Source organism: Paenibacillus sp. R14(2021) (assembly GCF_019431355.1).
Classification (GTDB): domain Bacteria; phylum Bacillota; class Bacilli; order Paenibacillales; family Paenibacillaceae; genus Paenibacillus_Z.
The window spans coordinates 803,813-919,155 of sequence record NZ_CP080269.1 but is presented as its reverse complement, the minus strand read 5'-3'; the positions used below and the strand labels follow the sequence as shown (position 1 = coordinate 919,155).

Below are 115,343 nucleotides of genomic sequence, written 5' to 3'. Positions count from 1 at the left end.
GAACACCAAAGACGCCATAAGAAAGTTCTAGACCACCGCTTCATATATTTAACTGTACCCGTCAACGCAAAGAAGGCTACTCGCAGAGCAGCCTTCTTTGCGTTGAGCTATATCGTAAATTCTAAGTTACATGGATATATTACCGATCAGCCAAATATTTGGCAACATCGGCCAAACGCGAAGCAAAACCCCATTCGTTATCGTACCAGGTGGCAATGGAAACGATCTCTCCTTGCACCTGGGTGAGAGGCAAGTCGATAATCGAGGAATGAGAATCGCCTACTATACGGGAAGATGCCCACGCGTCTTCCAAGACGTTTAGCACTCCCTTCAACTCGCCTTCCTTAGCCGCACCGCGAAACATATCGTTTATCTGCTCTACCGTACAAGGCTTTTCCGTTATAAGATTGAGCTCTGCGATGCTTCCGGTACGGGTCGGAACCCGATAGGCTTTGCCCGTTATCTGCAGATCGTCCCAAATGAATTTCAGCGCCTTGGCTGCCCCGGAAGAAGAAGGGATAATATTCTCGGCCGCGGCCCAAGAATCCCGGCGATTTTTCATCGGTTGATCCGTCAGCGACTGTGTATTCGTATATGAATGAACGGTGGAAAACAAACCATACTTGAGTCCGTAATTTTCTCTAATCAATTTAACAACGGGAGCTAAAGCATTGGTCGTGCAGCTTCCCATGCTAATGATTTTGTGCTTGTCCGGATTGAAGCTATCCAGGTTGATCCCTTTAAGCAGCACCGCATCGCAGTCTTCCACTGTATTACTCGGCCCACTCACCAATACTCTCTTGGCTCCGCGGTCCAGATGAACTTGAGCGACGGAGCGTTTAACGGCTCTGCCGGTGCAATCGATGACCAAATCCACACCGAGCGCCTTCCAATCGGGAACTTCCTGGGACGAATTAATGTATTGAATTTCCCTTCCGCCGATACGAATGACACCATCTTGGCCAGAAACTTCTTCAGGCCAGCGCTTGTAATTGGTGTCTACTTCAAACAATGCGGCAAGCGTGCCCTCGTCTTTAATATCCGATATCGATACCGGGACGAAAAATTTGTGTTGCAAGGCGACTCTTAGAAACTGCCTTCCGATACGTCCAAATCCAAACATTGCAATTTTACCCATAACTTCCTCCATCACAAATTGATTGTTTTCAGTAAAAGTTTAACAAATCTGAGAACAAGAGTCTAATTCCACAAATAAAAATCATGTCCCCCTGCTTTCAAAGAGCAGCGATACGTTAGCTCCCCTGCTATTAATGCTCAGCCAAATTCGTCTCCTCCCGGCACACCATGACGAGATTACCGTCGGGGTCCTTCAGAACGAAGAAGGAGACAGGGCCGTAATACTGAGGCTCGCCGAACAATTCGAAGCCATTGACTTTGGCATAAACAAGCGAAGCTTCGAGATCCTCCGTCACGAACATAAACGGAATGGTAAAGTCGTTGCCTTGCAGGTGACGGTTGGCGTCCAGCAGAATGCCTCCTCCCTTCGTCGAGGGCAGGGCGATGACTTCCCCTTCGGCATGATAAGCGTCCGCTGGAATACCAAGCAAATCCGCATACCATGAACTCATCGCGGTCATGTCCTTCACGTCGATGAACACGGCTCCGATGCGGGGGAGGATCGGACTTGTGCCTATGGGTTCCCCCATGTCTTCCTCTTCCTCCGATGTCCAGCACACCATCTGCGCATTGCCTTCCGGATCACGGAAGTTGAAATAAGCCATGACGCTGCCGTGTTGCTCCGGCTCGAGGAACGGCTCGCCCATCTCCTTCACGTAGGCATATGCCTCGTCGATGTCCGAGGTCTTGAACATGATTCGCGGCTTCATAGACGCCTGCCATTCAGGGTTGGCCTGATTCGCGGCGTCGTTGTCTAGGATCAGATTCGTATGCTGCAGATTGTACCAATAGACAGGTCCGCCATTGAAGCGGTCCTCCAGCAAGGGTAAGCCGAGCAGCTTGTTGTACCATTCTGCCGACCTCCGCAGATCCGCAACATGCACGAATATGGACGCTGCTCTTTGCTCCAATGGGGTTATTCCTCTATCGCGGCTGCTCAACGTTCACTGCCTCCTTCTCTGATATACGAATGAGTAATCCTTCAGGTGAACGGACGTGGAATTGCACGATGCCGTCCTGTTCCGAGCATTCGTCCGCCGTAACACTTCGCTCTTGGAGCTTCCGGTATGTCTCGTGAATGCGATCCGATTGCAGCGAATAGTACGGGATGTCGCTCATGCCGGCAATCGTGCGGCAATGAACCTCTTCGGACATCGCGATCATCGTGACGATCGTCTCCCCGCCGCCGACAGTCAAGTCCGCCCCTTGTCCCCAATGATGGTGGAGCTTGAAGCTGAGCATGCCGACATACCAGGCAATGGACGATTCCAAATCCCGAACGGGCAGGAAAACAGCCAGCACGCGGTGGAACATCGGGGGCAGCGGGCCCTCGTGCGGCGTATGGTACAGGGAGCCTGCCTTCTCGTGACAAATGCCGATGACGTTTCCGTCCGGGTCTTCCATCTCGGCGACGTTCATATGAGGATCGAGCATCACTTCAGACGTACGTACGCCTCGCTCCCTCAGCCAATCGAGGTGCAGGTCCTCCCAATGCGTATAAAAATTGAAGCAAGGCACATGTCCATCCAAGTGGAGATGTGGCCTCGGCTGGAACGGAAGGACCTCCGTCAGCGTGAGCAGCGTCTCGCCCCGGTGAACATGCAGGTCGATTTCCCGGCCGCGACACCGGTGAATGCGGAATTCCAGTTCGCTCACATACCATTCCGCGGCGCGTTTCACATCCATAACTGGCAGGATGACACGGTCGATACGCTCAAACATCGGCGGATTCCTCCTTGATCGGAACGTAAACCCAAGCCTCGTCCGGCCAAATTGGGTTAGCGAAGCGGTATTCCTCCCAGAACAGCGCATTCTTGTCCGGAATCTTGCCAATTTCCGATAAGTAGGCATACGCCGCTTCATAAGGGTCACCCTTAGCGCGGACGACAACATAGTCGTGGGCGGGGTCCGAGAACCCGATCATGCCGCCCGGCACTTCATCGATATCGTCGACCTCGAGGCAGTGGCTATACGTAAACAGGACCTCGGATGTAAAGCTAATGCAGGCGAATTGCTCCGGATCGACGACGTGCCGAATCTCACCTCGACTTTTCATAAATTGCAGTCGAACTGCTTCTATTCTCTCGGGTTCATGATTGGCGAATGCTGACGTGCAGGGAATTCCGACGAACTTCTTCTCCTTCAACTGGACCAGCCGAATTTCCACGCTCATCTTCAAGCCTCCCCTTGCTTCTCATTCATCTGTAAGGTGCCCCACAGATTGCCCTCGGGATCGTAAAATTTCAGCACCCAGGCAAAGCCGTCGTCTTGATAGACTTGAATCTGCGCCCCGGCTTCCATAAGCCGATCATGCAGCTCGTGAATGCGTTCCGTCCGGTACAGCAGCACGGGAAAATCCACGCCATCCACCTTAAAATGCGCCGCCGTGTCGCTCGTTGTTTTCCACAGCATAAGAATCGGCCCGGCAGGAAGCGTCAGGAACGCGATCCGGTCCCCGTCCCTCCTCGTAGGCTTGAAGCCCAAGTATTCTGCGTACCACTTGATCGCCCGGTCTATGTCCTTTACCGGGATTTGCGCATGCTCCAAAGCTTGCAACATTCCTTAACCTCCTATTCTTGCTTTCGATAAATAGACGAACGGGAGGGAGGCAACCATACACGCTCGCGAGCAACCAGAAAAAATATTATCCGGTGATCATCAGCAGATTGCCCTCGGGATCGCGGAACGTGAACGAGAGAAGGCCGCCCGGCGTCGTTCGGATTCTCGCGATTGTCGATCCGCTCTCGTAGAGGTCCAGGTACGCTTGATAAATCCGCTTCGGATCGTGCCGGCGGAACGCTTCCGTCACTTTGTCGAGCAGGCGGGATTGCGGAACCGAGATCAAAGCGGACGACGCGTCATCGTCCGGGCCGAGTCCACGGGAAACGAGTTGACGCAGCCGGCTTCGTGCACGGGAGAGTGCGACCTGTACGGCAACCTCCGTGGAATCGATGCAGTTCGCCGTCTCCTTCGCCGTAAATCCGAAGACGTCGCAAAGAAGCAGGATCACGAACGGCCGGGGCGGCAGTCGCCGAATGAGCGTGTCGAGCAGCTCGCGGACGGCATACGGAGAATCGTCCCGATAGGCCGCCGTCTCCGGCGATACCGGCATTTCGGGGAGCGGCACTTCCTGCCGCTTCCGCAGGCGATCGATCCAGAGATTGCGGGCCGTCCGCAGCACATATGTTTTGGAGGGGCGGAAATCGGGGTCCTCCGTGCAGCGGCTTAGCAGCTTGGCAACAACCTCTTGGGCAATGTCTTCGGCTTCCCAGACTTGAGCACCCTTACCGCATAGCGAGCGGCAATAGCGAAGCAGGTCCGGCCGCAGCCTGACTAACCAATCCGAATGGTCCATCATAGATTAAGTCTCCGTATTTGGGGATTTAGGCCATGCAGGCCTCTCATTGCGAATATATATTCGCCTTTTAAATGGAATTTTTTTTATTATAAACAAGGAGTACCCAGTTTCCTGGATTCACGATCTAGGGTTTTGGCTGCATGAATGGGCGCAATCGTTAGCCATTCCGGTCATAGCGCAACTTGTTGCGTCATGAGCGCGTTTTTGATGAATCTTCTACGGATCTGTAGCTCTATGCCTTAGCTCTATGATAACTCTGTGGCGCTTTACTAACTTTACATCACTGCTTTCTTCTACAAGATGATTACGGACAAAAACCAAACACCTCATCGAAAAAAATTATGCGGTAACCATAATCTGATTCCCTTCCGGATCTTCGAAGAAAAAGGTCGGTTTTCCATCTATGTATTTCAACTTGCTTGTATCTTCGTTTGAAAGATTCAAACGGTTCTCGTCAAGAGGCTCCGAGGGAAGTACGCTTTTTCAATTTGTCCCTCTACGTTTTTAGGACAATTGTATATATGTAGGTATTACTGAGTTCTCTAGAAGGATCCGATTTCACTTTCAATAGGGCATCCTGATCCAGATATTTCTATTACCAATTATTGGGTGATATATTTGAGCTATAGCTGTATATTTGCTGCTTAAGTTGTTGAATATCATTGGGTCGCTGGAGCATAATCATTCCCCTCTCTCCAGGCGGTTAAGGGCGGGCTGACAGCACTGGATCCTTCAATTGTGGTAAATTTACCCAAATATAGAATAGCGAATATATGTTCGCTTGTAAAGATGCGTTTTAGAATTTTATTTCCACACATAACTCCCTCTATGGAGAAACGTTTTGCTCCTAAATACTCACGTATTCTTACAATACAATCTGACCGTAACGGTGTGTACCAGATAAAATTCATGTAGAACTGAATTGAAGATGAAGAATGATTGAGCGGCCGTGAAGCCGGCTACTTCCAGCTCCGTGCCGTCGGACGGGCGCAATTGTAGCCGCTGAGTGCTACCACAATCTTGGATAATCGAAAGAAGTTAATATTTCCGGTTTTAGAATTGATAATAGCAGCCCAATAGTGACCTTTTGCAAACTTATCTCGGGAATGAGATGAAGTTCTTGTCATTTTAGGAAATGAAGTATGTTCTTGTCACCCGACACGATTCGTTTATTAAATATTCTGGCATTATTAATAATTTTCCGCTCCCGGTCGCGGCATGCGGAATCGGAATGTGCCGAAGAAAAACCCCTTCTTCTCGCAAAAAACAAAAAAGCTCTGCCGCTTTCGCTGCAGAGCCATCATGTTTCACCGTATTCAAAGTAACTGGTATATATGCCAGATACCTTGCCGTTCGTGAAGGTCACGTAATTGAAGCCTGAATAACCCCAAGTTTCGACGGTAATGCCGCCTCCGGATATTTGGCTGGTCGAGGACGGATCTCCCCAAGACAACCTAACCATATCCTTTGTCATGCCGCCGGATATTTTTCCTGCCTTTACCTGCGCCCAAACCGAAGCCGACCATTTGTACTTCTTCATCGGATCGTACGTAAAGAAACTCTCCCCGTATACACGTCAGACTGGTGCATTTATCTTACCTGCCGGGAGAGATAATGTTCTTATCACTCGACTCATGGCTGGCAACTGACTCTTTAAACGGCTTACCTTGAGCAAGCTTCGTCGTAACAGCTCCTCAGAATGCCTCGTTCGCCCTTTCCGCTCCGCGCAACTAAATTTGGCTTATTCGAATTGAACCTTCACACTGAACGGTGGGGGCAGTGGATTTCAGTTGAATCCGATATAAGTTATCCCCCCATGCATCCCGCATGATTTCGTCCTCTAGTGCAATTTTCTCTGATGAGACTGCGTACATCTCTCTGTTATACTGGATACTTACCTGATTGCCATTCTCGTCCTGTAAAATCATGCTTCCGGCCTCTTCAAACTGAGGAGAGTGTGGCGTCATTAAGTTCAATGTAATATCATCTGTGACCTGCTCTAAGTGGTATTCATCCTTGATTTCGACATAAGGTGAGGAATCACGAATAAGCCGAATGGTCCGTATCCAGCTTCTAATCTTGGCTGACTCCGAATAGGCTGCCGCGATGTTCAATGATAGCGATGCAGCTCTATTATCAAGGACATACTTCACATCCGTCGCTCTATACTGTCTTCCATTCATTTGACCTATCCCATTTACAGCTGGCACATTGTGATAGCCAGATTGCATCGCCCAAATCGTATATCGTTCAGTGAAGAATGATTTGGACGTATAGGTCAATACGCCTGGGTCAATAATCATCGGAGAACCATTGCAATATACGATGAATTGTCCAATATCATTGTGATTATGGCTTTCATCGTTATGTCCTCCCTTGGCTGCAAGATATAACCCCCTGATTGAATCCTGTTGCTCTCTTGCCACCATTAGTTGGATGCCGTCAAGCCATGCATCTCTTATGTAAGGAGATTCTCCCGTAAATTGCTCTATTTCCGCATAATGAAACAACGCCGGAAGCACGCGAAACATGGCAGGAAACTCGAAATTAGTGGCTTCTTCGCGCCGTTTCTTCAGCTCCAATGCACCTAATTCGGACAGCCGATCATCTCCAATACGGCGTCCAAACCGATAGGCGAGCTCCGCGGGGATCTGTACCTTAGGCGTACTGTCCGCAAAATTAACATAGAAGGAATCATCAATAAAAGCCTTATAAATATAAAGGCCAATCTGCCCGATCTTAGGCTCTTGGTATACATTAATCTTTCCGTCCGTGGCGCCGTAGAGCAGCTCCAGACAGTCGAATAGCGTTCCTCCACCGTATATCCAATACTTTGGCCCTTCCTCGCAGCCCCCGTCTGAATGAAGTCTGTCGATATAATGATCCAGACTGCGCATCGTCTTGATCACCGCTGCTTCTCTACGTTCGGGGTCATCCTCCAAGAGCAAGAATACCGATAAACAGTTTGAATTACACCACGGCGTCCAATTGTTGAGCATTCGTTCTTGATTAAACCCCATCCACCAGAAGTCGTTGCGGTTAAGAAAGGGATCAAGAATCCTTCTTTTTACCTCAAGCTGTATTCGCTCGCCGATCATCACACTAATTGCATTCAATTTGGTTTGGATCAGGTAGTATGTCCAGGCGAGCAGCGACGCCGTTTCAGCCGAGAACAATTCAATCACTTGATCGGATACGTCCGGCAGCGGGTCTTGCCTCTTCATCATATAGCCATGCCCCGGAATGCCCCAAAAGGTTTCTTCACATATACACCAAATTCCGTTAACGATATCATCCATAAACCGCCCTTGGTTTTCGATACATTCTGCGATGACTAGAGAGGCCAGAGCTCGCCTTCTCGCCCACAATGCATTGTCATATTTATTACGATTGCCTGTTCGGTTATATTCCATAAAAGCAGTAGCGGTCAACGCTCCCCATGAATGATCGAGCTCTTGAACGCCTTTGTTGATCCAGAAGTCTCTTAAATTAGACGGAAGCTCATCCCACTTATTGCGATCTTCGATTGTAGAGTACGGCTTGTAATTGTCCCTAGAATGCAGTAAGTCTCCAAGGGTTTCATTCACATATCTCTCAGCTAACATCGGAGCATCGACCTCTTATTATCGTATAGTGTGGTTCATGTATTTACTTATAGTTCTCCCTTTAACAATAAATCCCTTTCCGTTCAACAAGTTAATGGCAAAAGACAATAAGAAGTTATATCCATAAAATAAAAAATCCGCTTAAATCGCGGATTCAAATGGATATGTTCTTTTCCTCTTACAGTGTTTGAACAAACCTAAAGGCAGCCGCTGTCGGCTGCCTCGTCTTGAAATACTCATTTCCCAGTACAATCAGTGTCTAGGAGGGCTAAAACATAGCTGCATGAATTGCTTTTTGGAATTCTATATTGCCTTCACCGTATTCGGCAATAAGTTCGTGTTTTTCGGCATCCGTTATGGCTAAACTTACTGAGATACCAATTGCAATACGTATTAGCAAGAAAAAGTTCCCTTCGTTCATTTTGATACTAAGCAATCCTATCAGTGATTCGGAGTGGATAATACAGGGGATTTGTGGTTACTTAGAATTTATAAATTGTAGACAATCAATTCCGAATACGGTAAAAGACTTTGCAACAAACTGCCACTTCCTTTAACGAACAGGCCTTAATTGCTCAAGCACGCTTGAGCATTGCTGCCAACCCACTAAAAACCTTAGAACCGCCCCGAGCTTACTTCCTCGCGCTCGCGCTGACGGTATTCTCCCGGCGTCAAATTCGTCCATTTCCGGAAAGCCGTCTGGAACGCACTCGGCTCGGAGAAATGCAGCAAATAAGCAATCTCTCCGATCGTATACTCCGGTTGTGCCAAATAACGGATAGCGAGCTCCTTGCGAACCTCATTGGCCAATCGGTTATACGAAGTATTCTCCGCCTTTAGCCTTAATTGCAGAGTTCTAGGACTCATCAAGAACTCTTTGGCCGCTTCCTGCAGGTTCGGAAAATGGGACGGCATGCATTCGATGATCCACATGTTCAGATTGCTCGTCAGTACGGAGTAACTTGAGGTAAGCTTGGCTCTAACCTCCTCGGCCATCGCTTGAAAGACATCTAATAGCCGCGTATCCGAACCAATAATCGAATAGTCAAGTATCTCTTTGCTTAACCGTAGCGAATTGACTTTCTGATTAAATAGGGGAATAGTCCCCAATACAGCCTCATACTCTTCGTTTTGCGACGGCGAGGCGTGCATGAATCTAATCTCTTTAATGGGGAGAGGTCGACAGCTTAAAGTAAGCAGCGTCTGATAGAAGGATGCCGTCATACACTCTATAAAGTGCCGGCCGGGATCTTCAAGCGAGTTGCTGAGAAACATGGAAATGACGACATCCTCACTCTGAACCTCAATGTCGACGTTGAAGCCACTGCAATCGATGAAGTTATATCTCTGATAAGCCGATAGCGCTTTTCCCAAAGTCTTGGAATGCAGCATGACATAGCCAAGAACCCCTATATCAGAAAGGCTCAAACGCTGGCCCTGATGAAGCCCGAACATGTCATCACCGGTATATCGGGCAGCTGCCTTGACAATACGTTCAAAGTCACCCTGAACTATGCGAGCTTCCAGGATTCGGAACAAACCGGCATCCATCCCCGCGTAAGCGCAAAAGGAATCCCAATCGTACCCGCCAAGCGCCATCGTCTTCATTATTGGAAACACAAGAGACACGGATACGTGGTCCCTGATCATTCAACCTCCTCCTTCCATTGCGTGAATGATCAACTTTTTCGCGTGTTTCATCATTTTTTTATCCTGCCTCCGGACTTATTATTGCAATATAACTAATCATATCATCATAGAGGTGTAATTATGAAGAATAACATTGCAGTAATCATCGGACACCCTTATCCAGAAAGCTATTGCAACGCGCTAGCACAAGCCTATACGAAAGGTGCAGCAAGCAGTGGAGCGGATGTTCGTGTCATTGATCTCGGAAAGATCCATTTCGATCCCAATCTGAAGTACGGCTACCATAAGCGGACGGAATTAGAGCCTGATTTAGTAGCTGCGCAGGAGACGATCCGGTGGGCAGATCATCTTGTATTCGTCTATCCTAATTGGTGGGGCTCGATGCCGGCGATCATGAAGGGCTTCTTCGACCGGGTGTTTCTACCAGGCTTCGCCTTCAAATCCAAACCTGATTCTTTACTGACCACGAAGCTGCTTAAGGGGAAAACCGCGCGCCTCATCGTGACGATGGATACTCCACTCTGGTACTACCGTCTATTTTTAAAGAGGGCCAACCACCTTATTATGAAGCACAACATTCTGCATTACATCGGCATCAAACCCGTAAAAATCACCGAGTTCCCAATGGTTAAGTTTAAGACTAAAGAGGTGCTGGATCAATGGTTACGGAAAGCCCAGGGACTCGGAGCTAAAAGGGTTTGATCGCGGAAAGCAGATGAGATGCGAGAACCCAAGCCTAGCTTGGATGTATTCTAGCCAAATAAGACATCTCGTATAGCGCATAAAGCCGTTGAATCTGCGTCAACTGGCTCTAACAAAGAAGAGTTGAACAGTTGTCTTCAACCGTCGGAACAAACCTTTCAAGTGCAAAAACGTCAGCCGATTTAGGCTGCCGTTTTTGGTTTTTTTTATAAATTGTGGCGATCAGGTTGGATTGAATAGATTTGCAATGTAGGCACTTTTGTCATTGGACATGTAGTAATAAAGTACCATCTGAGAAATAGGTTGTCTTTGGTGTACTCGAATTAGGCTCCCCTGCGATTTTCGCGACATTTTAATGAGATAATATTCTTGTTACCCGACAGCTTGGCATGTATGCTCGTTAGTTTACCGAAGATTAGGCCGGCTGCCGTTTTGTCTGGTTGAGCTTTAGGAATAACAAACAAAAAACCATCATCCAATGTTTTGAATGATGGTTTTTTGTATCTTCGACTAATAACTTCTCGGCATCCGACCTACTGGAAAAACTCTCTGAACAGCTTAATGGCGGCTTGCGGGTTCTCCTCCATGATCCAATGTCCGGTTTTTTCCAGCTTCACCGTCTTTGAATTCGACGCATGCTCGCTTAAGAACTGCTCCAGCATGCCGTAACCGGACACGCCGGCGATGCCAAGTACGGGCACGGACAGCGGTTTGTACGTTTTCAGTGTTTCGATATCGTCCCTGAACGTCTTGTACCATTCGTTCCCGGCGCGAAGCGCATCGGGCTGGGAATAGGCCGCAAGGTAAACCTCGCGTTCCTTCTTGCTGAGTGCATCCTTGGTGTAGCCCATATAATCGTAAATCCAATTATAAACGAGATTCAGCTGTTTGCCCTGCAGCATCTGCTCCGACAAGCCCGGGATGGTATTAACGGCAAACCACCAGTAGAACTTCGTGCGTTCGGGGTTGCTTTCGTCGTACACGCCCGGCGGCGGCAAAAGCGGGATTTTCAAAAAGTTCTCGTTCGGATGGGAAGCATCCATCAGCACGACTTTCTTCGTGGCTTGCGGGTAATTGGCTGCATATGCGTACGCGATCGTCGCACCGATATCATGTCCGGCGATGTTAATGCTCTTGTAGCCCAGCGAGTTGGCCAATTCATAAATATCCTTTGCCATCGTCTTCTTGTCATAGCCCGATTGCGGCTTGTCCGAGCTGCCCATGCCGCGGTATTCCACGACATAAACATGATAGTTCTTAGACAGCTCCGGCATCATTTTGCTGAACGAATACCAGGTGACGGGCCAGCCCGGCAGGATAAACAGCGGCTCGCCCTTCCCGCCCTCGACGTAATGAAGCTTGACGCCGTTCGCTTCCTTGTAGACGTTCTTGAAGCCCGGAAGCTCTTTGACGAGCTCCTCGTCGGAATAGGCCTTACCGGTTGTTGGCTTATCTGCAGTGGATAATGCCACATTCTTCGGATTAATATCGGCGGCGCGCTCGCCGTCTTGCTGATTGCCGTTTCGCGCGCAGGCCGAAAGCAAAAGCAGCATAGTTGATGCAATGAGCAGTATTGCCGTGCATTTGGCCGGCCATCTCGATTGGTTCCCGAACATCGAATTCCCTCCTATATACATTTTATCGCTTGACTGAACAGAGTCGCCTCGTACAATTTCGACGCATTTCCTCATGATGAAACGACGGCTCGTCCTTCGGGTTACGGTATACTGTAGTTTAGTCAGCGATTTTACTCACTTGATCTTCTTGGCTAGAGTCACCATTTAAGCAGCGGAAGGATTAAACGCTCGTTTTTCTAACCTCCCTAAAATAATTTGGCGTATTTCCCGTATCCGCTTTGTGCCCGTTTGTCCTTCGGAATAGCTCGAGCCCAAGGGCTTCACTCGTTCTTGCACTTATCTTACCAAGGATGATTCGAGTGCCAAATCTGTTAAAGGTCATGAATATGCATAAAAAAAAGCATCGCCTTCGGTCATTGCTCATGACTATTTTCATGCGCAATGCCAAAAGTAATGCTTCTCGTACTCGCAGCTGACTAGAAGGGCCGAATAGGGGCTGTCCCAAAAGTGAATTTGTGACAACCCCTCTTATTAGAATCATTCATTGCCTTGCGGAAATCTTTCCGGTACGTCAAAACGGCCTGGATTCGTAGAAACGAAACCCGGGATCACTCTTCGCTGCGCGTCTCTAGAAGCAACGGAGACGGCGATCAAGGCCTGTCCCAAATCGGAAGTCGTAACCCGCACCGTCACCGAATCAAGATCGGGAAAAATGTTATCGAACGTATGCAGTTGATCAGGGGCGACAGAAACGAGGCGCTGCACGTAAAGCACTTGCTGGGACACGCCATCCGCGGCATTTAAAGCATGAAAAACTTCAAGCAGCACATTGCCCGCGGCCGTTCCAATATTCGCGGCGCGAACGGTCAATGATTTCATATCCCTTCCTCGGTTCTCGATAGCTCCGGTTGAGTAAATAGCCATGTTATCCCACCCCTACGCAATTCCTTCCTTCATACCATTATATGAATCTCGCGATCCTTCTGATTAGGCACCGGTGTACCGAGTCATACTCCGAAAACCCTCTAATAGCACAGAAAATGGCGTCATAGGGTTCTATCCCTGTGGCGCCATTTGCCGTTTTCTGTCCTTAGCAGCCTGCTTCGCAAACCAAAGCTACTCCTTATCTTATCTTGGCCAGCGCGTCTCGACGGCCGGCAATACCGGAAAGGCCGCATGCGGCTCCGCTTGATACCAGTACGCGACCGACGAAACATCGTCCGTCCGTTCGAATAAAGCACGGCTGTTATGGCCCATCTGCTGGATCGTCACCCTCAGCTCATTCTCGAACCGAATCGGATCCATCAGATGCCAGCGGTACAAGCCATGCATGGGAACGCTGTCTTCACCGAAGATATCGCTCCGCGTTGTATCTGTCTTCGAATAGTAAGGATAACCCAAGTATGGCGTATTGTGTGGCACCTCGACGATTTTGCCGTTTCGCTTCTCATAGAAGCACCAAGCTCCGCCAAAATAATCCTCAGTGCCCGTTCCGCAAATGGTCGGCCACTCCTCGTCTCCGTCCATATAGAATTTAATTTCGCCTTCTCCCCACCAGTAACGTTCCAGTGCTGCCCATGCCAGATAAGTGCCTACATAGTGACCCTTACCTTTCACATGATCAATAATGGTGAAATCCTTCGCAGCGGACGTAATGTTCTCCCTTCGCCACTGCGCGTGGAAATAGCCCGCTTCCTCCGGCAGTTCATCGACAAGCGTATAGTTGAACTGATAGAAGAAGCCGCCAATATCTGCTGCATGCTCATTCTCAATCGTGATTTTCGCTGACTTGCGGAATGGCATCGGGAAGTAACAGTTCATGCCACCGGTCGGATTAACGGCGATCGGCAAGGAGTTGACCAAGCTTCTGGCACCGAATCCGTTGCAGAAGAAATCGCCGAGAGGGACTTCCACCGAAGGCGTCTTCGTCATCCCAATACATGCGAATGACCAAATCTCGAAGGACAAAGTAGCCCTTATCCGTCCGATCCGTCACCGTGATCCAAAAGTGCTGAATGACCCCCGGACCGTCCACGTCTATGAGCGTGACCGTCTCGCCTTGCTTCAGCGTAATACATGGCTTGCCCTTCCTGGCGATGTCAAGGTTACTGGCTTCCTTCCCGCCTGCACCGACTTCGCCCTTCGGGTTCTCAGCACTGATGGAACGTGTCTTGGCGTTCGTCATTAGCGGTGCAGTCGCTAATCCAAATCCTAATCCATGATTTTGCAGCATGATATCCAACCTCCATTTATGATTCGTTAGACATTCAAACTAGACCGATTCCCGCCCGCAGCTGCCGGAACGCTAAGCGGCGTGCTGCCCGTGGGAACTTCATAATTGCTATGCTTGAAGCACAGCACTTGATGGTCGCTGTTCAGGTGAAGCATGCTCGGTCTGGTCGAGCGGCATATATCCTTCGCATAAGCGCACCGTCCGGCGAACTTGCAGCCCGCCAGCGCATACTCTTTGCTTTCTAGATCAGGGAGCGCCATCTCCTGGTCCCATTTCTTGCCGACCCGCGGGATCGATTCGAGAAGCAGCTCGGTGTATCTTGATTCGCGGTTCTCATTGTGAGAATGAAGCGCTGAGTCGCCGGGTCGGTCTCAAAGATGGCATCCGTATAAAATAGATTCATCGGTGCATAACCGACAGGGAAAATTGATGTGATAGATTCGGGGGCGTTAATGCGACAAAAAAAGCGCATGCGAAGAGCGGGTAATTCCCGATCTCACAGCGCTGGAAAACAATACAACTTCTTGTCTTTTGGAGAGGTCGGGGGTTGGTCACCCCCTCCTACTCGATTAACATGTATTTATGTGATCGATTCGTCTTTTTTCTCCTCGATGAAGCCGCTGATGCTCTCTTTGCGACGGGCATTTTTGGACTCGATACTCTGCTTTTCATCAGCAGTAATTTCATCAGCATGTTCATCGAGATAATCCTCTGCTTCATGCAGATTCGCTATGGTGTGGTCTATAGCATTCTGGATACGAGCTGGATTATCCTCACGATTGTCTGGCTTAGCCATAATATTGTTCTCCTCCTTGGTGATATTTTTAAAATCCTGTAATAAGATTTCTCATTACCTAATTAATTATTCACACTCCATATTCATTAGCAGTTGTTTCATTTCATGTAGCGATATTCCAGGAGATTCTTCAAATTCGAGATTTTCTGCAGCATCTTCTCCCCGACATTGGTTTCCCTCACCAGCTTCCGCTCCAGTTCTTTGTCCACCAGCCTTTTTACAGACAATACGTCCGTTCCGTTACATAACACATCTTCTTTTGAAATAAATTTCTGATGGGCAACGAGCTGCATGCCGAAGGAATTATACAACAAGGTATATCCGGCGATGCCCGTCGTGGATTGATAGGCTTTGGAAAAACCGCCGTCGATGACAATCATTTTCCCGTTTGCTTTAACGGGACTCTCTCCGCGAATTTCTTTAACCGGCGTGTGTCCGTTAATGATATGTCCATGATCCGGATTCATATCGAATTCCTGCAGGATTTTCCGGCAGATCGCCTCATTTTCACGCAATTGGTAATAAGGGTTCTTTCTCTCCTTATAGGTTTCTTTATCTTGGATAAAGTACCGTTCAAAGGTGGTCATTTCTCTCTTTCCAAAGAGCGAGGAACATTCCCCTGTCCAGATGTACCATACCATATCCGTAGCTAGATCATCCGTCTCTTCCGGATGCGCAAAGGCGTAACGTAAATAATATTCAAAGACATCGAGCAGCTGACGGCCCGAATACGTCTCGTCTTCAATCTGCATTTCTTCCATGTTTCCTTCTTCATCTAGAGGAATACAGCCGTGAAACAACAAATTCCCGTTGTATTTTAAATAAAGGCTGCCCTTTTTCATAAGGAAATTCATATGTCTAGCCAGCTTTTCGGAATGCTGAACGGAGAACAGCAGCTTTTCCATCACCTGCTGTTCTTCCTCGAGCAATTGTTCAGGCTGCTGCGGATTTACGGTTGCGAAACAGGTGTTTTCCAGCGGATACGTTTTTCCGCCGATTTTGATTTCAGTTTTGTCGTAATCGATCTGCTCAAGTAAAAGCCTTTCAGACATATTAAAGTATGGGCGTCTCTTGATAATCGGGATTTCAAGCTTAAACTGAATCATGGCAATGGCTTGATGAATTTTGGTAATCTGCAGGATTTCCTGCTCCGAACCGTTATGGTCGGTCTGCAGCTTCGGTCTAAAGGCCGGATTGTCATTATAGTATTTCTCCGCCAAGTTCAGCAGTGGGCGAAGATTGATGCCATATACGTCTTCGATGATGTCCAGATTGTCGTATCTGGCGCTGATCCGGATAATATTCGCAAGGCAAACCAGGGAACCCGCATAGGCGCCTATCCACAGGACATCATGGTTCCCCCACTGAATGTCTACAGAATGGTAGTTGATCAGCGTGTCCATGATTTTATCGGGGTCCGGCCCGCGGTCATAGATATCTCCGACCACATGAAGATGGTCGACCACCAGGCGCTGGGTCGTATAAGCAAGGCCGATAATGAGCTTGTCCGCCTGACCCAAGGAAATAATTTGCCGGTATATTTCCTCATAATAAGGGTCCTTATTGTTGGTCGAATCCGTCTTGTATAGAAGCTCTTCTACAATATATACAAACTGCTCCGGCAGAGCATTACGCAATTTCGATCGCGTATATTTGGAAGAGGCATAAGAGATGAGCTTAAGCATATGTTCAATCGTTTGTCTGTACCATCGGTTCAAGGCTTGTTTATTGCACAGGTCTCCTTTAACCAGCTGTATTTTTTCTTCCGGATAATAAACTAACGCCGTAAAATCATTGATTTCATGATCCGTCCAAACCCCACGGAACAAGACTTTGATTTTATCTTTTACGGTACCCGAACCGTTTCTTAGCACATGCTGAAAAGCCTGGAACTCCCCATGCAAATCACTGACAAAATGCTCAGTTCCCTTAGGAAGATTGGAGATCGCTTCAAGGTTGATGATTTCTGTTACAACTTTTTCTTCCGTATCATACTTCTTGGCCAATAAATCTAGAAACTGCGCATCCAAAACAGATGTCCCCCTTCGGCTAGCCGCGTACGCGTACCTTTAAGCTTAGTATAAACAGTTAAGGGAAAAACATTAGTTTCCGAGGTTCCCTTTGGTACGCTTACTAACAGCTATTATAACTGAAACTTCCCACGCTTTCCTGCCCGTCAGGGACTAGAGTAAAGGGATCCTCATCAAACCGTACGTGAGGTTTTCCCTCATACGGCTTTCCGATGTTCGTCATTCATGAGCGTGCAGACTACAAGAGCTTCTTCAATCCATGTAATTTTGCCAAATACTTTACCTCTGAATAGGACCCTATCCATCTCGCTCGTTGCCGTTTCTTCGCATACCATCTTGTGAACCGCTGTAGAATATACCAGTCTAATTTGGCTAATATCCGTTTACCGTAAAACGTATTATAGTAATTTCGCCAACCTTGGATCTTGGGGTTCAGCCATGCAACGTGTTCCTGGAAAGCGTACTTTCGCATACTTGGTGGCGCTAAGCGCTCCTTCACCACTTCGCGAATCCGCGCTTCCGCTTTTGAAGTTAACCATTGCTGTGTTGAATAATACACTCGTGCTTTGGACGTTTCTGCTTTCGTTCTGCGGTGATGCATCCCCAGAAAGTCAAAGCCTTCTTCACCTGTCCATAAACCAACAATCCGTGTTTTGGTCGGATGCAGGGTTAGCTCCAATCGTTCCATAATCCTCTGGATGAGTTCATAGGCACGCATAGCGTCTTTTCTGGTTTTGCATACGACCACAAAGTCATCTGCATATCGCGTTAATTCTCCACATTGTTTCCCATGGCGTTCCCACAACAGATCGAAGTAGTTCAGATAGATATTTGCTAGTAAAGGCGAAATCACTCCGCCCTGTGGCGTGCCTAAATCCGAGCGCCGGACACTTCCTTCTTCCATAACTCCCGCAACAAGCCACTTTCTCACCAATTTCAAGATACGACGATCACTGATTCGCATGGCGATCAGCTTCATTAGCTTCTCTTGGTTGATGTTATCGAAGTAGCCTTGGATGTCGACGTCGACCACCCAATTTCCTTTGCGGTTGCATGCTTTACGGATTCGTTCCAGCGCTTGTTTGGCCCCCCTTTTCGGGCGAAAACCGAACGAGCATTCTTGGAAATCTGCTTCAAAGATAGGTTCAATGACAAGCTTCGTTGCCATTTGCATGACCCGGTCACGAATGGTTGGGATGCCGAGAGGCCTCTGCTTTCCATCCTTCTTGGGGATGTACTTCCTTCGAACAGGCGAAGGGTGGTAGTCTCCTTCTTTCAGCAGTCCGTGGCACTCTTCTATGAACTGAAATTCACCTTGCCTCTCAATGTCCGCAAGGGTTTGTTCATCCACACCCGCTGCACCTTTGTTCGCGCGCACTCGCCTCCATGCTTCCCACAGAATATCCCTTCCATAGACCTTGTCATACAAAGCATGGAATCTTCGTTTCTTGTTTTCCTTGGCCGCATGACCTAGCTTCTCTTGGAGTTGTTGAACGTTTTCTTTTGGTGTTGTTAGCCCTTCGGCATTCACTAACTCGTACCTCCTCAAGAAACATGAACAAAGCAGGGCTCCTTCCCTCCGACAGGTTGTGTTGTCCTGTCGTTCCTCAGTACTATGAGCCCCTCGGACTCCCTTCCTGCAAGTTGATCATTTCATCTTTTGGACTTATAGACCACTTCGTTACGGTTTTTAAAAAAATCCGTGCAGGGGAGGGTCTCCCCAGTTCACTGTATCCTCTTTCATACCATGCCGATCCCCTTACGCCGGAGGATTCTTCACTGCCGCTCCAAGTTCGTAGCAGTTTCCGTGGCCTTCACCCATTAAGCCGAGGTTCGGCTTCCTCTTGTCCCTCTTGCGAGACCTTTTTGACGACGCGGCAGGATTCACTTGATGTTACGGCCTGGTATGTCGCTCGCCTTGTCTCTGACAAGACTTATGTCGATGCGCTTCTACGCAAAGCTCTCGCCGTACGCAGGCATCCTAGCTACATGGGGGCTTGGCCCCTCCCACGACCGGACTTTCACCGGCTAGAAGATACATGCCTCTGGGCACGCGCTTAACGAAAACGGAGTAGCTGCCTCCGGCAAGCTACTCCAAGGTGCGTTGAGCTATCGTACCCGATAGTCTAACCGTTAGAGGAATCAAGTTCTTCCGATGAAGGTGGCTCAAAAATTTGTATCCATTCTTTAAGTCTTGCTTTTGGTATGAAAAAAGTTCCTTCTGTATGCATATCATTTCTAGCTTTTAGACGTTCAAATAACACTTCTTCAGGCACATCAACAAAATGAATTTTAAAGCCAGCCCCTAAATTTTTGGCTTTAGAACGAAACTCGTCTCGTTGACTTCGAATCCAGCATCCAAAATCCAGAATGACATCAACACCAAGAACCAAAACCCTAGCCGCCACATCCCACATCAGTGATTCCACTGAATCATGTCTAGAATCATGCTTAGCTTCGTCAGATTCCGTCATGTTATCTCCGAAATCATGCCCAAATAAACGGATATGCCATTCATCGGGAGTAAGGCGAAGTGCGGAGTATTTCGATTCAAGTTGCCGTGCCAGCGTAGTCTTACCGCTACAAGGGAGACCAACCATTAAATGAAGTGTCGCCACGTGATTTCACCTCCTTATATAAACGGATATTAACAGATTGTTTTACATTAATCAGCCCGTTCCCGATTTTCCGGCCTCTTTGTTCGGGGGAAACAGATAAACAGGCAGCTGTTGCGATATAGAATCTACCAGTGCCCCATTAGACGTTATCCGACTTTTTTCTCTTTGCTGCTGTTTCCAATTACCTACCACTATATTTACACAGCCATAATAACCCGTTACGAAAGTCTCTATTAAATCAAGGAATTTTAATCATATAATATATCTGTTAAATTATCAGAATTTAATGTTAATTATGATTTTTTAACTTTTTATTCATAGTTCCATTCCTCCTGAAAGAAGGTGGTTAGCAGAAATCCTTTCTCTTTCATCTTAGACCTGCGAAAGGAATAACCAATACTTCGATTATCAAGGAGATGGAAACCACGTGAATTGGAAATCTTTCCGTAACCATTTAACGATCGGACTAACTGCTCTTCTCGTACTCACGAATTCCATCCCGGCTGCCGCTGCCTCGGAAGACCTCGTACAACCCAACATCGTTTCTGCCGTGTCCCCAGACACCGTAAAAGCAAAAGTCGACCCCAAGGTTACCAAACAATTTGACGATGATGAATACGTGACTTATTTGATTAAAATGAAGGAACAAGCGGACCCTATGCGCGTTTCGTTAGAGGCCAAGCAGAAAGCGATGACAGAAAAAGTCACCCCGGCTGCTGCCAAACTGTCCATGCGCAATGCGGTTATCAGCTCCTTGCGTGAAACGGCCTCCCGCACCCAGAGCTCTCTCGAATCCTACTTACATAATGCGAAAGCCGCAAACGGCGGCGTGAAAGACTACAAAAGCTTCTTTATTGTCAATGCGCTATCCGTCACATCCACCAAAAAAGAAATGGAGCAGCTGGCATTACGTCCGGACATTGATGCCATCCTGCCCAATCAAGAATATTTTCTTGATAACATCCAGAAAACAAAAGAACCGGCTGAACCTCATGCTGGATCCGCAGCTGCTAAAGCAGCAGTGCCTCATACGGCCAACGTGGAATGGAGTATCGACTATGTGAATGCTCCTCAAACTTGGAATATGGGCATCGACGGTACAGGAATCGTTGTAGCCAACCTGGACTCAGGCGTCGATTATACGCACCCTGCTCTACAGCGGAAATGGCGCGCATACAACGAGTCGGGTCAAATCGTACATCCCGAGCTCAGCTGGTATGATGCCCATAGCCATACCGCGCTTCCCGAGGACAATGAGGCTCACGGCACGCATACCATGGGCACCATGGTAGGCTCTGAAGCGGATGGCAGCAACCAGATCGGTGTCGCACCCGGCGCAAAGTGGATCGCTGTTCGTATATTTAATCCCAGCACGACGGATGCCATCATTCTGGATGCCGGCCAATGGCTCCTTGCCCCAGTAGACAGCGATGGAAACGCACATCCCGAGATGGCGCCGGATGTCGTTAACAATTCCTGGGGAGGCTGTACGGGCATCGATGAATTTTTCCGGCCGATCGTACAAGCATGGCGTGCCGCAGGGATTTTCCCCGAATTCTCTGCAGGTAATGTCAATGAGTGCAATCCCGGCGGACCCGGTTCCGTGCCGCCTCCAGGCAATTATCCGGAATCGGTTGCTACAGGCGCAACCGACATCAATGGAAATATCGCTAACTTCTCCTTGCGAGGTCCTTCTCCATACGGCGAATTAAAGCCGGAAGTGTCTGCTCCAGGCGTCAACATCCGTTCCTCCGTACCTGGCGGGGATTATGAAGGCGGTTGGAACGGCACCTCCATGTCTGGTCCGATCACGACCGGTATTGCAGCCATGCTGCTTCAGGCTAATCACTCGCTTACTGTCGACCAAATGGAACAGATATTAGAGAACACCGCTACGCCTCGAACAGACACTCGCTATCCTGAAAGCCCGAACCAAGCTTACGGATATGGCATTGTTAATGCACTTGATGCCGTAAATTCCGTTCTTCACGGCTCAGGTACGGTTTCAGGGGAAGTCAAGACACCCGGAGAGGACACGCTTGCCCCTGTTCTCGAACATACCCCGCTTTCTCTTGTGTACAGCGGCAGAGATGCGAAAATATCCTTTACTGCCTCGGACAATATCGGTGTCACGCAGATCGAAGTATTGGCTAGAGTCAAAGGAACAGACGACTATGTAAATCTACCGGTCACGAATATTTCCGGCAATTATCGTTCTGGCCAATATGAAGCACCCCTACCTGACAATCTCAGGGACCCCGCAGGACTGGAGTATTATATTTCAGTCAACGACTATAGCGGCAACCACGCAGAGACGCCTGTTTACCCCGTCGAGGTCTCCAGCGGAATTAAGCCTGGCTATTTGCAGGATTTTGAAGGGGACATTACCGGCTTCGAGAGCGGAGGCGTCAATAATTCATGGGCGGTAGGCGTGCCTAAATTCGGTCCAGGAGCCGCTTATTCCGGCACCAAAGCTGCCGCCACCAATTTAGGGAAGTCTTACCCAGACGGAGTGAATGCGTATTTCCTAGCTCCTCCGATCGACTTGACCAATAGCCCCGAAGGAGCCGTTCTATCCTTCAAAAGCTGGTATAACTTAAAACAAAATAACGATTTCGTTAAAGTTTACATCGCTACAGATGAAAATGAAAATTTTGTAGAGCAAATGAGTTTTACCGGCACAGGCGACCAGTGGAAAACACAATATCTCGATCTGCGCCCCTATGCCGGTCAAAGAATCCACCTTCTATTCAACATGTTCACGAGCAACTTCGGCGGCTTGGACGGCTGGTATTTCGATGATCTTGCTGTACAGCCTCCCGATTCGTTACCGCCGGTTTCTCCGACAGATCTGACAGGAACGAGCGATTCAGGCGGAAACGTGAACTTAACGTGGGAAGCGTCGATTGACGAGGACACGGCGCAATATGAGGTGTATCGTTCTACCGATAACGCAGCGTTTACCCCGATTGTAATGACGAAACTAACGTCATTCACCGATACCAATGCCGTCGGCAGCAGCACCAACTATTATCAAGTAGCTGCCGTCGATTACAGCGGAAACACGGGTGAGCCCTCGAGTGCGTTCAGCATCGAGATGCCTGAAATTGTTCCCGTATTCGCTGATACCTTCGACGGATCAACAGACAATGACTGGACGCATAGCGGAATCCATGATGAGTGGGAACGCGGAAATCCTTCTTCACAGGGGCCGGGCAGCGCTGTATCTGCACCGAATGTATGGGGCACCCGCTTAAATGGCGGTTATACGGAATCCAGTGACTATTCATTGGTCTCCCCCGTTATTGATTTGAGTCAGGTGGACCAAGCATCCGTCTACTTCAGCAATTGGTATAGCTTGGAGAGTGGATGTGATTTCGGCCATTTTGAAATTTCGCCTGACGGAGGCACAACATGGACCGAGCTTGCTGTCTTCAACGGCATCTCCAGCGATAATCAGTGGGAATCATTCGCTTATGACCTCACTCCTTATATCCACCAACAGGTTCAATTCCGTTTCCGCATGCAGACCGATTCATCCGTCGCATGGGAAGGCTGGTATATCGATAACTTCAAAGTTATCGGCACTAGTACTCCTGCGGAGATCATGCAATCCAATCATGTCTATGACGGCGTCCAGCTGCCAAAACCTACAAATGCCGGGCCGGCATATTCCCTTGCAGCAACTGACAAAGACGACTTCATTCCGGGCCAGCCCTTGAACGTTGTGACGCCGCAAAGCTTACCAGCGAGCGCAACGGTTACGGTATTGGAAACCGGTCGTTCCGTAAGAACCGATCCGAGTACGGGGCATTTCTCCTTTAACCACGTGGCCGGCGACTTTAATCTGAAGGCGGAGGCTTATGGCTACTATCCGCAAACCAAGCCGGTGACGATAGCCGACCATGGCAATACCAATGTGGCGTTCAACCTAGAGGCGATGCCTCACGGCCGGATCACAGGCGTCATCTCGGATGAACGTAATCACCAGCCGATTGCCCATGCGAATATCATCGTCATGGAAGACGCTAACATCATGCCTGTTCAAACCGATGAGAACGGTGCATTCTCGCTGGATGTGCTTGAAGGCACTTATACACTGGCCGTATCGGTTGGCGAATACTATGGAACGCAAGTGACCGTGACGGCACCTGCGAACGGTTCAGTTGAAGCTAACGTGACGCTCAAGCCGTTCATCGGCATTCCGAATGGCATCAGCTATGACGACGGAACAGCTGAAGATGCTTACGCTTCCCGCGTATCAGGGTACACGTGGGCCGTTCGAATGACGCCATCGGCGGGTGCCGCGCAAATTTCAGGTGCTTTATTCAAATTCTGGGATTCGACATGGCCTGATCCCGGCGGCACGAATTTCAAGTATGCGTTGTATGACGCAAGCGGAAGCAATGGATCTCCCGGACGTCTGATCGCAGGTCCATACGAAGCAGAAGCATTGCGCGACAACAATTGGACGAGAGTCGAATTCCCATCCCCTGTTGTTGTTCAAGGCGATTTCTATATCGCCTATATCCAAGAAGGCACTTATCCGGATACGCCTGGGCTTGGCGTGGATAAGGACGGTCAGAGCGCGCTTCGCAGCTGGCGGATGACTGAAGGCTTGTGGGTCTTGGCGCCTGCAGGTGAAGGAAACTATATGATCAACGCGCTGGTCACAAACGAAGTAAAAGCACCTGTCATCACTTTGCCTGCCGCGAACACGTATACGAACGAAACCTCGATTGAAGTAACCGGACTTCTGCCCGTTGACGGGTCGGCAGTAACCCTATATAACGGAGCTGCCAAAGTAGGGACCGTGTCGGTCGAGAACGGAAAATTTACAATACCTGTCCAGCTGCAACCAGGAAGGAACAGCTTGACTGTTGAAGCTGATATTTTGGGGAAAACGACGGATCGCTCCGTACCTACCGAGGTAACGCTTGATGTTACAGCTCCGAGCCTAACACTAGCTGCTCCAGTCGACAACTTCAAGACAAATCTAGAAGCGTTGACCGTCTCAGGAACAACTAGCGATGCGTTCTTGAGCGAGTTAAACGTCAATGGAGAATTGGCGAATGTGAGCTCCGAAGGTACGTTTACGCACCGTATTCTGCTTGATCCAGGCACGAATATCATCCATGTCACTTCGAAAGATCTTGGAGGCAATGAAACAACGGTGACGCGTACTGTCTATTTGGATTTAAGTTCATATGCGATTAGCGAGATTACCCCAGCGACTGATGTGACGCTGAATCAAGGGGATACGCTGCCTGTATCCTTCAAGAGCACCCCGGGCTTGAACGCCGCATTCCGGATCGAGCTGCCAAGCGCTCTTCAAAACACGAAGGCGAACGAAATCGCAATGATTGAAAGCGCAACTACGCCAGGCCTTTATGAAGGCAGCTATAAAACACCGGATACGCTGATTCTCGATGGCGGCGTCATCGTTGTTCATGCTTGGGACGACGCCGGCAATGTAACAGAGGCCGTCGCTTCGGGCAAATTGTTTGTAAACATCGATTCCCTGTGGGAAATCGTGAATCAAGCCAAAGATGATTTCCAAGCGAATATTTCCAACACAACGAATCTGAACGAAGCAGTACTCACCCTTCCAACTACACCTGGCATTACGTACAAAGTGACGGGAAGCAGCAAAGCAGAATTCATCAATAACGAGGGCGTATTGGTTAAACGGCCGAGCAGCAGCACAGAGGTTGAATTGACGGTAACAATCGCTTCTGCGGCGAAACCAGCCATTAAGACAACGCTTAACGTAAAGGTGACTCTTACAGCTCCGAGCAGCGGCGGTAACAACGGCGGTTCAGTGATTATTGTTCCTCCTGCTCAGTCGACTAATTATTCACTCGCAAACGTGATAAACAAAGGACAAACACAGCAGCTTGTTAAGCCTGATTTGAAAACGGACGGAAACAAAGTCATCGCAGCCATTTCCGACTCCGACTTGCAGCAAGCCTTGAAAACAGAGCCTGTTGCCGTAATCGTTACAACCCCAGCGACCGCACAGCAAGCGCAATTGAACCTGACTGCAAGCCAAGTCGAACTGCTGTCCAAATCCAATGCAGCCAATTCCATCGTCTTCACGAATGAAACTACAGCAGCTGCACTGCCAGTTCGGATACTTGCCAAGGCACCTAAAAATGCCGGCATTCAAGTGACTTTATCAAGCGCGGAACAGCAGCGCGCAGCATTCACGAATGCAGCCCTCGGCATAACGGTGCTTGGCACACCGGTTGCATTTGAAGTCAACAGCGTTCAAGGCACGGCGGCGGTACCTCTACAGCTTTCAAGCAAGGATTTTGTTAAACAGTCCTTTGTTCTTGCTAAGGACGCAGACACCAAATCGGCTGGGGTACTTTACCTCGGCGGTCACACGGTGAGCCCAGCCCCTGCAACGTTTACCTTAAACAGCGACGGCACAACAACGGTTACCGTAACCCGTTCCGGCTATGCTGCTTATGCGGTAGTCACTCGAACAATCGCTTTCAACGACATCGATAACGCGATGGAAAAAACGAAAATCGAAGCCCTTGCTAGCAAGCTGCTCCTTGAGGGAACATCGCAAGCGACGTTCTCGCCTAGCGCTTCGGTGACACGCGCGGAATTTGCAGCGATGCTGACACGTGCACTTGGTCTTCAAAGCAGCACTGAACTGCCGTTCAAAGATGTGACAGCTGACAAATGGTATGCGGACGAAGTAGGCGCAGCCTATCAAGCCGGTATCATCACAGGGCTTGGTAAGGGAAGCTTTAACCCGAACGGAACCATCACGCATCAAGATTTGGCCGTTATGCTGGAGCGTGCTGCCGGATTGCTGGCACTGAAAGCAGAGCACCCAGCAGGCCGCGCTGATTTTGCGGATGCCGATGACATCTCCGATTACGCGAAGAACAGCATCCAAACAGTCACGGAAATCGGACTGATGAAAGCCAAAGAAGTGAACGGCGGCTTCTTCTTCTCGCCAAAGAAGTCAACTACCCGTGAAGAGGCAGCGGCAGCCATCTTCAATTTGCTTCAGCAATCCGGTTTAATCAACTAATCGCTTCATGAGGCCGTCTCTTGTCCATGTGATTTTGAAGCTTGAAGGTGATCTCTAAGGCACAAAAATGGCGTCACAGACCTCAAATCTGTGGCGCCATTTCTTTATGATTCGTAGGATTCTGCCCGACATATGATGAACGATTTTAATCGTACTTCAAAGCGTTCTTCCTGATCGCCTTTAGACGTTTCATCACATCGTTCTCCCCTTGGCCGAAATAGTGGTACAGACGTTTATATTCGGCATACAGCTCCTCGTAAACAGCCGTATTTTCCGGAATTGGCTTGTAATAATGCGCTTTCACTTTTCCGATGGCTTTAGCCGCTTCCGAGATCGTATCGTAGCCCCCGCGTTCTTTGCCTGCTGCAACTGCTCCGAACATAGCCGATCCGTAGGCGGGCGTCTGGCTGGACGCGGCAATTCGAATTTCCATATTGCATACGTCCGCATAAATTTGCATCATCAAAGGATTTTTCTCCGCGATGCCGCCTGCCGCATACAGCTCGGTGACGGGTACGCCGCTAACGTTGAACGCGTCAATGATGATTTTCGTTCCATAGGCAGTCGCTTCGAGCAAAGCCCGATACATCTCCTCAGGCTTCGTTTGCAGCGTCATGCCGAGAAACAAGCCTGTCAGATCCGCATCAACCAAAGTTGAACGGTTGCCGTTCCACCAATCGAGCGCGATCAGACCGCTTTCGCCTACGGACAATCGCTGCGCTTTTTGAGTAAGGAATTGCTGGATATCCATTCCGTTCCTCGCGGCCTCTTGCTGAGCTTCGGAAGATACACAATTTCCGACAAACCAGGCAAAGTGATCGCCCACGCAGGATTGCCCGGCCTCGTAGCCCATCCATCCCGGCATGACGCCATCCTCTACGACGCCGCACATGCCTGGGACGATTTTCTCTTCTTTGCCCAGTAAAATATGACATGTCGATGTTCCCATAACCATCAGCATTTTTCCCGGTTCCGTAATACCGACCGCGGGAATGGCTACATGCGCATCCACATTACCAACGGCGACGGCCGTTCCTTCTCGAAGTCCGGTCATCCGGGCCGCTTCTGCCGTAATCTCTCCGGCTTTCGTTCCCACCGGATAAAGCTCGGCAGACAATTTCTCTTCAACGAAATTTTCCAGACGCGGGTCCAGCGATTTCAAAAAAGCATTCGACGGATAGCCGTCCTGTTTATGCCAAATCGCTTTATAGCCGGCCGTACAGCTGTTGCGCATTTCCTTGCCGATCAATTGCGAGACAATCCAATCGGTCGCTTCCAGAAAAGAATCCGCCGCTGCATAAATTTCGGGGTCCTCGTTTAGTATTTGCCAGGCTTTTGGCAGCAGCCATTCCGACGAGATTTTGCCGCCGTAACGGGCAAGAAAGGTTTCATTCAGCTGCTCGGCCCGTTCATTGAGAAGATTGGCCTCCTCTTGGGCGGCATGGTGCTTCCAAAGTTTCGCATAGCTATGGGGGCGGCTTTTGAATTCGTCCAAAAAGCATAACGGCGTGCCGTCCGCTTTTACCGGGATTATCGTAGATGAGGTGAAATCAATGCCCACTCCGATCACATCTTCCGGCGAGACGCCGGACTTACGGAGCACCTCCGGAACGGTCACTTTTAGAACTTCCAAATAATCCTCAGGATGCTGCAAAGCCCAGTCCGTTTCAAGCGCGGTCAATCCATCCGGGAGAAACTGATCCATGATGCCATGGGTATAGCCTTTTACAGCCGAAGCCACTTCTCTGCCGGTTTCAACCTCGATAAGCAGGGCTCTGCCGGAAAGGGTGCCGAAATCGACGCCGATACTGTATTTCATACGATCACCTCTTATTATAAAGCTTCTATCAATAGAGCTTCCCTTTGTCTGAAATAGGTGACGGTATAACGGACCAATTCATCCAGCTCATCTTGATTCGGCTTCCCGTACATGGCAGGGTATGGATTTCCTCCGGGACCCAGCGGTTCCGGCGTAACATAACAGCCTTCGCGGTTAAAGCCGATGAGGTAAAGCGCCATAATGATCGTGTCCACATCCATATGCCCCGTACCTAATGCGCCGCGATTGCTGTCCGCCATATGCAGATTGGTTAGCTGGCCTCCCGCTTGCAAAATAGCTTCGCCAATATGGGGTTCTTCCACTTGCATATGATAAATATCTCCATTAATATGCCGGATTCCGGGATGATTCACTTCATGAATATAAGCCTGCGCCTGGGCAATATTGTGCACGAGAGATGTTTCCGCAGCGCGGATCGGTTCGATGGCCGCTTTAATGTTCCATTTGCTGAACGAATCGGCAACGATACGCAATGTTTCGATGCTTCTCGCCCATTCCATATCGTCAACTTTATTAGGACGGCCGACAGCTGCAGGGACCACCAGCAGGTACTTCCCATTTACGGAAGCCGTAAACTCGGTTTCCCGCCGAATGTAATCGATTGCCGCCTGCCGATGATTCGCGATGTTGCTGGAGAGGTCATTTTCCTTCGAGAACATTCCGCAAACACCCGATACTTCGATGCCGCAGCCTTGCAAAATCTGATTGACTTCCTTGGTTTGATACCCCAAATCCGCACCGTAATGGTTCCCGTGCAGCTCCATGTATTTCACATCGTATTTACTTAAACGTTTGGCTGCAGCAGCCAGGGATTCGACGCCGAATCCCCAGTTGCTCCAGGACATGTTCAATCTTTGTTTAAGCTGTTCCGGATGATTTTTCTTTAATTCGCGAAAGGCCTGTTTGATTTTTTCGCTTTTCTGCGCATAATTTTGCAGCATGGTTCTCTCCACCATCCGCTTATTGATTTAGAAATCGAACTGTCCGGCATTTTCCTTCGTGAAATCAGTAGGAGGTCCGAGGATAATCGTTTTCCCTCCGTCTTTCACTTGTACTTTACCGATATTCGGAATATCTTGCCCATCCGTGATGGGTTGTCCTTCTTTCAAAGCTTTGGCCGCTACGACAGTCAAGTACCCGAGGTTAACCGGATTCCAAAGGGTAGCAGTATCGAGCGAGCCGTCCTCCAGGAATGGTTTGGAATCGGTAGGCAGCGCAACGCCGATAAGCGAAACTTTGTCCTGCATGTTCTTCTCCTGAATCGCCTGAGCTGCGCCAAGAGGCGCGACTGTCGAATAAGCAAGGATACCGTCAAGATCCGGGTTCGCTTTCAGCAAATCGAGTGTTTTCTGGTAAGCGACCTGCTGCTTCTCATCGGTTCCGATTTTTTCGCCGATAATGTTAAGCTTCGGATATTTTTCCTCAATTTGCTTGGTAGACCAATCGATCCAGGTATTCAGATTGTTTGCCGACAGACCGCCGGTAATAATCGCGATATTGCCCTCTTCTTTTTTCATAGCTTGTACCAGCAGATCGGCCATATGGCGGCCATAGACTTCATTATCGATTTGCTGAACGGACAGATCGACAATTGATTGATCCGCTTTGGTATCCCAGTCCATGACTTTAATGCCTTGGGCTTTCGCTTTTTTCAGCACCGGGGACAAAGCAGCCGGATCGTTGGGAGCGACGGCAATGACATCTACCTTTTTCGATATCAAATCTTCAATAACTTTAACCTGCTGAGCGGCGTCCGCCTGCGTTGGCCCCGTATAAATGACTTCTACGCCTAAATCTTCACCTGCTTTTTTCGCCCCGTTTTCCGAAGCGTTGAAATAAGGAATGCCCACCAATTTAGGAACAACGGCGATTTTAATTTTCCCGGAGCCAGCCGCTCCGTTATTCGCCGAAGCATCGTTTCCGGTATTCTCCTGCTTGCCGCTTGCACAGCCTGCTAACAGCCCCGCTGTCAATACGACAGACAATACGAGTGAACCAACCTTTTTCTTCATGTGTAAACCCTCCTGATTGTTTGTTGGTCTATATAAAACAAAGCGTGAAACCGGGATTAAGTTGTTTTCCTGAGCTCGTTTCGTTTCATGTTGGCCGAGAAGAAGTTGATCAACAGGACAGCAATCAGTACGACGCCAACCAGGATATTAATAATCATGCTGGAGACTCCCATCAGATTCAGACCGCTTGAAAGAACCTGAAAGATTGCGGTACCAAGAACGACTCCGATTACTTTGCCGTAACCCCCGGAAATACTTGCGCCTCCCAATACGGCAACGGATATGCTTTGCAGCAGATAGGAGCTTCCCAGATCCACCTTGGCCGAATTGTAGCGGCTTGTCATGATTACGGCAGCAATCGCGGCCATCATGGCAGAGAACAAATAAACGTAGATGATCACCCGTTTTGTGTTTACTCCGGAGAACAAGGTGGCAATAGGGCTGTTTCCAGTCATGTATACATGACGTCCCCATACGGTTTTATTCAGCAAGTACCATGCCGCTAATGCGATCAGGCCAAAAATAATAACGGGCAGCGGTATACCGAAATAGGCGTTACTGCCGATCGCCGCGTAGCTGTCCGGAAATCCGGATATGCTGTTGCCCTTCGTAATCAGGGTGACGATCCCTTTAAAAAAAGTCATGGTCCCTAGTGTAACAAGAATAGGAGAAACCCCGACGAAGGCAACGAAGAAACCATTCAATAACCCGCCAATAAGTGCCGTTAGCACTCCTAACAGAATGGAGAGCGCCAGGGGCATCCCCGAGGTCATACAGTAAGCCATAATCACGCCCGACAAAGCGGCAAGATAAGTGATAGAGAGATCGATCCCGGACGTTAAAATGACAACCAGCATGCCCAGCGACAGGATGCCAAGCTCGGGAATTTGAAACAGCATGTTTGTGAGATTATAGACATCTGTAAATCCGGGCGCAACGATTGCCATCACAATAAACAGTGCAACCAAGACCCCACCCAGCATCCATTCCTTTGAAAGTTTCACATTCTCCCCCCCCTTTTTATGCTTCGACTTCCACTTTAGCCAGACTTTTGTCGGCCCGTTTACGTTTGATCACGTCATAAGAAACCGCGATTAAAATAATCAAACCAACAAAAACGTCCTGCCAAAACGTGTTGATTTTAGCTAAAATCAGACCGTTCTGCATAATCCCAAGCAGAAGTGTCCCAAGAACCGTACCCAGGATGGAGCCTGAGCCGCCCATAATATTCGCTCCGCCGAGCACAACGGCAGCAATAACCGTCAGCTCAAACCCGGAAAATCCGTTCGGATCGACGCCTTTGTTGTAAGCGGTTTGCACAATGCCCGCGATACCGGCCAGCAAGCCCATATACGTATAAACGAATAGCTGCACCTTCGTCGAATTGATTCCGACCCGCATTGCGGAAACGGGGTTGCCTCCGAAGGAAAGAATATCGCGGCCCATTGTTAGATACTTTAGTAAAAACCAGGTGAATATGGCGGCAAGCAGAAAAATAAGGATTAAAATCGATACGCCGCCGATTTTGAAATCCGAAAACTGAAGGAAGCCTTTCGGAAGCATGCTGCTGTTCACGTAATCCCCGTTTGTTACATAGAGCGTAAGACCTGAAATAATGCTCATTGTTCCAAGGGAAGCAACGATCGGCGGGATTTTTGTTTTGGCGATCAGGAGACCGTTAATAAATCCAAAACAAGCACCCGCGAGCGGAGCGATAATAAATATAGCCAGAAGACTTGAAGTGCTTGATCCTATGGTGACCGCCAGCTTGCCGATAATCACGGTTACTGCTGCAGTAACGGCAGCTACAGAAACGTCGATTCCTCCCGTAATAACAATCAGCGTCATACCAACGGCAAGAATACCCAGGACGGAATTTGCTTTCAAGATATCCAGGATGTTCCCCGGAGTGAGAAATACAGGGCTCAATACGGTCAAAAGAATCGAAAGCAGAATGACGACAAGAGCGATGCCGAATTCTTTTTGATGGACAAGTTTATTCATAAATGTAGATACACCTCCTCATCAATTCGGTTCAGGGACCAGAGTCATAGGCGCTCCCAGTACGGCAAGATTCATAATTTTTTCTTGTGTCGCTTCCTGCTGCAGCAGCTCGCCGGCAATTTTTCCTTTTCGCATGACGAGGATCCGGTCACTTACCGCTAGCACCTCGGATAGGTCGGAAGAAATAACCAGGACGGCAATCCCGCTTTTTGCGAGCCTTCGGAGCAGCTTGTGAATTTCTCTTTTTGCCCCGATGTCAATTCCATTCGTTGGTTCATCGACAATCAATACTTTAGGGCTGGTTGCCAGCCATTTGGCAATGACTACCTTCTGTTGGTTTCCCCCGGACATGTTGCCGGTATTCAGAAAAGGAAGGTTCGGCCTGATATCCAGGCTTTTGATGTATTCATTTGCTATCTCAAGCTCTTTCTTTTCATTAATGCTGCCAAAACCATTTGTAAGGTTTTTCAAAACAGAAAGCGATGTATTGCGAACAATGGATTGCTGAAGAACGAGTCCTTCTTTTTGCCGGCTCTCCGGAACGTATGCGATCCCTTTGGCAACGGCTTGTTCAGAAGAAGTGAGTTTTAAAGGCTTTCCTTCTAACGTAACGGTACCGCTTTCAAACCGCTCAAGACCGAAAATGGCATGGGCGACTTCCGATCTCCCTGATCCGACAAGTCCGGTGATCGTGACCACTTCGCCTTGATGGAGCGAGAAACTGATATCCTTAAAGTTTCCTTTTTTTGTTAAACCGCTTACCTCCAGAATCTTCTTCCCTTGTACCGCATTTTCGCGTTCGATCACTTGCAATTCCCTGCCCACCATGAGGCGGATAAGCTTGTCTTCATTTAGTTCTTCCTTATCGTACGAACCGACAAATTTGCCATCCCGAAGAACGGTGAACCTGTCGGACACTTTAAACAGCTCTTCCATCTTATGACTAACAAAGAGAATGGCGATGCCCCTTCGCTTTAAATCCTCGATGACCTTATAAAGCAGTTCGACTTCGCCGGACGAAAGAGAAGAAGTCGGTTCATCCATGATGATCAATTTCGCTTCAAAGGCAAGGGCTCGTGCAATCGCAACAAGCTGCTGCTTGGCAATGCTTAATCTCTCCAACGGGATATCCACATCAATCGCAAAACCCAGTTCATCCAATGTGCGTTTCGCCGTTTCGCGCATTTCCCGCCATCTGACAAAACCCGAACCGCGTTTGTTTGTTTTACGGCCTTTACAGATGTTCTCCGCCACGCTTAAATTCGGAAAAAGGCTGAGATCCTGATATATGATCGAAATTCCCTTCAAAGTGGCATCAATCGGTCTCTGGATTTCGGCGGGTCGGCCTTCAAAAAGAAATACGCTCCCTTTGTCCGGATGCTCAACACCTGCCAAAATTTTAATCAAGGTTGATTTTCCGGCGCCATTTTCACCAATCAGGGCATGAACTTCTCCTGCACGCACCTCGAGTTGAACCTGGCTTAGCGCCTGAACGCCGGGATAGGTTTTGCTCATTTCCCTGACTTCAAGTAAAAGCTCGCTCATTGCGGTGACCCCCCTTATTCCTTGCTGGAATTAATTACGTGTAATCGGCAGTTCTGGCGGTAAATTTCGTATTCTCATAAATGTTTCTACTTCCGCTGAAGTCGGAATTCCATCACGCGGACCAAGCCTTGTCACTTTAAGCGCGCTGGCAATTGTTGCATACCAGGCTGCCTGAAATAAATCTTTACCGTCTGCTATCGAGCATGCAAGCGCCCCCGAGAAGGTATCTCCAACTACAGTATCTACCGCTTCTACAGGTATGGCTTCAATGAATTGCGAGTGGCTTGGCGTGCAAACCAGGGAACCGCGATGACCCATTTTTATAATGCTATTCGTAATCCCGAGGTGCTGAAAATATTGTGCGGCCTGATAAGCGTCTTGTATATGATTAACTTCAATCCCCGTCATATGCTTGGTTTCTTGCTCATTGGGAATTAGAATGTCCGCATACTTGATCGCTTGCATCGTAATTCCTTCAGCCGGCGCCGGATCTATGATGACTGGTATCCCCCGTTTCTTGGCCATCTTCATGGCTTCAATGACCGCTGCTTCCGTCACTTCCAATTGAACAAGCAGAACGCTGCAATCCTCGATTAGGCGGGCATACCGTTTAATATCGCATGCCGTTAGATCCATATTGGCTCCCCGCGCAACGACCATCGTCCGTTCGGCAAATTTATCAATAAGGATTGTCGTAATACCCGTAGGGCTATACGCAGACCGTTTAATATACGAAGCGTCAATTCCGGTCTCGTTTAAATCGTTTAAAATGATGTCACCGTAATGATCCTGCCCTATAGAGCCGATTAAAATCGGATTCTTCCCGAGTCTGCAAACAGCGGTAGCTGCGTTGCCTCCTTTGCCACCCGATTGGATGACCACCTTCTCCCCAAGAATGTTCTCGCCGCGGGTAAGAAGCTTATCCATTTTCATGATAATATCTGTATTTAAACTGCCAATTATTCCGATATTTTTCATTAACCATTTCAACCTCCCAAAGTGAAGCATGGCAGCAGCCTTCGCCTTCACAAGCAGAATATTAACCGCTTACAAAACAAACATCAAGTTTTGTTTTAAAAAAAACAAAACCAAATGCAGCCTGTCGAATCAGCGCATTTGGTTCAATGAAACAAAAGCCTAATTTGCAAAACAAAAGCTAATCACTCATTACTACATTAATACCGATACTTTTTAATGCGGTGAGCTGCTGGAGTGGCAGCTTGGAATCGATAATCAGTTTACTGACTTCATGAATATTCATTAGGAAAGTTAACGATTTTCGATTGCACTGCGTATGATCCGCCATTAAAATCACTTCATCGGCCACACTGCGAAACTTCTTTTTAATCTGCGCTTCTCCCTCGTGTTTTTCAAAGACGCCCTGTACAAGGTCAAATCCGCTGCAGGAGAAGAAATATTTGTCCACATGATAATTGTCCAGGGATTTCTCCGCCACTGCTCCGATGAATGAATAGGCTTGCGCATTCACATAACCGCCAATTGTAATCAGTTGAATGTTCTCGTGATCGAGTAGTTCCAGCATAATGGAAATGGAATTGGTAATGACGGTAATGGATTTATCCTTCAATTCCTTCGCCAGCTGAACAGAAAAATCGCTGCTGTCAAGTGCGATGATATCCCCGTTCTCGACAAGCTCCGCAGCGGCTTTGGCGATTGACATTTTAATATCAACATTGCTGATTTGCCGGTGAACGGGGATTTTATGATTTAATACAGCGCCGCCGTGCGTGCGGAGCAGCACGCCTTCTTTCTCTAACGTTTCCAAATCCTTTCGGATTGTTTCCTGCGTTACGTTAAGTTTTTTGCTCAAATTAGATACATACACGGTTCCTGTTTGCGAAATCATTTTAACAATCTCTTTCTGCCTTTCGGACGCCGGACTGCTCTTCCCCATGACTGACCACCCCGCATTAATTTATTTGGGTTTCTAATTTTGTTATACAGATACGATACACTTAAATATCTGTGATTCGGAACTGTTTTTATAGGTTTATTATTCATTAAATTTGTGATAATCAAGTCGTTTTTTTCTGTATTTTTGTTTTGGGTGAGCGCGTTGTCAGAATCACAATGGAGTATCAGCCTGCATTGGGCCTTGAGCGCTTCGCCACTCTAGCGAGCATAGCGCAGTCATATGGAGATGTGTCTTGGCGCTCCCTTCCTTTCGTTATCTCTACTATAGACGGAATAGGATCGCCATATCCATCGAAACAGGAGGCCGCAAGGTGACGGTTTTGTCACCTTACGACCTCCTGTGTTTCCGTTAAAAGATACATTCCGGTACGTACCCGAAGCGCCCAAGCCGGCGCATCAAAACTTGACGCTGCCCTCTTGCAGCCCACTGACGAACTTCTTCGTCATGAGAAGGAACAAGACGACCATCGGCACGACGGTCAAGATGCCTCCCGCAGCCATGAGAGCCCAGTTCGTATTGTACTTGCTTGTGAAATTCAAGTAGGCGACCGACACGGTCTTCATCGTATCCGTTTGCAGGATCGCGTTGGAAAGGAAAATTTCGTTCCAGGAAGACAGGGTCGTGAAAATCGCGACGACGACGAAAGCGGGTTGGGCAAGCGGCAAAATGATTTGGAAAAACGTCTTCATCGCGCCGCAGCCGTCCACCGTCGCCGACTCCAGCAAATCTTTCGGAATGCCGAGCATGAACGCCCGCAACAGGAACACGTTAAACGCGAACGCGCCTCCGACGAACGGGATGATGACGCCCCAATACGTATTGATCAGGTTCAGCTTGATTTCCATGAAGAAAATCGGGATGAAACCGATCGGCATGCTCATCGTGATGAACAGATAGGCGAGAAAAGCGCCAGAGCCCGGCATACTCAAGAACGTCAGTCCGTAGGCGGCGAAGCCGCACAAGACGCAGACGAGTACGACGGTCATTCCGGTAATGATCAGCGTGTTCATGTAAGCGACGTCGAAATGGCCTTGCTGCCAAGCGCGCGAGAAGTTTTCGAACGTCCAAAACTTCGGCCAGCCTAACGGGTTTTTCGAGATCTCGGCTTTTTTCTTGAACGCGTTCATGAGGAGAAGAAGCATCGGGAACAGCGAGTAAGCCGCGACGATCAATAGCGGAATATGCCGCCAATTGAACCTGAGCATCATTTACACATCCCAGCCTTTCTTCTTCTTCAAGTAGGCGTAAACGGCGATCAAGACGAACGCGATGAACATTTGGAACAACGCGATCGCGGAGCCGTACCCTGCCCGTTGGCCCCTCGTACTGAGCGAGTAGTAGTACGTCGAAAGTGTCTCCGTGGCGTGCGCTGGGCCGCCTCCGGTCATGACGTACACCATTTCGAAAGCCCCGAACGCCCCGAGTGCGGTGAGCAGCGTCACGACGACGAGCGTCGGGCGGATTTGCGGCAGAACGATGTTCCAGAGGATGCGGAAGCGCCCCGCGCCATCCAATTTGGCCGCTTCCTCGATCGATTTGTCGTTCTGGGTCAGCGCCGCGAGCAGCCAGATGACGTTGCCGCCGAAGCCCCGCCACATGTCCGCGAGGAGCACGGAAACGAGGGCGAACGACGGAATCGTCAGCCCTGGCCATTCCAAGAAGCCGAGACCTGCTTTATCCAAATAAAAGTTGATGCCGCTGAACGGGTTGTACATCCAAAACCAAATTTGCCCTGCGACGGTCACCGTTATGATCGACGTCGAAAAGTAAATGGATTGGTAAGCCGTTTGGCCCCTTTTGATTTTGAACAGCAAATAGGCGAGGCCGAATGCGATCATAATCGGGATCGTCACCCAGAAGAGCATCCATTTCACGTTGTTAAGAAATGCGGTGCCGACGATTTTGTCGCGGAAAGCTTCTACGAAATTGTCGATTCCGATGAACCTCGGCATCGAGATGCCGTTCCATTCGGTGAAAGGCAAATAAAGCGACAGCATCGCGGGGATGGTGACGGCGAAGACATGGAATAACAGTCCCGGCAAGATGAACAGCCACCCTTTCCAGCGTATCAGTCGCGAACGTTTTATCACCGCCGTCATCTCCTTTTGCGAAATCATGCGCCCGAAAGGCGTCATTCTCCCGGGAAAAAGGAAACGCCTTCGGCCGCCAGAAACGATCAATACTTATCGAGAGCGAAAATCCGATTGTCCTTGACATCCTTCTCTTTCAGCTGCTGGAGGTTGGCAAGCCAAGCTTCCGGAGTCGTCTTTTTCAAATAAACACTGGCGAAATCCGATTCGAGCACCTGCACGACGCTCGGAGGCCCATAAGACCAGGCAACGTAGCCGGTCTGTCCCGCCTTCTCCGCTTCGGAAATCAGGTTCAGCGCTTTGGCCACGTTCGGCTTCAGGTTGAGGTCGCCGTAGTTCATTTGAATCGGTTCGGGAATGCCGTGCTCCGCCATCGTCTTCACGACTTCGGTGTCGAAGAAGTCATTCAAGAGCTCGCCGACTTCTTCCTTATGCTTGGATTTGGAGTTGATGACGAGACCGCCGCCCACCCCGAGCGGAATGATCGGCTCGCCGTCCTGCTTCCAGCTCGGGAACGCCGCGAAGCCGATCTCGAAGTCCGGGTTGTTGTCGGCCGCCAAGCTCCATGTGCCGTCCAGCCGCATCGCCGCTTTGGCGTTCAAGAACAGCTGGGTACTGTCTTCCTGCGAGATCGCCTGCGACTTTTTGTCCGTCACGTAGCCTGCATTCCAAAACTCGTCGTAACGCTTGATTCCGTCCAGGATCGCCGGATCCGTCCAATTCAGGTTCCCCGAAAACAGCTGCTTCGTTCCTTCTCTGCCGAGCATGCTGTTGACGATGCTCGTCACCCACCAGTCGTCCACGCCCGGGTTATCCGAAGATCCCCAAGCGAACGGCATGATGCCCTTTTCTTCGATTTTCGGTACGAGGCTCATGAGCTCACCATAGTTCTTCGGAACGGTCCAGCCGTTATCCTTAAACATCGTATCGTTGTAAACGAGAATGAGGCCTTCGTAATTCCAAGGAATACCGATCGTTTTGCCGTTTTCGACATAGGCGTTTCTGGCCCAGCCGAACATGCCGTCGCCCCAGCCGTATTTGTCGTAATAGGCGTCGAGCGGTTCGACGTAGCCGCCTTTGTACCGTTCCTTCGCGAGGGACGGATCCATCAGCATGAGGTCGGGCGCTTTACCGGCCGCGAGGGCGGCGGACATCGCCTGGTCGTCGGCCATCGTTACCTGTTCCAGCTTGATGTCCGGGTGGTCGGCCTCGAATTTGTCGTACATAACCTGAAGGGCGGAGCTCTCTTCGCCCCAAATCGCGGAGTCGGGCACTTGCAGCTTGATAGCGCCGCCTTCTTTCCCGTCGCCTGAGGAGGAGCAGCCTGCCAGGACGATCATCGAAGCCAGACCGATTGCGTACAACGATTTGCCGAACGTGCGAAATGCGGGATTCATCATAAATGAACACCTCGATCGTTAGAATGGAAGACCGATTCTATTGCATACACGCTTTCAAATAGTTCGCCATCTCCGCGTATGCCTGCAACCCGTCTCCGGGAGCGAGCTCGCACTCGACCGCCATGTGGCCTTCGAACCCGATTTCCTTCAACGTTCGAAAGCCCTTCCGGAAATCGGTATGCCCGCAGCCGGGCTGCAGGCGGTTGCTGTCCGCCAAATGCACGTGGGCGACCAAACTTCCCGTTTCCCGCAAGCTCGCGGAAATGTCCCGCTCTTCGATCTGCATGTGGAAAAAATCCGCTATCACCTTCACGCCGCGAAAGCCGCCTTCTTGGATCAAACTCGCCGCGTCTTCCAGCTTGTTGATCATGTGGTCCTCGTAGCGGTTCAGCGGCTCAAGGAGCAGCGCGCTGCCCGTGGACAACGCATGATCGTTCAGCTTGCTCAAGGAATCGAGCAGCGCTTCGCGTTCCACTTCCGCCGAGCGCGGCGGAGCGAACGGCGGAAGCTTCCGGGAGAAGATGCCGAACGCCGCCGGTGCGATGACGCCAGCCGCTCCAATTTCGGCCGTCCGTTTCATGATCTCGCCGATGTCCGCGATCGCAAGCTTGCGCTGTTCGTCGTCGAAATCGCCGATCCAGCCGCGGTATCCGCCGCAGATCGAGCTGATGGACACGCCCGTAGCTTTGACCGCTTTTTCGATTTCGCTATAGTTTTCGATCAGTGATTTGCCGTCGATTTCGAGCCCTTCGAAACCGAGCTCCTTCAGCTTAGACAGCTTCTGCTCGTACGTGGAGCCGAAGAAACCTCTGTCTTGCGTGGCCAGCTTCATTTCATCACCCTCCATTTGCGGTTAAGCTCGCGAAATTGCGTCGGGGAAATACCGACGTAGGACTTGAACAACCGCGTGAAATTTTGCAATTCGCTGTAACCCAGCCGCTGGGAAATTTCCGTCACTGACAGCTCAGACGACTCCAGCAGCGCCTTTGCCTTTTGGATGCGCATCTCGCGCTGGACCTGCATCGGCGGCTTGCCGAAAAGCTCTTTAAACCGGGTGCTCACGTATGTAGGGTGCAAGTGGAGTTCGTCCGACATCATCCGAAGCGTTAACGGCTCTTCCGGAGAATGGACGAATCGCGATAGTAAGTCCAAGAAGCATTCCGACTTCGCCACGTTCGCGTGCGCGTCGCTTTGGCCGACCGCGCTGTTCAGAATGATGTACAAGAGCTCGAGTGATTTCGCCCGCGTCAGGATCGACAACGGCAAGGAAGACGTTTCGGCGTCCGCCGATTCCATGAATTCCATGAACACCTTCTCGAAAGACTCGTTCTTTTGCAGCCGGAACACGTACGGAATTTGGAACATCTTCATGGCGTCCATGACGCCCGCGATTTCGTACGTGAAATGCCACCACAGAAACTCCGTTTCGTCCGGCGTATCCTTGTAATGGTCGTGCTCCACGTTCGGAGAAATGAAGGTGACTGTTCCCGGCGCGATCGTCGTCACATCCCCGCCTATCCGCAGCTTGGCGCTGCCCGACTTCAAGTAGGACATAACGTACCAGGGAAGCGTCCTGTTGAACGTATTCATTTCGATGCGGCGATGAATGTCGAATTCGACGATTTGGAGCTCGGCATGCCTCAGGAGGGAACCCAGTCGGTCGCCCATGCCGTGTATCCCCCCTTTCCGTAACGTTTCCGTTAAAACGAGACGCCCAGTTTGATGCTTAGGTCCGGACGCCGATCGACGTACTGCTCGTAGCCTTCCGCCGATTGCGCGAACGGCACGACGGGGCTGATGACGTCTTCGCAATCGATGAGCTCTTTGGACAGAATGTCCCAGCAGACGTCTTCGATCCGGCGCCAGCTCCAGCGCGGGTAGTCCGGATTCGGTTCGCTGCACGCGCGGGAGAAGACGATCTTGGCGTTGTTGAAATGCGCTTCGCGGCCCAGATCCAAACCGCCCTTGAATGCTCTCGCCCAGCCGACGAACGCGATCGTGCCGCCGTACGCGAGTCCTCTCAGCGCTTGCTGAAGCGCGAATTCGCTGGCGCTCGTCTCGATGATGACGTCGACGCCGAGCTTGCCGGTCGCTTTCTTGAGCTCGAGGCCGACATCTTCGTTCGCCGGATCGAATGCCGCGTCCGCGCCGTTCCGGAGCGCGACCGCTCGGCGTCCTTCGATCGGATCGACAACCGCCACCCAGCTCGCGCCCGCCATCTTGGCCAGCTGAGCCGCGATTTGGCCGATTGCACCGAGCCCGAATACCGCGACGCGGTCGCCCGCGCGAACGTTGGCGTCGCGGATGCCGCCGAGGGCGAACTGGGCCGGATCGAAGCACACCGCGTTTTTCCACGACATCCTTTCGGGCATTTTCTTCAAATAATAATTGTCCACCGCGTTCACGACATGCGTCTCACGGATGCCGCCGTAGCCGCAAACCCGGTCGCCGATCTTGTATGCCGACACCTCGGAGCCCGCTTCGGTAACGACGCCGACCCATTGGTTGCCGAGGTTCCAGCGGCCGAATCCGCCGTCCGCCGAAATATCCTTTGGATCGCGGGGCAAGAACAGGTTCCAGCCGTCCTTCTCGTCGAAGTAATCGGCCGTATGCGGGCTTTCTCCACGGAAACCCGCTAGCTCGGAGCCGTGCTTCGGCGAAGCGTGCTCGACGCGCACCCTCACTTCGTTCAGCTTGATCTCCCGATCCTCGTAATCCGTAATCACAGCTTTGCGCGGGGCTTGCGCGATCAATTGTTTGGGCACCGTACTTCCTCCTATGCTGGGTGAAGGTTAACAATCATTTTTTTAAAAGGCGATAGCCATGTATGTTACCGCTTACAATTGCATTATATCGCAATTGATCGGGTTGTATGTTATCCGGTGTTTGCCGATATTTATCCGTTTTACAGGTTGCGGCAAGCGAAATAGAGACCACTTCTAGCAATTGTACATCGCATCGGAGTCTTCCGAATGCGGCCGAAGAGCGGAAAGACCGGTGCACAACGGTGACGGCTAGATCCTGCAGGCGCGCCGCGCATCAGGTCCCCCCCGGCTTTTGGGCCGCCCGCATTTTCGTCATTGATGATCTCCCCAATGCTTCGTTGCTCTAATTTAGTTCGGTGCTAGGATTACCAAATTTAGTTTAACATTCATTGTTCAATCCTCCCCCGTCACGGAATCAATGATTGTAATATCACATATGGGAACTATCCTCCGGTTAGCGCAACGCGGCGCAGCAATGCAAAAATAGCGATGGATCGGTTCCATCGCTTTTGCACTCTCGTATCAAGTTAATTCAGGGATTACTCCTCCTTCTCCTGTTTCTGGACTAGTTCATCTTGGTCGCTGCCCCAAATGTAGTCGATTCCTGATTCATTCATCTCCTGAGCGTTTTTCTTCTTACCTTGCTTAACATTTTGTTTTGGATCCGTTATTTCGTTATTGTTCATTCTGAAATCATCCCTTTCTCCAAATGATGGAATACCAAACTGTATCCTTTCCAATATCGTCGAACTTATGTAACAGCAAATTTAAAGGTGAGTCCATAACGTAAGGTATTGGCCGGCCGCGGTCGAAATTCTTGCCCTAATCTGCCGTCTCAATCTCGAACCAAGCTCACCGCAAATTATGGTGTATACTCAGCAAGAATACGCTTTCTTTTCCGATTTCATTGACGTTATAATCATGCATAGAGGCGCAATAATCTGAGGGGGAATGCGGCATGAATCTGCATGGTCTAACGATTGAACAGAAGCTTCTGTGGGAACGAGACGGTTATCTGGTACTGGATGGCTTTTTGGCTGCCGGCGAGGTCGATTATTATAACGAGCGATTGGACCACGCCTTTAAGGTATGGGAAACCAAAGGTGGATATAATCCGTCCTCCGGTCAATTAACTAACGTCCAGCAGGTATGCGGCGTCATTGAATATGACGATGCTCTGCTTCAATTAATGGAAAACGCACGGATGATGTCCATTTTGCGCGACATCCTCGGCAACTCCTTCGTCATGATCGATAATGACGGCATGATCAAGCCTCCGCAAAAGGAAGCCCATACGAACTGGCACCGGGATACGAGCAGCCAGCTTTTCGTGAACGAGAAGAAAGTCCCGTTCATGGCCAAGGTTTTCTATTTCCTTTCCGACGTGAACTATGACGGAGGCTGCCTCGCCTTCCTTCCGGGGAGCGTGCATATGACCAACGAGCAGCTGCCGAAGGTGCAGAAGCAGGAAGATATGCCCGGCCACACGCGGATGAGCGTCAAAGCCGGTACGGCCGTTATCTTTAACGGATATACCTACCATTCGGCACTCAACAACTACACGAATGAAACCCGCCGTTCGCTCATTTACAATTACGCGCCGTCCTTCCTTCGGACGTGGCCCGGCTACGAGCCTTCCGAGGAGCTCAAGGCCAAAGCCGACACCAAGCTGCGCCAAATGCTGCTCGGGATGCTGCCGTGGACGGACGATCCGAAAGCATTCGAAGAGCCGGCGGAAGCGAAGGCCTAAACCGGGAATTATTAAAAGCGAAAAACTTCATACAGCGGAACATCCTGCCGGATACGATCCAGCAGGATGTTCCCGTTTGCAAATCTCTCTAGAGAAGGATGCGAAAGCATGCACGATGAATGGCTGTCCACGCCGAGCCCCTTTGCCAAGGCGACCCTCTACTATCCGCTCGTCGGCGGATTCGATCCTTGCGACGCCAATTATTACTTCGAGCGGGACAACTATCCCGCCTATGAGATACTGCTTATCACGCAAGGCAAAGGCGCATTCCGCCATGGAACGGCCTGGATGAGGTTCGGCCCCGGCGACTGCCTGCTGCATAACATGCGCTATCCGCATGCCTACAAAGCGGACTTGGAGGACCCGTGCCAGCTGCTGTATCTGGTCTTCGACGGCAGCGAGCTGGAAAATCTGTGGCCTCGCTTATTCGGGGGCCCGGTATCGCTCTTTCCCGCTTTTGGCGCTGCTCCCGGAGCCGCGTCCGCCTCAGTCGTCCGCATGCTTCGCTCGGTGCTGGACGGCATGCGGACGACCGTTCCCCACCTGGAATGGGAGCAGTCCTCCTCCATATACGGGCTGCTGATGGAGTGCGCCCGGCTTGCCGACCGCGACGGAGCCGTTCTGCCGGTTCCATCCGGCATCGAGCAGGCCCTAAGATACGTTGACGCCAACTATCTGACGATCGGCAGCATCAAGGAGATCGCCCGCGAGGCCGGACTCAGCGTCTATCATTTTATCCGGCAGTTTAAGAAGCATTACGGTTTCACGCCAAAGGAATATATGCTGCAGAAGCGGATCAACCATGCGAAGCGGCTTCTGATGCTGACCGACGCCGCCGTCGGAGAAGTGGCCGAACAGTGCGGCTTCGAGAGCTACAATGCGTTCCTGCATACATTCCGCAACGCCGAGCGCTGCTCGCCCTCGGCGTTTCGCAAAAACTGGAAGCGGGGCTAATGCCCAGCTTCCAGTTTTTTTGACGCAGACCCTGCAGCGATGCAAAACCAGCAAACGCCGTTATGGCCGTTGATCGGTCCGTCAGGGCTTCGCTAGAATTTCGTTTACCTGCTGTTCCATCTGCTTGAGGCCTTCGTCGACGGTCATTTTGTTGGCGAATATTTGATCGTCGATCGGAGCTATGACTTTGTCCTGCGCCTCGCGCCATCTCAGGTGATAGATGTCTCCGATTGTTCCGTATTCCTTCCAGGCGAAGCGCGCTTCCTCATAGCCCTTCGGCGCCCAAGCCGGAACATTTGCTTTCTCGAGGGCCGACTTGCTTACCGGAATCCAGGACTGCTGCTTCGAGAGCGTTTCCTGATTGTCCGTCATCGTCCATTTGATAAACTCCCAAGCTTCGTCCGGATGCTTCGTTTTGGACGTCATGGCATAACCGCCCATCCAGTAAGGCACGACGCGTTGGCCGTCCCATTTCGGCATCGGCGTCATGTCCCAGTGCAGGTCTTTCGTTCCCTTCAGCGTGCCCAAATCCCAATCCCCGCCAACGTACATGGCGATTTTACCGCTCATGAAGTCACCGCCAAGAGCGCTCGCCTGCGCCGCGTCCGGCGCAACGCCGTGCTTGTAGATAAGATCCTGCAGGAACTGCAGCGCATTCTTCGTCTGCGGCGTATTGAACGACAGCTTCTGCGGATCATGAATGTTGTCCGTCAGGGAACCGCCCTGCTCTTGGCTGAGTGCCATCCATCCCCACCAGGCTCCAAGCGACATGGTCGTTCCGAACTGGGTGGTTTTGTCACCCTGCTTGATCGTCAGCTTCTTCGCCGTGTCAAGGAAATCGGTCCAGTTCCAGTCCGCCGTCGGGTACGCGACGTTGGCCTTATCGAACAGGTCCTTGTTGTAGTACAACACCAGCGTCTGATAGTTCTCCGGCGCGACATACATATTTTGGCCGTCGAACTTGAAAGGCGCGAACAGCTTCTCATCGTAATCCGACATGTTGAGGTCGCGGTCGAAATAAGGCTGCAGGTTCTGCATCAGCCCTTTCTTATACCACGCATAGGCCGGTACGTCCCAGTAGAACAGGTCCACCGGCGAATTCGATGCCAGCGACAGCTCGATTTTTTTGAAGGTTTCATCCCATGGAAGCATGGTCATGTTCACTTGAATATTCGGGTGGGAATCGTTGAATCGCTTGACTTTATCCTTCTCTTCGTTATCCAGTGCCGGTCCGTTCGACCAGCGGATAAAGTTCAGCGATACCTTCTCTTTCTCTCCGCCATTCGAGGCCGTCTTGCTTTCGTTTCCAGCCGCTCCTTCCGAACCGCCCGTACCGCTCTTGTTTCCCTCACCGCCCGAGCAGCCGTACAAAGTGAACATCATCACTGCCGCGACCAAGCCGAATGCCCATTTTCCCCTTTGCTTCATCGTTTTGTTCCCTCTCCTCTTATGAAATATCCAAGAAGAACCGAACGCCGCCCTTCGCGGCGAAGCAGGATTCTTCCCGGCGGACTACCCTTTCACGCCGGTGAAGACCATTCCTTTGACGAATACCCGCTGACTTAGAAAATAAAGAAGGACGCAAGGCGCAATCGCATACAGCGTCGCGGCCATCAGCAGGTGCAGGTCTGGAGACGAGCGAGCCGAACCCTGGAAGTAGGAGAGACCCAGTGCAAGCGTGCGCTTGTTCTCGTCGGTTAAGTAAATGAGCGGGCCCATAAAATCGTTCCATGTCCCCATAAACGTGAAGACGGCTACCGTCACCAGCACTGGCTTACTCAGCGGCACGATGATTTTCAGCCATATTCCATACGTACTGCAGCCGTCGATTCGGGCCGAATCCTCCAGCTCGAACGGAATGCCCATATAAAACTGCCGCATCATGAAAATAAAGAAGGCGGTCCCGAACCAGGCCGGCACAATCAGGGGCAGGAAGGTATCGGTCCACCCTAGCTTGTTGAAAAACAAGTAAGTCGGCACCATCGTCACCGCGGTCGGCAGCATCATCGTGGACAGCAGCACTAGGAAGACGAGATTTCGTCCGGGCGCGTTCAACCGCGAGAAGCCATAAGCGGCGAAGGAACACGACAGCAGCGTCCCAAGCAGTACGAACACCGTGATCGTAACGGTATTCCACGTATAATGCCCGAATGGAAAGGTCGTGAAGGCATCCTTGTAATTGTGCCATTCCATGGGAGATGGAATCCATTGGGGCGGGAATGTGTAAACGTCCTGCTTGCGCTTGAGCGAGGTTGAAATCATCCAGACGAACGGAACGAGTATCATCAGCGAGCCAAGGGAGAGCAGCAGATAGCTGAATGCGTTCCTGAGCCGCTCCGTCCGATGCCGAGAGGCCGTCCGATGTGTTTGAACCTTTCGAATCCCCGTTGCGGAAGCATCCGGAATGTTCATTTCGACGACCTCCTGTTCCCTTCATAGAAGACCCACATGGGAGACGATTTGAAAATAATAAGCGTAAACAACAAGATAAGGAGGAAAAGCACCCACGCGATTGCCGATGCATAGCCCATTTGCAGATAATCGAACGCATTCCGGTACAAATACAGCACGCTGAACAAGGTGGCGTTGTTCGGTCCGCCCGCAGTCATGATGAAGCCCTCGGTAAACACCTGCAGCGCGCCGATAACCCCCGTAATCAAATTGAAGAAAATAACGGGCGTAAGCATCGGCAGCGTAATATGAAAGAACTGCCTGAATTTGTTGGCGCCGTCGATCTCCCCCGCTTCGTACAGGTCGGTAGGAATGCCCTGCAGGCCTGCGAGGTATACCAGCATGCTGCCGCCCACACCCCATAAGCTCATAATGATAATCGGCGGAAGCGCCCATTGCTCGTCAATGAACCATTTGGGACCGTGGATGCCGATCTGGCTGAGCGCCCAGTTCATCAAGCCGAAGTCCGGATTGAAAATCCATTTCCACAGCAGCGCCACCGCAACGCCGGACATGACGGCCGGCAGATAGAAGATCGTGCGGAAGACGAAGATGCCTTTGACGCTTCGGTTCAGTATCAGCGCAAGCAGCAGGGATGCGACTAAACCAAGCGGCACGCTGGCAGCGGAGTAAATCAGCGTCACCTTGAAGGACTGCCAAATGAGCGGGTCTTTAATCAACGCCCTGTAATTGTCCAGTCCGACCCAGGTCGGAGCGCTCAAAATATCATAATTCGTAAAACTGAAATAGGCAGAAGCCACGATCGGACCGAGCATAAAGCAGATCAGACCGACTATAGCGGGACTCATGAAGATATAACAGTCCAGCGCCTCCCGGCGCGATCTTGTCAACCATTTGCGTTTGACGTTCATGCCAATCTCCCACCTCCAGAGGTGTAATCGCTTCCAATTCTCGCTGTACAAAGGAGCGCCCCCTTTGTACAAGCTCAATGTGCTAGATACTTCTTCACGATGTCCTCGTCAAGCTCAATGCCCAGACCGGGACCATTGGGGAGCTGGATGTAGCCGTCCTTGAATGAAAGCGGATTCGCAACGACATGTCTCGCGAGTGGTGATTCCGATCGTGTGTACTCGATCAAATCTCCATGAGGAATACTGGCCGCGAAATGCGTGCTTGCCGCCACAAGAACACCGGTTTTGAAGGCGTGCGGAACGATTCTGCGATTGTTGTCATAAGCCATATAAGCAATTTTCCGAGCTTCCGTCAGTCCGCCGCAGCGTCCAAGATCGGGCTGTAAAATGTCGACTCCGCCTTCGCGCAGCAGTCGGTCGAATGCCCGTCTTCCGCTTTCCTGCTCCCCGGCCGCGATATAAATGTCAGCCGCCTGGGATAACTGCATGTAGCCGGTCAAATCATCCGGAGGCAGCGGCTCCTCCAACCAGTGCACGCCGTACCGGGCGAACTCCTGAGCCATCCGGATCGCATGCTTCACATCCCATACGTGACCCACGTCGATCATCAGGTCGTTCTCATCCCCAATGACCGAACGAAGCGTTCGGACCAGCTCGATGTCGAACGCCTTCGACACCCGCCCGATCGGCCCCCAGCCGAACTTGATCGCTTTGTAGCCGTGGTTCATGTACGTCTCGGCCAGCTTCGCGGCTTCAGCAATCGTATCTGGCATAAGCAGGCTCGCGTATGCCTTGATCTCCTGCCGGTAAACACCGCCCAGCATCTGTGCCGTCGACCGGCCAGAGGCCTTGCCGATAATGTCCCATAGGGCAATATCTATGCCGCTCATCGCATGGAGCACGGGGCCTGAACGTCCGTAATAAAGAGCGCCCATATACATTTTGTCCCACAGCCGCTCGATTTCGAATGGATCTTCTCCAATAAGCAAGTCCTTCAGCCCGGTAGCGATGGCATGTGACGGCGGGGCGTTAATAATAGAACGGGCGACAACGGGCACTGAATCGATCTCGCCGATTCCATCGATCCCCTCATCGGTCCGGACACGGACAATCAGCGTGTCCTGCGTGCCGTCGCAGCGCGTAGCATCGATTTGCGGTAGCTTGAGATAGAGAACTTGAACATCGGTGATTTTCATGAAGCGTATCCACCTGCCTGCATAAATTGGTTGTAGCGTATCGATAATGCCGAGTATGCGTTTTCAAAAAGAGTATAAATTTTCCTTGTCTGATTGTCAACAATCTTATTGCCGATTGTTGTTTTGACAAGGGTTGAGGAATCGCCTATGATACAGGTAACGATTCAAAAACCAGAAGCAGAAAGGTTCATACGATGGAAACATTCAGCTTTAAAGAGCAGAAGCCAACCTCGCTGCGACACCGGGTAACGGATGAAATCCGCAATGCGATTCTAACTGGCCAACTGAAACCGGGCGACCGGCTGCGGGAAATTGCGATTTCAAAGGAAATGGGTGTTAGCCGCGGCCCGATTCGGGAAGCGATACGCACGCTGGAGCAGGAGGGTCTCCTCCATTCCTCCCCTTACAAGGAAACGGTCGTAGCGGAATTCTCCAAGGAAGAAGTTATCGAAGTGTTGATCCCTATCCGGCTGACGATCGAGCTATTCGCCATCCGTTCCGGGCTATCGCGAATGAGCGATGAGGATTTCATGCATATGAACCGATTTGTCGAGGGTATGAAGGAAGCAGCCGCGCAGAAGGATTTGGCGCGAATTGTCGATTACGACATTTCGTTCCACGAATATTTGATTCAAGCGTCCCGCGCGAGCAACATCATCAATATATGGTCGAGCATTGTCAATCGGATCCGGCTGCACTTCTTCGTCCAGGGACCGATGTATCATGACCAGAATCAGATCTACGAGGAGCATGCGGTGCTGCTGCAGGCGATGCAAGCGAAGGACGTCGAACAGACCTGCCAACTGATGAAGGCTCATATTTATGACGAGAACGTTACGATCTTGCAGAATGCCGGGCACGAACCGACCGCAGCCGGCAGCGATACGGTGTAACTGCAACCGTCTTTTGAAGGGAATCGTAGGAACACGCCGCAACCTATTTTCTTGGTTAGAATTGAAAATGGACAGCTGCGAATTTAGCAGCTGTCCATTTTCCCGTTAGTTAGCATGATCAACTAACCATTTTGCAAATTCATGATCGTCTTGGATCTTTTGTTCTGGCCGATTTCTTTCACGCAATCGATTCTCATAATTTCGAAGCTCAATGATAACGCTTAAGTTTGAAATCCATAAATAAACTCCTTTTCATACGGTTACTTCAAGACAACTGTTCAACTATCGTGTCCCCCGTTAATTTAGAGTCTTGCGAGTTCGAAATTGTGCCATGATAGATAAATACATATAACTGCTACTGCAAAGAAGATTATAGAAAGTTGAAGATTCCTCCGCATTCTGATGCCGTAAGCACAAAAAAAGATAGCAGCAGCTAATTTGGCACAGCTTTGATAATACGCATCATCCGAAAAAAATGAACTGCTAAATATAATGGAAATAAGAAAAGTCGTAGAAATTAGAATTTTAAACCACAGTGGTTCCCTTATGAATTGTCTATACATAAATTTAATCCTCTGCATCAAGGCTATAGTCCTTCCTAAGTTGCTTTTATTACTATTTTAGCATTAGAGACCCTATTATTTCAATTAATTACCAGTCATTGTTTCTTATGCCTATGGCTCCTTTGCACGTTAAAACCTTCAATAAAACGCAATGCACACTGAGAATAGGCCGAAGGAAGCATTTCTTCAGAGAACCCATGTATCCGGGGACCATATTCCCGATCGAATGAACGCTTTGGCACAGTGTGCATAACACTCCTCCACCTCTACACCAATACCAAAAAAGGGGCTACGACCATTTACACTGCTTTTTTCAAGAAGTTCTGGATCACGGCAAACAAAGGCTTTCCCATTCACTCTCAAGGTCTCTCCTAACCCTGGAATAAAAAATTGAAGCCCGATATGAGCGTTTGTCAACATATTTTGAATAGAGTCCATCCTCCGATTGCCTGGACGCTCTGGAATAAATAAATGATGATCATCGAGAACTATTACAAACCCAGGTGCATCTCCTCGCGGAGAAACGTCACATTGTCCAAATGAATTCGAAGTTGCCATTGATAAAAAAGGGGACTTTGAAATAAACTCCCGACAATGAGAATCAAGCATAGACATCACTTTATTCGCTGCTTTCTGGCTAGGATACCCGCCACACAGAGAACGCAGATCTTCAAATTGCTCTTTCGTAGAAATAATTTCTCGAAATCTAGCCCTCATATCTACACCTTTAATCTTTGAGATATGTTCGAATCAGAATGGTAATTTAACTAAAGAGGGGCATACTTGTTTTTTGACCCAGCTTATCCAAAGTCATATCGCACAAAGCAACATGCTTGTTCATTTCCGTGAAGAAATCTTATCCTGCTTCGCTGCTTGGAAAGATTACCGAAATCTCATTGAAATTGTGGTACACGTTTTTCCCTTTCTCTTCAGCCACTCGTACCATTTCATCTGCTCCTGCCGATGGCCCTCCGACACGCAAAACAGCATCGCAATGAGACAGCAGTCTCACCGCTGACGGGTGAAAGATGCTGTTATACACCTCATCTCCTGTCGTGCGTGAGCCGGCAGTTTCCATCAATGGAAGTGCATACCACTCCCCAAGAACCGGCATATGCCCCATTTCATAAACCTTGAGCGCAGCCGTTCCAGTTGAAGAAGCCTGTGTATTTGCGCGTATTGCAGTAGCATGATCGTTTTGGCGTCCCTGATTTCACCTTGTCTGATCATCTCCAGTGCGTCTGCAAAAGAAAGCTCCAGCACCTCGATATGTTCCTGTTCTTCCGCAACTCCTCCGCCTTCATTCACCTGCATGCGAGAATCGTATTCCGCCGCAAAAAAGTGTAGCAGCTCCGTCACCGAACCAGGCGACATGTAGGCTTCACTGATCTTTTTCAGGTTTGTTATCCTGTAGCCTGTTTCCTCCTCTGTCTCTCGGCGAATACAATCCTCAGGACTATCCGTATCGAGCAAGCCCGCGCACGCTTCGATAAGCATCCCCGTTTCATTGCCGTTGACATAAGTAGGCATTCGGAACTGACGGGTAAGAATTACGGATTGTTTTTCCTGATTGTATAGAAAAATGGCAGCCCCGTTCCCACGGTCATAAACCTCTCTCTCTTGGGTTTCCCAAGTGCCGTTGTTATTTTGATAGGCAAAGGTCATTTTCTTTAGCTGATACCAATTTGCGGATAATACCGTTTCAGCTTTTATTTCTACCCTTGGATTTATGAAAATGTTCATGAAAAATCCTCCTCATCATGTGGGCTGGTCTGGCAACCTATTATTCAGACTTGCTCCTTTTTCTTGATAGAAAGAAGCCGGAATCCATAGTAATATAGATGCTTCCGTTACCTTCCCGAATTTTCGCATTCAAATAGGATCTGAAGGCTTCTAAAATATCGCCTGTTAGATAAAGCCTAGCGTTCATAGGCGTTGAAGTCATGTATTGGATAAGCAGTTCCGCTTCGTCCACCTGCATATAATCTTCATACCGGATCAACTCAATGTCTGTGAATCGAGACGCCAGTATCTTTGCACCGTTATCAAAATGAAACCGTTCCATGACATCGTCAAGCACTCGTATATCGGGGTCGAATGTCCTTGCGAGCTGCTCCATTTCCTGAAGATGGCTCTTGCTCATGGTAGACGTATAGAGTAGACCGTCATTTTTAAGCACCCTATGGCACTCTGACAGAGCTTGCCCGATATCCAGCACGTGATAAAGCATGTGATTCGCAATGAGGACATCGAACTCGCTGTCATGGAACGGAATCGCTTGCGCATCTGCCGTCAGAAACGTAAACTGGTTGTTTTGATCATTTACATTGGTTCGAGCGGCTTCCAGCATGCCCGGTGATATATCGATAAGCGTGATGCTCCATGATGGCGGAACCCTGTCTATATTTCGGCTCCACAAGGCGCCATCTCCGCAGCCAATTTCCAATATTTTAAGATCTGATGCTGAACCGAACTGATCAAAGAACCACCGGTGCCATCCGTTTTTATTGGCGCTGAATCGGTCGTACAGCCGGATTCTTGCTTGCAGCCGGAGTGCGTTACGGTATTGCTCGCCCCAATTTTTTTCGGTATGAATCGTCTGAATAATGTCCGACAAACTATCCCAATCCGCTTCTGTTTGATGTTCCCGGAGCATATCCAGAGCTTCATCTATCGCTTTGGATACATATTGCATATGGACAATTTTTTGTCGGATCACTTCCTTTTGCACCATTAGAGAGTTCTTTAAGTCCTGCTCAGGAAGTGAGCCTTCATGGATAATTTGTTTGATGTCGGCAAGAGTCAGACCAATATATTTTAGAGTATGAATTTTTTGCAGCCGAACTAAATCTTCTTTATTGTACAAACGGGCAGAAGCATGGTTATAATGCGATGGCTTTAGTAACCCGATCTGGTCATAATACCTCAAAGTTCTAACTGTCATTCCTGTACGTTTCGCGAGCTGCCCGGTCGTTAGATACTCCTTGTCTTTCCGATTCAAGATTGCGACTCCTTCTGCCATGTCTCCTCATTGCCTTTAGCGTATCCGTGTGGATGGGTACGATGCCACTCCCAGGCGCTTGCGACCATCTTTTCCAAGCTGCTTCTCTTAGGGAACCAGTTCAGCTCTTCCATGATGAGATCAGGCGATGCAATCAATACTGCTGGATCCCCTTGGCGTCTGGAAGCAATTTGCACTGGAAAAGCCAGCCCGGTCACCTTCTTGACGGTTTCAATAACTTCTTTTACTGTAAAGCCCTCGCTGTTGCCGAGATTATAGACACCGCTTCTCCCTCCGCTCCTCAAGCTGTTCAAGGCCAGAAGATGCGCCTCGGCAACATCCATGACATGAACATAGTCTCTTATACAGCTTCCGTCTTTCGTAGAGTAGTCATCTCCATATATCATCATATTTTCTCTTTGTCCTAATGCAGCCTGGATAGCCAAAGGGATAAGATGAGTTTCCGGGTCGTGATCCTCGCCGATTAAACCGTTGTCATGAGCTCCAGCTACATTAAAATATCTCAAAATCACGTATTTGATGCCGTGCGACTGTTCCACCCAATGCAGCATCCGTTCTACCGCTAATTTGGTTTCTCCATACGTATTCCTCGGCATCTTCCGGTCGTCCTCGCGGATCGGAATCCGTTCCGGATCGCCATAAACTGCGGCCGTAGAAGAGAAAACGATTTTATCCACTCGGTGCTTATGCATAGCCTCTAGCAAACGCAATGATCCTTCCACATTATTGCGATAGTACGCTAACGAATGCGTCATGCTCTCGCCGACAAGAGAGCTGGCCGACAAATGGATGACGGCTTCGATTTCATTTTCCTTAAAGATCATGTCCAACATTACCCGATCATTCAAATCGCCATCATACAGTTTACCGCCCACTACGGCATTCTCCCTTCCCGCGGCCAAGCGGTCTATAACCACGAGTTCCTCATGCTGTTCAATAAGGGCGGCTACTACATGGCTTCCAATATAGCCGGCTCCGCCACAAACCAATATTGCCATTTACAAAATCCTCCATTTCGTCGTATCGTTGGTTTGATTATACAAGGTTACGTTACGTCACGTTCAAGCTTTATTTTTATGTTGAGTATTAATAATGCTCTTTGACAGCCATTAGCTTGGCATAGTAAGACGGATATTTTTGTTGGCTCTATGTAACTAAGCATCGTTGGACCTATGATTTCCTCATAAATACGACACGTTTTTCCCTCATACTCCATAATCCTAAAAGGTCTGGGTGCCCTTAGATTAAGATTGCTTATAATCTCAGCATATTTTGTGTTGTCACGGCCGAAGTGAAAAAAAGAGCCGGCTATGAAGATGAGGCCGGCTCCTTTTTGAGCATTTCGAGTTATTGCTGCTGGATGAGGAAAGCCGCGTCCCGAAGCAGATAAGCCGCCGCTTCGTTTGAAATATGCTTCCCGCTTTGCGCGCTTACCTCGTTCACGAAGCTGTTTAAGTTCCCATTCTCAAGCTTCGTCAGCAAGCTGTTCGCGATACCGGCGTTGTCGATCGATCCGTCCACTCTGAATCTGTCGACCAGGGCGCGCAAGGAGTCGATGCTTGCCGTCGTCTGGAAATGAACCGTCAAGGTACCGGCATTACCCGCATTGTCGCTTGCCTCCACAACCAAGACGTGGGTTCCGAGCGTCAGCCCGCTAAGCTCCACCGCATCTCCAGGCTGAAGCTGCACGCCGTCCAACGTAACAATCGTTCGGCTCGCATCAACGCCGGAAACCGCATCTGCTACGACTATTTGCGGTAAGATCGCTTGGTCATCCGTGAACACTTCTCCGTCATAAACCGAAGCGGTTACGGCTGGCGCGGTCCTATCCAGTTTAAAGTGGCTTTCTTTGGACGTTTCGATGTTACCAGCGGCGTCTGTCGAGCGGTAGGTGATCGTAGTCGCCGCGTCTTCGCTGAGCGTGATCGGATCGGTATAAGGCAGCCAGGTCACTCCGCCATCAGCGCTGTATTCCGTTTTTACTACGCTCGACAAATCGTCCGAAGCCGTCAGCTGCAGCTCGACCGGGTGAACATACCAGCCGTTTTGCCCGTCCGGTTCGGCAGGAACCACCGTAATATTCGTTACGGGAGCCGTCTTATCCAGTCCGGCCACCGCTTGATCGATCACACGCTGAATCGCGGCGCTGCTGAAATAACCGTTTGCCGACTTGCCGCCCACGATCGCCTGGGCAACGGTGAGTTTGCCGTCGCCGCTGAGCAAATTCATCTTTGTCAAATCCAGATGAAGACCCGGCGATGCAGGCGAGCCGAGCAGACTCAACACATCCCCGGCATTTGACGCATTATTAAGACTTAAGAAAGCGGGATTGATCGCATACCCGTCGATCTCAAATTCGTAGATCCGGGCCGCATTGTCGGTTGTGCTGGTCGGCTTCGTCACCCACAGCCGGACATACCTTGCTTCCGACAGGTCGATCGTATGCTCAGTTAGCCCCTTCGTATTCCCGTGGATGTCGACGACGTCTCTCCAGTTCACTTTATCGTCGCTTAGCTGAATTTTATAATCGTACGTATTCATACTGACCGCTTCGCCGCCAAGCTCGGCATGCGAGATCACAAAATCAGTTATCGCATAAGTGGAGCCCAAATCGCTTACGACCCAGTGCGGCCCGCTGCCGACATTGGCGCACCATTTGGTTTTCAAATTGCCGTCGAAAGCGAATCTCGCAGCTTCGCTCGCTGCACACGTCGAACTGGCCGTCGCCGTCTTGTTCAGCGCGAGATTGGACAGGCCGCCCGATACCGCCCAAGTAACGTTAATTTGCTCCGTATGCACGTCTTCGCCCGAGCTGTTCGAGGCGGTCAGCGTAATCGTGTACGTTCCCTCTTGGTCATAGGTGACGACCGGATGCCCCGAGCTGTAATCGACATGGCCTCCTCCTACATCCCAGCTGACCGAATCGGCCGTTTCCGACGATTGATTTATCAGATCAATCGGCTGGCCCGGAGCGGTATATCGCTGGCTTACGGTGAAATCCGCCACCGGCTTTGGATATTCCGGCCAGTTCAGCGTGACGGTCGCCGGAGCGCCGTGCCTGAAATCGCGATCGAGCCCGACGATTTGCAGCGTTGTTTGCATTTCTTTGCCGGTCCGTTTAATTACGGACACGTAATAAGCGTCATTTGGCGTTGCCCCTAGAAATTCGCGCGTCCCGTCTGGCTTCAGACGATATATTTCGTACAACGCGGCAGCCGGGTCCGTCTTTGTCCATGTCAACCGAGCATCCGCGATGATTCCTCCGGTAAACTCGTTCTCCATCGCAGGTTCACCCGGCTGGAGAGCTTGCGAAGGCTGCTCGGCCCCGTCGGATACGGACAGCTGCCCGATATTGACGGAGTAGCCGCTGATAACCGTGTCGCTCGCGAAGCCCAGCCCGATGGCGGCAATCCGTTTGCCGGCATATTGTCCGATCGGTATCGACTTCGTGGTCCACGCCCCCCCCGGTGCATCTCCCGCATCCAGGTATACAAACTGGTTCGAATCGTCCGAGAAAGATATCCCGACCTGCATATGCGAGGCGGTAAGGCTCGTATCCGCCAATTTGAACGCTATGCCCAGCTTCGTGTCCGAATCTACCGGCAGATCACTCTTGTACAGCTTGATCTGCGTGGCGTTCGCCGGGCTAAGGTCGCCCGATATCTTAAGGGAGCTTCCGCCGTAATAGGCGTTTGCGAAATCGATATCCGGCTTCAGCGCAGTGCCCGCGCTGTCCGCGATCCAGCGCCAAGTCGGCATTACGTCCTGCAGGCTGCGGTTGTTCCAATCTGCGGTTCGTAGCACTTCACCATTAACCGCAAACTTATGCCCCTGCCCCGTATTGAAATTCGTTACGAACGGCAGACTCGTAACCGGTGTTTTGTCTGAAATGTAATTCGCGATTCCCGGCCATGACGTTCCGGGAGCCGTACGCCGCGGATCGCCGTTCGGTCCGACCCAGAACCGGTTCTCTCTTGCATAGTAGTCCGCCTGCCCGGTCGATGATTTGTAAGCCCAATCAGGGCGGTACAAACCGAGTGAAGTAACCGCCGGACCTCCGGACGGGAAGATAGAGCTCCATCTAGGGAAGGAATTATATCCGTTCGCTTCCACATCGATGCCAGCATACAATTCATAAGGACTTCTGCCCAGGCTCGTCGCTGTCGCGTTCGAAGAGCTCAAACTGCTTGTACTCCATCTGAAATCAAGAAACATGCTGTCGGAAACTTTTACGTTATCTTGGAAAAACATTTTGTTGTTAGCATTGAGCGCGCCCTGCCACGAAACGAATCCGCTGCTGATCATGGCGTCGTACCACATGATTTTCATGTTTTCGGGCTTTTTAAGCTGCAAATATTTGAGCATTTGCTGCATTTTGGTCGCGGTCGCCGTATTCCCGCCGGCCGTCTCCTGATTGATGAACCAGCCGTCGAACCCGTAATAATTCGCAACATCGATGAGTTTGTCCGCAAAAGGGAACGAGCCGTCCGGATTTTGCACCAAGGAGTCGTTCACCCAATCGATCTTTCCGCCGTATGCGGTCGGCGGATAGAAGATCGTGCCGAGAATCGGAACGCCGTTCTTATGCGCGGCATCGGTCGCGTCGGCGCTCGGAGGGACGATAATGCCCTCTCCTGAGGATCCGGCCCAATCGACAAGCAGATCGGTATACTGCCAATATTGAAAAGCGTACGTATTAAATTGATCCGAGCCTTGCGACGGCGTCCCGCTCGTATGATCAGCCATCGACGAAAGCGCTGCCAGTTTAGGGTTTAAAGTAACGTTCGGATTTACCTGATAGCCCGTATACCGGCTTGCAAGCGGTATTCCCGACTTGTTGAACGCGGCATCCTTGTCCGTCTCGGGGGACCAGTTCAGCAAGTCCTTCGGAAACCAGTAAGAGGAATACGGCTGCTCCGCATGCGCGGACGCGTGCCAAATCATGCAGGAGGCTACAAACACGGCCGCCAAGGCGAATATGTTTCGTATAAAATACAATCTCATCCTTCCCTTCCATCCTCGACTAATAAAGCGCTTTCCATTAAATCGAATTAACCGCTTGTTTGCATTGTGTTCACGCTCCGATTTCAGATGCTCTGCAACCCTCCCGTCCCCCGTTTTGTTTTGTTAATCTTTAACAATCTTACTGCGTGCAGGTCATATTTTACTTCATGCCCGTTCTGTTGAATAGTCAATAAACGTTAGAAAATGAGGACGAATTAGAGGTTTGTGCCAACATTTTTTTTTCTGATAATGAAACGACCACGCCGAAAAGCCCCCTTTTCGGGATAGTACTTCTGCGTATCGCAGGAAGAAAGTCCATTTCCCAAATGACAATTGCTACCACTGTAATTATGATCTCGCTTGGTACGACTATTGTTCAACCCATTGCTAAATTAGTCATTCAGAACGGACAAATTGTTCAAAAAAATCTTAAATCATGCCGTATGACTGTTGACCAGCTCGAAACGCGGCTACGTCAGCTAGGAGTTTCTACTATTAGCGATGTCAAAACAGCTACTTTGGAGCCTAATGGACAAGTCGGTTACGAATTCATGCAACATGCCAAACCTCTTACCGTTGGTGATTTAGAGCGTATACTTGGCTTGAAGCCGGGAGGGAGCATGGGACAAAGCAATCTTTTTCAAGAAGTTATCACAAACCATCATTCATCACCGATAGATCCCAAACTACAATAAAGAAATACATATTTAATACTCAAAAAATCTAATGCCTAATTAAAGCAGCCAAGCTTCATACCCAACGAATTTTGAATAGGGTAATTCATATCAACCTGGAAGGAGGCTTTATGAATGGCTATTAATCCCTACATGTACCCATTCGGTCAATACCCACAGCCGATATATCCAGAGGGTCTGTATCCACAACAGCAGCAAATGAATTCGTACCACTGGAATTTCCCTCAAGGATCAGGCCCGCAAGGCTTTGGTTTTCAAGCCGGTGGTCACCTTAGCGGATTTGGATCCGGTGTTCATGCTGGAGGTTTTCTCGGTGGTCAAGGCGTTGGTGCTAATTTAGGCGGCCATATTGGCGGTTATGGCGGCCAACTAGGTTTTCAATTTGGCGGCCGAGATGATAAAATGCGCGGTAAAAAGAAACGTTAAAATATAGAGTGCTTAGGAGAGAAAGGATATTGTTCCTTTCTCTTTTTTTATTCAATCACTGTTGTCATTACCAAAAGGCGGCATCACGGTACGACAGCTGGTGAGGTATCCAATGAGCAATGTTGATCGAGAAAGACGGGTCACCGATATTCTCATTTTATCCTGCAAACTTAAGAATTTTTTAAGAAATCGCACCAAAATAGTTTAAGTAACTACGGTATACTCTTCCTATCGCACTAGCAAATCGAATCTGGTGAAAGCAAGCATGGAGGGCAATAGGATCTTTGAACGATAGTAGTTTTGAAGGAAAATGAAATGAGATTAATGAGTTTGTTGCGAAGGATACAAAAAGGAGATATCTATGAATAAACCAGAACGAATAAAAACAGTCTTTTTATATGGTGTTTTCATCGGTTACATACTTTTGTTAATTAAAATATTATTCTTATCGAGAGTTTCGATTTTCGAGCTATTTAATAGCCAAAGGACGTTAGTTAGGTCAATCAATCTCATTCCTTTTTATAGCATAAGTGAATACATATCTGGCAGTTCTGCTAATTTAAAAAATTTCGCTTTCGCTAATGTGGTTGGCAATATTCTTATTTTCATTCCCCTTGGTGTATATTTGTCATTATTTAAGAACAATAAAAGCGTTCGAATTTATCTATTGTTTATATTAGTAGTGAGTTTATTTGTTGAAATCATTCAGGGGCTTCTAGGTATTGGATCAGCAGATATTGATGATATAATCCTAAATGGTTTAGGTGGATGGATTGGTAACTTGGGGTATAAGTCTTTACTATTACTATTACGAGATGAGAAGAAAGTACATACTGCAATTACAATACTATCAGCTATCGTAGGATTACCTGTTATATTATATTTATTATTCATGATAAAGATGAGATTCTGAATATCATTTTCTATTTAACAAAAATAGGACATAACTTTCATCCCTAAGGATAAAGAAAGTTATGTCCTTTGTTCGAGTTATCCGTGATTCTCAATATATTTCTTCAACACTTCGTAAACATACTCCTGATTCGCTTCGGCCGTACTCGGGTCGTATTTGCCTCCATTTGTTTTATTGTTCGACAGAATCCGAATGCCGAGGAACGGAACACCATAGGCTTTGGCGATTTGCGCCGCGGAGGCGCCTTCCATTTCTTCGACGGACGTTCCGTATTTCGTATGGAACCAATTGATGCGGTCGACTTCGTTGTTCCATACGTCCGCGGAGCCGATCGTGCCTTCCACGACTTTTCCTTTCGTGTACGTATCCTTAACCGCCAGGGCAGCTTCGAGCAAATCCTTATCTCCATCGTAGAAGCGAGGCTTTTCGGCGTTCGGATCTTCTCCGGCGCTGCCTTCGGAAGCCATCAAGTCCATCGGTTTCCAAAGTGTCGGATCCATTCCTTCATTAGCCAATTTGGTTTCCGTTTTTAACGAACCGAGATTGGTCGTGCGTTGTCCGAGAACGATATCGAATACGTTTAGGCTCGGGTCATGCCCACCCGACGTCCCTTGATTGATAATGGCGGCAGGGTGGTATTTTTCAATCGCGACCGCCGTTGCGGCCGCCGTATTTTCCATTCCTTTACCCGTTTTCGCCACGATGACCGGGTAGTCGTTCAACGTGCCGACGTAAAAAACAAAGCTGCCTGACTTCTCTTCTTTGACGTTTTTCAGCTTGCCTGCGAATTTTTCGGCTTCGATCGGCATCGGGCCTTCCACGATAATCGGGCTTTTGCCGCTTCCTTGCACGGCGTTGTCTTTCGAACCGCAGCCTGCCAGCAGCGCGGAAGAAAGCACCGTAACTCCGCCTACAATAACCATTTTCGTCAGTATGTTTCGTTTCATTCTCGCAGGTCTCCTCTGGGTGTTCGATATGCTCGGGAAATGAGGCCATAGAAAAAGGTCTCGACGGTAGACGAACGCTACCTTCTAGACCCTTCGATAGTTAAAGCGCGAATAATTAAGCAAATAAGCCAAAGACGCGATACTTTAACTCGAAGTCCAGTTCATTTAAGGAGAACCGGGTAGAGACACTCAGACCATATTACCGAGCATATTCGAGTATATTCTGTTTGCGAATGTTGCTTAATTAATATATCAGTGATTAGGGGTTTGATCAACAAGAATACGAATAATAATTATTGGATAAATAGTATTGTTCGCCTTTTAAGGTTCTAACTCATAAACCACCATCATTAATGACTCAATTGTTCAAAGTGTCGCTTCCATTCATGCACGCCCTCTTCGATTCGATATGCATGAAATCCGTTTTCTTGTAAAATTTCAACTGCTTGAGCGGACATATTACAATATGGCCCTCGACAGTACACAACAATTTCTTTATCCGTCGGTAATGTCGTAAGCTTTGTTTTCAGGTCATCAATAGGTACCGAAATGGCTCCAGGGATATGCCCTGATTGATATTCATCTTCGGGCCTTATATCTAATAATAAAACTTTCCCTTCTTCCATCTTTTCGAGCTCGTCTAAAGCCAGAAGCGTACTATTGGCGTGATCTTGAAAAATTTCAGCCTTTAGCTGTTGAATAGACGTCAACCGCTTTTCGCCAAGACGATGCAAAGAAATCATGAAGTCAACGATTGATAATTCCGCAACCTCATAGATAACATAATTCCCCTTCTTATGAAAACGAACGAGTTTGGAGTCATGCAGCGTTTGCAAATGCTGCGATACATTCGCGACACTCATTCCCGTAAGCTTAGAAAGCTGCTCGACAGATTTAGGGCCTTGAGCAAGTAAGTCGATAAGCTCTAAACGTTTCGGACTAGATAGACACTTGCCGATGCGAGCAAACTCAAGATACAAATTATCTTTCCACTTACGCACTTCGTCCACGATCACCACATCCTAACTATTCAATTTCATTGTTGAATGGTTATATGTTATATGCTGTCCCTAATCGTGTCAAGGACCTAATTCTCTTCAATGAATTTCGCGCTTGACCCAATAATATTCTTGCCTCACGCAGCTGCGAATATGCGATCGCATAGTTGACCGCCGCAGGACCGGATGCTGCCCTGTATTATGCTTGCATAATTATGTCCTTTTTTATAAAAGGGCCTGTCAGAAGTCAGTGTTCTCTGACTTTCTGGACAGCCCCTTTTTCTTTACTTTTTAATTAAAAAAATCTTTAAACGCTTTAATTGTTTCTTGTGGTTTTTCCTCTGCGATCCAGTGTCCACTTTTCTCAAATGTTACAATTTTCACGTCAGTGGCATAACCACGTAAGAACGGCTCAAGATTAAACTTTGTACCTCCGATACCAAGAACGGGAACTGAAAGCCTATCATACGTTTTAAAATCTTCAATATCTTGTCTTAATGTTTTATACCAACCGTTACTTGCGCGAATGGCTTCAGGTGTTGAATATGCAGTAATGTAGGCATCTCTATCTTCTTTAGGCATAGATGCTTTGTCATAAATCTGATAATCAAAAATCCAATTGTGGAAGGTTTCCAACTGTTTTCCTTGCAACAATTTCTCCGGTAATTCTGGTATCGTGTTCAATGCAAACCACCACGGGAACTTCGGAGCATCAGGATTCTCTAAATCGTACGCTCCAGGCGGAGGCAAGAGCGGTAGTTGCGTTATAAAGCTCTCGTTAGGGTGCGGAACATCCAGCATCGCTACTTTATTTGTAGCTTGCGGGTAATTAGCTGCATAAGCGTAAGCAACCATAGATCCGATATCATGTCCTGCGATATTAACTTTCTCGTAACCGAGCTTTTTGGCTAGCGCATAAATATCAGAAGCTAATGTCTTTTTATCATAGCCTGTTTCCGGCTTGCTGGAACTACCCATTCCCCGATAATCAATGGCATAAACATGATATTTCTTTGCTAATTCCGGCATAATTTTGTGGAATGAATACCACGTTTGCGGCCATCCTGGAAGAAGGAACAGCGGTTTACCTTTACCACCTTCAACATAGTGGAGAGTGACTCCATTTACCGCTTTATTACCGTTTTTAAATCCTGGAATTTTTTTGACGAGCTCCTTATCGGAATAAAGATGGGTTTTTGTTTCATTTGCGGCTTTCATAATTCCCTTTTCATGGTTTCCTGCAAAGGCTGTAAGAAGTATAGTCGCTACTAACGTAATTGCTATGATAAACCATCTCGATTTCATTCTATTCATAAAGCCCTCCATTATTTTTTCTTCATATTAATATTAAAATGAATATCCATTTTTTAAAATTCGTCCACGTTATCTAGGTAGTCCTGGATAGGTTTTAACGGGACAAGATTCTTTTGTAAGCGTTAATGGTCCCGAAATGCAATCCTTCATGGTACATGCTATAACGGACCGACTGTTCTGGTGTGAGTAGGTCAAGTCCTGTTGACGTTGTAAGAGGAGATACGCTTTCGTTGAAGCGGCTAATTGGAAACGTCTCGCGAATTCTATCCGGCTGTTCTTTCAACATGCTCACCAACTGCGGTATCGTCAACACAGGGAACGATTTTGCGATATCATCCTGCGGGGTCGTCGAGTAAATGCTCTTTCCTACCCGCGAAATCGTCGATGCATCACAGGCACTCCCCACGTTGGTAATTAAAACTTATTCATCATATCTCTCCTTAAAATAAGATTAATTTCAATTCAGTGAACAATAATTCAATTGTTCAATTGAATTGTTTTATATTAATGACTTACCGCTTTATTGTCAACGTCATTTCTATGCCAATTAATTGCTTTGAACCTTACCTATTTCCGTTGTATAGATGTTCTTGTTGCACGAAACAAGTTACCTATCTCCTCATGAAAAAAGCACTCCTTAGGGAGTGCTCAAAAAGTATATTATTTAGTACTCTACGGTACTGACTAAACCAGCTGGAGTATTGTTTCCATTGGCGCTGATAGCCGAGAAGAAGTAGATGCCTTCATTCAAAAAGTAGAGTTTGCCGGAGGAAGCATCTTTGGCAAGCCGAGTGAATTTGACGGCTGGATGTACGGCGCAGGATTTGCCGACCTGGACGGCCACCGCTGGAACCTGCTGTACATGGATGAAAGCAAAATGCCGAAACGCTAATATGGAAACGCCGGTCACCTCCTTAAGGTTACCGGTGTTTTTTTACCCGCATAATCTCATATCTGTCATTCAAAGTTTGCTACGTTGGATATTGCGATTTAATTTACCGTTACATGTAATGTTATTTTCTAAGGGTTGGAACTAGCCTGTGAGGGTTTAATAATAGATCCAATCCATCTAAAACATCATTAACAATGATTTGACTTGCTATTAACGTCGTCGTAGCGCAACCTTCTTTACCAATTACAGCAATTGATAGGTCGGCTTGGCGGAACATAAGCTCATCATTTACCCCGTTACCTAAAACGGCAACTCCAGGTGCGAGTTTACAAACAAAATTGCTTTTTTCTTCTCTTTGATTATCTTGTCCGATGACTTGTAGTTCCACAGGTAACTCTTCACATTCTCTTGCCGCACTCCCATTGCTATCAGCAGTTAATACATGGATCTTAAGCAATTTCTCTAATTCCATTAGTCTTTCCCTTATACCGGGCAATACTCGTCCATCCAAAGCAATCGTTCCATTAAAGTCTAAAACAAGATGACTAATATTAATATTTTCTTGTCCGGGAATATTGACTTGCATCATGCCACTCCTAATAGTAAAGTGAATTCTCCATACCACATTTTACCACGTGTCCTTTAGGGACTGAAGTTATTTATCTGTCCTATTTTTACGCTGATGACGAAGCCAAGTATATATCCAATCCGTTTTCTATATTAAAATCCATTTCCGGATCGTCTATATTACTCCTCTTCAGGATAAATTCATTCAGATTGAAAGAAATCATTGTTCTTGACTTTTGAAAGAAAACAAAAAAAGAACCCCCCGCCAAGAACAATGTCTTGGCAATAAGATTCGTCGTGTTGCCACCCCAGTTCACTAATCCATCATCAGATCAGCCTTATCGCGTACGACATGACAATCCATGCTTTACTCTAATCCAGTCTGGAAACCGAGCAGAACAATAACAGCAGCCCGCGAAAGCTGCCGTTATCAATATTCAGAATTTGTTAGAGTTCGAATCTCACGCCGGTTAATTGTTCGCTTAACGTCCACAGCCGCTCGGCGTCCTCGGCGTTCACTGCCCATTCGTATACGCCTGGCGTGAACGGGGTGGATGTGATGATCGCGATGTCCCCGTTCTCGCAATAGACGCCGCCCTTCCCGTCGAGCTGAGGGTGAACCGCGGACCAGACGAAAGTGGCCGCGCCTTCCTCGATCGTCTTGAATTCATCGTTGTACTCTGATAAGACGCGTTCCCCCTGCTCATTCAACGTACTAATCGCACCCAATTCGTCATCGGTCATATAGCGGCTCAAATTCGTGATGATCGTGCCCGGATGAACGGAAAAGGTCCGTACGCCATGTGCTTCTCCACGTTTATCCATGGCCACGGCAAACAGTGCGTTCGCCGTCTTCGACTGCGCGTACGCAGCCCACCTCTCATAGTCGCGCGTATTGAAGTTGGGATCTTCAAAATCAAAGCCGCCGAGCTGATGCCCGCGCGACGATACGGATATGATTCTTGCGCCTTCCGCCTTCTTGAGCGCCGGCCATAACCGCGCGGTTAGCTGAAAATGGCCCAAATGATTCGTCGCAAGCTGGGATTCAAATCCCCGCGAATCGCGAGCCAGCGGAGTCGCCATGATGCCTGCGGAATTGATAAGGATATGCAAAGGTCGGCCGGTAGTGCGGAACCGCTCGGCAAACGCATCGATGGACGCGGGATCCATAAGTTCCAATCGTTCCAGTTCCACGCCCGGAACCCCGCTTAAAGCTGCCTGCGCTTTCTCCGGCGTGCGTGCGGGCACGATAACCGTTGCTCCTGCAGAGGCAAGCACCTTGACAGCTTCCAGACCAAGCCCGGCATAGCCGCCCGTAACGATAGCGATCTTACCGGTCAGGTCCTGGCCGCCCAAGGCTTCCTTGGCGGTCGTTCTAGGTCCGAAGCCCGTATGAAGTGGAGTTTGAAGCGCGATATGATTCCTAGTCGTCATGTGTGTAACCTCCAAGGATGGTTGTGCATTAGCACGTGACAACTATACTTTAGTAAGTACTATAAAACAACTCCGTATCTCAAAACAACTTATAATCTTAACTTTTTAGTAATTTGGAAGCGACGGAATGCGAAAAAAACAGGACAGCTATTAGGCTGTCCTCAGGCAGTCGAGAGTCTCGACAGCCATTTCTATATCGATAAATTAATACGTTGTCCCATCATATCACGATTAGCTGGACCGATGGAGCGATTATTTTCCAAAATATCTTCGATGAGATTGTGCTAAGCATCCTATTACTCAGAAGTTCTTGGATCAATTGCTCCATTAGTTGGAACTGCTGGAGGGTCAATTTGAACAGGTTCGTTCATTCTTCTTGTTTTATGTAAATCCGTTGCTCCTGCTTGATGTGTTAGCAGGTCCTTCATTTCATCGTTCATGTCAGTTTGATGGTTGTTGTTGTCAGTCATTAGTAGGGTCTCCTTCTTCTTGTATTGATGTTCCGGCTTTATTTTCGTCATCCCACCCTTTACATTCTCCCTCTGGTTTACCTCTCCTATACCTGAAAATTTTAAGTAAGACCTTTGAATAGGAAAATGGAATAAACAAGTATTTCGGCCTATCCCTGTATGTACTCCATTTTTTTCATTTGTAAGACAACCCTTTAAGGGCACCTTATCGGGGTAACACATTTATAAAAAGGAGGTACTACAGTGATGCGTATTCGGATATCTATCGCATGTGGTTTATTGCTGCTCCCGTTAATCGCTTCCGGTTGCGGGAATAACAATGGTGTGCGAAACAAAGGAACTGGTATTGGAGAGATCATTTCCCAACAGAGCGGCCAAGGCATGGGAGGCAGGAATAGTACAACGCCCGGCCAAACGGGCCGCAGTACGACCAGTGGTGGCATGACTGGCTATGGCACAAGTTCAACCGGTGGTGGCACATCTTCCATCTACGGTACTGGCTCCACCGGCGGAGGCATGACTGGATATGGTACCGGCACGAGTGGCGGAGGCATGACAGGCTATAGTACCGGTAACACCGGCGGGGGCATGTCGGGCTACGGCACAAGTTCGACCGGTGGCGGTACGTTCGGATATAACAACTCGAACGGTAGTGGTGCGAATAGCTATGGTACCGGCATGAGTGGTACGAATGGTTACGGAACAGGCTCTGGATACGGGACCAGCACATCTGGAGGAAGCAGCATGTCTGGTTACGGCACCAGCACATCTGGAGGAAGCATGTCTGGTTACGGCACTGGGTCGAACGGGACAACAAACCTGCAGTCTCAAATCCGCCAAAAAGGTTACAATGATATTCTGGTACTTGGGGATACAATCATTGTAGGGCTTCGCGGAACGTATCAAGGACAATCGAATCTTCGAGGCTTAAACGCAAATATATTGACCGTAACCGATGATAAGGCGATCAAGGCCATTCAAAGCGTAAAACGTAAACTTACGGCTATTTCAAACCCGGGTCCGAAAGCAGCTTCAATTTCATCTGACATCCGGTTGATCCTTAGTAAAGCCAGACCTACTCGCTAAACGTTAGAAAAGTGCCATGGGTAAGAAGCCCTGACGGTCATTCATCAGGGCTTTCTTATTTTCTGCCATGAACTCCAATTCGTCGGATGCCATCAGGCGCGTCCCATCCCCGTCAAAGCACCATGAGCTGTATTAGCTCGATTTTTTCGGGTAATTCAGTTCGAACGCCGAACGATTTTCATTAATAAACGCATCGACAGTCATCAGCGGATGGCCAAGGATCGTCACACCTGTTGTATCCAACCCAGCAAGCAAGCCTTCTTGTTGATCGATCGTGACAGCTTCAATGTGTTTCCGCAAAGCCGTTTGTTCTTGCATGCCGATTGCTTCCAAGAATTCCGAAACCGTAACATGCTCATAAGGCAGATCTTTGCCGAGCACTCGGCCTACTTCTGCCGCCAATTCTTCGTGGCTGTACTCCACTTGACCATGCAGCGCAAGCGCCTGACCTGAGTATTTCTCTGGGTTTTCCATAATGCCGGCAATCATAGCACCGGTGTCGTTAGCGGCAAGCGGTGCAAAACGGTTCTCTCTGTTAAAAGGCATCAAATAGCGGCCGTACTTGATATTCGAAGAAATATAGAGCAACCACTCCATAAAGAACGTGACGCGAAGGTGTACCGATGGCACGCCTGACCAATTGAAAATCTGTTCGCTCAGCCAATGATTTTGAGTTGCTTTACTGCGTGCATACGGACGGGATTGTTTGTGCGACATATTTACGATGAGTTCCAGGTTTTGTTCTTTGGCAGCTTGCGCGAAAATGACAGCATTTTCAACCAATCCCTCTTGTACCGGGTAGCAGAAGTACGCCATTTGCATGCCTTCCATTGCTGCACGGATGTCGCGAAGACTAGCCATGTCACCAATTATAACCTCTGCGCCGAGATCACGCAGTTTTTGTGCACGCTCGTCGTCCTTACGGACCATAGCGCGAACTTGAAATCCTTTTCCCAACAGGGCTGCAACCGCCGGACGTCCTGTGTCACCGGCTGCGGCTGTAATCAATACTTTTTTCATAAATGTATCCCTCCTTTAGATATATTTGTTTTATTCAACTATTAAATTGTTTTATTGAATAGATACATAATAAGTCTTCCCCTCATTGTTGTCAATGCTCGCCTTTTCCCTGCTTAATGCACGCCGCCGGATGCGTTGATTCTCTCACCCGTCAGCCATGCGGCGTCATCTGAGGCGAGGAAGACCACTGTCGGGGTTATATCTTCCGGTTTCCCGAACCGGCCGCCCAGCGGCGTAGCCGCAGCAAGAGCCCTTCCGGCCTCGCTGGCGACGAAACCGGCATTGCCTTCCGTATCTGTAAAGCCCGGAGCAACGGTATTTACCCGGATGTTACGTGGACCGAGCTCCTTTGCGAGTGCCATCGTCATCGTATCCACCGCACCTTTGCTCGAAGCGTAAAGCATGGTAGTCGGAACCGGGTTCTTGCTTGCGATCGTTCCGATATTGATAATGCTTCCGCCTTCCGCAGGGAAATGTTTCAACGCTTGCTGCGCGGTCAGAATTGGCCCAAGCACGTTAATGTTGTAGTGGCGATGGAACAACTCCTCCGTCACGTCCTCTACTGGCTGGAATTCGAAGATGCCTGCATTGTTGACCAGGATATTCGGCGTACCAAGAGCATTTTTCGTCTCCTCGAACAGCCGCTCGACGTCCGCCGCTTTGGACATATCGCCCTGAACCGCGATTGCTCGGCCTCCTCCTTTGGTAATTTCGGCTACGACAAGGTCCGCCCCTTGCCTGCTGGAGGAATAATTGACGACGACGGCCGCACCGGCCTCTGCCAATCCCTTCGCGATGCCGGCACCGATTCCCTTCGATGCGCCCGTTACTATTGCCACTTTAGCTGTTAGATTTGCCATGTTTTATATTCTCCTCTCAAATTTAAAAGCGTTGTTTCTCTCGCCTGTCAGCCATGCGGCATAAGAAAAAGCGATTGTACTTCAGAACGAAAGGTTATTGGGACAATATTCTTTTATAGGTGGAGAGGATTCCGGCGTGCAATCCTTCATGGTACATGTTGTAACGCAGCGATTGCTCAGGAGTTACCAGAGAAAGTCCCGTGGACGTTTTAATCGCATTGACACTATCGTTCAAGCGGTCTATCGGATACTGCTTGCGGATTCTGTCCAGTTGTTCCGTCAGCAGGGTTTTCAATTCTTGCAATGTCGCGTTAGGAAGCGATGCAGAGTAATCCAACGGCCCCTTACCTGATCCGAACCGTTCAATAAACCCTTCCGGCAGATTCATCGGAAGATTCAGTTACGACAGCGTCATGTACTCCGTAACGAAATAGATATGACCAAGTTGCCAATGGATATTATTGCGGCAACCAGCGGGAATACGATCCGCGAGTTCCTCAGTCAGGCCTTCCGTTGCTAGCAGCGTTTGTGCTCTAATAACGCCCAATTCTTCGAAAATCGTTGTTTTCATTTGTATCGCTCCTTGATTGTTTATCGTTTAGTGTGCCGCCATAACTGTGCACCGATTCATCCGGTTTCTATCTCGGTATGAACGCGGACAAGCACCTCACCTGGCTTCAACTCGGGAAGGGGCGCCCCTTCGAACGCAGTACCTCAGAGCTGCCGAATTCGTACAAACGAATCGCCTTTATTGTATCTGAAGGCATCTTGCTTTCTCCTTTCATGCAGATGAGTTATACTTACCAGAGCAGTGCTCCACATAACCGAATATAACCGGATCACTGTTCCGTTCATGATTATACGGAGCACCGCTCCAATTGTCAAGGAGGTAGCATATGCGAGCCGATGCGAAGAAAAACTATGAGCACATACTGGCAGTCGCGAACGTAGTTGTAGCCCAGCACGGCGCCGATGCATCGCTGCGCGATATCGCTCGAAGAGCTGACGTCGGGCTCGGCACATTGTATCGTCATTTCCCGACCAGAGAGGCGCTGCTTGATGCATTGCTCCGCGCAGGCTTCGACGAGCTGACGGCAAAGGCACGTGAGCTCGAAACTGCGAGTTCACCCGATGATGCACTTGTGTCGTGGCTGCGCGAAGTCGTTACATTCACGGGTAAGTATCAAGGTGTTGTGGCAGCTATGATTGCAGCCATCGAGGACACGGAGTCCGCACTCCATGCTTCGTGTGTCACGTTGCGAACGGCAGGCACGCGGCTTCTCACTCGCACTCAGGCCGAGGGTCTAGCGCGTGCCGACATGAATGGTGACGACTTGTTCTCGCTAGTTGCTGCTCTCGCGTGGCTCGGTGACCAGCCCTCGTCCGCGCCACGAGCTGAGTATCTCTTCAGTATTATCGCCAGCGCGATCTTAATGAATCGAGCGAGCGGTCCATCAAGCGATTAGTAATTGAATTACCTCTTCGAGCAGTTGCCGCAGCTCTCCGGTCCGCAGGATGCCGAAGTACTGAAATTGTTCCTGTCCTGGTCAGTCTCGACCCCCGCCGATTGTCGGATGAAGCAGGCAGAATCCATAAAAAAAGCAGCTTCTGGACATTTTCCTGAAGCTGCAAAGTTTTTCCCGACAAAGAGGACCCGTTACCTTTTGCATCACATATTTTTTATATTTATGGGTGGTATCAGCAACGCTGGTACTTCCCCTAATTGCAGAAAAGTCTATCTATCGAAGCTGCCAGCGAGAATGGTCTTGAATTGTTCAGCTTAGGCTTTTTCTTTTTCAGTATTCGATCAAGGAAAGCTGCTGGATGCGTTCTTCCCTGCCTATTGTCGGGAGTGTGATGGAGCTCATGTCATAATCGGAAATATGAATCAAGTTCTTGTCCCTTAGTTTTTGACAAGAACTTTATCCCATAACGAAAAAAGCCGCGTTTTACGCGGCCATTAATGACATAAACTTGTTGTCACCCAAACGTATTATATACATTTTCACATTCTTGCCCCGTCGGTTCATAAAAACAGTGCTTCTTCCATCGTCCTACTAACGGCTGATCATACCAAGTCGGCGGACATGGTCCGGGATTTTCGAACGATCCTGGACGGAAATACCATAAGGAGAATTTGGCTGGCCAGTTCCGCTCTCCATTCACGGCCCGTTGCGCCAGACGACGTTCCCTATCTCTTGCGTTTTGGTAGTACAATGGATAATGTAACGCTTCGAATGCATGCGCTTGGTTGATCATTTGGGGAATTGTCCGAATTCCTTTAAAATCGGAGCAATTCGCTCTTATTCGGTTAATGCCAACATTTCCAACAAGGAGCATGCCCATTTCACCTTCGGTCTCAGCTTCAGCTCGAAGCAACCTTGCCAACATATCAATATCCTGTTTCCTAGCTTTTACAACTGCCATTGGCTCACCTCTTTAGTTTCTAGACTCATCATATTGTAGGTGAAGCGGATGTGTTACTCTGGCAAAATAGAGAGCGATAATAAACAGCTATTCCGCCACATTCTTCTGCCCGTTAGATGAACGAAGGCAGCCGACCGCTTCTGGTCAGTTCCACCTTTGATTTTAATCGGCTCCATTATGGGAGCCATTAGCCATTCTCTGCCGATGCAGGCACTTCCTCTGGCAGTTCACCGAGCGTCATGCCAGGCACATTGCGCGGTTTGTATTCGATGACATCTGAGGAATAGATGGACACGTACAATTTGCCGGGCACCGCCAGCGCACGGATAAGGATCGGTTGATTGTACTTGTTCTGGAAGGCGAAGTCAGGACCGTTCCAGCTGACCGTCGCGTCGCGGCCCGGCCGCACGTACGGCACGCTCCGGCTGTGCGAGTAACGCTTCACGATCTGCAGTCCCGCACGGTCGCTCGCATTGAACAGCGTGGATGAAACCTGGCAAATCCCGCCGCCGATGCCTTCAGATAATTCGCCTCTAACGATGATGGGCGCCTCCAAATAGCCTTTTTCTTTCGTGCGCTTGCCGACGATCTTGTTGAACGAGAATGTCTCCCCGGGGAAAATGACCGTATTGTTAATCGCCTGCGCCGCCAGCCGTATATTATGCGAACGGTTCTTATTGCGGCTGTTGTAATACGTGACGTACTGACCAAGAGGCTTCTCCTTGATCTCCGCCAGCAGCTCGCGATCCACCCGCGGATAGACGGGAGCAAGCGGTGCATCAATCGCAGATGAGCCCGTCCCGTAGAAGTACGCGTAGAACTTCTCGGTAAACAGCCGCTCGTTGAGTCGGTAGCCGAGCTCTTCGGCAACGATTCTCCCATCATTGCCGATGATCGCATTGTGAGGAGCTTCATAGCTCCGCTGCTCCAACTGCTCGACAAGCCGATCGAACTTGTCCAAATCCACCATGGTGAATCCTGGTGACGCATAATCGGTACGTTGAATCACGACAGCGTTCTGCCCGCGAAGCGCCACGAATAAATGTTCGTCTGGCTGCTCATTGCCGATGTCCGGCTGAAGCAGCCGAATAAGGCTTGTTATCCATAACCATTTCATAGATTTCATAAGGCGTTCTCCACTTCATCAATTGTTCAAGGCTGCATTAGGAAGTTCTGCGGCGGTCTCCTGCTTCAACCACTCTAAATGTGCTACCGACCAGGCATAATCGCCATGCCGTGACCTACCATGCTATCTTCTTTCCTTTACTAGCGCAATTTTTAGGGGTATTATGCCCGCGATTCGTAAAACTATGCTTCAATGACAAAAGCAGCCGATTGATGATCGGCTGCTCCGGAATCAGTAAGATATGTTCCTGCTAGATAAGTTTACTTGAAGAGATCTCGGGATATGGGTCCGTTATTCTGTTTGACTGACAAGAGAACGGTTATTGACTGTCGAGGTAACCGTAAGAAGGATGAGAACCAAAGCGAACGAGAACGCTCCCAGCCACATCGCGCTGCTTACATTGGTCGTATCGACTGCCAAACCGCCAATTAAAGCTCCCAAGCTGACAGACAACTGATAAACACCTACATAGACCGGACTCAAGGCATCTATAGCGTTCCGAGCACTTGAAAAAACCAATAGCTGCAGGCCCAAGGGAGCCATTCCCCAGGCGATCGCCCAAATAATGAAAGCCATGATTGAAATGACAACGTTATGTCCAAACAGTGAAAGGCCCAGTAATGAAATAAGGAAAATAACTACGGTTAACACTAACAATCCCTTAAGGCTGCGTCCGGCTATGAAACCAGCAGCAAAATTGCTTAGGAAAGAAACAATACCGTAGACGAGCAGGATCGCACTGAGCAGATTCGGGCCCATTCCAGTCACTTGCTGGAAAAAGGGTGTTATATACGTGTAGGCTGCAAATTGACCACCCACAACGAGAATCGCAATAACAAAGACCGATATTACTTTCTTCATTTTCAACAGCGCCAAGAAATCTTTTCCACGAACCCCCTGTTCCATCGGAATTCTCGGAAGCAGTAGGAGTTGGATGATAAAAACAGCAATCGCAAGTATGCATCCTACCATGAAAACGATTCTCAAATCAAAATGTGCGGCCATAAAAGACGCTAATGGAACACTTATGACCGTGCCAATTCCAAATCCTCCGAGGACAATCGAAGTTGCTTTTGCTATCTTCTCTTGCGGAACTAACTTTGCTTGAGCAGTCATAGCCACAGCCCAGAATCCCCCAACACTTAATCCAAGGATGATTCGTGCAATGACTAGCACAAAGAAATGGGTTGTAAGCATCGAAAGTACATTAGAAACAATAAGCAGCAACGACAGTCCGAGAACCACCACCCGCCGATCCAGACGTCCGATAGCTATCGTAAGAATCGGACCCGCAATGGCAGCTAATATAGAAGTGGATGTCACTGTAATTCCGGCAGTACCCTCCGATACATCAAAACTTCGGCTAATTTCATAAAGTAGACCAACTGGCAAAAACTCAGCAAGCGAAATTGAGAAAGCACCTAATGCAATTGCAATAATAGCAAGCCATGGATTCCTATTCTTATTACCCAATGTCAATTATCTCCCTGTTATATATTTTTGCATGATATGAATCCGGAGCTTAAGGGAGAACATCAACAATTCGAATGGCGTCGGCCATTGTTAATCCAAGTTCTTCCTCGGAAATTAAGATGTTTCATACAACCAACGGCTTAATCGTCTTAATATGCCGTACATAATCTTCGCTGCTTTGCTCCAAGAGTGTTTCGTCGAGCGTGTTGAACGCAAAGTGAGGCAGGTACACGGCGCTGATATAGTTGGCAAGCGCTCGGAAGGGAACCAAAATTTCTTCCAGCGTGAAGCGGTTGGAACCGGCCGGTTGATACGCATCCTTAGCCGCGCCAAACGAGAACGCGGCCCCGATTTCTTTGCCTGTTGTCTTCGTCCCTTCCGGACCGTATGCCCAGTTGTACAGCAGCACGTTTTCGAACCATTTTTTCAGCAGCGGCGGCGCGGTGTACCAATAAAGCGGGTATTGGAAAATAATCCGGTCATGGGCTATAACTAACTGCTGCTCCCGCTGGACGTCAATGTTCTCGTCCGGATATTCTCTGTACAATTCATGAATCGTGATCTCATCATGTTTTTTCAATTCGTTCACCCATGCTTTATTCCAGACGGACGATTCGATATTCGGGTGGGTAACGATGACTAGTGTTTTGAAAAATGCCGCGTTTTGCATAAAAATGCTTTCCTGCTTCTAAACGAGCGGCCCGTCTAGTATTTTAGATATAAGCTATCCGCTGACATGCGTATCCTTCTCTCTTAGGATTCATATACGCGTCACTTACCAAAAACAAAATTCAGTACCTACTAGTTGGTACACAATGGATAAAAAAATGATCGACTTGCCCCCTTATAAAATTTTCTTTATTGTACCTACCATTCGGTACAGAGTGATCATAACAAAATCCCTTCGCATGTGCAATAGAAAAAAAACGCCAAGCAATCGGGCTTAAGAAAGCCGATATTGCGAGCGAATGATCGCGATGGCGTTCGTGAGAAAGCTGACTTCTTTTTGGCTCTTCTTTAATAAAATGGCGCCTTCAATCATAGATACAATGGCTCGTGCATGCTGTTTGGCATCGATGTCCGACGTTAGATGCCCCTGTGCTTTCAGCTCGCTCAGCGCGCCTTCGATCGACGAAATCCACCGGTCGAATATATAGTGGACTTTTAGCCGAAACGTCTCGTCGTGTTCGCTCATCTCGATGGCGAGGTTCCCCGCGGGACAACCCGATTTCCCTTTATCGACCGTATGGATGGTCAACGTCCTGTCAAGCATTTTATTTAATTTCGCGATAGGATCAAGATCGGCTGCGAAAATGCCCTCGAATACATCCCTGTCCCATTCCTTGACCAGATCATCGACGACGGCCAGGCCGAGGTCGCGCTTGGACGAAAAGTAGTGATAGAACTGGCCTTTTCCGATGTGAGCCTCGTCCATAATATCGCTGATCGACGTGGCTTGGTAGCCCTTATAATAAATGATTTTTCTGGAAATCCCAATAATTTCTTGGAGTTTCGACATCTCGACACACCCTTTATAATTTCTTTTGCTCGAGTTCAGCATCCGCCTAACCGGTTGGAAGGTGACAAAGTGAATTTTATCACAGTTTGTATGGAATGAATAATGTTAGAGGCGAGTCTCTCCACAGGTGGAACTACTACTCCATTGCCATCCGGCATATCCTCTCTTGTAGTACCTGTTTCATCATGACATATGTTGGAGTAAATAATTTTTTGTGAAGTCCTTTTTTTTGGTTTATTTTGAATGAACCGGTAAAACCAATTTAATTTAAAGGATGGGAATATTACATGAGCGAGGACGTAAAAGATCTGAAGCCTTTTTCGGAAACAGGATTTTGGGCGAAATTAAAAACGCAGGCCTCAAATGCTCGATTAATGCTCGTTTACAGCAGTTTCGTCATCGCCTTTCTTCTACCGATTATTTATGCGAGCGACTGGCCCGAGCGTGGCTGGTGTTAAATTTCAGCCTGCCAGTCGAAGAAGGCCGGATCTCCCAAGCGGAAGGTTCGGCCTTCTTCGGGAATGTTCTCATAACACGGCGAGTTTGAACCGCAAGTCTTACATTTAAAAACTATATCTGGAGAATGTCTACTTATTCGGAATAGAACTTTTCCAATGCTGCAAGGCACTAAGTCGGACGCCGGTAACGTTTCTCATATGCTTCCCTACCGAAGGGAACCTTCCTGCGTGTCGGGAACCCACATCATTATTTTCTCGTACAGCGGCAACGGTCGTTATCATCTGCCGCCAACCCAGCGATTATTGACTTTTGGCAAGGAAAAAGACAGGCTTCTGTTTAATTGATCGACTGCTCCGGTAACAGTAAGATATGATCCTGGCTAGATGACACATTTGCGAGATTCCATTCCTTTGTTATCTCCTTCCAACAAAACACCGGCTGCCTTCGAAAATTGCTGAGTTATCGTGTCACGTTATTTGAGTTGAGGCGGCCATGAATGTGATATATTCTTGTCGCCAAACAGGTGTCGGCGATTTTTTTGTTACATAAGACAATCGGCTTTGAATAGAAGTTCTTGTCATCGGACAACAGCCAATTACCTCCAGCCGTTGAGACAGCTAGCTTAATAACTCGTGTACTTTTAGGCCCCCGGCAGTGTATAGTAAGACTTTTTATGGCAACGATTGAGACAAAAAAGAAGGCAGGCTCCATATGAACGAGGAGAAAATCGTAAAGAAACCCGCTGCACATGTGCAGCAGGTTCCATTTATTTCCACTTATAAGCTTTTCGCATAACGATGTTCGACTTACAACTGACTATAGCTCCAGTCGCCAAAATTATATTTAGCCATGTCATAAGTGTTAAGCATCATTGCCAAATAGCGTGCAACGTCATACCAACTGAACAGAGTCCCTACACCTGTAATGTCTACCGAGGGCGTAGACGGATATGCAGTGACATTTTGGCCATATTCCGAAATACGACCCCATCTATTCTCAAGGTACTGCTGTGTTAGTGGCAGACCGTTATAGCGATTATTATAACTCTGCATGATAGCGGCATTAACGCCATATACGTCCCAGAACCGTGCAGATTCGGAAAGGTATCCGATCAAGAACATAAGGTCCCTGGCGGTCCACATGTAATCGCCGCTGGCGTAAGGGTTCGTGACCGTCGCCAGATGGGAGACGGAGCCAATCAGATCACTCCACGAGATAGACATATCTTGCCGGCCTTGACCTGCGGCACCGGACAAGGCATTGTAATTGCCTCCAAAAGGTAGGGTAGCATAATTATTCCCAGGATCATGTCCACTTTGGCGCATGTGAGTACGCAAGTCGTAATCTTCGGAAGCATTATCGGAGAACTGATACGTAAAGCCATACTGATTTGTAAATCCTCGCACATACAGATCGCCTGGGGTGATCCAAAGCGTAGCGGTTCGATTTTGGCTCGGCATCGTTATCGTTGCCATGATCAGACCTGTCGAGTAATGATTCGGGTTGCCACTTGGGTTTCTGTCTACTTGCTGAGATTGATAGGTGCTGCCGCGATAGGAGTGTCCCGCCGCTTGTCGAAGGCTGTTGATAAACGATGAATACTGGCTCCCCGCCGTACTACTTGGTGCGTACAAATTAATATAAACGTGCGTAATTGATCCTCTTGGGACATCAGCGTGGGCAACTCCGCCCACTGAGACAAGGGTTCCCGTAACAACCATCGCGAAAGTTATAACGGCCAGAGTGACCGCCCGGATTTTGCGATGAAAAAAATGATAAAAAATTCCCACTACATTTCCTCCTAGAAAAAAGTTAATAACGACAGGCTAAAACAGCCGGTATACCTCCTTTTTTTACTTTCCGGCAGAATGGTGGTTAAGTTATGTATTATTAAATAATAACCATTATCTAATAGTAATTATAAATAATTTTGTTCGATTGTCAAATAACTTTCGAAATACAAAAGAAGCCTATTCAGCCCATCAAATCACCCGCCCCCCCCCTTCAGTCTTATTCAAAATCCAAACGGATGCGATGAATTTTCACTTGCGGCAAACATTGCAAACTCCTGTCCTATTTCGGTTAACGATATATGTCTTCTCTTCATCTTAACGAAATAAAGCTGCCGGCATTAAGCTGAAATTTTGTCCGGTATCCAGAACAATTGATTTCTTGGGAATGTGCTTTTGATTGTTGAAGACACGTCCTACTTACATAGGATAATTTTTCACGGATTATTCGAGTTATAACTCCCTAATTTCACCAAATGCTTTGCCCAGGCGTACGGCTAATAAAATATGTGCTCCCTCGTGGTTATCCACGTTTACGAGCGCAACGCTTAGAACCTTTCCTCTACCGAAATCAGTCGGTTAACTCCGATTCTATCGATTGTTTCACAAATAAATTCCCACTAATTGATACCTAAATTATTGGTCAAAAGATATCATGCAAGAAGGATAATTTTGTATATTGTTCAATTCGAAAAAGAGCTGTTGCTGGCGAGGCCACACATTTTTGCGATACTTGTTAAGGCTACTGCTTCTCACTTCGAATATGGTTTATTGAGGGGAAATTGTGATCCAATCGAAAAAACGTTACGATAGAGTCAACAGCAGGATCAGCAGACTTCGTTCGCCAATCGATTTACCGAAACCAGAGGAGGAATCGAAATGGATTACACCCGCCTGGGCCAAACCGGCCTGGAGGTATCCAGACTATGTCTGGGCTGCATGAGCTACGGTTTACCGTCAAGAGGAACGCATTCGTGGACGCTGGACGAAGAGCGGAGTCGCCCCTTCATCCGCAAAGCGCTTGAGCTGGGCATCAATTTCTTCGATACCGCCAACGTTTACTCGGACGGCACGAGCGAAGAAATCGTCGGTCGCGCGCTGGGGGATTTCGCACGGCGCGAGGAAATCGTCATCGCGACTAAGGTTCACGGCCGCATGCGGCCCGGCCCGAACGGCGCCGGCTTGTCGCGCAAAGCGATCCTGAGCGAAGTCGACGACAGCCTGCGAAGACTTGGCACGGACTATATCGATCTCTATCAAATTCACCGCTGGGACCCGCATACGCCGATCGAGGAAACGATGGAAGCGCTGCATGACATCGTCAAGTCCGGCAAGGTCCGCTATATCGGCGCTTCGTCCATGTACGCCTGGCAGTTTCTCAAAGCGCAGTTCACGGCGGAGAAGCACGGCTGGACCAAATTCGTCAGCATGCAAAATCATTTGAATCTGCTGTACCGCGAGGAAGAACGGGAAATGCTTCCACTCTGCGAAGAGCTCGGCGTAGGCGTCATCCCGTGGAGCCCGCTCGCCCGCGGCCGTTTGGCGCGCGGCTGGGACGAAATCAGCGAACGGTCGGAAATCGACGCGTTCGGCAAGACGCTGTATACGTCCGCCGTCGAGTCGGACCGCGCGATCGTCGAACGCGTCGGGCGCATCGCGGCCGAGCGCGGGGTACCGCGAGCCCAGATCGCGCTGACCTGGGTGCTGAGCAAATCCCCGGTCACGGCGCCGATCATCGGCGCGACGAAGCCCGGCCATTTGGACGACGCGACCGCTGCGCTCTCGCTTGCGCTCAATTCCGACGAAATCCGTGCGCTGGAAGAGCTGTACGTGCCGCATCCCGTACTGGGCTTCCAGTAACACGGAAACGCGGGCAGGCGTGCGGCCTGCCCGAATCGGTGTACTTTATGGCTCACGGATTGTATAGGAAGTTCTTGTCCTTAAACGGCTTTGTATAGAAGTTCTTGACTTGAGTAAATGACAAGAACTTCTATACAAAAACTAAAAAATCCGCAGTTTATGCGACTTCCTTTGTATATATATTCTTGTCGTCCGACATTTTCCGAGTGGCCTCTCAATGTCGGCGTTTACGTTGATAATTGAAAATACTCCCTTTTTAGTAACCACTCTCGCCGTCGAGCTTTCACTAATGTGATCCGCTGATTCTATCGCCTGTCAGCCATCGCAGCACACTCTGAAATACTTCCCGCGTTGTATTTCTCCTCTTCTTTCCTAACGATTTGCCTTCTGCGTAATCTTGAGTAGCGAGCAATTTTAAGCCTCGGTGCTTTCCAACCGTCTTACTGATCCATTTTGCCTGTATCGAAAGTCGTTGAAGCAACTGTTGAACCATAAGTAAAGGGAAAACCCTGATGGGCGTTCCCTTTGCTTGAATGAAATTTATCCTGCTTTAAAAACAATTCATTTGTGGCCTTAGTCGTCCACCGTACTACTGGCATATGCTCAGGTCGGGATAAAAATCTAGGAATAAGTGAATTGGTATTAGGCATGTATGCTGATATTCTTATTCGTTTCAATGCTTTAGCCGTCCTAAACATATTTCGTAAAACCCTTTTCCATCTACACCACTCCGGCACAAACTTGCAGAAACGGGCTGCGGTTCTTCGTATATATTCATTTGGTGCACATCTCCCGGAGTCCACCAGCTATGGCTGCGTTCACGATCCGAAATCAGCAAGGCGTCCGGGTTCAGCGACGACTGTGGTAGCATGCGCTCTTCGTCCGTCAAGCCGGCCAGCACGATAGGACCGTCAAGAAATACACCATATCGGGATTTCCAGGCAGATGAAATCCAGTTGCTTAGCGCGGCGTGCTGCCCGTCCTGCTCGATGCGTTCTGCCTGCATTAGCGTGCCGTGAAAGCACCAGAAATGTTGTGTCTCCGATCACCACGGTATCGTATCAAAAGGAAAGCAGCGTATAGACGGCGCCAGCAGCTGCATCAAAGCGGAGAAGTCCTGCTGAACTCTCGCACTTGATCGGGTTCCCTTCCATTGTAATCGAACCGCTTACCGGACTGCGGATGCAGCATGGTCCACCGGCAGTAGACGTAATTGTGGCATTCGTCAGCCTGCCGTCGTTCCATTCCAAGTCGACCGTGTAGCCGCCTCTAGCGCGCAGCCCTTGAACGGAGCCCGTTGACCAAAGTGCCGGCAGCGCCGGAAGTAGATGAAGCTCGCCCGCATGACTCTGCAGCAGCATTTCGGCCATTGCAGCGGCACCGCCGAAATTGCCGTCGATCTGGAACGGCGGGTGATTGTCCAAGAAGTTCGGCAGCGTCGAATGAGTCAAAAGCGCCGCGAGATTAGCGTGCGCCTCCTCCGCCTCCTCTAGACGCGCCCAGAAATTGACGATCCACGCCCGGCTCCAGCCCGTATGGCCGCCGCCGTTCGCAAGACGCCGCTCCAGGGTGCGTCGGGCCGCCGCCGCTAGCTCGGGCGTGCCGTTTGGCGTGATCTGGCTGCCGGGATGCAGGGCGAACAAATGGGAGATATGACGATGGCCCGGCTCCGCCTCTTCATAGTCCTCGTACCATTCCTGAAGCTGGCCGTATCGGCCGATCTTCGGTTGAGGAAGCTTCTCCAGAACCCGCCGCAGCTCTCTCCCTAGTCCCTCGTTCTCCGGAACGCTTAGCGTACGTTCAGCGTCAAGCACCGCGGTAAACAGCTCGCGGATAATCTGGGTGTCCATTGACGGCCCCGCGCATAGCACGCCCGATTCGCCGCTCGGAAGGATATAGGTATTCTCCGGTGATACCGAAGGGCAGGTCACAAGCTCGCCGCCTGGCGCCTCGATTACGAAATCTACCAGGAACAGCGCTGCTTCGCGTAAGATGGGATATACCCGTTGAAGAAATTCCGAATCCATCGAGAACTGGTAATGCTCCCACAGATGCAAGGAGAGCCAGGCGGCGCCCATTGGCCAATAGGTTGCGGGCATATAAGTGTCCTGAGGGGCAGTATCCGCCCACATATCGGTGTTATGGTGAGCGGTGAAGCCCCTGCACCCATACATAACAGACGCCGTATACCGACCGGGCTCGCGCATCCGCTCCAAGAGCTCGAACAGCGGCTCATGACACTCGGGAAGGCTGCATGGTTCCGCGGGCCAGTAATTCATCTGCGCATTAATGTTGATCGTATATTTGCTGTCCCACGGCGGCAGGAAATGCTCGTTCCAGATGCCCTGCAGATTAGCGGGCAGCGAGCCGGGACGGCTGGAGGCGATCAGCAGGTAGCGGCCGAATTGGAAATATAGCGCGAACAGGTCCGGGTCTGCTTCGCCGCCGCGCAGCCGCTCCATGCGCTGCGCCAGGCTCAAACGCGCTAGTATTGCGTCTGTCGGACCGAGCGACAGGGATACGCGGCCAAACAACGCACGGTAGTCGTCGATATGGCGCTTATACAGCTCAGTACAGCCGAGCCGGAGGGCCGCCGCTGTCCTCTCCTGCGCTTCCGCAAGCGGATCCGGGACACGGAACGTTGTGGCAGCGGCAAGGATAAGCGTCACGCAGTCGGCCCCTTCCACAAGGAGATGGTCGCCGACAGCCCTCACCGTTCCGCCTTCCGCTGACACGTTAAGCACGGCTGCGTACTCGCTGCCGCCTTCGCCGCCGCAGCTGCCGCTCATCCATATCGCGCTGTCCCCATTTCGGCCGGACCGATCGGCGTAACGCCAGCGACCCCGTTCCAGGCGAGCGGTAAACCCGATGGCGCTCGGCCTATCACTGCTCAGTCTCATGATGATCGCCTGATCGGGATGGCTTGCGAACAATTCCCGCTTGAATGAAACGCCACCCTGTCTGAACGCGACCGTAACGATGCCGCTGGCCATATCCAGCACACGCGAATATTGATCCGGCGTTCCGTCCGGCAGCGTGAAATCAAGCAGAAGGTGGCCAAGCGGCGTGTAGTGCCGCTGGCTTTCCGGCAGGCCGGACAACGACAGCAGGGCTAGGCGCTCGGCTTCCTTCAGCTTCCCTTCGAAAATCAACCTGCGGATTTCCGGCAGATTCGCTTGTGCGTCCGGGTTATTGCGGTCTCTCGGTCCGCCATACCAAACGGAGTCCTCGTTCAGCTGCAGCCGCTCGTGCCGCGGCTGGCCGTACACCATCGCACCTAGTCTGCCATTGCCAATCGGCAACGCTTCGTCCCAAGCTTTCGCCGGCTCCTCGAATAACAGTATGTGGGTCATCACTATCCCTCCTCCTTCGTTTTCGTTACATTCTTGAGGCCTCCCGATATTCCTGAGGCGTTACACCCATCGCTTTTTTGAAAAAACGGGAGAACGACTGGGAAGCCTCATAACCGACCCGAAACCCAACCTCCAACACCTTCAATTCGTCGTTCCTCAGCAGCTCTTTGGCCCGCTCGATTCGGGCGGTTTCGATATAGTCGGACAGATTGACGCCGCACTCCTGCTTGAACAAACGCGATAAATACGACGGATTAAAATGGATGTAACCGGCGAGGCGGACCAGCGATAGATCCTCGTCCAGATGTTCCTCGATATAAGCGCGAACCTTCAGGATCGCTTCGGCTGCCCGGTTGCTTTCGCCAGAGCTTCTTAGTTCGAAGAGCGTTTTAGCCGTCGTTCGGAGGAAGGAGAACGCTTCCTTCCACGACACGAATTCGTCGCGGCGCATGAGGGCCGAAACGCCGGACACTTGATTCTCCAGCTCCCATCGGTTGATGTATGACAATAAAACAAGCGAGATCGTATAATACAGTTCAAGCAGATACGGCGCGCCGTTGTCTCGTTCCGATTCCGTCAGCTCATCGAACACCAGGAGAAATTCGTCGCGTCTGCCGGCATCCAGATGCGCGGACAACGCGTCCGATTTGTCCCGCGGCGAACGCTGCTTCGTGCAGCATGAAGCTTCTAGATTCACCGTCTGCACCATTAGAGCGCCATCTCCGGTTCTAGTCTGCCGTTGCCGCCTCATTTTGTCATAGGTCGAAGACAGCTTCATCCAATCGGATGGCCGATTCCCCAGCGTGACGGCTACGGAGAGATCGAGGCTCTTCAGGCATGCTTGTTGGATCAGCTCGAATTGGCCGACCAGATAAGGGAGGACGGACGCGCCTTCCTCCGCTTCGTTCCCGTCCGCTCGATCAGTCGACTCTTGGATCAACCAGACCGGATCTCCGAAGCGATCGATCATGCCAAGGCTCCGAGCCTGGCCCTTCAGCAAGCTCTCGGCCAGCAGCATGACGGCCATAGCTGATTCATGCCGATTGGCATAAGACGACACGGTGGATGAGGCATGGAAAAGATCTCCCTGCGCCACGTAGACCGGTCTGTCGGCTTCGAGAGGGATGTTCAGCTTACGGAAGTCCGCTGCCAGGCTCGGCGCCGGATTCGCGCCGTGCAGCAAATGGCGGAAGTACTCGCCTCGCGCCAGCACTTCCAACGTTTTCAGCTTCTCCTGCGCCTGCTGGATGAGGTCGTTCACCCGCAGGCTGTCGTCCAGCTCTGCCACCGCTTGGCCGACCGCCTGAATGACTTTCGGGTACCCTTCGCTCTTGAGAAGGTATTGAACGTCGGGCGTCTGAATTGCCCGGTACACGGAATCGAAGTCGCTGTAGCCGGTCAGGAAGATCAACCTGCAATGCGGCCAATTCCGCTTGATGATGGACAGGAGCTGCATCCCGTCGATTCCGGGCATCCGGATATCGGACAGCACGATGTCCACCCGGGTTCGATGGAGCCAGTTCAATGCCTCCCTGCCGGAGTAAGCTTTGCACAGGTCCAGATCCAAGCCGCATCCGGTCAACGTCTCGTATAAACCGTCGGTTATCATCTCTTCGTCATCCACGATCAGCAAACGGTACATTGGCTAGTCCCTCCCATGGAAAGTGAAGCGTCACTTGAAGTCCTCCGAGCTCACTTCGGGCGACTCGGACGCCGCCCCTCTCGCCGAACGTAATCGTCAAGCGGCGATGGATATTGACTATTCCCGTCGTCTCCGCATATTCGTCCCGATTAGCCAAAGCCCTTGATAATTCGTTTAGCTTCTCTTCGGACAAGGCGTCGCCGTTATCCTCGACGACGATGCGGAATTCATCGTCCCCGCTCTCGAAGCGAACGACGATCAACCCGTTCTCCTCTTTCCGCTCCAGGCTGTGCTCGAAAGCGTTCTCGATAATCGGCTGCACGATCAGCCTCGGTACTTTCGCCTGCGCGGCTTCCTTCGGGAGGTCCTCGAACCGCGCCCGTATACGCCTAGAGAAGCGAAGGAGTTGAATGTCCATATACGTGCGTGCATGATGGATCTCCTGCGCGAGCGAAATCTCGTCGGAGGCACTGCGGGTCACGAAGCGAAAGTATTCGCCAAGCTGGATCGTGAATTGCTCGACCCGTTCCATGTCTCCCGTTCGGGCCATCGTGTTCAAGATAAACAAACTGTTGAACAAAAAATGAGGATTGATCTGCGATTGAAGCTGCTTTAGCTCCGAACGCTGTGCCATAAGCTTCTGCCGGTAGGCCTGATCGATCAGCGCCCGCAGGTTTGCGACCATCTGATTGAATCGGCTGTACAAATAGCCGAATTCATCCTTGGACTCGTGCGTGATGACCTGCTCTAGATCACCATTCTCGACGCGTCGGAAGCTCTTCACAAGCCGCAGCAGCGGTTTATGTATGAATTTATAAGTCGACATTGCATAGATGGCGACGATAACGAGCGCTGCCGCAGCAAAAAGCCAGGCCCAAGTATAGAACTTGTCGAGCGGCTTTCGGATGACCTCAGACGGAATGAAGCGATAGATTGCCATATCCAGCTTGTCAGAGCCGGCGTAGATGGTGTAATACAAATGCCCCCCGAACGCTGTGCCTTCGGCGTAGTCTTCGGAGTCCTTCCGTTGCCCGACGTACGAGGAAGCTTCCTTCAGGAAGGACGCGACGGAACCGCTCGCCAGCTGGATGCCGCCGCTCGCCGAGAGAAGCAGGGTGCCGCTTCCGGAATAGGTATTGAATTGAGCCAACGCCTCCGTCAGTTTCTGCTGGTCCAATTCAATCTCGACAATGAATAGTGGCTGTCCCTTCGGGCTTCCGCTCGGCTTCACCGCGCTGAGGTACAACCCATTCCTCCACTCGATGATTCGGGTATTCCGGCTGCCGTAAACGGAGAGAACAGCGTCATAACGCGTCTCATCGAGCGGACTTACGCCGTCGACGGAGGAGATGACGCGTCTTATAGGATTGATGTATACGCTTACTTCTTTAATATACTTGCTGCTATTCTGAACAAGATAGAGTCGATTGCGCAGCGAATTGGTCTTGTCGGTTTTTTCTATAACGCCCATCCGATCCCAGAGGAGCGTCAGTTTGTTCAGATCCTCGTCTTCGAGCAAGCCGAATTGCAGCAGCTTGATCCTCTCGATCTCGTTCTCGAAATCGGTTAGATAGAAGGTCGTCTGAGAGGCCGCCGTCTTGGCGATATCCTCTCTCGCCGTGTGAATCGACCACTGGTAGAGATAGACGCCCAGAATGATCAGGGGCATCAAAATGAGCAGAAACGTAAAGATCAAGCGGAGAAACAGGGTGTTGCGAATCGAGAACAACGGTGTTTTGATCATGGCGCCTTCAACCCCTAATCTGTCTAGTCGATTCCATCCTATCCCTTCACGCTTCGTAACACAATGCGCTACTTCTTCATTGATGCATAATAATTGTTGACTTCGTTCGTAATCAGAGTCCCGCCAAGCTTGTTCCAATCCTGCACGAACTTGTCGAATTCCCCAATCGGTGCGCCAAGGATGATCCTGACGAATACTTCGTTTTGCATTTTCTCCAGCGTCGTTTGCCGTTCCACCATCGTTGAGGTCGGGGCGCCTTCGAACTTATCAAAGAGAAATGCATTGTTTTTGTCGTACTGATCGACGATGCCCTCCGCTCCTTCGGGTCCGTAGATGCGTTCCCAGCCCCATAGCGCGAATCCTTCCTTGGAACCGGAAGCGTATGCGTCCAGCTTCTGCTGGATTGCTTTCGCTTCACCCGTCAGCTTCGGCTTGTCGCCTGTCCTGCGCACTTCGTCTAACGTTCGGAACAGCTCCAGATTTTTCTTCGTCGGCGCGGGCTGAACCAAGGATAGCTGCCATACGCTCTCCGCATCCGGCGGCGCATAATAGTACTCGTTCTCCTGAGTCTCGCCCCAGTTCTTCTCGACGTGCATGTTGAACAGCTTGATGATGGCCTCAGGATGCGCAGCGCCGATGCGGACGGCGAAAAACTTCGTCGTGCTGAATTTAAGAGGAACCTTCACCGGAGAACCGGATTCCGAAACAATCGGGAACGCTCGCCACTGCGCGTTCGGATCGTTGTTTTTGTTCAATTGCAGCGGCCAGATGGAATTCCATTGCTGACCATACTCCATCCCGATTTTGCCATTCGAGATAACTTCCGATACCTTGGTGCCTTCCTTGACGCCGAACTCTTCATCCAGCTCGCCGTTTTTGTACATGCTTTGCAGGGCTTGAAGCGCCTTCTTCATCTCCGGTTGTACGCTGCCGTACGCCAGCTTGCCCGCCGAGTCCTCCAGCCAGATATTCGGAAAAGCGCGGTAGCCGGCCATGAAACCCTCCAGCCCCATCGATCCACCAAACAGTTCCTTCGTAATGGCAAGACCGAAAGTGTCTTTCTTCTTATTGCCGTCCGGATCCCGCTCGGAGAAAGCTTTCGAGATCGCCAGGACGTCGTCCATAGTTTTCGGCGGCTGCAGACCCAGCTTGTCCAGCCAATCCGTGCGGATCCAGATCAACTGTGCTTGTTCGATCGATGAGCCTGTCTGCGGGATGGCCATCAGCTTGCCGTCGAACGTCGCGGAGTCGAACGGTCCCGAACCCTCCTCGGAAAGGACTTCCTTGAGATGAGGAGAAGCGTATGTCTCGTATAAATCCGTCATGTCTTCGATCTGACCCGAGTCGGCGAGCTGCTTGAGCTGAGTGGCGTTGACCGGTATGACGTCCGGAAGGTCGCCGGAGGCCAGCATCACGTTCACCTTCTGCAAATAGGGATCCGACGTGTCGTTGCCTTTAACGACCCAGTTGTATTTGATTTTTATGCCGAGCTGGTCGAAGTAGAGCCTTGTCCAACGGTTATCCTCGAACTTCTCGTCCTTCAGAACGCCAAGGACGTTGTTCTCGACGATGTCGCTCAGGTTGCGCACGGTCGTGATCTCAATCGGCGGGTCGTATTTGCCGTATGGACCCGCCGCCGCTTCCGCCGCGGCCCCTCCGGACGGGCCCGAGGCTGCATTGCTGCCATTGCCATCGTTGTTTTCGTTGCCGTCGCAGGCCGCCAGCGCCGCCATGAGCATCATGGCGGAACCCAGAGCCCAAATCGAACGAACTCTTCCTTTGTTCATAGCCATCTCCTCTTCATCGACTTTGCTTCTGCAATGGTTACGCTCTCATTATAGGCTGGCGGGAACGGACTGGACAACGTGCATCTTTTTACATGCGTAAGTATTGCCCCACGAGGAACATCATCATCTCGCCTGGCTGTTCTCTGACAAACTCGCTTCGATCCGCGAATCGCATGCCAAACGGCGCCTCCGGCGTATAGGCCTCCCACCGCGGCAGGTCCTCTCCCGTCGAATCCTTGCCGTTCGGATCTCCGCTGCCAATGAAGTTCGCCCAGTACTGGCACATCTGCCGGGCCAGATCGTAATGCTTGCCGACGAACGGCCTCCAGCATTTGGCGAGGGTCTCGAAGAAAAACCAGAGATCCACCGAGTGGAACGTCCCCGGGTCGTCCCATCCCGGGATGTCCGCATCGAAGTTGTAGTAGTACAACGGGAGATCGGCGCCGGAATCGGCATTGGCCTGCCCGGCGACCCGTATCGCGTATTCGATGCTGCTCGTCGAAGCTTTCTTCATGACCTCGTCCAAACTGCCCGAGTGTGTGCCGCAAAGTGCTAGAAAAGTTTCAGCATCGTCGCTGAACATATCATCCGCCATCTCCTTGATTTCGCCAAGTGTACTGGCTTCCGGAACGCTGAAAAATTCGGAGGATGTATGGCCGAATAGCACCGGCACCGGCCAGCGCTTGTTCTGAAGGAACAATTGAAACGCGTCGCCTACGTTAAACTTGTGATCGATAACGGTGCCCCAGAATGCCTTGGACGCCAGATACATGTCGCGGACATACACCGCATCCAGCTTCCGGGCTTCTGCAAGCGAGGACACGCCGAGCGATTCGAAGAATCGAACGCCTTCCTGTTCGGCTGCCGCTATATCGCGCAGAAACTTTGGAAAGCCGTTTCCTGGGTAAAGCCTCGTAAATACCCCGCTCTGAACGATTGCTTTCTGGAAGAGTCCCTCGTTCTGCGGCGAAACGAGCTGGTTCATGACGCTGCCTCCCCCGGCCGATTGCCCGCCGATGGTGATGTTGTCCGGATCGCCGCCGAAAGCCCCAATATTGCGCTTGACCCATCTTGTTGCGGCTTGTTGGTCGAGATGACCGAAGTTCGCGGGAGCTTCCGGCGATTCCGCCGTAATCTCGGGATGGCACAAGAATCCGAACGCGTTCAGACGATAGCTGATCGTGACGACCACGATGCCTCTGCGGGCGATCCGTTCGCCGTCGAACTCCATTTCGGCCGTATGGCCGACCTGCAGACCACCGCCAAAATACCATACGAACACCGGCAGCTTCTCGTCGGCACTGTTGGCCGGCGTCCATACGTTCAAGTAGAGGCAGTCCTCGCTCATGGCGATGTCCGGCTCTACGGCCCATTCCCTGGTGTAGATATTGTTCGCGTCGATTTCCTGCCGGACCTGCATGGGGACCGGCGCAAATTCATACGCTTTGCGCACGCCTATCCAGTCCGGCGCCGGCTGCGGGGCTCGCCAGCGGTTATCGCCTACGGGAGGCGCGGCGAACGGAATCCCTTTGAAGCTCGTAATCCGGGGGTCTGCTGCCGGCAGTCCCTGAATCGCTCCATTCTCTACGTTTACGGCTCGAAGCACACATGCTCTCTCCCTTCGAATCACAGATTACATAACAAAGAAGGGATATATATTTTAGAAAAATACATATCCCTCCTGGATTCCATTTTGCCGGATCTTACTTGCTGGCTAACGCATCGGCACGCATTTTTACGATCTTCTGAGCCTTAGCCGTATCCGCAGATACAACATCCTTCCAGCCGAGGCCGTCTACATCCTTCTGCATTTTTGTCCACAGCTGGTCGAAATCCGCCTGATTTTTTGCAAACACCATCTTCCAAGAGGTGTTCTTCACATAGTCCGAGATCTGGCTTCGTTTGTTTTTAATATCCGACGAATCGGTTCCAAGACTCGTGTTGATATTAGGCACGACATCAATCATATTGTTCTTCAGGTAGTAGTCCGTCGCATTCTCGGCGCCGTACACTTTCTGCCAATCTGTCGTCAGAGCCGTCTTGTTCGCTTCGATTGTCGAGCTCCAATAATTGCTGTTATAGAATTCCTTCGTATCCGGATCGAGAACAAAGTCGCTCATGATCATGCTGTTGATCTTGCTCTGTCCGTCCTGGTATCCGCCGCCGCCGTACTGGTCCGGAACGGGCGTATTTTTCTGGAAAGCGGTCTGTCCGACTTCGGTCAGCTTAAACTTGCCGCCCTCTGTCTTCTCGTAATTAAAGCCTTCAAAGCCGTTCGTGTAATAGCGCAGCCCTTCCGGAGAGGCGAGCCAATCCATGAATTCCATGATGCGATCGGGATTTTTCGCTTTCGCACCGATAGCGAACACTCTTCCGTTGCCGTAATAAGCATCACTGCTCTGAATGATGCGAGAGTCGGCGATCGGAACCGCTACGTTGCCGTCCCCTTCCTTGCCTCTCTCGATGGAATTATAGAAACCTCGCTGCCATGAGTACCACAAGAGAAGAACCTGCTTGTTGGTCAACTTCTCAGCTACTTTGTTCCAATCCTGTGTCGGCGCGTCGGGGTCGACCAGCCCCATCTGATTGGCGTTAAAATAAAACTGCAAAATCTTCTTATACATGCTGTTGTCGTCGACGAGCGGAACGATATCGCCCTTTGCATTCAACTGGATCGTCGATGTCCCGTCCGGCTGCTCATAACCGTACCAGTTGCTGAGCCAGCGAACGTTTTCCATACTCCCGCCGTCCCAATCCTTCCACAGGGTGATCGGTACGATCGGCTTGCCATCCGGCGTCTTCTGATATTTCGCTTGCATCTGCTTCAGGACGTTCAGCAGATCGTTCAGATCATTAAGCTTCGGGGCCCCGACTCCCTTGTAATAATCCCAAGGCATGATCGGACTGGAGTAAGGAATTTCTTCCGAGAAGGTCGTCGGCGACGTATCGGCTTCAAATGTCGGCAAACCGTAGATCTTGCCGTCCGGATTCACTTTGTCGAAGGCTGCGTTGAAAGGCTTGAAATGATTATCCACATATTGCGACAAGTACTTCGTATTCTTGAGCTTATCCGTCATATCCATGACGAGACCGGCCGGAATCAGTTCTTCTAACTGACTATTATCGACGATCAGGAGATCCCCAAGATCGCCAGCTGCCGTCCGGGTCTTATACAACTGATCGCCGGCCACCTGCGGAGCGAGAATGTTTAAGGTAATATTGAATTTGTCCTTGACAAGCTTGCCGTACCACCCTGTCTGCTCGCCTTGGTAATTGGACGCATTATCGAATACGGTAATGGTGATCGGCTTGCTGTGATCGATCGTGCCAGCGGTCTGGGATTCGCCTGTATTCGTGCCGGATCCGGCCGGCTCGCCGGGTGCCGGCGTATTGCCCGATCCGCTGTCGCACCCGGTTAATGCAGCCGACACCAGGAACAGACCGGCCAACGATACGGTCATCGATTTCTTAACTGCTTTACTACTTCTACTCATATGCAACCCCCGCTTGGTCAATTTATTATAATGGTGCAAGCACAAGTCAGCCTTTCACCGCACCGATCATAATCCCTTTTACAAAAAACCTTTGGAAAATCGGATAAATCAGCAAAATGGGCGCCACGACGATAATAGTGACCGTCATTCGGATGGAAGTCGTTGTCTGCTTGGTCGCCAAGCTGGCCATTGTCGTCGAGCCGGCGTTCTGCAGGTTGACCATGGTCGATAAGGAACTCGCCTGATTAATATAGTTGTACAGAATAAACTGCAAGCTGTAGAGTTTGCTCTCCGTCACAAGCAGCAGCGTGTCCTGAAAAGAGTTCCATTGATCCACGGCTGCGAATATCGCGACCGTCGCCAATATAGGTTTGCTTATGGGCAGTATGATCTTGAAGAAGAGGGTCATGATTCCCGCCCCGTCGATACCGGCCGCCTGCTGCAGCTCCTTAGGCGTCGATTCCACGAACGTCTTGACCAGAATGATAAAAAAGGGAGCGACGATCGTCGGCAAAACATAGGCCAGAAAGTTATTGGTCAGGTGCAGCGACCGCATCGTCAAATACCATGGAATAATTCCAGCGTTGAAGAACATCGTGATAATCGTAAATCGATACCAGAACTTCCGCCCCCACATATCCTCCTGCGTAAACATGAATCCCAGGAAGGCCGAAGCGCCTACCGTCAGAGACGTTCCGATCACGGTCCTTCCCAGAGAGACCATCGCCGCCGTACCCAGCCCCGGTATTTTAAACACGTCCACGTAGTTCTGGAAGTGAATATGCTTCGGGAAGAATACGACATCACCTCTGGCGCTGATATCGTTGGCACTGATGGTGTTAATGATGATGGAGTAAAAGGGGTATACGCAGGCAAATGCGAACAGGGAAAACAGCGTATAGATTACAACTGAAATGAATTTGTCCGTCGTGCTGAGCTTAAAGCTTGTCTTTTTATCCATTCGGCTTTGATGCACCGCATTCGGTACCACTTCGGCCATCTTATCGCTCATACGATACTCTCTCCTCTTAACATTTTGGACAGTCCGTTCACTGAAAAGAGAAGCACTACGCTAATCAAGCTCTTCAGCATGCTGATTGCAACGGACACGGAATAGCTGCCTCCCCCCATGGCCAGGTTGTATACGTACAAGTCCAGAACCTGAATGCTGTCCTTGTTAAACGCGTTCTGAAAGACGAAGTATTGCTCCAGGCCATTGTTCAGAAAGCTCGCGATTTGCAGCATCAGCAGTACAAAATAGGTAGGCAGCATGCTTGGCAGAACGACATGCCGGATCACCTGCATCCTTGTAGCGCCATCTACATGAGCTGCCTCGTAAAGTGAATCATCGATTCCCATAATCGCGGCGATGTACAGGATGGCTGACCACCCTAATGCTTTCCAGGTCGTCCATAACCACATCGTCAACCACACATGGTCGGAATTCTGAAGGAACAAGACCGGGGAATCGGTCATTCCCAGCTGCCGGAGCATACCATTCACGATTCCTTCGCTGGAGAACATGGAGAAGGCCAGTGAATAGACCAATACCCAGCTGATAAAGTTCGGTAGGGTGGTGACGGTTTGGATGAACTTCCGGAAACGGACGGCTTTGATCTCGGTCAGAAAGATGGCAAAAACCATGGGCAGCCAGGAGAACAGCAGATTCAGACCGCTCATGCCGAATGTATTCTTAATGACCTGCAGCAGCTGATCGATCTTTACCTGGTTTTCGACCAAAGACCGGAACCATCTGAGCCCGACAAACGGCGATTCGGACAGCGGAATCGGCGGCGTATAGTCAAAGAAGGCATAAACCCATCCATATAGCGGGTAGTAAGCAAAAGTGAAAAGTAGAACCATAAAAGGTAATATGTATAAAAATTTTCTCATCGACATGCTTCTGATACTGAAATTTTGCATGCGCACCGTGTCTCTCCTCTTCTACATTGGGATTACGCACATCATTTCTGGATTGTCAGCGGGATGTAATTTCCTGTCGAGTGTGCCGGCCGCGTGTCCGAATCGAATGGGTTTTTCCTTGCTTCATAGCCATCCCCCCTCACATGGTGATCTGTTTTGGTTACGCTTTCATTATAGGCACCGGAGAAAGGACGCAACAACGCGCATCTTTTTACTTCCTTAACAATCGTTTACGTAATTGCTAGCGTTGTATCTTCCAGGGGGCCGTCAGCCATGCTGCAGTTTCCGTCCACCTGGTGGGCCGGCGCGCGCTGCGAGAAAACCGGCTTGGACAGGGAAATTCAATAGAGCAGTGGGGAAAAACGACCCGCAGGCTCTTTAACCGCTATCTGATCGCTGCGTTATTTGATCAATATAAAGAAGCTGAGGATTAATATCCACAGCTTCATTCATTCATATGACAGGAGCAGTTTATTTGTTGTGAAACAACCCATCAGCATCTGTATTTTCAAAGGTTATAAGAGCTATTCGTAGATGAAGATTTCGCTCATCACACGCATGAATCGCCCATGGTTGCATAGCTAATGATATGCTGCAGCAAAACCTCTTTGCTTTGCGGCCCAACCATTGTTTCTACTTGATAACCATCTTTAAAAAGCATCAAAGTTGGAGCTTTCAATACGCCGTATTCTACTGCCAGTTCTTTTTCTTGATTAATATCGACTTTGGCAATGATAGCTTGATGTCTTACTTCATGAGCCAGCTTCTCCACAATGGTAAGCTGTTCTTGACAAGATTTGCTCTCAGGCGCATAAAAGTCAACGAGCGTGATCCCATGATTAATTTGTCCCTTGAACGTTTCATGTTTTAATGAAATGATCTCCACCTTGTTACCTCCTCTTGTTTTTCGATGTTGTTCGGTTTTAACAACGCAGCTTCTTCCGTGCTTATGCGATCGAAATTTCGCTCATGTCGATGCTTACGATCAGAGGCTCCGGAGCTTTTAGACCGCCTTCTTGTACAGGGTATACCCGGCGTTTAGTTGGTACTATGATCCCATTTACTTCCTGGTAATCGGACGCATAATTGGCAGCAGGTGAACCCCGCCCTATAACATCTGTGTTATAGTCATGGCGACGCAGCAGGCCGTCTTCCCCGAAGTAAGAAATCTGCTCCCTGCAATGACTCGCGATATAGTCAGGGAATATGACTTTGAGTCGGCGCCATGTCTCGCCGTTTTCCTGCCACGGGGAGAGTTCCTCGGTCACAAAGCCAGGATACGTATACAAAAAAGGCTGAGTCAGATAGACCCACATCGCGTAGCTTGCGAAATACGCCACATGAAGGTCGTCCCACGGCGTTGACAGCACATGACCGTCAAATGCCGCACGAGGGTTGTCGCGGAACAGCAGCGTTTCACCGGTGGCAATGCTCTCGATGGTAACTCGCTCCGGTGTAAATACGCTGCGCTTGTCCACTGCAGAGAAGCCTTCGAGCACCACATGCTGTTCGCGCGTGTTGATTTCAAGTTTGTAGTCATCCAATAAACCAGGATTGCCTTTGAGATGCCAGAGCGCACCTTTGCCAGACGTGCGGGCGGAGATTTTCGAAATTTGCTTCCAACGCTCTAGTCCCCCGTGTGCTTTCACTGCTAAATCCAGCAATTCATTCATGTATTTTCCTCCTGCTTCTTGTCCTCAGTCGATGCGATGCTCGTGAACATTTGTATTGTTAGTATGCCCTACTACGAAAATATTCAGGTATTGTCTCATATGCCCCTATTTAGCGGGTGTAATTGGAATATAGATGTCTATGGCTATGTTTTTTCACCTCTATCTCGCATCGCTTTATTGGTGTGCGGTGAAACATATTGCTTAACCAACTTTAGTCTACTTTAGTCTCATATGCCCTTTAATGCAAGAGGGAAAATATTTCTCCACTGCTTCATCGATTAAGCTCCAATTTTCTCAGTTCTTCCTTGATTTCATTAACACTATAATTGTAAGCAATAAAATAGCTCTACATAAATACCACGATTACTCGCGGTTTATTATGTAGAGCTAGATGGCCAATCGGAGAAACGTTAAGCTTTCGTCTTTTTCTTGCGCTTCCCTGCAATCCATTGTGTGCATATTCCCAAGGAGAGTAATCCAGCTACCAATAAGAGCATCCAGCCAATCAGAGGTATACTCGAAAACGCAGTTAACATGCTGGCGCCGATAAGCACTTTTAACCAATCCGGCATTTGTTCCGAACCTTTGATCCTATCTCCTATTCGATAACTGATCACGGTAATTCCTATAGCCAATGCAATGAGAAGCGCTAGCAGGATGAGAACCAAGATCGGAATACCTATCACGGTAACGAGCAGCAATGCGCTTAATGCCGCGATAACCAAGCCGCTTAGAAATCCGGCATATAAGAGCCGGCCCATGGATTCACGCTGATAGCGTTCGGTAAATGCGATCATTTTTTTCTTGCTGAGGACCCTTATCAGGACGGGTACAAGAACCATAAGCAGGCTTCCTGCCAACTGCAGCACCCATAGGCTTAGCACGAGTCCGCCGCCGATCAGAAGACTATTTTGCGTAGCGTTATCCAATGAAATGTCATAGATATCGTCCCCCAAAACAGCTCCCGGATCTTGATCAACCTTCCCTCCAATCACGACAATCACGCCGGAAATCTTGGCAGTGCTGCCCAAATGCAGGTTGCCGTTAATGACGACAACAATGCCCTGTACTTGGCCGGAGATATCGGCATCACCTCCAACAACGTACACGTCGTCGACGGTCTGACCTGCAGGCACAATGGTATTCTGGTGTTCAAAAATACTCTTCGCCGATGCCATGCCAGGGATAAGCAGCATGAGCAGTATAAAGCAGCATATGGTGTAGGTTAGTTTTCTCAATGTGACCCTCCCTTTCAACTAGCTGAGGCTTGAAGCAGCCGCTTAAGTGAAATTAAGGATGTCACAAGGATAGCTAATGAGAGGAGAATCGTCCCCCCGGTTAAGACGGGTACACTGAGAATGAAATGGGATGCTGCGTAGATCAGTGTAATCATCAATTTGGACCATCCATGTATGAGTTTACCGATAACCGCTCCGGTTAACAGATAAAATACCCCTAGTGTCAACAAAGCCAAAAGAAGCGCAAAAATCCGACCCTTGCCTGCGGATATTCGTTCTTCTTCCGCTCCGATTGATTGCATAACCCGAACCTCGAAATCCATAGGTGCTTGGATGTGGCCGAAAGTCTGCACGAGTTCATATTTGTTATCCACCATGTCTTCCAGCAGTGCCTGACAAGACTCGCATGTCTCAAGATGCTCTTCGATTTCCCGTCTTTCGTCTTGAGTCAGCTCATCATCGAGGTAGGCCGACAACTGTTCCTTTGGATGTTTGGTCATTCGCAGTCAGTCCTCCCTTCTTAATTGTTTCCGCAAGTTAATCCTGGCTGCAAACAGCCTTGATTTCACTGTTCCAAGAGGAACGTCTATCATTTCCGCGATTTCTTCATAATTATAGCCTTGGACTTCATGTAATAATAGAACTTCCCGATGACCCGCTGAAAGTCTGGATAGTCCTTCTTCTATCGATAACTTCTCCAATGGGTTGGCTGCATGTAGATCCGCGATCCACTCGTTCTGTTCCCCATTAATTTCTTGTTCTGCGCTTTTCGCATGTTTTTTTAATCGGTCTTTGCAGAGATTAGCCGCAATTCGAATGATCCAAGATGAAAAAGCAAACTCGTTATCCAAACTTGATAAGGAGTAATAGGCTTTAATAAACGCCTCTTGAGAGACGTCTTCTGCATCCATTCGATCGCCTAACATCCCCACCGCATATCGATAGACATGGCCTTTATAACGTTGGACTAGATCTGTAAAAGCTTCCCGGTCACCACGTTTGGCTCGATGAATGATATGCTTAAGTTCCTCATCCACCATTCGCGTACTCAACTCCTACCGAAACGGAACCAGGAGGATTCACGTCATTTCGCTACTATCGCTGATTCATTATCTTGAAGTTTCCTCAGCACTTCAAGCAGAATGACATTCAAAGTTATCCATACGCCGCCGAACACGTAACCGGCCGCGACATCGCTTGGAAATTGTACGTTGAAATAAATACGGCTAATGCCGACCAGCAAGCACACAAGAATAACAAATAGAATGACAATCGTCCTGATTAAACTTGCGCTATAATGCCGAAGCAATAAAAAGGCCGAGAAGCCGCATACCGTTATCGACGAAAGCGTTTCTTCACTCGGAAACGTATTGATGAGTTGGATTCCAGCTGCCACCGGCCCAGGACGGTGAAAAAGCATACGCAATCCGTCATCGAGCAATTCCCCGCCAAGTACCACCCAAAGAAGAAATATAAACTCAAAGCCCTTGTTCCGGCCTCTGAACATAATCCAGAACGATGTCATAACGATAAGCGGACCATAGAGGTATAGGGTTCCCAGCTTCGCGAAAAGTTGCATTTGATCATGCCACTCAGGACCAAATATCGTTAGTACCACATAAGAAGTCACTTCATCGAATTGACTAAATTCATGTGCAAGAAAATCCTGTATCATCCCTAGCATCAACGAGACGAACAGCACCAATAATGCGAATGAAGCCAGCACCAGGAATCTGACTTTACCCAGCGAATTGAAATGGCGAACGCCTTTGTTCAGCAAATCCATCAATGAAGCCAGCACGCGTCGTTTATATTTCCGGTAAAAATAAATCGTCAGTGTCAACAAAGCTGAGGCAATGCCAAAGATAATCATATAACGATTGACCGTTGCATGATAGGCTTCCCATTTCGGTCCTAACACTCTACCGAGTGAGATGAATAAACTGACCCAGAAAAGCCCCCCGGAATAAGCAAAGACTGCATAGCGGCGAAAGGGCATCCTCGTTACCCCGCAGAAATAGCCGATAACATGCTTTAAGCCCGGAATGAAATAAACAATGAACAATAACTTTTCTCCGTATTTCTCAAACCATACCGTAATCCGCGACAGTTGTTCTTCACCCAAGTGGATGCGATGTCCATACTTGACGATGAACGGTTTCCCCAGACGATATCCGATCCAATAGGATAGCGAGATGCTGGCTGCTGCGCCAGCCCCCGCCGAAAGGATACTCAAGATCAAGTTCATTTTCCCTTCATACACGTATAGTCCGGTATAACTCAACATCATATCGCCAGGAAGAGGTAACGCGAGTATTTCAAAGAATACTGCCAAAGCAATTAGTCCGTATCCATACTGTTCGAGCCATGTCGCCCAATCCCACATCGATACCCCTCCTCTTCCTGTAGTTTTAACCCAAAATAATCAGTTCATCCGGTTTACTGCATCCGCGTTCCGTATAGCCTTGCCCTGCATCCATTCGTAAATAATCGGAATCACAACGAAGCTGTTGAGCGTGGAGGTGATCATGCCGCCGATGACCACAATACCAAGCACTTGCGAAATGACGGTATCGGAGCTATGCGATAACGCCAGCGGAATCAAAGTCAGAACAGTCGTGCCCGCAGTCATGAATATCGGACGAACCCTGGAAAGGCTGCCTTGCATGACGGCTTCTCGAAGTCCCATGCCTTCTTTGCAATTCCGTTCGATTTTATCGATCAGGACAATCCCGTTCGTAACCACGATTCCCGTAAGCATCAATACGCCGATGAATGCGGCGAGATTCCATTGGCCATGAATGGCGTACAAGGCCAGTACGACACCTGACAAAGCAAGCGGAATGCTGATCAATACAGCAAACGGAGCTTTCCAACCTTTGAAAACAAAGCTGGTGATGAGCAATACAAGCAGAATGGATATAATGACCGCGATCGTAATTTCAATAATCATTTGCGTCACTTGTTGGGTTATGCCGCCAAGCGAATACGTGACTCCGTTCGGCAGTTTCATGTCTTTCAAGGACTGAGTGACTTCTTTCGACACTTTGCTCATGTCGCTTGATATGATCTGAACTTGCACGACGGAGAACGGTTGACCGTCGCGTTCTTGAATGGAAGACACGGCGTCGCTTTTCTGAATCGATGCGATTTGGTCCAGACGATAATTCTGCCCGTTACTTCCGGGTACAGTCTCGGCAGCCATTGAGGCCAATACTTGTTCGGGCGTATACACCGGTACTGCATTATTGTTCTCAACGCCCGTCTTGACGGAATCGATATACACGTCGACTGGAATCGTGCCTGCGGAAATTGAAATGTCAAAGTCTTTCGCTTTGGACGTGTAACGCGCCAACAATTTATTGATATCGTCAGGTTTAATGCCAACCTGCAGCGCTTTTTCTTTATCAATCGTGAGCGCATATTTCGGTATTCCATTCGTGAGATCCGTTTTCCCTGTAACGCTCAGCCCCTGAATGGACACCAGCCTCGTGCGGACTTGCTGAGCCGTGTTTTCCAACGTGGTTTGATCGGCGCCGGTTAACATGATATTAATCGTGGAATCATCGCCGGCGATGTTCTGATTCGTTACCGTAATCGCCGAATTATCGGCCACTTGATTCAAATCGGCTTGCAGTGCCGGAATGACGGTATTGGCATCCTTTTTGTTTTTTAATTGGATGGACAGATTCGCCACGTTCGGCTGTTGAATGAACCCTCCCCCTTGGTCAAAGACGTCGTCCGCCGTTGGCGTGAAGGTCGAACCAAACGTAACGGAATAGGAAGCGATTAGGGCATTGTTATGCAAGACGCTCTCCACATGCTTGACTTCTTTGTCCACTTCGGACAACGGCGTTCCTTTCGGAAGTTCCACTTTTACGGCGACCTCGCCGCTTGCCGTGCTTGGCAGCAGGCTAAACGGCAGCTGCGATGCGAATATCCCCGCGGCAACAAACAAAATCAGCGAGATACTGATTACGGTCTTCTTGTGCTTCAACGCGGATTGAAGAAGCGGCTTCATGAAGGGTTCGAGCGTGACCGCTTCCGCCTTCGATTCTCTCCATCCCATATAAGCGAATGCCGGTATCACTAACATGGCGACGAGGAAGGATACTGCTAACGCAATGACGACGGACCAAGCAAAGCCGGAGTATGACGCACCAATAATACCGCCGACTAAGGCAATAGGTACATATACGGCCACCGTAGTCGCGGTAGAAGCAAAGATAGCCGGAAGCATCTCGACCACCGAAGAAGACAATACGCTCAGAACAGGCTTGTCTTTGTTTTCCTGAACGCGTCTATACATGTTATCCAAAATCACGATCGCATCGTCGACGATACGTCCCATTGCAACAATAAGTCCAGATACGGTCAAGATGTTCAGAGTAACACCCATTGATTTCAAGATTGCTGTCGTTGCAAGCAGCGAAATCGGCAGTGTGACCGCAATCAGTAGCGTAGAGCGTACATTTCTAAAGAAGAACAACACGCAGAGCATGGAGAATAGGCAGCCCAATAAGCCTTCGCGAACAAGACCCATTAACGAACCGTTCAGATCTTGCGCGCGGTCGGTTTGAAGCGTCATCGCGGCATCGCCGCTTTGAACAGCCGAAATGCCAGCTACGCGCTCTTTCACATGTTTCGCTACATCAGTAATCGTTGCCGTTGGCGTCTTGATTACATTGATCATCACGCTTGCTTCGCCATTCGTTCTTGAGACGGTTTTTACATCGGTTAGGGATTGAGATACCGAAGCAACGGCTGACAAAGGGACACTGTTGCCGTCTTTGTTCTTGATCGTAAGCTTGTTCAGCTGCTGCTCGGTGAGATCCCATCCTTCGACTCGGATCGGGAACGACGCTTTTACGTTGGCAATGCTTCCTTGCAGGCTTGGCACATCTGCCGTGATGGATTTATTGAAATCGTCCAGCGTCAAGTTATTCGCCACGAGATCTTTCATGCGCAGAACGACAACATAGCCTCGGTTTGCCCCGCCAACGGTTTGGACATCCGAGACACCGGGAACGGATTTCAATTGCTTGACGATGTCGGTTTGCAAGGTGGATTGCAGCGTTAGATCGTCTACTTTGTTGTTATTGGCCGTTAGACTGTAACTCAAGACCGGAAACGTGCTCGATGTTAATCGGGTTACGGCAGGTTTGTTGACCCCATCGGGCAATACTGCATCATTCAATGCCTGTTTAAGCGCGTTTTCCGCTTTGTTCATATCGTAATCCATGGGGTAGTAGATATTCATCAAGACCCCGCCGTCGTATGAGGTTGTCTCCAGGTTGGTTATTCCATTGGTCTTGCGGATGGCATCCTCGAGAGGTGCTGTAATATCCTTCTTCACTTGATCCGCCTGATAGGATGAAGCACGCAGCGACACCATTAATGTGGTGTTATTGATGCCAGGCAGGTAGTCTCTCTGCATTTGTAAGGCCGAGACTGCTCCCCATCCCAATATTAGCACGACGCAAACTAAAATGATGGTCGATCTTTGCATGACTGATTCGATAATCCGTTTCATTGATTGAAGTCTCCTCTCCTGTCTATATAGGGAAAGACTTCGTTTTGGGCTGGATTGTTCATCGACACTAAAAAATTATTTCATACTGACCGAGAATGGACAGTTCATGCTTGATTCTGGGAATACTATCTTGAGTTGTTGGCAGCCGTAAGTAGAAATATTTTGCGTAAGGGAGTTCTGAATTACGAATGAAACGTCTTCAAGAAGTTCTTCACCGCACAAAGATCGGCCAACTATTCACAGCTCTTCATCGTTACAAGCTCCTGCAGATCTTGATCCCGGCAGCTGTGATTGCGTTTATATACTGGGAGGGTAAAAGCGAGTTCCAAAGCATGGATTGGACCAGTACCCTTCATACGCTTCACCATTTGAAGCCGGAGACCGTGCTCTTCCTATTCGGAGCCTCATTGATCGCGGTATCTTCGGTTGCTGTTTATGACTTTGTGCTTCGGCGTCATTTTACAATCCCCATCAGCCTCTGGGATACATTCCGTTATGCGTGGGTCGCAAACACGTCGAATAGCGTGATCGGTTTCTCCGGAATCGCAGGCGCGGCTTTTCGGACTTTCTTCTACCGGAAGCGCAAGATTCCGATGCAGACGATTACGGCTTCAATCGCTTTCCTCTCCACCATTACGATTACTGGCCTCTCCATACTCTCGTGGGCGGGCATTTTCGGTATTTTACCTATGCAAACGGTTATTCACGTCCACCCTTGGACGTTAATTGCGGTATGGGCAACCGCTTTGTATTTGCCTGGATACGTATTTCTGCAGCGTACCTCGTTCTATGCAAAATGGCTGAATCGAAATCTGCCGCGAATGAACGGAGCTACAATCGCGGCCTCAATCGGCGCGTCCTTACTGGAATGGGTCTGTGCAGGAATCTGCTTCTGGCTCATCGGCACCTGTCTGCTTCCCGGTCTTTCACTGGCAGAAGCGCTAGGGATCTATACCGTCTCGGCGATCACTGGGCTGCTCACGATGGCTCCTGGCGGTATAGGCGGCTTCGATCTGACCGCGCTGCTCGGGCTGCAACAGCTGGGTTATCCTGCTGACAAAACAGCTGCCGTCCTCGTTCTCTTCCGTTTGCTGTATTATCTGTTTCCCTGGATGATCGGTCTTGTTATCGCCGCATCCGACGTCGCCATGGATCGTAACAAACCGGTTGATCCGGATGACGAGAATTTCGAGAATGGCTTGAACAGCTGGCAAAGAATATGGCACTTTCCTAACCAGTTCAAATTGGTCGGAGAACTCGGCGTTTGGTCGCTTGGCAAATTAGTCTTCGCAAGCGGATTTATTCTGCTGCTCTCTGCGGCTCTGCCCGGTCTGTTATTTCGGTTACATCTTACAGATGAGCTGTTGGCCGCTCCGCTAATGAAATTGTCTCACCAATTAAGCGTCGTCATCGGCTTCTTGTTGATCGTACTATCCTGGGGGATATCTCATCGCGTAAAACGTGCGTATCAATTAACGCTCTTCCTTCTGTGCGCAGGTGCCGTATTTACATTCAGCAAGTCATTTGATATCGAAGAAGCCCTATTCTTGCTCGTTGTGGCCTTGTTACTTTGGATTTCTCGGGATCGGTTTTACAGGATATCCGCAAGTTTCAGTAGGGAAAAGGCAGCTCTGTGGGGGGTACTAACGCTTGTACTCGCCTATGTCTACGATCTCATCGCAACGGGGATCCACCCTGCTCTGCCAAATCCATCGACTTCGGAAGCTAAATTAACGTGGTTAATTAATCCGAAGCTGAACGGCCTTGTCGCTATTACCGGAATTGTAGTCACATGGTTAATGCTTTCGCTTATCCTGCTCCTTCGGCCAAGTCGCTTGGTGAACAAGGGGACCTCCCTAGAAGAACAAGAGAAATTGCAATTGTTCCTGGAACACGAGCAAGGGAACTTATTGACGCATGTGTTATTTGCCGGTGACAAGAACTTCTTCTGGGCGAGCAACGAACGCGTATTGATTCCTTATTCCATTATTAGAAATAAACTCGTCGTCCTCGGCGACCCCATTGGACAAAAAGAATGGATTAGCGAAGCCATCCAGGAATGTCAGCGATTTGCGGATCTGTATGATTTGTCGGTTGTCTTTTACCAGGTATCTCCGAGTTACCTTCCGATCTACCATGAAAACGGATATCGTTTCTTCAAATTGGGGGAAGAGGCGCTAGTTCCATTAGATACATTTACCCTTAGTGGAAAACGAATGACCAACTTACGAACAGTCAAAAACAGATTCGACCGTGAAGGATTCCGCTTTGAAGTGTCAAAGCCGCCCCACGATAATCAGTTACTTGAGAAGCTCCGCCCTATTTCGCAGAAATGGCTGCATGGCAAAAAAGAGAAGAGCTTCTCGCTTGGTTGGTTTGATGAATGCTACCTGCAGTTGTCCCCGATTGCATTATTGGTCAATCCAGAGGAAGAGATAACTGCGTTTGCGTCGTTAGCGCCAAGCTATGACGATAACTGCAGCATATCTGTTGATCTCATGCGACATCTTCCGAACTCGCCGAACGGAACGATGGATCAATTATTCGTCTCATTGTTGGAATGGGCTAAAGCAGAAGAATATCAAACCTTCAACTTGGGCATGGCTCCGCTCTCAAGCGTTGGTCATGCTCAGGCGGCTATCCGGGAAGAAAAGCTTGCGCATTTTGTTTTTAAGCACGGTGGTTATTGGTATGGATTTAAGGGGCTTAGGAAATACAAAGAAAAATTTTACCCGGTCTGGGAGCCGCGTTATCTTGCTTATCCGCGCTCTGTATCCTTGCCAATATTATTGTTGGAGCTGGTTCGGCTCATTGCGCGCCGGCCCAAAAATGGTTGCGTTTAAATGAATGAAGATTGCTGAAAGGTGATTTTATGATCTTGTCCTCTTAACTTGTGTCACAATCATTAGTGTTTTATAGCTTTGCGTTTTCAATAAAAGAGGCTCGTGAATTTAATCACGGCCCCCTTCTGTGACAACGTCCTTCGTTAAATTGCCTGCAACTACATGCTATTAAACATTTGAATTTCCTTTGTCCTTCGCTTCATTTCAAATTTTTTATACGCCAACACCGAAGCTAACAGGAATACAGATCCAACCAATGAAACTAATGGTAACATCGTAACAATATCTTTTGGGAAAACAAACGGCAGCAGTGTAAAGCCATACACTGCCGGGATGCGCATGCCGACAATACGCAGCAGAATAAGCATCAAAATCATATCTAACAGCGCTACCACGATCCACGAATCAATAGATAAGTACAACAGCGTTCCGACAGTCGCAGATATTGTCAATACAAGCCCTTGCTTAAAAGCAATCTTGCCGTTATACATCGGCTTCTGAAGGGACTCGTACACAACAACAAGAATAGGCGGTATTACTGCGAGTTGTTGGTATCCAGCAAGCCAGCATACACCCATCCACACGAAAGTCAGCGCTAAGAAAACGAGCATATACTTGTAATTTATCTTAACTTTCTTCTCAAGTCCTTTATTTAATGCAAATACGAGAACCCCGAGCATTAATAGGAAGGTTTCAATGAAAACCGATATAATAAATGAATATTCGGTTGCATTCACAACCAACGGAAGTAATCCCGTTGCAATGGACGGTGCTAAGTTCGATTGAATGATACGCATAAAGAGCATCAAGAGTACGATGGTCAGGCTGACCTTTCCTAGATAAGGAATATTTAATTGATTCACCGCGAAACCGATGGCAGCCGTGATAGACGGTGCAAGAAAAATCTTCGAAGGCTGCCTGATCCATCCTGCTTCTCGGTACACCCACATCGCAACCGCCATAGCAGCAGCTTCGGGCAGAATAAGTTGGTGATCTTTCAACATCACCGAAGCCGTAATCATCGAGATAATAAATAAAAAAGCAATGATATATGAATTAATCGTTACTTTCTTTGAAACAGCTGATTCCATAGCTTACACTCCTTTTGTGACTCTATATATATAAACAAATGGGTCGAGACGTTGTCCTCAACCCATTTGTGAACCAATTTAACAAGGCGGGGATTATTTTACACTAAATTCATTACCATTTTCTAGTGGGTAGAAATTTACCATTAAGTGTAAGGACTACGCGGTCTCCTCTTGGGTCTTCTTTTTTCTCAATACCCAACTCGAAATCAATGGCACTCATGATCCCCTCACCAAACTTTTCTTGAATGAGTTCTTTGATCGTAGGACCATAAACTAATACCATTTCGTATAATCTGTATAGGAGTGGGTCAGTAGGAGGCATTTGCATGGTATCTCCTTTGTGGGGAATCAGGGTTAAAGCCTGAATGACTTCCTCATCCAACTCTAAAAGTTGACCCACTTGTTCTGCTTCTGAACGAGTCATAGTAGCTTGTCCCAATAAAGCTGTAACGATCCAGCTTTCTGAATTTTCTCCTGCCTTCGCAATTTCGTTCCACGTTAAACCTTTTGCTGCTTTTGCCTCGAGAATCTTTTGAGTTGCTTCTTTTCTATTCATGTATAATAACTTCCCTTCATTTAATATTATATGATGATTATTTATTAATTAATATTCAAAGTTAATTCTTTATACCCATCTACGATTACATCTAATTTACCTGTATCTGGTGCGATAGCAAGGCCATGTACAGGAACGTCTTTAGGAATTAAAGGATGATTCCGAACCAGTTCAATATTCGCTTTAATGGAATCAACGACATTATCGAATCCGAATAACCATTTGTGTAGATCAATTCCGGCATACTCGAGGGCGGACAAAATTTCCGGTGTTGCCACTCCGCGGTCTAACATTTTTTGAAGTGTCCCTTTTGGATTACTTTGACTCATCCCGCAACCATGATGCCCAATAATGTAAATTTCATCAGCATTTAGTTCATATACAGCAGTAACAATACTACGCATAATACTTCCAAATGGATGAGTAATTATTCCGCCTGCATTTTTGATGATTTTAGCATCGCCATTGTGTAAATCTAACGCTTTAGGCAGCAGTTCCACCAATCGAGCATCCATACATGAAACAACAACCATTCGTTTTTTTGGTATTTTTGTTGCCGCATAGGGTACATATTCTTTGCTCTCTACAAAATGTTCATTGTGCTTCAGAATTTCTTGCAACTGCATGCATATAACCTCCTTTTAAAATTTATAAAATATTTTTGTATTCCTGCCTGCTCCTCTGTGCTATATATAAATATAGCTGCTCGACAAGTTGGTGTAAGAGGATATAACTAAGTATAGTGACGATTACTAATGAACAAAATAAGTTGATGAAACGGTTTTCTGCTTCCAAGTTTCATGATGAAAGGATTAAATAATGATGATTGATAATGTGGATCTCCAGATACTGGCTTTATTAAAGGAAAACTCAAGAATACAATGGAAGGATATTGGTAAAGAAATACACATGACTGGGCAGGCTGTGGGAAATCGTATTCGAAGGTTAGAGGATTTGGGCGTTCTTGAACAGTATACGATTGGGACAAATAAGGCGAAACTTGGACAGCCTGTCACTGCATTTATTACTGTTTTCGTGGACTCGGCCAATCATCCAGCATTTCATACGTTTTTCAATACGGAAGAGGCGATTTCCGAAGTACACCGGATCAGTGGGGATGGATGCTTTTTGTTGACCGCACACTTCGCCTCGAATGAAGAAATGCAATTACTTCTTGACGGCATCTTAAAATATGGCAACTATCGTGTTAACCTATCCATTGGAAAGTTAAAGTCCTAAAGCTGCCGCCGGCAGACTGCTCCAAAGCTTACTTATATAGGGAAATGCGGATTTACAACGTTAAGCAAATAAAAAGCCCAATTTCCTTTCATACGAAAAGGAAATTGGGCTTTGCTTATTCAACAATCGCGCCCGATGATTGAATAACATGGCCGCCCAGTGGTCCCGTCTGGCAGCCGGACGCACTCACATTTAACCGATATTGAGCAGAATGTTACATAGTTGTTCTGGCGTTGAATAGAACGGCGAATGATCTGTATCCAACGTGAATACTTCCTTGCAGGGAGATGCGGCTTGCATTTGCCTCTGCATCTCGATTGGTATGGCATGATCGCGAAGGCCTTCAATGTAGTATCGAGGGACTTGACCAAAATTTTGTTGCGTCAGGCTCACGGGTGTCACAAATGGACTCGTGGCTTGCACCTGTAACCGAGATACAGCCGCGGTTATATCCTCATCTAGGCAATTGTTGTAGAACGTATCCTTTGCTTTGTCTGCGGGAACGGTAATTGTGCTCCCATCTTCAGAGACTCGCATATTGGGATTAGGCGGGATCACGAGCATGTTTTGACCATTTTGTAATAGAAATGCGGTTAAATAAACGAGCGATTTAATTCGATTCGGACGGTACTCGGCTGCTTGCGATACAACAATCCCGGCCATGCTGTGTCCGACTAGAATAACCTCTTCGTCAAGTCCATCAATAGCAGCTACCACACGATTTGCATACACGTCGAGCGTTACCTCTGAAATTGGCGTCTGGTCTTCTCCGTGTCCGGGTAAATCGATTGCAATTACACGATGACCAGCGGTTTCTAACAAAGGAACGATTTTTTCCCAGCACCAAGCTCCGTGCCAGGCGCCGTGAATGAGCAGATAAGTAGACAACGAAATCACCTCTAACTAATTAGTTGTAATACGATAAGGCAAAATTTATGATGCAAGCTTCTTCTTTGTTTCCGCTTGACTAGTCAAAATGCCGCTGGATACAAAATAGAACAACGCACCGGCAAAGCAAAGCGCCGCAAATATGGAGACACCGACAAAACCGTTAAAAGTCGCATAAATCAAGCCTGCAATCCAAGAACCGACTGTTGTCGCAGCATACATGATCGAATTGCCCAAACTAGAAATCGTGCCGCGGATCGTCGGATTTAAAGAAGTCAGAGCACCCATGATTAACGGAAAGGCGATCCCCATGTTTAAGAATATGAAGAAGTAAACACCATCGAAAGCTGCAACCGAGGGCATGAAAGGCAAAACGATAAAACATCCAGTGGCGAGAAGAAAGCCCCCAACCAAGGTGTTGAAACGATTGAGCTTTTGAATCACATACGCACCGCCAAAGCTCCCCACCAGATTACCGACACCTAGAAAAAACATGACGTACCCCACGTGATCAACCGAAAGCTCAAAGCGGTCCGTCGTCCATTTTCCAATGAAAGCAAAGGCAGCCATGAATCCGCAATTAAACAAGAAATGCCCAAGGAAAGCTCTTCTCGCGATTCTGCTGGTCAACAACGGGATATATCTTTTCAATATCGGCAGCCTCGTTCTTTGGTCTTGGTTCGGTTTCATCGAAGGCAACGTGTAATGGATAAATATCGACACCCCCAGCGAACATACGCCGATTACATAAAAAGGATAAGACCAATGGGTTGAAGCGAGCAGACCTCCAATCGGTATCCCGAATGCTTGGGCAGAAGCTAAGCCCGCCATTACAATTCCGAATACTTTGGCGTTCTTGGCCGCAGGAAACAAAACCGGAATGGAAGCCCAGACTTGAGGCGATGTAAACGCTGCGCTGATTCCGGCCAAAAAACGAAATAAGAACATCGACCAAAAGCCTGTGGCAAAGCCGCATAAAATGGTGGAGATCGAAAAACAAAGCATGCCGTAAAACATGACTTTTTTGCGATCCCATCCATCGGAGAGCGGTCCGGCAATCAGTGCAAATATGGAATAACCTAAAGCATAGGCTCCCACCATCCAACCGGAAATTTCGGTCGGGATATCAAACAATTTCTGAAGAGTAGGGATTAGCGGCGAAATCAGAAATGTATCCGTACCGATAAAAAACATGATCATGAATAATAAAGCTGTTAACTTACCCAATTTGACTCACCCTTTTTTAGTTTTGTATTTCAATAAATATTGAAATAGTGAACAATAAAGAATCTTGTTATTAAACTCACTTAATCAATTTGACTCACCCTTTTGTTAGTTTAGTAATTCAACAGACTTTGAACTAATGAATAAAAAAATAGAAGCCGTCAACTTACTTCCCCAATATATTCACCCTTTCCTGTTAGTTTAGTAATTCAATAACTATTGAAGTTCATTGAACAAAAAAAGACATTACTTCTACAACGTATCCAGAAATCCAGGCAAGTAAGTGTGAAAGGTCTCCAAATTGATGATCATATACCTTGTTTGCGCTTCCTTTCGTACCGTAATCAATTTCGCCTCCCTTAATGTACGCAAATGATAGGAATTATTCGATTTTGAAGTACCATGAATGTCGTTCACTTCTCCGCAATTCATCTCCCTCATATTGGCGTATAGACCTCGAATGATTTCCAATCTTGTTTCATCAGCTAATGCCTTAAATATTCTGGCCCTGTGCTCATCATTCATTATTTTTTCAGTAGTCATAAAATCATTGTACTAAAAAATCAAAATATATCAAGACCTCCAGAGATAAAGAAAATGAAGCTAGTCGGGAATGAGATAGAGTTCGTGTCAAAATCGGAAATGGGATAGAATTTCTTGTATCAAATTTGACAAGGACTTTTACCCCATTACACAAAAAAAGCGTGAATTACGCGGCCTCTAATGAGATGAGACAATGTTATTGTCAGCCGACACCTGTCATTATTATTCCGCCATTCCCGCCAAGATATCTTGAAACAACTTGATGGCATCCGCCTTGCTTTCTTCCCCTAGATCATCCCTGATCCACACGTTTCGAGCACACGCAATTAGATCCTGAAGGACCCTTTCTAAGCGGTAGTAGGTGAGCACCTTCTCATTAACCTCTGCCGATCCGTACCCCTGAAAAAATGCATGGGCATGTGGATAACTGACAAAGATGAAATCACGCTCTTTGGGAGCGAACATTACCTCATCCCAATCGATTACAAATACTTGCCCAGCCTGATCTCGGATCAAATTGGCTGGATGCAGATCCGCGTGACAGATTACATACGGGATTGCTTGCGATTGGAGCTCCGCAGCCAGCTTTTCCAATGAGGTCAACTTCATGTGTATCGTCAACCTATGCTCTACCCAAGATGCATGAAGTGTACGCTCCAATGTAGTTCCGCCTTCAACGCGTGCAAGTTGATCCTCAAAGGATCGTATCCATCGAACATATTCCGTCGGATCAAAGGTCTCCAGTCGGAGCGACTTAAATCCTTCAGGCGGCAAAATGATCTGGTGAATCCGTTTAAAGAGGGTCCCCAACTTATTCCACTGCTCGGCTGACATCCCATTGTAGCTTGACTCCCCGTTGATAAAGGGATAGACAACGACAGTCCAGTCCTCTAGATGGGTCCACAGGGTACCGCTCCTGGCTGAAATGGGAGCAACGACACACGTAATCCCATGATCGTTGAGATATCGGGGAATCAGAAATTGTGGTTCGTATAAAGGCCTAGACGTTACTTTGAGCAGATAGGCAGTTCCCTGCTCGCTAACCACATGGTACACTGCAGAGCTGTAATCAAGTCCCAGCGGAAGAAACTCAAGTGTGGCGGGAGCCAAATCATACTGCTCCTTTAGACAGGAACGAAGGTGTTCCTCTGAAATCGTCGGTGAATTACGCATAGCTCCATTCATCCCTTCCTGAATAGTTAAAAATCTGATCGTTACTGGATATTAGGCAAGATGTTTTTGTCGTCCAACATTAATTTTAGGATCTTCGATCTCGATACCAATCGATCGTGGCAGCTAGTGACTCTTCCAGCGGTGTTGCCCTCTGCCGGAACCGATCCGTAAATTTTCGACTGCTTACTACAAAGTCCTTCTCGAATTGATAATACATCTCGATGCTTTCCCTCGCTGCCGGAATGAATAGCCCGCCAAAGCGCAGCATCCCCTTCCCCATTGGCTTTATCTTTGCATCCACACCAGCAAGCTGTGCGGCCAACTCAACAAATTCTTTCACAGCTATCGCGTCTACATTCGGTACATGCCAGGCTTCGCCATATGCATCCTCTGTTTGTCCAAGCGTAACGAGCGCTTTCCCGAAATCGTCAATGAACGTAAATGTATGCTTCCGATCGGGTTCACCTATTACAGACGCGGCCTTCCCCCTTAGAAGGGGTTGAAACATTCTTTCGCCAGCGGATGAATCCGTAACGCCGGGTCCGAAGAAATCGGACCCCCGACCAAGGACGGCCTGAAGCTTTCCACGATGGTGCATTTCAAGAAGCTGGTTGGCAAGCATCGCACGGATACGCCCCTTCTTCGTCTGCTCAGCGTAAGGCAGTCCTTCGTGTATTTCACCCTCCACGTCCCCATACATGTACACATTTTCTGCGGCGACCAGTTTAGCACCGGTTATCATTACAGCCGCAATGATATTCTCCTGCAGCCGTTCGAACCTACCCTCCCATTGATGATAAGGAGGCTGTGTACATTGATAGACCAAAGTCGCTCCTTTAATGGCAGCTTTCGCTTGATCAAGGTTCATTAAATCGGCTCTGACAACCGAGATATGCTCGAGCCCGGGCTGCTGCCCGGAGAAATTCACCACCCGAAACGGTTCCTTCCTTTTTCGAAGCTCCTTGATCACCGATCTTCCGAGTGGCCCTGTGCCTAATACGAGATGCATGCTCCCATTCCTCCCTGACTTCATCAGAATGAAACCAGCTTAAACCCTATAGCCACTATAGAGTCAATACCTTCTCCACCGGAATTTGAAGCTCCACGATAAACTCATGGGGATCGCGCATTTGACTCAAATCAACGACATACTGCTCTATGGCGGGCCCGCATTCAGAGTACCCGTGTCGGCCCATCCAATCCAAAAGATGGCGGTACACTTTTTTGCAAGACTCTTCGTTAGGCGGGCCGCTGTAGGTTGCTGTAATATAATCGCCGCCAGGCAGCATCCGAACGAAGGGGGAATTTAGAGCATTCGCAGATAGGGGAATACAAACCTCAATATCCGAATCGGTTCGGTCGAACGTTAGCAAATTTTCGTGATAGATGCTCATGATTTGCCCCTGTGCCGTCAATCCATGAATGTCCAGCTTATCAAACAGCTGTGTAAAACGAACAACAGACGCCTCCATTCCGCAAACTGCCCGCTTTCTCTCGAATGCGATCATGCGGTCAGCTAGGCGTTTCAATTCAATCAGGACGCCTTCCCCTCCGGAATCAAGCTTTTCATTGAGGCTTCTCAGACTGTCCAATTGACTGATCCGGTTCTCTATCGAAGCATGCGTCAGTTGAAGTCGTTGGATTTCCTTAAGCGTTTCTTGTTTCTTCCCCTCCAAAGCTGCTGATAGTCCGTCCAGGCCTGACTGTTTCAATATGCTTGAAATCTCCTCAAGCGAGAAACGAAGACGCTTCAAATCCTGCACAATTTTTATCAGCAAAATGTCCATATTCGAATAATAACGATAGTGAGTAATGGGATCCGTCCGGCTCGGACACACCAGCCCAATGTTGTCGTAATATCGCAGCGTCTGGATGGAAATTCGACCTATCCGTGACACGTGCCCGATCGTATAAGATTGATCATTAGCCATAAAACAGCTATCACCTCTCCTGAGTACAAAGATACGATATCTGATAAGAATGTTCCAAGGGTATGACTGCGTTGTACGAACAAAACTAAGTTATTCCTTTTCTGAAGCAAAGGCTGTCGAGAAAATATCGACAGC

General features: G+C 49.0%; 95 protein-coding genes, 2 pseudogenes and 1 riboswitch. Of the genes and pseudogenes, 15 read left to right on the top strand and 82 right to left on the bottom strand.

The annotated features are described in order from the left end of the window. Positions 1-139 precede the first annotated feature (139 nt). From KXU80_RS04505 to KXU80_RS04465, 9 genes are all read right to left on the bottom strand, one after another. Entirely contained in the window at positions 140-1,138 is a 999-nt protein-coding gene (locus KXU80_RS04505) for a type I glyceraldehyde-3-phosphate dehydrogenase (protein WP_219837088.1), read from the bottom strand. A 130-nt stretch (positions 1,139-1,268) separates the two neighbouring features. Beyond that, positions 1,269-2,048, bottom strand: coding sequence for a VOC family protein (locus tag KXU80_RS04500; protein WP_219837087.1), 780 nt, complete (start codon positions 2,046-2,048; stop codon positions 1,269-1,271). Between the two features lie 13 nt (positions 2,049-2,061). Further along, complete coding sequence (locus KXU80_RS04495) at positions 2,062-2,859, bottom strand: VOC family protein (RefSeq protein WP_219837086.1); 798 nt, start codon at positions 2,857-2,859, stop codon at positions 2,062-2,064. Next, positions 2,852-3,310: a GyrI-like domain-containing protein gene (locus KXU80_RS04490; protein ID WP_219837085.1), complete on the bottom strand. Its 459-nt coding sequence runs from the start codon at positions 3,308-3,310 to the stop codon at positions 2,852-2,854. Before KXU80_RS04490 ends, KXU80_RS04495 begins: the two co-directional genes overlap by 8 nt. 2 nt (positions 3,311-3,312) lie before the next feature. Then, a complete protein-coding gene (locus KXU80_RS04485; protein ID WP_219837084.1) occupies positions 3,313-3,696 on the bottom strand; it encodes a VOC family protein in 384 nt (127 codons plus the stop codon). A gap of 85 nt (positions 3,697-3,781) precedes the next feature. Beyond that, on the bottom strand, positions 3,782-4,495 hold the full coding sequence (locus KXU80_RS04480; protein WP_219837083.1) for an RNA polymerase sigma factor: 714 nt from the start codon (positions 4,493-4,495) through the stop codon (positions 3,782-3,784). A gap of 1,730 nt (positions 4,496-6,225) precedes the next feature. After that, positions 6,226-8,100, bottom strand: coding sequence for a heparinase II/III domain-containing protein (locus tag KXU80_RS04475; protein ID WP_219837082.1), 1,875 nt, complete (start codon positions 8,098-8,100; stop codon positions 6,226-6,228). 268 nt (positions 8,101-8,368) lie between these two features. Next, positions 8,369-8,521 (bottom strand): hypothetical protein, encoded by a 153-nt coding sequence (locus KXU80_RS04470; protein ID WP_219837081.1) that lies wholly within the window; start codon positions 8,519-8,521, stop codon positions 8,369-8,371. A 194-nt stretch (positions 8,522-8,715) separates the two neighbouring features. Continuing rightward, positions 8,716-9,750 carry an AraC family transcriptional regulator gene (locus tag KXU80_RS04465; RefSeq protein WP_219837080.1) on the bottom strand — a complete coding sequence of 345 codons (1,035 nt, stop codon included), beginning with the start codon at positions 9,748-9,750 and terminating at the stop codon, positions 8,716-8,718. Between the two features lie 120 nt (positions 9,751-9,870). Between KXU80_RS04465 and KXU80_RS04460 the strand changes: the two genes are divergently transcribed. Next, positions 9,871-10,452 (top strand): NAD(P)H-dependent oxidoreductase, encoded by a 582-nt coding sequence (locus KXU80_RS04460; protein ID WP_219837079.1) that lies wholly within the window; start codon positions 9,871-9,873, stop codon positions 10,450-10,452. A 533-nt stretch (positions 10,453-10,985) separates the two neighbouring features. Here KXU80_RS04460 and KXU80_RS04455 read toward each other — a convergent pair. The 9 genes from KXU80_RS04455 to KXU80_RS04420 all read right to left on the bottom strand — a co-directional run bounded on the left by KXU80_RS04455 (position 10,986) and on the right by KXU80_RS04420 (position 19,706). Next, positions 10,986-12,068 carry an alpha/beta fold hydrolase gene (locus tag KXU80_RS04455; protein ID WP_219837078.1) on the bottom strand — a complete coding sequence of 361 codons (1,083 nt, stop codon included), beginning with the start codon at positions 12,066-12,068 and terminating at the stop codon, positions 10,986-10,988. Positions 12,069-12,566: 498 nt separating this feature from the next. Continuing rightward, on the bottom strand, positions 12,567-12,953 hold the full coding sequence (locus KXU80_RS04450; protein ID WP_219837077.1) for a hypothetical protein: 387 nt from the start codon (positions 12,951-12,953) through the stop codon (positions 12,567-12,569). 204 nt (positions 12,954-13,157) lie between these two features. Continuing rightward, positions 13,158-13,961, bottom strand: coding sequence for a glycoside hydrolase family 172 protein (locus KXU80_RS04445; protein WP_258171247.1), 804 nt, complete (start codon positions 13,959-13,961; stop codon positions 13,158-13,160). Beyond that, positions 13,864-14,262, bottom strand: a complete 399-nt coding sequence (locus tag KXU80_RS27840) for a hypothetical protein (RefSeq protein WP_258171246.1) — start codon at positions 14,260-14,262, stop codon at positions 13,864-13,866. Before KXU80_RS27840 ends, KXU80_RS04445 begins: the two co-directional genes overlap by 98 nt. Positions 14,263-14,288: 26 nt before the next feature. Next, positions 14,289-14,555, bottom strand: a complete 267-nt coding sequence (locus KXU80_RS28350; protein ID WP_374987774.1) for a hypothetical protein — start codon at positions 14,553-14,555, stop codon at positions 14,289-14,291. 287 nt (positions 14,556-14,842) lie between these two features. After that, positions 14,843-15,058 (bottom strand): small acid-soluble spore protein Tlp, encoded by a 216-nt coding sequence (gene tlp, locus KXU80_RS04435; RefSeq protein ID WP_219837076.1) that lies wholly within the window; start codon positions 15,056-15,058, stop codon positions 14,843-14,845. A gap of 98 nt (positions 15,059-15,156) precedes the next feature. Next, the gene (locus tag KXU80_RS04430; RefSeq protein WP_219837075.1) at positions 15,157-17,088 is read right to left on the bottom strand and encodes a fructose-1,6-bisphosphatase; all 1,932 of its coding nucleotides are present in this window, start codon (positions 17,086-17,088) and stop codon (positions 15,157-15,159) included. Between the two features lie 238 nt (positions 17,089-17,326). Further along, positions 17,327-18,619, bottom strand: a complete 1,293-nt coding sequence (gene ltrA, locus KXU80_RS04425) for a group II intron reverse transcriptase/maturase (RefSeq protein WP_219837074.1) — start codon at positions 18,617-18,619, stop codon at positions 17,327-17,329. Positions 18,620-19,214: 595 nt separating this feature from the next. Then, positions 19,215-19,706: a P-loop nucleotide/nucleoside kinase family protein gene (locus KXU80_RS04420; RefSeq protein ID WP_219837073.1), complete on the bottom strand. Its 492-nt coding sequence runs from the start codon at positions 19,704-19,706 to the stop codon at positions 19,215-19,217. Positions 19,707-20,133: 427 nt separating this feature from the next. Here KXU80_RS04420 and KXU80_RS04415 point away from each other — a divergent pair, with 427 nt between their 5' ends. Beyond that, positions 20,134-26,760: a S8 family serine peptidase gene (locus KXU80_RS04415; protein ID WP_219837072.1), complete on the top strand. Its 6,627-nt coding sequence runs from the start codon at positions 20,134-20,136 to the stop codon at positions 26,758-26,760. Between the two features lie 145 nt (positions 26,761-26,905). Here KXU80_RS04415 and araB read toward each other — a convergent pair whose 3' ends face one another. From araB to KXU80_RS04340, 15 genes are all read right to left on the bottom strand, one after another. Next, positions 26,906-28,579, bottom strand: coding sequence for a ribulokinase (gene araB, locus KXU80_RS04410; protein WP_219837071.1), 1,674 nt, complete (start codon positions 28,577-28,579; stop codon positions 26,906-26,908). A 14-nt stretch (positions 28,580-28,593) separates the two neighbouring features. Then, positions 28,594-29,541, bottom strand: a complete 948-nt coding sequence (locus KXU80_RS04405; RefSeq protein WP_219837070.1) for a sugar phosphate isomerase/epimerase family protein — start codon at positions 29,539-29,541, stop codon at positions 28,594-28,596. A gap of 27 nt (positions 29,542-29,568) precedes the next feature. Then, complete coding sequence (locus tag KXU80_RS04400; protein WP_219837069.1) at positions 29,569-30,612, bottom strand: autoinducer 2 ABC transporter substrate-binding protein; 1,044 nt, start codon at positions 30,610-30,612, stop codon at positions 29,569-29,571. Positions 30,613-30,668: 56 nt separating this feature from the next. Further along, positions 30,669-31,616, bottom strand: coding sequence for an ABC transporter permease (locus KXU80_RS04395; RefSeq protein WP_219837068.1), 948 nt, complete (start codon positions 31,614-31,616; stop codon positions 30,669-30,671). 16 nt (positions 31,617-31,632) lie between these two features. Then, entirely contained in the window at positions 31,633-32,616 is a 984-nt protein-coding gene (locus KXU80_RS04390; RefSeq protein WP_219837067.1) for an ABC transporter permease, read from the bottom strand. A 21-nt stretch (positions 32,617-32,637) separates the two neighbouring features. Continuing rightward, complete coding sequence (locus KXU80_RS04385; RefSeq protein ID WP_219837066.1) at positions 32,638-34,161, bottom strand: sugar ABC transporter ATP-binding protein; 1,524 nt, start codon at positions 34,159-34,161, stop codon at positions 32,638-32,640. 30 nt (positions 34,162-34,191) lie between these two features. Next, entirely contained in the window at positions 34,192-35,139 is a 948-nt protein-coding gene (locus tag KXU80_RS04380; RefSeq protein WP_219837065.1) for a ribokinase, read from the bottom strand. A 178-nt stretch (positions 35,140-35,317) separates the two neighbouring features. Then, positions 35,318-36,028 carry a DeoR/GlpR family DNA-binding transcription regulator gene (locus tag KXU80_RS04375; RefSeq protein ID WP_219837064.1) on the bottom strand — a complete coding sequence of 237 codons (711 nt, stop codon included), beginning with the start codon at positions 36,026-36,028 and terminating at the stop codon, positions 35,318-35,320. A gap of 464 nt (positions 36,029-36,492) precedes the next feature. Then, positions 36,493-37,305: a carbohydrate ABC transporter permease gene (locus tag KXU80_RS04370; RefSeq protein ID WP_219837063.1), complete on the bottom strand. Its 813-nt coding sequence runs from the start codon at positions 37,303-37,305 to the stop codon at positions 36,493-36,495. Next, on the bottom strand, positions 37,306-38,187 hold the full coding sequence (locus KXU80_RS04365; protein WP_219837062.1) for a carbohydrate ABC transporter permease: 882 nt from the start codon (positions 38,185-38,187) through the stop codon (positions 37,306-37,308). Between the two features lie 86 nt (positions 38,188-38,273). Beyond that, positions 38,274-39,587 carry an ABC transporter substrate-binding protein gene (locus KXU80_RS04360; RefSeq protein ID WP_219837061.1) on the bottom strand — a complete coding sequence of 438 codons (1,314 nt, stop codon included), beginning with the start codon at positions 39,585-39,587 and terminating at the stop codon, positions 38,274-38,276. Positions 39,588-39,624: 37 nt separating this feature from the next. After that, positions 39,625-40,419, bottom strand: a complete 795-nt coding sequence (locus tag KXU80_RS04355; protein WP_219837060.1) for a sugar phosphate isomerase/epimerase family protein — start codon at positions 40,417-40,419, stop codon at positions 39,625-39,627. After that, a complete protein-coding gene (locus KXU80_RS04350; RefSeq protein ID WP_219837059.1) occupies positions 40,416-41,255 on the bottom strand; it encodes an AraC family transcriptional regulator in 840 nt (279 codons plus the stop codon). Before KXU80_RS04350 ends, KXU80_RS04355 begins: the two co-directional genes overlap by 4 nt. Positions 41,256-41,287: 32 nt before the next feature. Next, positions 41,288-42,352 (bottom strand): zinc-binding dehydrogenase, encoded by a 1,065-nt coding sequence (locus tag KXU80_RS04345; protein WP_219837058.1) that lies wholly within the window; start codon positions 42,350-42,352, stop codon positions 41,288-41,290. Positions 42,353-42,891: 539 nt separating this feature from the next. Further along, positions 42,892-43,038 carry a hypothetical protein gene (locus KXU80_RS04340; protein WP_219837057.1) on the bottom strand — a complete coding sequence of 49 codons (147 nt, stop codon included), beginning with the start codon at positions 43,036-43,038 and terminating at the stop codon, positions 42,892-42,894. Positions 43,039-43,310: 272 nt separating this feature from the next. On the opposite strand from KXU80_RS04340, the gene KXU80_RS04335 reads away from it, so the two are divergent. Beyond that, on the top strand, positions 43,311-44,102 hold the full coding sequence (locus KXU80_RS04335) for a phytanoyl-CoA dioxygenase family protein (RefSeq protein WP_219837056.1): 792 nt from the start codon (positions 43,311-43,313) through the stop codon (positions 44,100-44,102). A gap of 108 nt (positions 44,103-44,210) precedes the next feature. Continuing rightward, positions 44,211-45,056 (top strand): helix-turn-helix transcriptional regulator, encoded by an 846-nt coding sequence (locus tag KXU80_RS04330; RefSeq protein ID WP_219837055.1) that lies wholly within the window; start codon positions 44,211-44,213, stop codon positions 45,054-45,056. Positions 45,057-45,137: 81 nt separating this feature from the next. Here KXU80_RS04330 and KXU80_RS04325 read toward each other — a convergent pair whose 3' ends face one another. The 4 genes from KXU80_RS04325 to KXU80_RS04310 all read right to left on the bottom strand — a co-directional run bounded on the left by KXU80_RS04325 (position 45,138) and on the right by KXU80_RS04310 (position 49,575). Further along, on the bottom strand, positions 45,138-46,484 hold the full coding sequence (locus KXU80_RS04325) for an ABC transporter substrate-binding protein (protein ID WP_219837054.1): 1,347 nt from the start codon (positions 46,482-46,484) through the stop codon (positions 45,138-45,140). An 84-nt stretch (positions 46,485-46,568) separates the two neighbouring features. Continuing rightward, positions 46,569-47,468, bottom strand: a complete 900-nt coding sequence (locus tag KXU80_RS04320; protein WP_219837053.1) for a carbohydrate ABC transporter permease — start codon at positions 47,466-47,468, stop codon at positions 46,569-46,571. After that, complete coding sequence (locus KXU80_RS04315; protein WP_219837052.1) at positions 47,465-48,379, bottom strand: carbohydrate ABC transporter permease; 915 nt, start codon at positions 48,377-48,379, stop codon at positions 47,465-47,467. Before KXU80_RS04315 ends, KXU80_RS04320 begins: the two co-directional genes overlap by 4 nt. A 74-nt stretch (positions 48,380-48,453) precedes the next feature. Beyond that, positions 48,454-49,575 (bottom strand): mandelate racemase/muconate lactonizing enzyme family protein, encoded by a 1,122-nt coding sequence (locus KXU80_RS04310; protein WP_219837051.1) that lies wholly within the window; start codon positions 49,573-49,575, stop codon positions 48,454-48,456. A gap of 194 nt (positions 49,576-49,769) precedes the next feature. On the opposite strand from KXU80_RS04310, the gene KXU80_RS04305 reads away from it, so the two are divergent. Next, positions 49,770-50,468, top strand: coding sequence for a GntR family transcriptional regulator (locus KXU80_RS04305; protein WP_219837050.1), 699 nt, complete (start codon positions 49,770-49,772; stop codon positions 50,466-50,468). A gap of 755 nt (positions 50,469-51,223) precedes the next feature. On the opposite strand, the pseudogene KXU80_RS04300 reads toward KXU80_RS04305, so the two are convergent. The 5 genes and pseudogenes from KXU80_RS04300 to KXU80_RS04280 form a co-directional block, all read right to left on the bottom strand. Beyond that, positions 51,224-51,748 (bottom strand): annotated as a pseudogene (locus KXU80_RS04300) (MSMEG_1061 family FMN-dependent PPOX-type flavoprotein); the annotation flags it as partial. A 360-nt stretch (positions 51,749-52,108) separates the two neighbouring features. Then, positions 52,109-52,774, bottom strand: coding sequence for a GDP-mannose pyrophosphatase NudK (gene nudK / locus KXU80_RS04295; protein ID WP_258171244.1), 666 nt, complete (start codon positions 52,772-52,774; stop codon positions 52,109-52,111). Between the two features lie 40 nt (positions 52,775-52,814). Beyond that, positions 52,815-54,032: a MerR family transcriptional regulator gene (locus KXU80_RS04290; RefSeq protein WP_258171243.1), complete on the bottom strand. Its 1,218-nt coding sequence runs from the start codon at positions 54,030-54,032 to the stop codon at positions 52,815-52,817. After that, the gene (gene galE / locus KXU80_RS04285) at positions 54,029-55,051 is read right to left on the bottom strand and encodes a UDP-glucose 4-epimerase GalE (RefSeq protein WP_219837048.1); all 1,023 of its coding nucleotides are present in this window, start codon (positions 55,049-55,051) and stop codon (positions 54,029-54,031) included. The genes KXU80_RS04290 and galE overlap by 4 nt, the downstream gene beginning before the upstream one ends. A 349-nt stretch (positions 55,052-55,400) precedes the next feature. Beyond that, the gene (locus KXU80_RS04280; protein WP_258171242.1) at positions 55,401-59,057 is read right to left on the bottom strand and encodes an endo-beta-N-acetylglucosaminidase; all 3,657 of its coding nucleotides are present in this window, start codon (positions 59,055-59,057) and stop codon (positions 55,401-55,403) included. A 326-nt stretch (positions 59,058-59,383) separates the two neighbouring features. Between KXU80_RS04280 and KXU80_RS04275 the strand changes: the two genes are divergently transcribed. From KXU80_RS04275 to KXU80_RS04265, 3 genes are all read left to right on the top strand, one after another. Next, positions 59,384-59,752, top strand: coding sequence for a YetF domain-containing protein (locus KXU80_RS04275; RefSeq protein WP_219837047.1), 369 nt, complete (start codon positions 59,384-59,386; stop codon positions 59,750-59,752). A 114-nt stretch (positions 59,753-59,866) separates the two neighbouring features. Continuing rightward, complete coding sequence (locus tag KXU80_RS04270; protein ID WP_219837046.1) at positions 59,867-60,178, top strand: hypothetical protein; 312 nt, start codon at positions 59,867-59,869, stop codon at positions 60,176-60,178. A 361-nt stretch (positions 60,179-60,539) separates the two neighbouring features. Beyond that, positions 60,540-61,091 carry a VanZ family protein gene (locus tag KXU80_RS04265; RefSeq protein WP_219837045.1) on the top strand — a complete coding sequence of 184 codons (552 nt, stop codon included), beginning with the start codon at positions 60,540-60,542 and terminating at the stop codon, positions 61,089-61,091. A 77-nt stretch (positions 61,092-61,168) separates the two neighbouring features. Here the strand turns inward: KXU80_RS04265 and KXU80_RS04260 are convergent, their stop codons facing one another. The 3 genes from KXU80_RS04260 to KXU80_RS04250 all read right to left on the bottom strand — a co-directional run bounded on the left by KXU80_RS04260 (position 61,169) and on the right by KXU80_RS04250 (position 64,350). Further along, a complete protein-coding gene (locus KXU80_RS04260) occupies positions 61,169-62,038 on the bottom strand; it encodes a 5'-methylthioadenosine/S-adenosylhomocysteine nucleosidase (protein WP_219837044.1) in 870 nt (289 codons plus the stop codon). A gap of 132 nt (positions 62,039-62,170) precedes the next feature. Beyond that, a riboswitch (purine riboswitch) is annotated at positions 62,171-62,274 on the bottom strand. A gap of 114 nt (positions 62,275-62,388) precedes the next feature. After that, on the bottom strand, positions 62,389-63,048 hold the full coding sequence (locus tag KXU80_RS04255) for an ArsR/SmtB family transcription factor (RefSeq protein WP_219837043.1): 660 nt from the start codon (positions 63,046-63,048) through the stop codon (positions 62,389-62,391). 279 nt (positions 63,049-63,327) lie between these two features. Further along, positions 63,328-64,350: an alpha/beta fold hydrolase gene (locus tag KXU80_RS04250; RefSeq protein WP_219837042.1), complete on the bottom strand. Its 1,023-nt coding sequence runs from the start codon at positions 64,348-64,350 to the stop codon at positions 63,328-63,330. Positions 64,351-65,050: 700 nt separating this feature from the next. Here KXU80_RS04250 and KXU80_RS28345 point away from each other — a divergent pair. Beyond that, positions 65,051-65,242, top strand: a pseudogene (locus KXU80_RS28345) (VOC family protein); the annotation flags it as partial. A gap of 121 nt (positions 65,243-65,363) precedes the next feature. On the opposite strand, the gene KXU80_RS04245 reads toward KXU80_RS28345, so the two are convergent. From KXU80_RS04245 to KXU80_RS04235, 3 genes are all read right to left on the bottom strand, one after another. Then, on the bottom strand, positions 65,364-65,831 hold the full coding sequence (locus tag KXU80_RS04245) for an HAD family hydrolase (protein WP_219837041.1): 468 nt from the start codon (positions 65,829-65,831) through the stop codon (positions 65,364-65,366). A gap of 425 nt (positions 65,832-66,256) precedes the next feature. After that, entirely contained in the window at positions 66,257-67,243 is a 987-nt protein-coding gene (locus KXU80_RS04240; RefSeq protein ID WP_219837040.1) for an oxidoreductase, read from the bottom strand. Positions 67,244-67,539: 296 nt separating this feature from the next. After that, entirely contained in the window at positions 67,540-67,713 is a 174-nt protein-coding gene (locus KXU80_RS04235) for a hypothetical protein (protein ID WP_219837039.1), read from the bottom strand. A gap of 246 nt (positions 67,714-67,959) precedes the next feature. Here KXU80_RS04235 and KXU80_RS04230 point away from each other — a divergent pair, with 246 nt between their 5' ends. Next, positions 67,960-68,799, top strand: coding sequence for a hypothetical protein (locus tag KXU80_RS04230; RefSeq protein WP_219837038.1), 840 nt, complete (start codon positions 67,960-67,962; stop codon positions 68,797-68,799). Positions 68,800-68,931: 132 nt separating this feature from the next. On the opposite strand, the gene KXU80_RS04225 is transcribed toward KXU80_RS04230, so the two are convergent. From KXU80_RS04225 to KXU80_RS04210, 4 genes are all read right to left on the bottom strand, one after another. Continuing rightward, complete coding sequence (locus KXU80_RS04225; RefSeq protein ID WP_219837037.1) at positions 68,932-69,819, bottom strand: NmrA family NAD(P)-binding protein; 888 nt, start codon at positions 69,817-69,819, stop codon at positions 68,932-68,934. A 113-nt stretch (positions 69,820-69,932) separates the two neighbouring features. After that, positions 69,933-70,679, bottom strand: coding sequence for an SDR family NAD(P)-dependent oxidoreductase (locus KXU80_RS04220; protein ID WP_219837036.1), 747 nt, complete (start codon positions 70,677-70,679; stop codon positions 69,933-69,935). A gap of 94 nt (positions 70,680-70,773) precedes the next feature. After that, positions 70,774-71,067: a hypothetical protein gene (locus KXU80_RS04215; RefSeq protein ID WP_219837035.1), complete on the bottom strand. Its 294-nt coding sequence runs from the start codon at positions 71,065-71,067 to the stop codon at positions 70,774-70,776. A 12-nt stretch (positions 71,068-71,079) separates the two neighbouring features. Further along, a complete protein-coding gene (locus KXU80_RS04210; protein WP_219837034.1) occupies positions 71,080-71,250 on the bottom strand; it encodes a DinB family protein in 171 nt (56 codons plus the stop codon). A gap of 325 nt (positions 71,251-71,575) precedes the next feature. Here KXU80_RS04210 and KXU80_RS04205 point away from each other — a divergent pair, with 325 nt between their 5' ends. After that, the gene (locus tag KXU80_RS04205) at positions 71,576-72,145 is read left to right on the top strand and encodes a TetR/AcrR family transcriptional regulator (RefSeq protein ID WP_219837033.1); all 570 of its coding nucleotides are present in this window, start codon (positions 71,576-71,578) and stop codon (positions 72,143-72,145) included. A gap of 514 nt (positions 72,146-72,659) precedes the next feature. Here KXU80_RS04205 and KXU80_RS04200 read toward each other — a convergent pair. The 5 genes from KXU80_RS04200 to KXU80_RS04180 form a co-directional block, all read right to left on the bottom strand. Beyond that, positions 72,660-73,106, bottom strand: a complete 447-nt coding sequence (locus tag KXU80_RS04200) for a cell wall hydrolase (RefSeq protein ID WP_219837032.1) — start codon at positions 73,104-73,106, stop codon at positions 72,660-72,662. Between the two features lie 187 nt (positions 73,107-73,293). After that, on the bottom strand, positions 73,294-74,223 hold the full coding sequence (locus KXU80_RS04195; RefSeq protein WP_219838861.1) for a VanW family protein: 930 nt from the start codon (positions 74,221-74,223) through the stop codon (positions 73,294-73,296). A gap of 300 nt (positions 74,224-74,523) precedes the next feature. Then, complete coding sequence (locus KXU80_RS04190; RefSeq protein WP_219837031.1) at positions 74,524-75,705, bottom strand: MFS transporter; 1,182 nt, start codon at positions 75,703-75,705, stop codon at positions 74,524-74,526. A 124-nt stretch (positions 75,706-75,829) separates the two neighbouring features. After that, positions 75,830-76,375, bottom strand: coding sequence for an NAD(P)H-dependent oxidoreductase (locus tag KXU80_RS04185; protein WP_219837030.1), 546 nt, complete (start codon positions 76,373-76,375; stop codon positions 75,830-75,832). Between the two features lie 273 nt (positions 76,376-76,648). Next, entirely contained in the window at positions 76,649-77,224 is a 576-nt protein-coding gene (locus KXU80_RS04180) for a TetR/AcrR family transcriptional regulator (RefSeq protein WP_219837029.1), read from the bottom strand. Positions 77,225-77,511: 287 nt separating this feature from the next. Here KXU80_RS04180 and KXU80_RS04175 point away from each other — a divergent pair, with 287 nt between their 5' ends. After that, positions 77,512-77,682, top strand: a complete 171-nt coding sequence (locus tag KXU80_RS04175) for a hypothetical protein (protein WP_219837028.1) — start codon at positions 77,512-77,514, stop codon at positions 77,680-77,682. 807 nt (positions 77,683-78,489) lie between these two features. Here the strand turns inward: KXU80_RS04175 and KXU80_RS04170 are convergent. Then, the gene (locus tag KXU80_RS04170) at positions 78,490-79,473 is read right to left on the bottom strand and encodes a ribosome-inactivating family protein (RefSeq protein ID WP_219837027.1); all 984 of its coding nucleotides are present in this window, start codon (positions 79,471-79,473) and stop codon (positions 78,490-78,492) included. 879 nt (positions 79,474-80,352) lie between these two features. On the opposite strand from KXU80_RS04170, the gene KXU80_RS04165 reads away from it, so the two are divergent. After that, the gene (locus KXU80_RS04165) at positions 80,353-81,333 is read left to right on the top strand and encodes an aldo/keto reductase (RefSeq protein WP_219837026.1); all 981 of its coding nucleotides are present in this window, start codon (positions 80,353-80,355) and stop codon (positions 81,331-81,333) included. A 1,061-nt stretch (positions 81,334-82,394) separates the two neighbouring features. Here the strand turns inward: KXU80_RS04165 and KXU80_RS04160 are convergent. The 15 genes from KXU80_RS04160 to KXU80_RS04090 all read right to left on the bottom strand — a co-directional run bounded on the left by KXU80_RS04160 (position 82,395) and on the right by KXU80_RS04090 (position 103,720). Then, the gene (locus tag KXU80_RS04160; RefSeq protein WP_219837025.1) at positions 82,395-84,686 is read right to left on the bottom strand and encodes a glycoside hydrolase family 95 protein; all 2,292 of its coding nucleotides are present in this window, start codon (positions 84,684-84,686) and stop codon (positions 82,395-82,397) included. Between the two features lie 25 nt (positions 84,687-84,711). Further along, positions 84,712-86,328: a response regulator transcription factor gene (locus tag KXU80_RS04155; RefSeq protein WP_219837024.1), complete on the bottom strand. Its 1,617-nt coding sequence runs from the start codon at positions 86,326-86,328 to the stop codon at positions 84,712-84,714. Continuing rightward, entirely contained in the window at positions 86,303-88,072 is a 1,770-nt protein-coding gene (locus KXU80_RS04150; protein ID WP_219837023.1) for a sensor histidine kinase, read from the bottom strand. The genes KXU80_RS04155 and KXU80_RS04150 overlap by 26 nt, the downstream gene beginning before the upstream one ends. A gap of 68 nt (positions 88,073-88,140) precedes the next feature. Continuing rightward, complete coding sequence (locus tag KXU80_RS04145; RefSeq protein ID WP_374987773.1) at positions 88,141-89,811, bottom strand: extracellular solute-binding protein; 1,671 nt, start codon at positions 89,809-89,811, stop codon at positions 88,141-88,143. 136 nt (positions 89,812-89,947) lie between these two features. Beyond that, a complete protein-coding gene (locus KXU80_RS04140) occupies positions 89,948-91,465 on the bottom strand; it encodes a carboxylesterase/lipase family protein (protein WP_219837021.1) in 1,518 nt (505 codons plus the stop codon). A gap of 97 nt (positions 91,466-91,562) precedes the next feature. Beyond that, entirely contained in the window at positions 91,563-93,353 is a 1,791-nt protein-coding gene (locus tag KXU80_RS04135) for a type 2 periplasmic-binding domain-containing protein (RefSeq protein ID WP_219837020.1), read from the bottom strand. Between the two features lie 46 nt (positions 93,354-93,399). Continuing rightward, a complete protein-coding gene (locus tag KXU80_RS04130; protein WP_219837019.1) occupies positions 93,400-94,365 on the bottom strand; it encodes a carbohydrate ABC transporter permease in 966 nt (321 codons plus the stop codon). Continuing rightward, positions 94,362-95,093 (bottom strand): ABC transporter permease subunit, encoded by a 732-nt coding sequence (locus KXU80_RS04125; protein WP_258171241.1) that lies wholly within the window; start codon positions 95,091-95,093, stop codon positions 94,362-94,364. The genes KXU80_RS04130 and KXU80_RS04125 overlap by 4 nt, the downstream gene beginning before the upstream one ends. Before the next feature lie 733 nt (positions 95,094-95,826). Next, positions 95,827-96,162, bottom strand: a complete 336-nt coding sequence (locus KXU80_RS04120) for a thioredoxin family protein (RefSeq protein ID WP_258171240.1) — start codon at positions 96,160-96,162, stop codon at positions 95,827-95,829. Between the two features lie 61 nt (positions 96,163-96,223). Next, the gene (locus KXU80_RS04115; protein WP_219837017.1) at positions 96,224-96,949 is read right to left on the bottom strand and encodes a hypothetical protein; all 726 of its coding nucleotides are present in this window, start codon (positions 96,947-96,949) and stop codon (positions 96,224-96,226) included. A 410-nt stretch (positions 96,950-97,359) separates the two neighbouring features. Then, positions 97,360-98,127, bottom strand: coding sequence for a bactofilin family protein (locus tag KXU80_RS04110; RefSeq protein ID WP_219837016.1), 768 nt, complete (start codon positions 98,125-98,127; stop codon positions 97,360-97,362). A 74-nt stretch (positions 98,128-98,201) separates the two neighbouring features. Then, complete coding sequence (locus KXU80_RS04105; protein ID WP_219837015.1) at positions 98,202-98,687, bottom strand: anti-sigma factor family protein; 486 nt, start codon at positions 98,685-98,687, stop codon at positions 98,202-98,204. 6 nt (positions 98,688-98,693) lie between these two features. Next, positions 98,694-99,227 carry an RNA polymerase sigma factor gene (locus tag KXU80_RS04100; RefSeq protein ID WP_219837014.1) on the bottom strand — a complete coding sequence of 178 codons (534 nt, stop codon included), beginning with the start codon at positions 99,225-99,227 and terminating at the stop codon, positions 98,694-98,696. A gap of 44 nt (positions 99,228-99,271) precedes the next feature. Further along, the gene (locus tag KXU80_RS04095; RefSeq protein WP_219837013.1) at positions 99,272-100,573 is read right to left on the bottom strand and encodes a VTT domain-containing protein; all 1,302 of its coding nucleotides are present in this window, start codon (positions 100,571-100,573) and stop codon (positions 99,272-99,274) included. A 39-nt stretch (positions 100,574-100,612) separates the two neighbouring features. Further along, positions 100,613-103,720, bottom strand: coding sequence for an efflux RND transporter permease subunit (locus KXU80_RS04090; protein WP_219837012.1), 3,108 nt, complete (start codon positions 103,718-103,720; stop codon positions 100,613-100,615). Between the two features lie 188 nt (positions 103,721-103,908). Between KXU80_RS04090 and mprF the strand changes: the two genes are divergently transcribed. Further along, complete coding sequence (gene mprF / locus KXU80_RS04085) at positions 103,909-106,563, top strand: bifunctional lysylphosphatidylglycerol flippase/synthetase MprF (protein ID WP_219837011.1); 2,655 nt, start codon at positions 103,909-103,911, stop codon at positions 106,561-106,563. 158 nt (positions 106,564-106,721) lie between these two features. Here mprF and KXU80_RS04080 read toward each other — a convergent pair whose 3' ends face one another. From KXU80_RS04080 to KXU80_RS04070, 3 genes are all read right to left on the bottom strand, one after another. Continuing rightward, the gene (locus tag KXU80_RS04080; RefSeq protein WP_219837010.1) at positions 106,722-107,654 is read right to left on the bottom strand and encodes a hypothetical protein; all 933 of its coding nucleotides are present in this window, start codon (positions 107,652-107,654) and stop codon (positions 106,722-106,724) included. A gap of 112 nt (positions 107,655-107,766) precedes the next feature. After that, complete coding sequence (gene cynS, locus KXU80_RS04075) at positions 107,767-108,210, bottom strand: cyanase (protein ID WP_219837009.1); 444 nt, start codon at positions 108,208-108,210, stop codon at positions 107,767-107,769. A 44-nt stretch (positions 108,211-108,254) separates the two neighbouring features. Continuing rightward, complete coding sequence (locus KXU80_RS04070; RefSeq protein WP_219837008.1) at positions 108,255-108,836, bottom strand: beta-class carbonic anhydrase; 582 nt, start codon at positions 108,834-108,836, stop codon at positions 108,255-108,257. Between the two features lie 196 nt (positions 108,837-109,032). Between KXU80_RS04070 and KXU80_RS04065 the strand changes: the two genes are divergently transcribed. Then, positions 109,033-109,449 (top strand): Lrp/AsnC family transcriptional regulator, encoded by a 417-nt coding sequence (locus KXU80_RS04065; RefSeq protein ID WP_219838859.1) that lies wholly within the window; start codon positions 109,033-109,035, stop codon positions 109,447-109,449. 192 nt (positions 109,450-109,641) lie between these two features. On the opposite strand, the gene KXU80_RS04060 is transcribed toward KXU80_RS04065, so the two are convergent. From KXU80_RS04060 to KXU80_RS04035, 6 genes are all read right to left on the bottom strand, one after another. Next, positions 109,642-110,337 carry an alpha/beta fold hydrolase gene (locus KXU80_RS04060; protein ID WP_219837007.1) on the bottom strand — a complete coding sequence of 232 codons (696 nt, stop codon included), beginning with the start codon at positions 110,335-110,337 and terminating at the stop codon, positions 109,642-109,644. A 45-nt stretch (positions 110,338-110,382) separates the two neighbouring features. Next, positions 110,383-111,564 carry an MFS transporter gene (locus KXU80_RS04055; protein WP_219837006.1) on the bottom strand — a complete coding sequence of 394 codons (1,182 nt, stop codon included), beginning with the start codon at positions 111,562-111,564 and terminating at the stop codon, positions 110,383-110,385. A 249-nt stretch (positions 111,565-111,813) separates the two neighbouring features. After that, on the bottom strand, positions 111,814-112,086 hold the full coding sequence (locus KXU80_RS04050) for an ArsR/SmtB family transcription factor (protein ID WP_374987772.1): 273 nt from the start codon (positions 112,084-112,086) through the stop codon (positions 111,814-111,816). A gap of 240 nt (positions 112,087-112,326) precedes the next feature. Next, positions 112,327-113,277: a phosphotransferase enzyme family protein gene (locus KXU80_RS04045; protein WP_219837004.1), complete on the bottom strand. Its 951-nt coding sequence runs from the start codon at positions 113,275-113,277 to the stop codon at positions 112,327-112,329. Positions 113,278-113,362: 85 nt separating this feature from the next. Then, positions 113,363-114,247: an NAD-dependent epimerase/dehydratase family protein gene (locus KXU80_RS04040; protein ID WP_258171239.1), complete on the bottom strand. Its 885-nt coding sequence runs from the start codon at positions 114,245-114,247 to the stop codon at positions 113,363-113,365. A 94-nt stretch (positions 114,248-114,341) separates the two neighbouring features. Beyond that, positions 114,342-115,208 carry a MerR family transcriptional regulator gene (locus tag KXU80_RS04035; RefSeq protein WP_219837003.1) on the bottom strand — a complete coding sequence of 289 codons (867 nt, stop codon included), beginning with the start codon at positions 115,206-115,208 and terminating at the stop codon, positions 114,342-114,344. Positions 115,209-115,343 lie beyond the last annotated feature (135 nt).

Coding starts and splice junctions, on each gene's coding strand:
- KXU80_RS04135 (WP_219837020.1), bottom strand. CDS start 93,353: ATGAGTAGAAGTAGTAAAGCAGTTAAGAAATCGATGACCGTATCGTTG.
- tlp (WP_219837076.1), bottom strand. CDS start 15,058: ATGGCTAAGCCAGACAATCGTGAGGATAATCCAGCTCGTATCCAGAAT.
- KXU80_RS04305 (WP_219837050.1), top strand. CDS start 49,770: ATGGAAACATTCAGCTTTAAAGAGCAGAAGCCAACCTCGCTGCGACAC.
- KXU80_RS04455 (WP_219837078.1), bottom strand. CDS start 12,068: ATGTTCGGGAACCAATCGAGATGGCCGGCCAAATGCACGGCAATACTG.
- KXU80_RS04130 (WP_219837019.1), bottom strand. CDS start 94,365: ATGAGCGATAAGATGGCCGAAGTGGTACCGAATGCGGTGCATCAAAGC.
- KXU80_RS04225 (WP_219837037.1), bottom strand. CDS start 69,819: ATGAAAAAAGTATTGATTACAGCCGCAGCCGGTGACACAGGACGTCCG.
- mprF (WP_219837011.1), top strand. CDS start 103,909: ATGAAACGTCTTCAAGAAGTTCTTCACCGCACAAAGATCGGCCAACTA.
- KXU80_RS04340 (WP_219837057.1), bottom strand. CDS start 43,038: ATGAACAATAACGAAATAACGGATCCAAAACAAAATGTTAAGCAAGGT.
- KXU80_RS04400 (WP_219837069.1), bottom strand. CDS start 30,612: ATGAAGAAAAAGGTTGGTTCACTCGTATTGTCTGTCGTATTGACAGCG.
- KXU80_RS04460 (WP_219837079.1), top strand. CDS start 9,871: ATGAAGAATAACATTGCAGTAATCATCGGACACCCTTATCCAGAAAGC.
- KXU80_RS04195 (WP_219838861.1), bottom strand. CDS start 74,223: ATGAAATGGTTATGGATAACAAGCCTTATTCGGCTGCTTCAGCCGGAC.
- KXU80_RS04405 (WP_219837070.1), bottom strand. CDS start 29,541: ATGCTGCAAAATTATGCGCAGAAAAGCGAAAAAATCAAACAGGCCTTT.
- KXU80_RS04485 (WP_219837084.1), bottom strand. CDS start 3,696: ATGTTGCAAGCTTTGGAGCATGCGCAAATCCCGGTAAAGGACATAGAC.
- KXU80_RS04240 (WP_219837040.1), bottom strand. CDS start 67,243: ATGACGACTAGGAATCATATCGCGCTTCAAACTCCACTTCATACGGGC.
- KXU80_RS04115 (WP_219837017.1), bottom strand. CDS start 96,949: ATGAATGAATTGCTGGATTTAGCAGTGAAAGCACACGGGGGACTAGAG.
- KXU80_RS04330 (WP_219837055.1), top strand. CDS start 44,211: ATGCACGATGAATGGCTGTCCACGCCGAGCCCCTTTGCCAAGGCGACC.
- KXU80_RS04160 (WP_219837025.1), bottom strand. CDS start 84,686: ATGACCCACATACTGTTATTCGAGGAGCCGGCGAAAGCTTGGGACGAA.
- KXU80_RS04385 (WP_219837066.1), bottom strand. CDS start 34,161: ATGAGCGAGCTTTTACTTGAAGTCAGGGAAATGAGCAAAACCTATCCC.
- KXU80_RS04335 (WP_219837056.1), top strand. CDS start 43,311: ATGAATCTGCATGGTCTAACGATTGAACAGAAGCTTCTGTGGGAACGA.
- KXU80_RS04495 (WP_219837086.1), bottom strand. CDS start 2,859: ATGTTTGAGCGTATCGACCGTGTCATCCTGCCAGTTATGGATGTGAAA.
- KXU80_RS04445 (WP_258171247.1), bottom strand. CDS start 13,961: ATGACGAAGACGCCTTCGGTGGAAGTCCCTCTCGGCGATTTCTTCTGC.
- galE (WP_219837048.1), bottom strand. CDS start 55,051: ATGGCAATATTGGTTTGTGGCGGAGCCGGCTATATTGGAAGCCATGTA.
- KXU80_RS04230 (WP_219837038.1), top strand. CDS start 67,960: ATGCGTATTCGGATATCTATCGCATGTGGTTTATTGCTGCTCCCGTTA.
- KXU80_RS04465 (WP_219837080.1), bottom strand. CDS start 9,750: ATGATCAGGGACCACGTATCCGTGTCTCTTGTGTTTCCAATAATGAAG.
- KXU80_RS04145 (WP_374987773.1), bottom strand. CDS start 89,811: ATGCTCATGGCGGCGCTGGCGGCCTGCGACGGCAACGAAAACAACGAT.
- KXU80_RS27840 (WP_258171246.1), bottom strand. CDS start 14,262: ATGCTGCAAAATCATGGATTAGGATTTGGATTAGCGACTGCACCGCTA.
- KXU80_RS04355 (WP_219837060.1), bottom strand. CDS start 40,419: ATGAAGCTGGCCACGCAAGACAGAGGTTTCTTCGGCTCCACGTACGAG.
- KXU80_RS04200 (WP_219837032.1), bottom strand. CDS start 73,106: ATGGCAGTTGTAAAAGCTAGGAAACAGGATATTGATATGTTGGCAAGG.
- KXU80_RS04350 (WP_219837059.1), bottom strand. CDS start 41,255: ATGGGCGACCGACTGGGTTCCCTCCTGAGGCATGCCGAGCTCCAAATC.
- KXU80_RS04180 (WP_219837029.1), bottom strand. CDS start 77,224: ATGTCGAAACTCCAAGAAATTATTGGGATTTCCAGAAAAATCATTTAT.
- KXU80_RS04360 (WP_219837061.1), bottom strand. CDS start 39,587: ATGATGAATCCCGCATTTCGCACGTTCGGCAAATCGTTGTACGCAATC.
- KXU80_RS04380 (WP_219837065.1), bottom strand. CDS start 35,139: ATGAAAAATATCGGAATAATTGGCAGTTTAAATACAGATATTATCATG.
- KXU80_RS04320 (WP_219837053.1), bottom strand. CDS start 47,468: ATGAACATTCCGGATGCTTCCGCAACGGGGATTCGAAAGGTTCAAACA.
- KXU80_RS04245 (WP_219837041.1), bottom strand. CDS start 65,831: ATGATGCAAGTCAATATTCCCGGACAAGAAAATATTAATATTAGTCAT.
- KXU80_RS04095 (WP_219837013.1), bottom strand. CDS start 100,573: ATGTGGGATTGGGCGACATGGCTCGAACAGTATGGATACGGACTAATT.
- KXU80_RS04265 (WP_219837045.1), top strand. CDS start 60,540: ATGAATAAACCAGAACGAATAAAAACAGTCTTTTTATATGGTGTTTTC.
- KXU80_RS04260 (WP_219837044.1), bottom strand. CDS start 62,038: ATGAAACGAAACATACTGACGAAAATGGTTATTGTAGGCGGAGTTACG.
- KXU80_RS04065 (WP_219838859.1), top strand. CDS start 109,033: ATGATTGATAATGTGGATCTCCAGATACTGGCTTTATTAAAGGAAAAC.
- KXU80_RS04235 (WP_219837039.1), bottom strand. CDS start 67,713: ATGACTGACAACAACAACCATCAAACTGACATGAACGATGAAATGAAG.
- KXU80_RS04280 (WP_258171242.1), bottom strand. CDS start 59,057: ATGAGATTGTATTTTATACGAAACATATTCGCCTTGGCGGCCGTGTTT.
- KXU80_RS04150 (WP_219837023.1), bottom strand. CDS start 88,072: ATGATCAAAACACCGTTGTTCTCGATTCGCAACACCCTGTTTCTCCGC.
- KXU80_RS04210 (WP_219837034.1), bottom strand. CDS start 71,250: ATGAAAACAACGATTTTCGAAGAATTGGGCGTTATTAGAGCACAAACG.
- KXU80_RS04325 (WP_219837054.1), bottom strand. CDS start 46,484: ATGAAGCAAAGGGGAAAATGGGCATTCGGCTTGGTCGCGGCAGTGATG.
- KXU80_RS04050 (WP_374987772.1), bottom strand. CDS start 112,086: ATGAATGATGAGCACAGGGCCAGAATATTTAAGGCATTAGCTGATGAA.
- KXU80_RS04165 (WP_219837026.1), top strand. CDS start 80,353: ATGGATTACACCCGCCTGGGCCAAACCGGCCTGGAGGTATCCAGACTA.
- KXU80_RS04100 (WP_219837014.1), bottom strand. CDS start 99,227: ATGGTGGATGAGGAACTTAAGCATATCATTCATCGAGCCAAACGTGGT.
- KXU80_RS04155 (WP_219837024.1), bottom strand. CDS start 86,328: ATGTACCGTTTGCTGATCGTGGATGACGAAGAGATGATAACCGACGGT.
- KXU80_RS04070 (WP_219837008.1), bottom strand. CDS start 108,836: ATGCAGTTGCAAGAAATTCTGAAGCACAATGAACATTTTGTAGAGAGC.
- KXU80_RS04205 (WP_219837033.1), top strand. CDS start 71,576: ATGCGAGCCGATGCGAAGAAAAACTATGAGCACATACTGGCAGTCGCG.
- KXU80_RS04315 (WP_219837052.1), bottom strand. CDS start 48,379: ATGAACGTCAAACGCAAATGGTTGACAAGATCGCGCCGGGAGGCGCTG.
- KXU80_RS04310 (WP_219837051.1), bottom strand. CDS start 49,575: ATGAAAATCACCGATGTTCAAGTTCTCTATCTCAAGCTACCGCAAATC.
- KXU80_RS04080 (WP_219837010.1), bottom strand. CDS start 107,654: ATGGAATCAGCTGTTTCAAAGAAAGTAACGATTAATTCATATATCATT.
- KXU80_RS04110 (WP_219837016.1), bottom strand. CDS start 98,127: ATGGCATCGGCGAAGAGTATTTTTGAACACCAGAATACCATTGTGCCT.
- KXU80_RS04105 (WP_219837015.1), bottom strand. CDS start 98,687: ATGACCAAACATCCAAAGGAACAGTTGTCGGCCTACCTCGATGATGAG.
- KXU80_RS04490 (WP_219837085.1), bottom strand. CDS start 3,310: ATGAGCGTGGAAATTCGGCTGGTCCAGTTGAAGGAGAAGAAGTTCGTC.
- cynS (WP_219837009.1), bottom strand. CDS start 108,210: ATGAATAGAAAAGAAGCAACTCAAAAGATTCTCGAGGCAAAAGCAGCA.
- KXU80_RS04270 (WP_219837046.1), top strand. CDS start 59,867: ATGGCTATTAATCCCTACATGTACCCATTCGGTCAATACCCACAGCCG.
- KXU80_RS04480 (WP_219837083.1), bottom strand. CDS start 4,495: ATGATGGACCATTCGGATTGGTTAGTCAGGCTGCGGCCGGACCTGCTT.
- KXU80_RS04470 (WP_219837081.1), bottom strand. CDS start 8,521: ATGAACGAAGGGAACTTTTTCTTGCTAATACGTATTGCAATTGGTATC.
- KXU80_RS04505 (WP_219837088.1), bottom strand. CDS start 1,138: ATGGGTAAAATTGCAATGTTTGGATTTGGACGTATCGGAAGGCAGTTT.
- KXU80_RS04185 (WP_219837030.1), bottom strand. CDS start 76,375: ATGCAAAACGCGGCATTTTTCAAAACACTAGTCATCGTTACCCACCCG.
- araB (WP_219837071.1), bottom strand. CDS start 28,579: ATGAAATACAGTATCGGCGTCGATTTCGGCACCCTTTCCGGCAGAGCC.
- KXU80_RS04215 (WP_219837035.1), bottom strand. CDS start 71,067: ATGAATCTGCCGGAAGGGTTTATTGAACGGTTCGGATCAGGTAAGGGG.
- KXU80_RS04275 (WP_219837047.1), top strand. CDS start 59,384: ATGACAATTGCTACCACTGTAATTATGATCTCGCTTGGTACGACTATT.
- KXU80_RS04390 (WP_219837067.1), bottom strand. CDS start 32,616: ATGAATAAACTTGTCCATCAAAAAGAATTCGGCATCGCTCTTGTCGTC.
- KXU80_RS04220 (WP_219837036.1), bottom strand. CDS start 70,679: ATGGCAAATCTAACAGCTAAAGTGGCAATAGTAACGGGCGCATCGAAG.
- nudK (WP_258171244.1), bottom strand. CDS start 52,774: ATGAACATTTTCATAAATCCAAGGGTAGAAATAAAAGCTGAAACGGTA.
- KXU80_RS04175 (WP_219837028.1), top strand. CDS start 77,512: ATGAGCGAGGACGTAAAAGATCTGAAGCCTTTTTCGGAAACAGGATTT.
- KXU80_RS04090 (WP_219837012.1), bottom strand. CDS start 103,720: ATGAAACGGATTATCGAATCAGTCATGCAAAGATCGACCATCATTTTA.
- KXU80_RS04475 (WP_219837082.1), bottom strand. CDS start 8,100: ATGTTAGCTGAGAGATATGTGAATGAAACCCTTGGAGACTTACTGCAT.
- KXU80_RS04450 (WP_219837077.1), bottom strand. CDS start 12,953: ATGGCTATTTACTCAACCGGAGCTATCGAGAACCGAGGAAGGGATATG.
- KXU80_RS04375 (WP_219837064.1), bottom strand. CDS start 36,028: ATGATTTCGCAAACAGGAACCGTGTATGTATCTAATTTGAGCAAAAAA.
- KXU80_RS04250 (WP_219837042.1), bottom strand. CDS start 64,350: ATGAATAGAATGAAATCGAGATGGTTTATCATAGCAATTACGTTAGTA.
- KXU80_RS04045 (WP_219837004.1), bottom strand. CDS start 113,277: ATGCGTAATTCACCGACGATTTCAGAGGAACACCTTCGTTCCTGTCTA.
- KXU80_RS04370 (WP_219837063.1), bottom strand. CDS start 37,305: ATGATGCTCAGGTTCAATTGGCGGCATATTCCGCTATTGATCGTCGCG.
- KXU80_RS04035 (WP_219837003.1), bottom strand. CDS start 115,208: ATGGCTAATGATCAATCTTATACGATCGGGCACGTGTCACGGATAGGT.